Origin of the sequence: Natrinema halophilum, assembly GCF_013402815.2 — an archaeon.
Taxonomy (GTDB): Archaea; Halobacteriota; Halobacteria; order Halobacteriales; family Natrialbaceae; genus Natrinema; species Natrinema halophilum.
This window is the reverse complement of record NZ_CP058601.1, coordinates 1,256,595-1,370,529: the sequence shown is the minus strand read 5'-3', so window position 1 is coordinate 1,370,529 and position 113,935 is coordinate 1,256,595. Positions and strand designations below refer to the sequence as shown.

Genomic DNA, 113,935 nt, shown 5'->3' with positions numbered 1-113,935 from the left:
ACGCCGGCGTTGTACAACCTGATGAGTCACGTCGATTTCAACCTCGGCGTCTGGTATCCCGACGGCGGTATCGGCACGGTCATCGACTCCATCGCGGAACTGGGCGGAGAACTGGGCGTCGAATACGACACTGGTCGCCCGGCGACGAAAATCAAGGGTCACGCGGGCGGATTCAAGGTCGAAACGCAGACGGGGGACCTCTATCCGGATCTGGTCGTGAGCAACGCCGATTACGCACACACCGAACAGGAACTGCTGTCGCCCGAACGGCGCGGCTACGATGCCGACTATTGGGAGTCGCGTACGTACGCGCCGTCCGCGTTCTTGCTCTACCTCGGCGTCGAAGGCGACGTCGACGAACTGGCTCATCATACGCTCGTCCTTCCGACAGAGTGGGACCAGCACTTCGACCGGATCTTCGAGGATCCGCGGTGGCCCGACGACCCCGCTTACTACATCTGTGTCCCCTCTGAAACCGACGATACCGTCGCGCCCGAGGGCCACAGCGCCCTCTTCATCCTCGTGCCTATCGCTCCCGACCTCGAGGACACGCCCGAAATACGCGACCGATACCGCGACCTGATCCTCGCCGACGTCGCTGCACACACTGAAACCGATCTCCGCGGCCGGATCGTCTTCGAGGAGCGTTTTTGTATCGAGGATTTCGCGAACCGATACAATAGCTACGACGGGACAGCACTGGGACTTGCACACACCCTCCGGCAAACATCGCTCTTTCGGCCACCGCACCGCTCGAAAGAAGTCGACGGCCTCTATTTCGTGGGCGGGGATACCACACCCGGAATCGGCATGCCCATGTGTCTCATCAGCGGCAAGCTAACGGCCGAGGCAGTGCTCGAAGACCACGGATGACCAACCGAAACGAGACGACCGACCGAAACGAAATCGCCACGCCTTCGAGGAGATATCGATGACGGAACGACGGAGTTCGACTACCGCGAGTGAATCCCCGTTCGGTGAGCAACTATCGTACCTGTTGGAACTGTCGCGGCCGCGGTTCTGGTTGTACCTGGCCGGCCCCGTCCTCGTCGGTGTCGTATACGCCGCCGATTCGGTCGGCGAACTGGTCACTCCGTTGACGGTCGTGCTGTTCGGTTACTTCCTCGTACCGGCGAACGTCTTCCTCTACGGGATCAACGACTTCTACGACCGCGAGATCGACGCGGCGAATCCAAAGAAAGAGGAGCGCGAAGCGCGCTATCGAGGACAGCGGTTCGTTCCCGCCGCAGTCGGACTCTGCGGGGCTCTTCCGATACTATTCGCACCGGTGCTGTCAACCCGGGCATTGCCCTGGCTCGTTGCGTTCCTGGTTCTCGGGGCGGCATACAGCGCCCCTCCAGTCAGGTTCAAAACGACGCCCCTGCTGGATTCTGTCTCCAACGGCCTCTATATTACTCCGGGGGCCATCGCCTACGTAGCGGTCTCCGGTGTCCAACCACCGGCCCTCGCTATCGCTGGCGGGTGGCTGTGGGCCATGGGGATGCACACGTTCTCAGCGATCCCGGACATCGAACCCGATCGGAAGACGGGTATTCGGACGACCGCGACGGTTCTTGGCGAGCGGCGGACCTATGCCTACTGCGGAGCGTGTTGGCTCGCCAGTGCGGCCGCCTTCGGCGCGCTCGACGTTCGACTCGGGGCGCTCATGCTCGGCTATCCGGCACTGATCGCGGCAATCGCCACCGCAAGCGTCTCCGTCGACCGCGCCTACTGGTGGTTCCCGGCGATCAACACCGTCCTTGGTTCGCTTCTGACGATTGGGGGACTCTGGAGGCTCCTGTATGGATAACGGCGAGCGGAACGGATCGTCGACGTCGAGCTCGAACCCGAAACCGGGCGCAAATCCAGACCCGAAGGCGAACGTCGGTTCGAATCCGAAGACGACCGACCCAACCATTCGATCGCACGCCCCTTCCAGCGACGCCGAGGAGACGACTCGAGATGTGTTTCAGCACCGTCTCGAGGAACTCGTCTGCGAGAACCGGTTTACGATCGCGGTGGTCTTTCCGGTTGTCGGCGCAGTGTCGCTGCTGGCCAGTGCCGAGGGACTGCTTCCCCCGTCGCTTTCGTACAACCCGCTGTTGCTCCTGTTCGGCACCCTGGTAATGCGCTCCCCCCTGGTCGTCGCGCTCTTGCCACAGGTTGACAGGCGAGCGATCGTCCCCCTTTCCGTCCTGACGGGATACACCTACGCGATCGAATTGATCGGCGTTAGAACGAACTGGCCATACGGGGCGTTCGAATACGGCGTCCGTCTGGGGCCGATGCTCGGCGACGAGGTGCCGCTTGCCCTTCCGCTGTTTTTCGTGCCGCTGGTAGTAAACGCCTACCTGCTTTCGCTTCTCGTACTCGGCAATCGCGCTGATCGCCACCTCCCGCGGCTTCTCGGAGCTATTACGGCTGTCCTCGCGATCGATCTAGTCCTCGATCCGGGAGCCGTCGCGATCGGATTCTGGACGTACACGCCGCCGGGAGGGTACTACGGCGTTCCCGTCTCGAACTACTGGGGGTGGCTCCTCTCGAGCGTCGTCGCCGTCGTCCTCGTCGATATCGCGTTCGATCGTGGAGCACTGCTCGATCGCGTGCAATCCTGTGAGTATGCACTGGATGACCTGGTGAGTTTCGTCCTGCTCTGGGGGACGATCAACGTCGTTTACGGGAACTGGTTGGCCGCCGGCGTCGCCGGTCTATTCTGTCTCGGACTCGGACAGACAGATCGGTACGATATCGAGATGATCACGACAGCATTTTCGACAGGTCGATCTCAGGGGTGATACGGGCTGCGTTCCGAGGGGTCGATGGTGGCACGGGCTGCGTGCCCGAGGGATCGATTTCGACAACGATTTGCGCCCGTCGCTCGTTTCGATGTCGAACCGGAGGACTATGCCGGCAGTCCGATTTTGGTTCTGTGAACGGTACCCATTTGTATGGCGATTAAAGAACCGGTCGAGTGCCCGGTCTGTCGGGAGGTACCCACTGGCGACCGACAACTCGAGGACCATCTGCTCGCCAAACACTCCAAACGAAAGCTGGCAAAGTTCATCGTCGCCGAAACGACCGCGGTCACCAGCGACTACGTTTCGGAGTGACACCAGACTCCGTACTCGAGTGCCCGATCGAAACCAGTTGACCGATACACAGCCAGTTGACCGATACACAGCCAGTTGACCGATACACAGCCAGTTGACCGATACACAGCCAGTTGACCGATACACAGCCAGTTGACCGATACACAGCCAGTTGACCGATACACAGCCAGTTGACCGATACACAGTCAATTGGCTGATACGCGGTTCGAACCGGCCACCCCCGTCAGATTGGACGAACGGACTCGAGAGTGCGCTCCCGAGCAGTGGCTACAGGATTGTGGCGGCAATCGTCACGGCGAGACGTACCGAGATTGATCGTCGCCGCTCTGGCCGGTCGGCATTTTCCGTCGGTAGCGCGGTCGCGGAGGTCGCTTTTCCGAACGGGCTGTCGATTCGTCTGCCGAGGCTACGGACGGAGCGGCCCCTCTCACAGGAGTTGATCGTCCCAGTTCGCTACCGGGTCGGAATGCTGTCTCCGTGTTCGGGACTGCGACGCTCGGGTTCGGCCGCCGGAACCGCTGATACCCGCTGGAACACGGCTTCGGGATCACTGTTCCAATGCCAGTGCCAGCGCGTCTTCGCGAGACACCACAGCTTTCTGGTCGTCGACAACGACGGCTCGGTTGAAAGCACGTCGTAATCTTGCGACCGGATCACGTTGTGGTGTTCCGCGTAGAGAACCGCCGCCAGCAATACCGGGAGTTGACAATCCGTGGGGAGATATCGAATCCCGGCCACGCCTTCGCGATAAAGGTCTTCCGTCCGCTGGAGTTCGCTGGCCATCGCCGATGCGAACGAATCGGAGAACTCGAGTCGCTCGATCTGTGCGGGATCGACCCCGTGTTCCCGTAGCGTCTCCTGTGGGACGTAGATCCGATCGCGCTCGAGAATATCTTCGCGAACGTCGCGCAGGAAATTCGTCATCTGGAACGCCTCACCGAGTTTGACGGCGTGGGGGAGTGCGGTTTCTTCGTCTGCGGGATTCATGATCGCCGTCATCATCACGCCGACTGATGCTGCCGACCCCCGCATGTACGACTCGAGATCTGCGTACGTCTCGTATCGGCTCGTCTCGATATCGGTCGCCATCGCGTCGATGAAGGTGTCGATCTCCTCGTCGGTGATGCCGTACCGCTCCCGAAGTTCCTGGAACGCCTCGAGAACCGGGTCATCTGGGGGTCTTTCGCCGAGGGCCTGGGCTCGAAGGTTCTCGAGTTGGGTCCGCTGGGTTTCCGAGCCGACGCCGTCTGCGTCGTCGACGACCTCGTCGGCGATCCGGAAGAATGCATAGAGGACGTGTGTGGCGTGTCGCACTCGTTCGGGGAGAAACCGCGTTGCGAGATAGAACGTCTTCCCGGTCCGCTTCTGTATCGCCTTGCCTGCGTTGATGTGTTCCTGTTGCATCCTCTGTTCCTGTGACATCCGCTGCCTCGTTGACTCTGCCCGACGGCTATCGGATGGAGATGCTACGACAGATGCATATAAAGTATCACTCCCTCACTATGTATACCGTCTCCAGCGCTGACTATTTTCACGACGATCGCTGTCGCTGTTCTGGACCGTTTCAGCATAGTTCAAGGTGGAGTCTCCGACCTACTCACTCGCTTCACTCGTTCCTTGAGGTCGGAGAGGAAATCGACGAAGGACGACGCAACCGCACGATAGCAGCCACTCGACTCCCGTATGTATAACTACCGTAGAGTCGTGATCTGAAACATGGAGGTGCGTCGAACCGCACCGGTTAAACTTACCGTTCCCGATGGGCGTCGCGACGACCTCCACGAATCCGCCCAGCAGTTCCTCCACTGTACGAACCGTGCCGCCGAGTTCTGTTGGGACGACAACTCCTACACGAACTGCATTACGGCGAACTCGACCGCGCGAGACGCACTCTACACGGAACTGCGAGAGGAAACCGTCCTCACCGCCAACCTCGTCCAAGAGGCCATTCGACGCGCTGTTCAAGCGACGAAAGGATGCGTCGAACGGTGGAAGCAGGGCAAGCGGGTGAGTCAACGGGAGTTCACGTCATGGAGCATGGTCTACGACAAGCGGAGCGCAACCTTCCACCGCGACCGTGTGTCGCTCTCGACCGTCACGGACGAGTCAACAGTGACTTCGAACTCCCGGTGGATAGTCCGACGCCCTACGAACAGTATGTCCTTTCTGAGGAGTACGAGTTCCGGGCGAGTACGCTCCAGTACGACGCAGTGGACGACGAGTTCTACTTCCACATCACAACCCGAAAGCACGACAGCGATTCCGATGAGGAATCCGAGGTTTCGGAAGATGCCGAGCACCAAACAGTCCTCGGTATCGACCTCGGCGTCAACAGCCTCGCAGTAGCTTCGACCGGTACGTTCTGGCAGGGCGACGAGTACGATCATTGGTGCCGCGAGTTCGAGAAGCGACGGGGAGAGATGCACCAGCGCGGGACGCAAGCCGCGCACAACGCGCTCCTTCGGCTCGGTAAGCGCGAAGAAGCATGGCGCAAACAGTATATCCACACTATCGCTACTGAGATCGTCACGGAAGCCGTTGAACACGGTTGTGACGTAATCGTGTTTGAAGAGTTGACGGACATTCGAGACGAAATTCCGAACGCGAAGTGGCACCATATCTGGGCGTTCCGTCGCCTGCTCGAATACGTCGAATACAAGGCTCCGGAACGCGGCACCGCGGTCAAACTGGTTGTGCCGAATCACACGTCTCAACGGTGTTCTCGAACAGATTGTGGGTTCACGCACTCACGCAACCGTGACGGCGAACAGTTCTGCTGCCAAAAATGCGGCTACGAAGTTAACGCGGACTACAATGCAGCGAAAAACATCGGGCTACGAGACGCTCGAAAACGGCAACACGGACTCCGTTCCTCGCCCACGTCGGGGAGCGGAGACGCACCAGTAGACGTGCGAGTGAATGGTGGGACGTTGAACGGCGAGAGTTACCAGCGTATCGCTGGGGACTGATTGTCAGGAGTCCACATCAAAGCCCCACCCTCAACGAGCGAGCCTCGTATGCGGTGAGCGAAGTAGGGTGGGGTAGTTTACTCGAATAGTTCGTCGAGCAGTTTTCGCTGAGCGGTTCGTAAGTGCTGATGGAACGTCGACCGGGTGATGTCCATCGATGCGGCTACTTCCTCACCCGTAACGTCGCGAGGCCATTCGAAGTAGTTGGCGTAGTAGGCCGTTCGGAGCGCCGTGAGCTGACGGTCAGTCAGGGACGACTCGAGTCGCGTGGTCATACCTCGAGGCGTCTGTGCCGGTTCCTCTCGTTCGTGGTAGCTCACCAGTTCCACACGATCGTAGCGCTGGTCCAATAGGTCGTAAACCGAACGCGCAGATCGTCCGTCCGGCAGTTCGATAGCGAGATCGGCGATTCCGTCGGAAACCGTACACTCTCGGATTATCCCGCCGTGTTCACTCAGGGTAGTGATCAGTCCGTCGGGATCGGAAACCTCGAGAACAGTGCTGTCTTCGGTATCAGAGAGGACCGCTATTTCGCGGTCGTGTTCGATCGCGTCCGTCTCGTCGTCCGTGAGTTCGCGATCGACGATAAGAAAGACGAGCGGGGAACCGTCGCGGGCGTGCGTTTGCCCGCGGTAGTCGATCGCAGCGTTGAATTCGTTCGACAGGTTCGTGACGAACAGTGACGGATCCTCGATGGTTACCTCTACTGCAACGATGGTCTCGGACGTGAGCATCCGTCTGGTTTCGAGTGCGTTCATCGCGGTCGCGACCGTCCCGGAAAGCGACTCGAGGACGAGCAGTTCTCGCTCGTCGAACACGTCGGGTTCGCCGGCAAACACGACGAGAACGCCGTAGGTGACGTCGCCGTACGTTAGGGGCAGTGCAGCGACCGATTGGAACTGCTCTCCGGCTCCCGTTGGCCACAATCGACCGGCGCCGTCGAACGATGCAACGTTCTGAATTATCTGCGTTCCGCCCTCAGAAAGCGCTCTAACGGCGGGGTGTGTGTCGTCTGCGTCGAGGACGATCTCGTCGTCTTCGAGGGGAACGTTCTCATTACTGGCCCACTCGCGAGGCGATAGCCGTCGATTCGTAACGTCAACGCGCCCGATCCAGGCGAGTACGTAGGGGTCCGTCTCGACGAGCCGACGACAGACGTCACGCTCGATCTCCGCTCTCGTCCCCGCACTGACAGCAGCGTCGGTGACGTTCCGGACGAGGCCGTCGACGCGTTCCAGGACGTGTTCGAGCGCGCGACGCTCGTCGCGCAACTCGCGAGCGTTTTCCGCGGCTGCGATTTCCGCCAGTTTTCGTTCGGTGATCTCGAGGTGAACGAGCGATGCCAGCCGTTCGTCGCCGCGGTGAAATCGATTGACGCGCATCAGGAACCACCGCTTTTCGTCGGGCGAGTGACACGGATACTCCATCGAAAACGCCTTCCGTTCGCCTGCGAGAACGGCTTCGATACCTGTCAGGGCCTCTCGGGCGTATTCATCGTCACCGGTCGCGGTCGTCGCGAGGTAGTCGACGCCGACGTGGTCGTCGGACTGCTCGCCGGGTCCGAACTCGCGCCATGACCGATTCGTCAGCAGAATTTCGCCGTCGTCGTCGATGATTGCCACGGTGATTGGAAGCGTCTCGAGAGCCGATGTGGCGAGGTCGTGGCGAGACTCCATCGTGTTGGCGGTTTGCATTTCAGCCCCATAATGGACTCGACTATCCCGAGGCGACGGGCGGTACACGCGGCTCTGGTCGGCTGGTCGAGTTCGGTCTCGACCCGGAAGGGTCGACACGTGTCGATATTGCAGATCTCGGGCGCGAGGGTCGATGGTTCGCGTAGCGAATCCCGCTACTCGATTGCTCTCTGGTCGACCGCGTCGAACATGACAGAAACAGCGTCATTCATGGGGAGAAATTTAAGTGAATGGGGTATCGACCGGGTGCTATGAATCGCCTCGTACTTCTCGTCGCAGTGGGGCTTTGTCTGGCAGCACTCGTCGGTGTCGGAGCCGCCCAGTCGAACGAGGAGAAAACGGTTACGGTCCACGTTGTCGACGACGTCGGAAACGACGTCGGTGGCGCGTCGGTCACTGCCTCGTGGGAGGGTGGGGAACGTACCGGTCAGACGGCTTCGAACGGTCAGACGCTCATCGACGTTCCGACAGACGCGAGCGTTTCGATCGCCGTCGACCACGACGATTACGTCCAGAATAATCCCGTCCAGATCGGGACGGTAACCGATCACACGACCGAAACGGTCACGGTTTGTCCGCCGACGGATGGAGAAATCGCGGTCACGGAAAACGGTAACCCGATCGAGACCGCGACGGTTACGCTCACCAAACGCGGGGACGACCGCGCTGCGGCAGAAGGAACAACCGACGCCAACGGCATCTTCGCGACTACCGACCTCGAGACGGGCGACTACGACGTTACCGTTCGAAAGCCCGGGTACTACGAGGAAACGACCACGGTCGATCTCAACGCCGTTAACGGAACGACAGTCGAAGTTGAATCGGGGATGGCGGAGGTTACGTTTACGGTCTCCGATGGCCATCTCGAGCAGCCACTCGAGGTCGACGTCACCGTTTTGAACGACGGCGAGCGTGACTCGACCGTCTCGACGAACGAGAACGGCCAGCGCAGCATCGACCTGGCCGTCAATACGGAATATACCGTTCGTATCGACGGCGAAGGCTACGGCGAACATGAACGAAAACTGACGGTCGGCGAAACCGACACGAATCGCAGATACCAGATAGAGCGATCCCCATCGCTGACCCTCGAGGCCGCGAACGAACGCATCATTCTCGGCGAAACCGTTGGCGTCACCGTCACCGACGAATACGGCGAACCCGTCGACGAGGTCGCCGTTCGTATCGGCGGTTCGAAAGTCGCCACGACCGACGCAGACGGTTCGGCGACGGTTCCGATCGAGACGGCGGGTTCGCTCGAGGTTACGGCCGCTATCGACGGAACGGTTTCGAACGCGGTTGTCGTGGAAGGTATAGATCCAAACGCGGACGAGGATGAGGACGAGGACGACGATACTGCAAGAGAGAACACCGACAACAGTTCCGAAACGCTGACCTCCGATGACAGCGTCCCCGGATTCGGCGCGCCGGCTGCGCTCGTCATAGTTGCATTACTCGTTGGTAAACTCGCTTTCCATCAGCGATAGGCTTTGAAGCCCGAGAACTCCATCATAACATATTAAAATTTACATTTTCAGTAACCCTTTTATAGCCATTCGTGGACGGCTTCCACGGAGATCAGACGTGCTGGGATGGAACTCCCGTTCGACGACGATCACAGTGCCGGATAGGCGGAATATCGTTTCCATATTCTGCCCCGGGACAGGCACATGAAGATGGTGGCTTCGCTGACGAGGAGATCTCCGTTCGAGATCCACGCGAACGGACGGTGCGTCCCGACGACTGCTCGCCTCGCGGATCGCACCGGACGAACGCGTTGTCCACGCTCACCCCTGTCATACGCGGTTGAGTACGGCCGATCGCACTCGGCGATCGGCTGCACGATCCGTCGGAAACGGTGACACTCAGCGTGCGCTGTACAAATGACTATGTGAGTCGATGGCATAACGACGGGTATGGCAAGTTCCCATTCCATGCACGAACACTCACGGTGTCGAAATTGTGGGTTCGAAGCACCCGGCGGGGACGACGAATGGCGACGGATTACAGTACCGAAACTGGGCCGGATGACTCAATGTCCGTCGTGTGAAAGCACGGACGTAATTACGAGCCGATAACTACCGAATCGAAACGCACAGACACTCGAGTCTCCGGACGGATCGATCCTCCGCTGGAACCGATCCGACGACGGGGTGGCAGACAGATTCTTGGGGCTTACGCTCCAAGTAAGGACGATGAGCAACGAGGCTGATCGCGTTCCAACGAGTGACGACGAGTGGCACGAGGAATTAAGCGACGAGGAGTATCGGATTCTCCGCGAAGCCGGTACCGAACCGCCGTTTAGCGGCGAATTCGTCGAACACAAGGACGACGGAACGTACGTCTGTGCGGGCTGTGGGGCCGAACTGTTCGATTCCGAGACGAAGTTCGAATCCGGGTGCGGCTGGCCGAGTTTCTACGACGTCGATGATGACCGGGTTGAGACCCAACCCGACACCAGCCACGGTATGCGCCGCACCGAGGTCCTGTGTGCGAACTGTGGCGGCCACCTCGGCCACGTCTTCGATGACGGCCCCGATCCGACGGGCAAGCGATACTGCATCAACTCCGTCGCCCTCGGGTTCGACGACGAATAGTCGACGTCGGCGATCCTGATCCGGAACCCGACGACGAACCGTCGGCGGGACACCACCAGCATTGGACCGGCACGTACACGGAGTGAGGTATCCATCACCATTCGAGGGACGACACGGATCGAACTAGCACGTGCAGGCCATGGACTTTTCGAGATACTCATCCGACCACAAGCCATGTCCATCGATCGACCGACAGCCGACGAACTACGCCAGGGAATCACCGTCGAGATCGTTCAGGGCGATCAGGACGTCGAGTCGGAAGAGGCAGAGCCCATCATCGGTGAGGTCGCGACGATCTACGGCGACGAACCGGAAGGAGCACAGGTCGAACTGAAAAGCGGCGTCGTCGGACACGTCCAGTCAGTCGTTTCCGACCGATAACGTCTGATCAGGTCTGTTCGAATTTTCAAATTATATCCAGAATCAATTCGAAACGGGTCTGTCGGAAGGGGTTTTGTCTGATATTCGAGTGATAATCGCGCATATTCCGATACATTCATAGTAACTGTCGTGAAATGGTCGGATATGGCACCCGAAGCGAAGTCGGCAGGACGACCGCTGGAGGCGTCGAGCGACGTGGTGGCCGCGATCGACGAGATCGACGGACGGTCACACCTCGTGATCGCCGATATCGCTCGCGACGACGCCTGGATCGCGATGTCGACGCCAGGAACTGTGGCGCTGAACGAATACCGCTGATCCACACCGGGTGACCGCGTATCGAGCGACGATACTCCACCGATCGCACTCTATCCGGTGATGCCGTCTCGAAGTGCCCCCTCGATCCTCTCCGCTCGAGTCGGTTCGTTCACGTCGATTCGATCGAGCCGTCGGGATCGACCGATCCGTCCCGCTTCCAGACGGATACCGGACAGGGGAGTTGGCGGACGCTCGACGGCGAATAGATTCTGGTCGGGGAACGGAACGATGCTTTCTATCGGGAGCGGATCGTAGGGGGGACGAATGCCATTCGAACGGACGTTCGACGACGCTCGGCTCCTCGTCGTAGAACCACACGAGAAGAGGTCTGAGAGGGTCTCGAGTGCACTCGAGGACGACGCGCTCGACGTGATCGCGGTCGCGACTGCTGACGCGGCGCTCGAGACCCTCGGATCCCACTCCGTCGACTGTCTGCTGACCGCACAGTCGTTCCCGGATGAAGAGATGACTGGCCTCGATCTGCTCGAGGCGGTCCACGGGATCGATCCCGACCTTCCGGTCGTCCTCGCGCCGGCCGATGGCGACGAATCGCTGGCCAGTGAATCGATCGCCGCAGGCGTCTCCGCGTACGTCCCCCGTGACGGCACCGCCAGCGAATCGGTCGAGGACTGTCGAAGGGCAATCGAACGGGCGCTGTCGACGGGCCGAGCGCGACGGGACCGACGAGCCCGCGCTCGACAGTTCGATGCCGTCTTCGAGGATCCGGAAACGCATTCGTGGATCCTCGACCCGGATGGAACCGTTCGGCGGGCGAACGAGCCTGCACTCGCAGCGATCGACGCGACCGCGAACGACGTTCGAGGGCGTCCCTTTCGAGACCTTCCCTTGTGGCAGCGTACCGTCGACGGCCCCGACGGGATAGCGGAGACGATCGAACAGGCGACGACCGGCGATGTCGCCCACCGGGAACTGACGCAGGTTCGCGTCGACGGTAGTGACGGGACCGACGCGACCGATTCGAGCTGGAGCGAGACCGAGCGATCGGACGCGGTTCGCACGCTCGAACTGACGGTCCGCTCAGTTCGAGACGGGACCGGAACTGTTGAATCGCTCCTGGCGCAGGCGACCGACGTCACCGAGCGCGTTCGCCTCGAGCGAGACCTCCGGGAATCGGAGGAACTCCATCGGGTGACGCTCAACAACATGACGGACACCGTCCTCATCACCGACGATGACGGCGAGTTCACCTACGTCTGTCCGAACGTCCACTTCATCTTCGGCTACTCGGACGACGAAATCCACGACATGGGGTCGATCGACGAATTGCTCGGGCCGGACCTGTTCGACCGAGCGGAGCTCGAGTCGGCTGGCGTGCTGACGAACATCGAGTGCAGCGCGACCGACAAGGCGGGCCGCGAACACACGCTGCTGGTCAACGCCCGCGAAGTCTCAATTCAGGGCGGGACGACTCTGTACAGCTGTCGCGACATCACGAAGCGAAAACGCCGCGAGGAGGCGTTGACAGCGCTCCACCGAACCGCACGCGAACTTCTGTACGCAGAGACCGGTCGTGAAATTGCGGACGTCGTCGTCGAGGATGCGACGGACGTGCTGAATCTGACAGCCAGCGCCGCTTACCTCTTCAATACGGATGAAAACGTGTTGCAACCGGTCGCATCGTCGCCGGGAATGGAGCAGTTACATGGGCCCGTCCGCGACCATCGGGCGACAGACGACAGCATTCCAGGTCGCGTCTTCGTCGACGGCCAGAGTCGGTTCTTTTCGGACGTCCACGATTCACCGTCGCTTTCGAATCCCGGGTCCGACTTGCGCAGTGCGGCGTACGTCCCGCTCGGTGACCACGGCGTTTTCGTCGCGGGATCGTCGGAGTCGGACGCGTTCGACGAGGTTTCGCGTGAACTGACCGATCTACTGGCCGCGACCGCGGAAGCGGCTCTCGATCGGGTCGAACGGGAGCAAACGCTTCGCGAACGGGACCGCGAACTCGAGCGGCGGAACCGTCAGCTCACCCGCCTCAACGGGGTCAACGAGATAATCAGGGAGCTCGATCAGGCGCTGGTCAGGGCGGAGACCCGCGACGAGATCGAACGGGCCGTTTGCGATCGGCTGACCACCGCTGACCGGTTTTCATTCGCCTGGATCGGTACCGTTGACGCAAGCGGCGATGGCGATCGCCTCGTTTCGCGCACGTACGGCGGAGCCAGCGAGGGCCGGGAGTACCTCGATAGCGTGTCGCTCTCGCTCGCGGACGCGAGCGAACCCGCTGTCAGGACGGCGGTCGATCGCGAAGAAACCGTCGTGTCGAACGTCGCCGACGGACTGCGCGACGAACCGTGGCGGTCGTCGGCTCTCACCCGCGAGTACCAGTCCGTCGTGAGCGTCCCGCTGTCCTACGATGAGTTAACGTACGGCGTTCTGACGGTATACGCAGACCAGCCAGAGGCATTCGACGACATGATCCGGGCCGTGCTCGCGGAACTCGGCGAGACGATCGCCTCCGCGATCGCCGCGGTCGAGCGCAAACACGCGCTCCTGTCTGATGCGAGCACGCGACTCGAGTTCGAGGTGGCAGACGACGCGTTCGTCTTCACCCGACTTGCACGGCAGGCCGACTGTACTCTCTCGTTCACCGGCGGCATCCGCCAGCGCGCTGACGGTGCGTCGGTGATCGTCACGGTCGACGGAACGTCCCCCCACGCGGTCGTCGCCGCCGCTACGGAACTCGTCTCCGTCGAAGACGCGACCGTCATTAGCACCGACAGGCGCAGTGGCGACGATGGTGCCACGCGTGACGGTAACAGCGAGTCGGAAGGCGGTGTCGGGGGAGTGGTCGTCGTCCATCTCTCACGGCCCGTGTTCGCTCTGCAACTCGCCGACCACGGCGTAGTGGTCCATCGCGTCGAAGCGACACCCCTGAGCACGCGAGTGGTCGTCGACGTTCCCAGGTCTGTCGACGCGAGCGGGAGCGCCGACGTCGTCTCAAACGTGTTTTCGAGCGTCGAACTGCGATCGAAACAGACCGTCGAACGGACGTGGCCGCGGGACGTTCGCTCGGAACTGCGCGAACGCCTCACCGAGCGCCAACTCGAGGTCGTTCGCCTCGCGTACTACGGCGGTTACTTCGAATCGCCGCGAGAACAGTCCGGAGAGGATGTCGCCGAAACGCTCGATATTTCTCCGGCTGCATTCTACCGACACGTCAGGACAGTCCAGCGGAAACTCTTCGCGGTCGTCTTCGACGAGATCGGCCTTCCGGCAAATACGTCACACCGGGTTGAATAGTGAACCTCCTCTCCCGCTTGCCGCTAGCTATCTGACAAACACGTTCATCCTAATATCCCTATTATTCCTAGATGCGACGACCGTCGTGATGCAATTCCGATCGTCGCATCCAACATGAAAGATATCGAACTCGATCCTGAGACGGAATCGACCTACGAGTGCTTTAATTGCGGAACTGTCGTCCGCGCATCCGCGCCAAACGCGTGCCCTGACTGCGGCGCGGAGATGCGCAACCGTCACACGCCGATCGAGTGAGGATGCCGTCTCATCTGCGTTCTTCGTCCACCAGCGTCGAAGCGACTGCTGAATCGTCCGGCCTGGAAACCCCCCTCGAGACAGCACGCCGACGGCTCGACCGCGTTGCCACTCGACTCGAACTCGATTCCGCCGTCCTCGAGAGCCTGAAGCGTCATCGAGGAACTCGAGTCCGAGATGGTGACGGCCTGGACCGCGTTGAAAGACGAGGTCGAGCAGCGAGACGTCTCCTGGCGCGACGCCGCCTACGTGATCGCTCTCGAACGAATCGCCGAAGCACACGAGATGCCCGGCCTCTGGCCCTGAAAACGCGAGCGGACGTGTCTGGAGCGGCTGATCTCGATCACGCATCCGATCGTCCCGGCCGGTGCCGTCCCCGCTGGCGCCTTCGGGTGATTTGTCCCTCTTTTATCAGCGGTCAAGGCGAATACCCCGAGGCTTGACCTCGGGGATGAAGCCGACACGCAGGGATACAAACCATTAAGTGAACATATCGCTAATCAAGAGACAGCGTTGGATTACAGTCACCGCTACCACGCATACCCGACACAAGAGGTAGCGGAGCGACTGGAACACCATCTCGACGTTCATCGCCAACTCTACAACCACGTCCGCTGGGACTACGAAGACAGCCCAGAAGACGACAAACCGAGTGAGTACGACCAAAACAACAAACTCCCCGAATGGAAACAGCGGTGGTCGGTGTTCAGCGAACTGCACTCGAAGGCTGCACAAGCCACCGTCGCTCGCTTCCACCACAATCTCACCGTTCTGAGCGAACTCAAAGAGAAGGGATACAACGTTGGTCGTCTCAAGCGGCAAGCACCCAGCGAGTACCGGAGCGTGACGTACAACCAGTCTGGTTTCGACCTCGATGAAAAGAGGGGCCACGACAGGTTCGCTTACGTCCGCATCAGCAAGATTGGCTGGGTGAAAATCCGCTACCACCGCCCAATTCCAGACCACGCCACCATCAAAGAAGTCACGTTCAAGAATGAACGAACCGGCGAGTGGTTCGTCTCCTTCGGACTCGAAACCGCCGACGCCGATCTACCCGAAAAACCCGTCGTGGATTCGCTCGACACGAGCAACAGCGTTGGGATCGACCTCGGCATCCTCAACTACATCCACACATCGAATGGCAAGACCGTTGACTGGCTCAGTCTCGAAGACGAATACGACCGACTCCGGCGAGAACAACAGAAACTCTCACGGAAAGAGAAGGGGTCGAACAACTACGAGAAACAACGCAAGCAGGTTGCCAAGGTCAAGCGTCAAATCAAGCGGAAGGTGCTGGACTACCAGCACAAACTCACGACGTGGCTCGTCAAGGAGTACGATGCTGTGTTCGTGGAAGACCTGAACGTTCAGAGTATGCTCCAAGATGACGGGAACGCTCGGAACAAGCAGGATGCGGCGTGGCGACAGTTCATCACGCTCCTCGAATACAAGGGCGATATGCACGGCACGCACGTTGTGCAGGTTGAAGCACGAGGTACTACCAAGGAGTGTGCATCGTGCGGTGTAGAGACGGCAAAACCCATCTGGGTACGGGAACACTCCTGTCCAGCGTGTGGCTTTGAAACGGACAGGGACGCGAACGCGGCGATGAACGTCCTGCAACGCGGCTTTTCTGAGTTAGGGCTGGGATGGCCCGAATCAACGCCCGTGGAGACTGCGCTCCCTACGGACACCCATTCGGTGTCTGCAAAGCGCGTCGTAGAAACGGGAAACCTCGGGGCTTGACCCCGAGGCGATTCACGGCCCGCTGTCGAGGTACTGAACCGCCTCGTCGTCGGTGACTTGACCAAAGTTCCGGTAGTACTGCCCCACCGCGCGGAAGTCTGCAGGCGTTTCGACGGCGATCACCTCGTCTGCCTCCCGTTCGAGGTCGTCGACGGACCGGGGGGAGCCGACGGGAACGGCCAGCGTGACTCGCTCCGCTCCAGTGTCTTGCACTTGCCGAAGACAGGCCGTCGCGGTCGCGCCCGTAGCCACTCCGTCGTCGACGACGACGACTCGCTTTCCCTGCAGATCCGGCAATCCCTCCGTTTCTCGGTAGCGGTCGGCTTTCTGGCGTGCGTTTTCGGCTTCCTCGGCGCGAACGTCTTCGAGGTAATCCTCGGAGATGCGCATTCGATCGATCATGTCGTCGTTGTACCAGACGCTGCCGTCGCTCGCAACCGCGCCAATCGCGAGTTCCGGGTTCTGTGGCGCGCCCATCTTGCGCGCGACGACGACGTCGAGCGCCGCCCCGAGCGCGTCCGCAACCGGCCGGGCGACCGGCAGCGCGCCGCGCGGAATGCCGAGGACGACGTCCGCATCGAGGCCGCGGCGCTCGAGTTCCGCTGCGAGTCGTTCGCCGGCGTCGGTTCTGTCGTCGAACATGGTTCGAAGTGTGACTACGATGGCAGCGTACTATGCATTTGCGTCGCACACGCCAAGCCGACTCCCGGTTGCCGGATCGAATTAGTCCGTTCGATCAGCCGCGACCGTCGAACCGGGATACGCCTGCCGAACGGCTACCTTCGCCCGCTTGAGAGGAGAACTATGGGGCGACTCCAACGAACGCTCTCGAACGTCGGTGAGGAGTCGGGACGCGACAACGGTTGCATCGGCATCGTCGGTGGAAGCGTCGAGCATCCGAACCAGCCCGCGATCGTCGGACGAGCGGCGCTTCGTACCGGCTCCGACCACGTGCGTGCGCTGGTTCCAGAACCGACGTACGAAATTGTCGCGGGTCACTCACCGAATCTGCTCGTGGATCGATATGAAGGGAAACGGTTCGACGACGTGGCGGTCGAACGAAGTATCGAGGTGAGCGAGTGGGCCGACGCGTTCGTAATCGGCCCCGGACTCGTCGACGCCGATCCCGCAGCGGTGTGCGACACGGTCGATAGCCTCGACATCCCCGTCGTCGTCGATGCACTGGCTATCGAACCCGCACTCGAGTCCGATCTCTCGAACGCGATTTTGACGCCGAGCGGCTCCGAGGACGATCCTATCTACGAGGCCTACGGCTCGCTCGAGGACTTTTCGGCGGAGACGGGCGCAGTCGTTGCGCGGACCGGTACCGTCGACGAGATCGTCACCGGCGACGACCTGATCCGGAACGAAACTGGCACCTCAGCTATGACCGTCGCCGGAACCGGGGATACGATGGCCGGAATCGTCACGTCGCTACTCGGTCAGGGGATGGACCGTCGCGAGGCAGCCGAACTCGGTGCGTGGATACTCGGCAAAGCCGGCGAACTCGCGACTGCCGAGTACGGACCGGGCATCGTCGCCACGGACGTCATCGAACGGATTCCGAGTACGATCCAGTGACAGCGTCGAATCAACTTCATCGTCACGTTCGGATGTAATCGAACTCGTCGTCTCGCTCAGATGAAATCGAACTGGCGTTCCGTCGGATTTGATTCGAACGGTACCTTCCCCCCGAATAGCTACCGATCGAGTGAGCGACCGTTCTCGAGCGAGGGTGTCACGGAACGATCGTCACGATATGATTTCAGCAGAGGTCTGGAGGAGCAATCGCTAAGTCGGCCCGCGTACCGAGCACGGATTTTTCCGACGGTCACTCACCCAGTATTCGTTTCACCTCCAACCAACTCTTTCAGGATTCGAAGTTCTTCTTCTTCGGATATCTGATCGGAGTCCATACAAGCGTGAACAACCTTGTGAACGAGATCCGGATCATCGAAGGCGGTACGCGGCCGAGACCGTTCTTTCAGGTTTCGTTCTATGCTCTGGATACGCTGATCGAGTTCATCGATTTCGTCGGTGAGATCCAAACTTGCCTTTTCACTTGACATCTTCGTCCCCTTTGATGGTTCTTTGTCCTCAAATACTCGCTCAACGAACTCCTGACGTGTGTCCCACTCAAATGCGTCAATATTATTCACACGATGACATATTGTTGCGCTGCTCACGTCGAAGTTCTCTGCGAGTTCCTTTTGCGTTGCTTCGGGATTCTTGTAAATAGCGCGAAGCGTTTCGTGTTGCTTTTCAGTTATCTTCTCGAGGTCAATTTCATTTTCTAGGTGCGATTCCCCCTCCGGAACTGACGAATTAGTTTCTATCACTTCGTTCATTGTGTGGGAATTTGCCCCCTCTTCCACTTCCGTTGGAGAATCAGCTACTGGATCGCCGTACTCCTCGAGGACTTGTTCTACCATATCTACCGATACGCCGTTTACCAACCCTGCCAGCTCTTCGATAGACGCGTCAGGCTCGTCTTCTGCGATATCGAGGATCTTTTTGTGAACGATCGCCCGTGGAAACCTCGATGATCGATTCTCTCCCTCGGCTTGCGATGGCTGTGGTGACTCGCTCATATCGCTCCTTGCCTGCCAGTTAATGGCATTCATGTGAACCCGAGACAGAGCACACTATTATAGGTGATTATCACACAATTGTCCGATTTCGGTTAATATATCTGGTAGTAAATAGGATTATTATAGTCTAGTTTGATTCATACATACTACTATGTTTACTTATCTCTCAGTACTGAGCGGCCGGTTTCCCCCGTACCCACCGCTCGTCGAATAGCCGATGAGGCGATGCGAGCTGGTCTATGACGCCCTCCGTCCCCGCTATCGGTCGGCTTGTTCGTGAACAACTGCCACAGTCATCGGTGCGCGACGAACGACCTGTTCGGATACGCTCCCGAGCAGAACTCGGTCGACCCCCGTCCGACCGTGACTTCCGATAACGATCTGGTCGAACCCGTTTTCGACGGCGTAATCAACGATCTCTCGAGCAGGCTTCCCCGTTTCGACGACCGTCTCGAGTTCCCGGTCGCTCTCCGCGGCCGTCTGTTCGGCCGATTCCAGGAGTTCCCTGGCGGATTCCTGTGCGTTCTCGTACCCCGGCAACTCCGTCTCCGAATCGGTGAACGACGTCCAGTACCCCTCCGGAAGCCGAACGACGTGCAGCGCCGTGATCGACGATTCCGGAAACTCCTCGAGCGCGTATGCGAGCGCGGCCGACGCCTGCGGAGACCCGTCAACGGCAACGACAGTTTTCCTTACCATGTCGTACGCTACCACACCGGGGCTCTTAACGAATATACCGCGACGCCTCCGAATTATCGGGATCGAATCACGACAGAGAGATGACAGCCCGATTCGAAGTCACTCGGACCGCCGTCGGAGTCGACCGCGGACGATCGGCGTCGCTGGAAACAGGCCGATCTCGAGGCGTTCGATCTCGAGAGCGTCGAACGCGTCGTGGCCGACGAACCGTTCGATCGTCTCGCGGTTCAACTGGCAGCCGGCGGCCGCACGCTCCCAGAGCGGGTTGAGACGGTCCTGAGCCCGCGCGCGCCACCCGTCGTTTCGGACGTGCTCGAGGAATCGTAGTTCGCCGCCCGGACGAAGGACGCGGGCGACTTCGTCCATGGCCGCGTCCGGGTCGGCGATCGTACAGAACACCAGCCCCGAGATGACGACGTCGAAGCTGTCGTCCCCGTAGGGGATCGATTCGCCCCGCCCGTCGCGGATCTCGACCTCGAGACCTGATCGGTTCGCGTTTCGAACGGCACGGCGTCGCATGTGCGGATCCGGTTCGATCGCGTGGTACTCGAGGTCGTCGTCCGCGGCGTCGGCCACGTAGGGAAACATCGCGCCGTTTCCCGCGCCCAGATCGAGGACGCGCCCCGAGAGGTCGGCCGCGAGATACTCGCGGTGGGGACCGAACAGAAAGCGATCAGGCATCCGGTCGTACAGCGCGGCGAACACGGGGTGTTCGGGTGTGGTGGCACACACAGCGCATCCTGCATCGTGATCTGCCATTGTACTACTTGCTTTCACTGACGGTTGCCGGGCTGATACTCGTTTTCCCGGCCGACTCGATATTTCGGTTCGTTGATCACGCGACGAACACCGGGTACCGAACACCCACCAAACGTGGTTTTATGGCCGAACGACCCGGTGTCTCCAGTATGACCGACGATCGACTTCGCATGACCCCCGGGCCGACAGAGGTTCCGGCCACCGTCCGCGAGCGGATGGCCGAGCGGACGCCGAATCCCGACGTCGAGGCCGAATTCTTCGAATTCTACCGCGATCTGACTGGAAAACTCGAGACGGTCTACGGGGACGACGTCGTTATCCTCGGGGGCGAGGGCATCCTCGGCCTCGAGGCCGCTATCGCATCGCTGGTCGAGTCGGGTGACCGGGTGCTCTGTATTTCGAACGGTCTCTACGGCGAGGGGTTCGCCGATTTCGTCGAGATGTCCGGCGGCGAGGCGGACGTCTGCGACGCGCCGTGGCGCGAGCCGTTCGATCTCGATGCGATCGAGTCTCGACTCGAAGACGGTGCGTTCGACGTGGCGACGATGGTCCACTGCGAAACCCCGACCGGCGTACTGAACCACCTCGAGCCGGTCCTCGAGCTATGTGCCGACCACGAGGTCATCACCGTCGTGGACGCGGTCTCCTCGCTCGGGGGAACGGCCGTTCCCACCGACCGAATAGACGTTTGCCTCGGGGCCTCCCAGAAGTGCTTCAGCGCGCCGCCGGGACTGACCGTCTGCTCGGTCAGCGACCGCGCCTGGGCGAAAATCGAGTCCTTCGACACGAAGAGTCTGTACACCGATCTCGAGCCGTGGCGCGACGCTGCCACCGAGGAGTGGTTTCCGTACACCCACCTGTCGTCGAACCTCTACGGACTCGATACGGCGATCGACCTCATCCTCGAAGAGGGCCTCGACAGCGTCTTCGAGCGCCACGAGACGGCCGCGATCCGGTGTCGCGAGCGGGCCGACGACCTCGGGCTGTCGTTGTACCCCGACGCCGCACAGCCGTCACCGACCGTAACCGCACTCGAGGTTCCCGGCCGGGCGGAGGCGATCCAGCGGCGGCTGGCGGACGACCACGACATCGTCCTCGCGACCGGACTCGGCGACCTCGCCGAAGACGTTCTCCGGGTCGGTCACATGGGCCACAACGCGCGTCTCGACCGCGTCGAGCGGACGATGGACGCGCTCGGGGCGGTTCTCGGGCAACTCGACCGGTGAAACCGTCGCTTTCGGAAGTCACCACCCGGAACAGCGGTCTCCCCTTGGACGACGACGATCTATATCGACGTGAAAGTTGCCCGGACCGCAGAACCCACTGACCAAGACAGTGAATGTCAGTCGATGAGCCGACTCCCGTGAAAACGCCGGACTACCAACTCGACACCCAGAGTGACAACGATAGTCTGCTACAAGCGCCATCCTTGCAGCCCGATGGGTGTCCAACGAACCCATCGTCTGCCAAAGACTGTGTGGATCTGGATGGCATTTCTCCCCCTCGAAGCCGACCTCCTGACGAACGCGACACAACGTATCACTGCCAAGTCACTCGAAGCCGACCTCCTGACGAACGCGACACAACGTATCACTGCCAAGTCACTCGAAGCCGACCTCCTGACGAACACGACACAACGTATCACTGCCAAGTCACTCGAAGCGACCCTCGAGGCGGTCCACTGCTCAACGCCCGGTATCGCGATGGTCGCCGTTTCTGCTTTCGGCACGGATTATAAAATATTATTATTGTTCCACAACGAAAGTGGTACATACAACACTATAATAAAAAATTATTAAGTTTCTTCCCTCCCCTTGATGTGTGTGGGACCTCATGACACAGGTAATCTGGATCATCGCGGCGGTGCTCGTGACGTTTACGGCTGGATACGTGGGGTACTCGAGGTACCTGACTCGATTCGTCGAACTCGACGAGGAGGCTGAAACGCCCGCACACAAATACGAGGACGGCCAGGAGTACGTCCCGTCGAAAAAACCGGTCCTATTAGGCCACCACTACTCGAGTATCGCGGGTGGGGCGCCAATCGTGGGGCCGATCACGGCGGGTGCTATCTGGGGATGGGTGCCAGCGCTACTGTGGATCGCTATCGGAAATCCGTTGATGGGCGCCGTTCACGATTTCGTCTCGCTGTCGGGTAGTCTCCGCCACGAGGGGAAGTCGATCGGCTACATGATCGGCGAGTACGTGGGCGAGAGCGGGAAAAACATGCTGCTGTGGTTTGCGTTCCTGACGATCGTACTGGTCGTTGCGGTGTTCGCACTGGTTGTCGGGATCGTTTTCAACGCGTATCCGCAGGTCGTCACGGCGTCGTTCGTATACATCCTCCTCGCGCTGGTGTTCGGTGTGTATTTATACCAGTTCAACGGCCCGTTCGTTCCCGGAACGATTCTTTTCGTCGCGGGCGTGTTCGCCGCCGTCTGGGTCGGGCTCCAGTACCCGCTGGCGCTGTTCGCCGGCGACTACCCGGCCGGGACTATCGTGTTGCTCGGCGGTGACGGGAGTTGGGTGCCGGGTGCGGGTTCACTCGGCGGAAACACCGCAGGATGGATTCCGCTCGTCATGGTCTACGCCGCGGTCGCGAGCGCATTGCCGGTGTGGGTGTTGCTCCAGCCGCGAGATTACCTCTCGTCGTTCCTGCTGTACACTGGCGTCGGCGGAGCGATCGTGGCGATCGTCGTCGGAACGTTCCTCGGAACGTCGTCCGAACCGCTCGTCATCGACAGCTCCATCGGCGCGTTCGAAGGGTTCTGGGGCGTCGATGCGGCCGGCTACGCGCCGCTGTTTCCGTTACTTTTCATCACGATCGCCTGCGGGACGATCAGCGGATTCCACTCACTGGTATCTTCGGGCACGACGGCCAAACAACTCGACAACGAGACCGACGCCCGCCTGATCGGCTACGGCGGCATGCTTGGCGAGGGGCTGCTCGCAGCCGTCGCTCTTTCCACGCTCGCGGTCTGGGGCTTTGCTGACCCGGCCGGTGGGATCGGTGCCGCGCTGCCGAACTTCGCATCCGGCGGCGGGCTGATCTTCACGAGTCTGGGCGTCCCCCAGACGGTCGGTGCCGTGTTCATGGCCCTAGTCCTGTGTAGTTTCCTGCTTACGTCGACCGACACGGCCGTCCGTCTCGGTCGCTACATGATGGAAGAGATCATCGGAACGCCAGCGGGGCGGACCGATACCGGGCTGAACGCGAATCCACGCTCGTTCGCACGCGGCCGCTACACGAATCCGATCGTCCAGGTCATCCCTGCGTATCTGCTCGTCGTCTCCGGACAATGGGTCGTTCTCTGGCAGTTGTTCGGCGGTGCCAACCAGCTACTTGCGGCGCTCGCGTTGCTGACCGCGACCGTCTGGCTCGCCAACTGGGACGACAACAAACAGCTCGTCTCGACCGGCGTTCCGATGGCGATCATGGTCACGATCACCGTCCTCGGACTGTTGATCCTCGTCTTCTACGAAAACCTCTACCTGAACCTGCTTCAGGGCGGGGCGGAATCCCTCGAGGGGATGCTTTCAGCGGGCGTGCAAATGGTTCTCGGCCTGGTGCTCATCACCCTCGCGCTTGCGCTCGTCAGGCTCGGCTACAGGAACATCAGTCACGTCCGTCGCGAACCCGGTACGGCAGCGGCCGAGCCGGGCGACGACTGACGGATTCGATTGCGGTCGACTCCGTATCGTCGGGTTCGTGCGTCGCACCATTTTCGTCGCGTCCGTACGTCACACACGTTTCGTCGCGTCCTGTGTCTCCCCACAGTTACCCCCAGAATCGTCTCGCAAACCGCGAGAGAACCCCCTCTGCGGGCGTACTGACGTCGTCCCATAGCGTGAAAGCTTCCGCCGCGTCTGCGGCCTCGCTGGCGACGAGGTCGTCGGCATCTGGAGCCACCACCACCAGATTGATCTCGTAGTGACCGTGATAGCCGAACTTCAGCAGCGTTCGATCGCGGAACACGGAGACGTGATCGCGGACGGCAGCCGACAGTTCGTCCGCGATAAGGACGAAGGTGAAATCGGTCCCGAAGTGTTCCTCGTCGGGGACGACGCGCTCGTCTGCGAGATCGTGACCGAGGTCGACGAGGCGCTCGAGTTCCGCTACCGTCGGCCGAGCGTCCCGACGGGCGAAGAGATACTCCGCGGCCTCGTGATCGGCGTACGAAAGCGCCGGATGGAAGAATTGCTTCTGACTGCGAACGCGCATCTCCCCGTAGAGATCCCATCGCTCGCCGCCCACGCTGTGATCCTTCTCGAGGTCGTAGTTGTACATCAATCGGTCGGAGACCCGGTCGAGGTAGTCGTCGTCCCAATCAGGGACCGCCTCGCGGATCTCCGCCGGTAGTTCCTCCGGCGTCGCTCGCTCGCTCATCGTTCGCGGACGGGGCCAGCCGAAACCTGGCTCCGACCCGCCGTCGGTTCGGATTCGATCGGATCCGTGACCTGTACACCCATACCACAGATTGCCGTCGGAAGCGCAAGTAATCGTCGGTGGACCGGTTTGAATACCGCTTTCGCGTTCGTCGCCGATACCGATTCGACCGGTGGATTTTAGCTGACGGAGACGGACTAGTGTCCAAGTGGTTCGCATGGGTGGCAAGGAAACCGAAGCGTGCGGCCGGTGTTCGATGTCGGCGGTCGTCGACGTCGCGTCGTCCGGCGAGGGCGGTGACGATGCCGACGGTGGCGACGAGCAAGGGGGCCGAGACCCGTTCGGCGAGGCTGCCATCGAAGTCGACGACGAGACCCTCCGACGCGTTTCGCCGGCGGCGTGGGCCGGTCGTGTGACCGACCGAGTCGACGATATCGGCCGCCGGCTGATTTACGGCCGGTAGTCGGGCGAGCGCTCCGCTACAGATTCGTCACGAGATACGTCATCGCAAACAGTAGTATTGCGGCCGTGGCGACGTTGACGATCCCGAATTCGACGACGTCCAGAAACGACAGCCCCCAGACGATCGTCCACGCGAACAGCGTCGACAAGACGGCGTTCATCGCGAGCAAAACGCGCGGATCGCCCTTCGAGGTCGAAACGCCGGCCTCGAATCCTTCCCGGTCCGAATCCTCATCGCTCATAGTGGGTGGCCTTTGTACCGTCACTTAACTGTTCGGCGTCTCCACGCTCCCAGTGGGGCGAATTCGGTTGTCGGCTACCGATGCTCGGCATACTTCTTTGCCTCTCGAGGGAGTACGATTCGTATGCCCCTCCGAAATCGCCACGGCTCGACCATCGATCCGGTCCCGTTCGTCGTGGTCGTCGGGCTCTCGTTCATGATCCTGCTGTCGTTCGGTCCGCTGTACGGGCAGGCACTCGGCCTCTCACTCGAGTCAGCGATCGCCATTTCCGCGGCTCTTTTCGCCTTCGTCGCCGTCGCTGCGTTCTATCGACAGGTATGGACGTTCCATCCGGAGACGATCGGTATCGTCCCGGCCGCGGTGCGCGCCGAACGGCTATTTCACCTCATACCGCTCCTTGCCGCGCTCATCGTCGCCCTCGCGATCCCGTTAGTTATCGGCTAGTCGGAACCTGCCCGGGAAACCGGATTCGAATGCACCGTGGGCCTACGTCAGTGTTATTCGTTCCCACACACTTATTCGCGTTCTCGGCGAACGATCGACCATGGGATTAATCGACTCGATGAAAGCGGCACTCGCCTCGCCGGCGCCGACGGAGCGCCCCGACGACGGCTCGCAGGGCGCGTTCTGGTGTGACGATTGCGAAGTCAGGATCAGGGACGTCGATCTCGAGGGAAACCCGGTCTGTCCGGAGTGCGGAACGGAGATGCGGTTCGAGCGCGCCACGGGCCGTCACTGCGCGTGCTGACTCAGGGTTCGCGCACGACGACTTCCACACCCTTTTCGTCGGGGAAACGCCCCTCGAGATCGACGTCATCGCTCCACTCGTGGTCGTTGACGAGCGCGTCCTCGAGGCCTGCTCGAAGCGCCGATTCGTCGTAGTCCGTACCGATGAAGACGAGTTCCGTCTGTCGGTCCCCGTGTTCGTCGTGCCACTCGAGGTTCGGCCGGTTCGACCGATACATGTCGCGCTCGACCGGGGGGAGGCTCGCGATCCAGGGACCTCGTGCGGTGGCTCTGACCGATGGCCCGGCTTGAGCGATCGACACTCGCATCTCGTTGTCGGCGATCCAGGCGGTCCCCTTCGCGCGGACGACTGACGGCGGGAGCCCCTCGAGGAACGCGGCGAACCGTCCGGGATGGAACGGCTGCCGGCTCCGGTAGACGAACGACGAGACCCCGTAGACCTCGTCTGGATGGTGGTGGCCGCCGTGATCGTCGCGTTCCTCACCTATCGCGCCGTCGCCGTGTCCGTGATCGCCGGCAGCGGCGGCGAGCGCCCGTTTCCAGCCCGGCAGGTCGTTCACCCGCTTCGGATCGAACAGCCCCGCGCCGAGCAGCCGGTCAGGATCGACAGCCGAGAATTCGGTGGGTATCGTCTCGGCGTCCGGCTGGAGCGCACCGACGAGTTCCGCAGCCGCCGCGAGTTCGGACTCGGTGCACAGGTCGGCCTTGTTGAGAAGCACGACGTTCGACACCTCGACCTGTTCGACGAGGAGATCCGAAAGCGGACGGTCGTCCTCGCTGCCCAGGCGTCGCGGCGTTTCTTCGCCGCCGAAGGACTCGAGGAAAGCCGGCGTATCGACGACGGTGACGAGCGTATCGACGGTGTACCGTGCGGCGACCCGGGATTCGGTCGTGAACAGCCGCGCGACGGGAGCCGGTTCCGAGATTCCGGAGGATTCGACGACGAGGTGATCGAACGACCGATCGCGGGCCAGCCTGACGACGGCGGTCTCGAGGTCGTCCTGCAGTTCACAGCAGATGCAGCCGTTCGAGAGCTCCGCGACGCCGCCCTCGAGTTCGAGTTCCGAACCCTCGGCGACGAGTTCGGCGTCGACGTTGACTTCGCCCACGTCGTTGACGAGGGTTGCAAGCGTTCGGTCGCCAGCAGTCGCCAGCAGATGATTGAGCAGCGTCGTCTTTCCCGCTCCCAGACTCCCCGAAAGGATCGAAACTGGGGTTTTCTGGTTCGGTTCCATTGCCGTATCGGACCAGAGGAGTCCCAGCGCTATGAATCCGTCCACGAGGGTTTTCACCGTTCAGACCGGATAGAGAAACATGGAACTGGCAGACCGGATCGAACGGTTTCGCAAGACGATCGAGGAGTGGTTGCGAGGCCTCTATCACGGAATGATATCGCATCCGGCCTACGAAAAGATCGAGAAGGAAGCGGAAGACGCCGAGGACGCGTTCATGTTGGCGTGTTTCCCGGACGCGTTCGGCATTCCCTCGCCGGTCTCGTACTACACATCGGAACTGTTGCCGTACATAGAAGACGAGTTCGAATCGTGGGAACGACGGTTGTGGGATCGCGATTCGTACATCGAACGCAAGGGACAGCAGTACCACTTCTGATGGAACCGTTCGTCTTCTTCGGTGGCAAGGGAGGTGTCGGGAAGACGACCGTCTCCTGTGCGTACGCGCAGCGCTGTGCGCGCGATGGACACCGAACCCTGGTGGTCTCGACCGACCCAGCCCACTCGGTCACCGACGTATTCGACCAGCCGTTCGACGACTCCCCGCAACCGGTCGCAGGTATCGAGGGCCTCGATGCGGTGCAGATCGACCCCGAAGACGAGGTAACGCGACATCTGGACGAGATTCGGCAAAACCTCTCGGAACAGGTGTCGGCGGCGATGGTCAACGAAATCAACCGCCAACTGGAGATGGCACACGGAACTCCCGGTGCCTACGAATCGGCGCTGTTCGACCGGTTCGTCGACGTGATGCGCAACGCCGAACCGTACGAGCGCGTCGTTTTTGACACGTCACCCACGGGCGGGACGCTCCGACTCCTCGGGCTGCCGGAACTGCTCGAGGGGTGGATCGACCGGCTGATGCACAAGCGTCGGACGAGTATCGATCTTTTCGAAAAGGCCGCCGTGGGCACCAACGAACCGCGGCGCGTGATGCACGGCGACCCCGTTCTCGAACGACTCCAGCAGCGCAAGGAGTTTTTCGAGTTCGCCGGGTCGGCGCTCGACGACGATGCCGCCTTTTTCCTCGTGCTCAATCCGGACGAGCTGTCGCTGAACGAGACCGAACGTGCAATCGACGACCTCACAGAAAAGGGCCTCGACGTCCGCGGACTCGTCGCGAACAAACTCACGCCGTCGCCCGATGACAACGAAAACGGCCGCGGCGCGCGGTACCTCCGCCAGCGCGTCGAGACGGAACGAGAACGCCTCGAGACGATTCGAACCGATTTCGAGCCGCCGCTGGTAGCCGAAATCGGCTGGCGAAGTTCGGAAATCAAAGGCGACCTGCTCGACGACGTGGCCGACGAACTCGACATCGAAACGGCCGTCGAACCGCCGACTCACGTCTAGGCCCATCGTGGTCACCCGGTCCGATAGCGATCCCTCGAGGATCGTGAGAATCGGTTTCGGGACTGGCTGCGTGCTCCGGGACTCGATCGAATCCGGTCGTGGGTCCCGCACCTGACCAGCCCACGCAGGCCTCGAGCGTAACCGGTCGAAGCACGTTTATTCATGCTAAGTACACTCATATCACACTGCCGGTAGACAGAAACCCGTTTAGTCACTCCTCGACCAGAACGGGTAATGAGTACGAGTTACCGGATCGGACTGGTCGGCAAACCGTCCGTCGGCAAGTCCTCTTTCTTCAACGCTGCGACGATGAACGACGTTCCCGAGGGAGCCTATCCGTTCACGACTATCGATCCCAGCGTTGGCGAGGCGTACGTCCGCGTCGATTGCGCGGCACCGGAGTTCGATGAAGCCTGCACCCCTAACGTGGGCTACTGCGACCACGGAACCAGGTTCGTTCCGACGAAACTCGTCGACGTAGCCGGGCTGATCCCGGGAGCGCATGAGGGAAACGGGCTGGGTAATCAATTTCTCTCCGATCTCAACGAAACGGACGTACTCGTCCACGTCGTCGACTTCTCCGGGATGACCGACGCCGAAGGCGAACCGACCGAGGACCACGATCCTCGAGAAGACATCGCCTTTCTCGAGGCGGAACTCGACCAGTGGTACCTGGGGATCTTACAGAAGGGGATCGAGCGTTACGAGTCGGGGTACACGACCGAAGACGACGCCATCGAGGAAGAACTCGCCGAGCAGATGAGCGCGTTCAAGACGAGCGAGGACGAAATCAAACGTCTGATTCGGCGCGTCGATATCGGTTTCGACCCCGACGAGTGGGACGCGGATGCCGAACTCGAGTTGGCCCGCGAAATCCGCAAAGAGACCAAGCCGATGGTCATCGCGGCGAACAAGATGGACACACCCGAAGCCCAGGAGAACTACGAGGAGATCACGAACGATTCCGACTATGACCACCTGACGATCGTCCCCTGTAGCGCTCACGCCGAGAAGGCGCTGAAGTCGGCCGACAAGGCGGGTGTCGTCGACTACCGACCGGGAGACGCAGACTTCGAAATTACCGGCGACATCTCGAGCGAACAGGAAGCGGGACTCGAACAGATCCGTGACTTCCTCGCTGACTACGGCGCGACGGGCGTTCAGGCGGCTCTCGAGGCGGCGCTGTTCGACGTCCTCGGCGTGACGCCGGTGTTTCCCGGCGGCGCGAACGGGCTTGGGAACGAACGCGGCGAGGTACTTCCGGATTGTTACTTGATCTCGCCCAACTCGACCGCGGAAGACTTCGCGTACAGTCTTCACTCCGACATCGGGGACGGCTTCCTGCACGCTATCGACTGCCGGACGAATCGACAACTGGGCAAAGGGTACGAGGTCCAATCGCGGGACGTGATCGAAGTCGTGACGACGAACTGATTGCCGTCCACCCGTCGGCACCCGATCACCGCGACAGCGTCGGTGAGGCGACAACTTCTCATCGCAGGCCCGCTTTGTGCCGATAATGAGTCTGGGGCAACCCTCCAAGTACCGACCGACGAAACCCGAAGTTGCGGTGTTCGTCTCCGGCGTTACCAGCATGGGATTGGAGATTCTCGCAGGTCGGATCATCGCGCCTCAGTTCGGAAGCAGCATTTACACCTGGGGGAGCATCATCACCGTCTTTCTCGCTGCGTTGAGTCTGGGTTACTGGCAGGGCGGCAGACAGGCGGAAACGGCCTCGAACCGTCGGATGACCTGGATCCTGCTGGGAACGGCGGCGTACGTCGGCATCGTCGTCTACGGGAGCGATCAACTACTGCTCTCAGCATCAATGATGCCGCTGCCGACCCGGTACGCCTCGCTGCCGGCGGTCCTCATCCTCTTCGGACCGCCGACCTATCTGCTCGGCTTTATCAGCCCCTACTCGGCCGAACTCTCGCAGAAAACCGGTATCGGCGAAGCCTCGGGCCACGTGTACGCGCTGGGCACCATCGGCAGTATCGTCGGCGCGGGCGTGACGACGTACCTCCTCATCCCCACGCTCGGCATCGACATGATCGGTCTCCTGTTCGGTCTCGTTCTCGTCGCTACCGCGTTCGCGCTCACGCTCCCCACGCTGTCACCGCGTCCGGCGGTGGCGAGCGTCGTCATCGCCCTCTTGCTCGTCGTCGCGGCCGGCGTCGGCCCTGTGACGTTCGACCATCGTGGAGACGTCGTCTACCAGACGCAGACAGCCTACCAGGAACTCGAGGTGATCGACAACGGCGACGTTCGGACGCTGTACCTAGACGGCGCACGTCACAGCGCGATGGACCTCGATGATCCCGACCGGCACGTCTTCGAGTATACGCGATACTTCCACATTCCGATGCTGATGGTCGACGATCCCGAGGAGGTCGAGAACGTGCTGTTCATCGGCGGGGGCGGCTACACGGGGCCGAAGGATTTCGAACGGAAGTACAACGCCTCCGTCGACGTCGTCGAACTCGATCCCGCGGTGACCCGGGCCGCAAAGGAGTACTTCCGGCTCGAAGAGAGCAAAAACCTGACCACGCAGACTGAAGACGGACGGGTGTTTCTCCAAAATACGGACGAGAAATACGACCTGATCGTCCTCGACGCATATCAGAAGGATCAGGTGCCGATCCACTTGACCCAGCTCGGGTTCATGGAGCTGGCCGAGAATCACCTGACTCAAGACGGTGTCTTCCTCGCCAACGTCATCGCCGCCCCGAGCGGCACCGGCTCCGAATTCTACCGGGCGCAGTACAAGACTATCGACGAGGCGTTCGGGTCGACCTACAGTTTCCGAACGTCGAACTGGGATTCGGTCCAGAATATCGAGGTGGTCGCGACGAAAGACGAGACGAATTTCACCGAGGCCGAACTCGCGGAGCGAAACGAGCGCCGCGACCTCGGAATCGATCTGAACGACGAGGTCGATGCCTACATGGACGAGCCCGCGACCGATGACGTCCCGGTGTTGACGGAGGATCACGCGCCCGTCGACAGCCTTCAGGCGTCGACGGTCGGCCAGAAGTACGTCATCGAGCAGACCGAGGGCGAGCAGAAAGCAGAACCCGCGTCGTCGGTCGCGGCGAGCCCGTACCCGGCCACGCTTGCTCGCACCGCACCGACGTTCGAGATACCCGGCTCGCCGGGACTCAATTCGACCCTCCCGTAGACGCGATTGGCCCCCCGAGTGACGATCAGTCGGACAGTGCGTCAGATTCGAGCGGCGTGGCTGTTCGCCAGTAGTGATCTAGAGAGTCCTCCGCCCACGATCGGACGGCGTCGTCGTCGGTGTCGACTGATGCACGCAGGACGCCATCCTCGTCGCGCAGAAGCAGGAAGACGATTTCGTCGGCGATCATTACCGCGAGTGGAACGCCTTCCTCACGAACCCTGAATTCGGCCGTGTCGGCCTCGAGTAACGACTCGAGTCGGTTGTTGAGGTCGGGATCGTCCGAAAGTGCGTCGATCGCGCTGCGGCCGAAGACGCCGCGGAATCGCTGGTTTCCACCTGTCACCCGGTCTCGGACCACCGTCAGCGTCTGTTCGTTGAACGTATGGGAAAAGGCCCTGACTTCGTCGGCCTCACGAAGGAGGTCGAGCAACCGTCTCAGCGGTGCGTTCGGCCGCGTCGCAGTGGGAACGGTGATCGTCGCGTCCGCGAGCCGACGGAGGTCGACGTCCATCGCATGGGTTGGCAGATAGTCCACGATCTCTCGTAGTTTCCGTTCGGTCTCTATGATGTCCTGCAAGTCGATGAATCCCGACGCGACCAGTCGACCGGTTGCCGTTGCGATATACCCGTCGTCGTCACGTCTGATCCACGATCGATCCTGAAAGTCCCCGAGAATTCGACCCAGCGTCGCCTGTGAGGCACCGGTCTCGGCCGCTAATTCGTTGCGCGCGTATCGTCCCTCAGATAGCAATCCGAGCACTTCCACGCGATTCGACGAAAGCGCGAGGAACTCGATTTCCTCGAGCGCGGATTCCATACCCATCCTCGTTCCCGCAACAGGAAACCGCTTTCGCACTATGAAAACGTTTCACGCTGTGAGAAGCTGTCGAAGTACTGGCGTCCGTTCCCGGCCTGTCACTCATTTCTTGCTCTGAAATTTTTTCTGAATCAATCTATAAACCCTGCTCTCGTACGGTATACTACGATGATTTCCGCTTTCACCGCATCGGCCGTCACCGGGTCGACGCAGACGGTCTGTCCGGAGGTGAGGGAGTAACCGTGATCTCCCGACGCAGCCTCGCTTTCTTCGTCTTCTCGAGTCTGTTTTTCGGCGGCACATTCGTCGCAGCGAAGGCTGGCCTGGCGTACTTCCCGCCGTTGTTGTTCGTGGCCCTGCGATTCGACGTCGCTGCGGTCGTTATGCTGGCGTACGTCGGCTGGACTTCAACGCGTGCGGAACTGCTCCCGCGAACCTGCGGTGACGTCGTCGGCATTCTCGCAACCGGCGTGCTCGCGATCGGCCTGACGAACGCCCTCCTGTTCGTCGGCCAGCAGTACGTCACTAGCGCCGTCGCGTCGATCGTCTACAGTCTCAACCCGATCATGACGCCGGTATTCGCGGCGGCGCTCCTGTCGGACGAACGTCTCTCGCCGCGTGGAGCGGTCGGCATGACTCTGGGCCTGCTCGGGGTTGGTCTCGTCGTCAGTCCCGATCCGGCGAACCTGCTCGGCGGAGCCGTCGGCAAAGGAATCCTGTTCGTTGGCGCGGTCAGTGCTGCGCTTGGCAGCGTTCTCATCCGACGGGCCGAAAGCGATCTCTCGAGTACGGTTCGCGTCGCCTGGGGGCTGCCTTTCGCGGCCGCCCTCTCTCACCTTCTGGCACGGCTCGGCGGTGAGTCGCCGGCGGCGATCGAATGGACCCCGGAAGCGGTTCTGGCCCTGGGCTACGTGAGCATCTTTGCGGGGGTATTCGCCTACATCGCCTACTTCGGACTTATCGATACCGCGGGCGCGATCCGTGCGAACCTGATTTTCTACGTCGTCCCCGTCGTTTCGACGCTCGGCGGCTGGGCGCTGCTCGGTGAGACGATCGAGGCGCTGGCGATCGCGGGTTTTCTGCTGATCTTCGCCGGCTTCGTCGTCCTCGGTAGCAAGTCGATCGATATCGGCTCGTTCGTTGCACGAGTCCGCAGGCGGGCGCCCATAGTCGACGAGGACTCCCCGGTCAGAGACGAGCCGCGAGGCTACCGGTCGGACTGAACGTCACTCCGTAGGAGACCAGTATCGCCGTGGTCGACGCACTCGAAGATGATTAAAACAGTGAAAGCTCGCCCGTCACGCTGTCCACGCGGTCATCTGCGGCCGGACCGACGGCCAGCGCCGTGACTGTACCGGGCTCGAGTTGGGTGTGTCCGGCGTCACGGACGATGGCGTGGGGAATTCCACCGTGCTCGGCTATCTCGGCGAGTTCGTGGAGCTGGCGCTCGCTTTCGCCTTTCAGGACGACTTTCTTCTGTCCGTTTTGCTTCCACTGGGTTTGCAACTGGGAGTCGGACTTTTCGAAAGCCGACAGCGACGCGTGAGCGACCTGTGCGGCGAGCTTTCCACGTCCCATTCCGATGTCCGTGCGAGCGACGATGGCCTGTTTCATGGCCAAATCGAATACGTGGACACGTTTAGACGTACCTATCCCGGTGGCGACACCGCCAACCGGGTCGTTAGTCGGTACTCGGATGGTAGTGCGCGCAGGGTCCCGTCGTGACCGACGATCCGTCAGGGGTGAACGTACAGCGGATCGGCCCCAGTTCGGGACCGAGCGGTCGATTGCCAGCCGTGCCGTCACAGCGTTCGTTCGGGGACGCGTCTCCGCTGGTATCCGAACGCTTCGTCGCCGCTGAATAAACAAAACTCAGAGCTCGACCGCACCGATCCAACTGTCGGTACCGTGTGCTGGGCAGTACGATCGATGGTTCCGCTCGCAGCTGGGGTCCATGCACCATCCGCACGAACACCACCGCTGCAGGTCTCGATCGGGAATCGGGTGCCGACACAGCGTACATTTGACCCTCATATATCATGCTATGTTATACCACACCATAGCTGTTTGCGCCGGTTCCGAACACTGTTTCGGTACGCAGACAGGTGTTTCTCTAAAACAGTCACCCGGCCGAGCATTCTTTCAGACGCAAATGATCAACTGCATTCGGCGGTGACTTCGAAAACGGATATCACGTCGATGGAAGCCGAGTAGCCCCTCCGAACCGATCGGCTGGTCGGCGAGAGTTCCGTCTCCGTGCCATCGTCGGTGCCACGCACAGGCCGTTCGAGCGGAGATGAATCGACACCGGACGGACGAGTTCGAGAGAACCGTCAGAGAACGGGAAAGCGGACGGGAATCCGTCCGAGTGGCCTGAGCGAAACGGACGGCGTCTGCGACTGCGGCCTTCGTTGCGGAACAGTTCTTCGAAGACGTATACGAGGATAGCGAGCGGGTCCGAGATATACGGTGTGACGATCGAACACAGAATCGTCGGGGGCGTGTGTCCGGTTCAGTAGACGAATTCACCGTCGAAAAGGAGTTCCCGTTCCGTCCGTCTGGCCTCCGGGCCCTCCTGGACGAGGGTCGACTCAGTGACCGGTTCCGAAAACCGGTCAGGGGCCGGATCGACACGCTCTAGCATCGTCGAGAAAACCGATCCTCGACGTCCACCTGCTGCGACGATACCGCCGTATTTCCGCTCCTCGAAAGAGGTTTCGTCGGGGTCCGGAAATTCGTCTCGTATGATCTGTGCCGTCTCCCTGAGGTACCTCGCCGCTCGCCGCTGTGAGTAGAGGCTTTCTTCGTAGTACGTCTCAGCGTGTTCCTCGGTCAGATTTTCGGACGAATGTTCCGGCGACTCGTAGTGGATCGATTTCTGCGTCGTGTACCCGTTTGCAAACCGAATATTCACCGTGAAGCTATCGGGATAGCGGAGGATAAGCGGGGCAAACAGCATATCCGTAATGGTCGTCCGCTGTTGTATCCGCCATAACCCTTCGGAGTAGTACGTAGCGAGCGCTCCAGTTTGGTCGTTGCGCTCGCCGCGGTTGTACGCCATCGCGGCTTCCTTGAAGTCCTCACCCGATATATGTCGAAAGCGTCGCTCGACGCTCTCGACGAACTGATCGAACTCCGCTTCGTAAGCGTCTAGCAACGTGACGTCCGGATCGGCGAGCAAATCCGCCTTTCGTTCTCGAGCGTCCGCCATGGCCATCATCGCCTCGTGAAAGCCTCGTTCGGCCTCTTCGCCCAAAAGTGGTGTTCTAACTGCTCGTCGGTGCAGAACCTTCGAGTCCCCGTTGAATCGGTCCTGCTTCCCCTTCATTGGGCACCCGTTAGTGGTACTATCTGATAATCGATTAGGCCAAATAGTGTAAAATTGACATCTTTCGGCCGTAAGAGACGATTCGTCGAAGGGGCGCTCGTCTCGATTCGATCGGATACCGTCCGCTCGACCCCCGCTTCGGACGAGAAACGCGACCACAACCGCGACGGCAGTTCGAGACGCACGAGTCGGCCGTCGAGGCCGCCCCCTGGGTTTAAGTACGAGTCGGCGTAGCGGGGTGGCGAAAGCCGACGTCGGACCGAGGGCTTTAGGACCCCGTACTCGCTCCTACTCGATATGATCCTCTCGGATGCGGACATCCTCGAGCGCCTCGAGGCCGGCGACCTGGTCGTCGATCCGCTGGACGACCCGGAGCTACAGATACAGCCTGCGAGTATCGACCTCCGCCTGGGACGGGAGTTCCTCGAGTTTCAGCGGACGAACATCCCCTGTATTCACCCGAATTCCGAACAGGAAGTCGACGAGTACGTCACCGAAACGCTAGTCGAAAACGGCGACGACTTCATCCTTCATCCCGGCGATTTCGTACTCGGAACGACGTACGAACGCGTCGAGATTCCGGCAGACCTTATCGCCCACGTCGAAGGTCGGTCCTCGCTGGGACGCCTCGCTGTGGTCGTACACGCCACGGCGGGCCTGTGCGACCCCGGTTACCGAGGTCAGATCACGCTGGAGCTATCGAACCTCGGAACGGCACCGGTTGCGCTTACGCCCGGCATGCGGATTTCACAGCTCACGTTTACGGAACTCAAAACGGAGGCTGACCGGCCCTACGGGAGCGATCGGGGTTCGAAATACCAGGATCAGGACGGACCGCAAGCTTCGCGCATTCAGAGCGACGACGAGTTCGGCGGCGACCAACTCGAGCGCGAGGGATGAGCACGCCGGCAGTGGTTTCACCCTCGGGTCTCGCGTAGACGACTCTAGCCGCCTCGCTGGGTCACAGCGTCGGCGACTCGGTTCCGAATCGATCGGGACCGGCCGAACGCCCGCCGACCCAGTCACCCGTTGACGGTGCGGCGACCGCAACGTGACATCCATGTCTCGTGCCACCTACGAACTCCACGAGCGACTCGATCGGCTTTCTACCGCATCGGCGGATCGTGACGTCCTCGTCCACGACCGGCTACTGCAGGCACCATCGGCTTGTCTCGAGTTGCGGTACCCGACGGCATGTGTGCCACCTTTTCAGACGACGACGTCGACAAGCCCGTCGAGAACGAAGCCGGCGAGGAGGTCGGGGTCATCGCGGCGGTAGCGGAAGACGTCGCCCGCGTCAGACCCAATCCATCGGCCGTCGATTCGATCAAATCGTCGCTGGGCTGGGAGAAGGTCGCTGAACATCCCGTCACGCTCGATCGAGCGTCGGTTCGAGAGATCACCGCCGACGTCGTTCGGCTCGACGGAGAACTGCTGGTCAACGAGGAACCCGACGCCGGGTACGAGGCCGACCGCGACCCGGAAACGGACCGGGCCAGCCGAACGAGCGGAATCGACGAGACCGGAGTTTCCGATGCGATGGCGAGCGACGAACAGCGGGCTCCGGCCGACGACCTGGACGCCATCGAAGAGCGGGGCCGCGGTGTGGAAGTCGACCCGACCGAGTTGTCGGATCGAGATCCGGGGCTTTCCACCCGGTCCAACGAGGACGATCAGCGAACCGACGCCGCCGTCGAACCGGACGAAACCGCCAATCGAACCGACGCTGCCGTCGAACCGGACGAAACCGCCAATCGAACCGACGCTGCCGTCGAACCGGACGAAACCGCCAATCGAACCGACGCCGCCGTCGAACCGGACGAAACCGCCAATCGAACCGACGCCGCCGTCGAACCGAGTTCGATTCGCGAGTCAGAGGCGACCGATCGGGGGCCGACGACCGAAGACGGTGCTCGCGGCGTCGAGGGCAGCCCCGAAGAAAAGCGACTTACGGACGCCGAAACCGAGGACAACGCCGACGGCGACGGGTAATAGTGGGTTGCGTTCGCGATAGACCGCCGTGGGATCTTCTCGCCGTGGATCGACCACCGACTTTCGCCGTCTGTTTCCAGGCGGCACACTAAGGCGTACCTCGTGGTAGCACGAACACCGATGGCTCGAAGAGATGATCGGGGGAGTGCCGAAGGAATCGACGTCACCGGCCCGTCGGACGCGCAATCGATCGTGTTCGTCCACGGTGCGATACTCACGCGAAAGATGTGGTTACCCCAGCAGCGCGCGCTCGCGGATGATTTCCACACCGCCGCGCCGGATCTCCCCGGACACGGCGCGCGCGCCGACGAGCCGTTCCGAATGGAACCGGCGATCGACATCCTCGAGGACGTCTTCGAGTCGCAGACCGACGGAAACGCGGTTCTCGTCGGGCTCTCGCTGGGCGGTTTCGTCGCGACGGAGTACGCTTATCGACACCCTGACGCGGTCGACGCGCTGGTACTGTCGGGGAGTAGCGCGAACCCGGTCGGCAAACTCGAGATCGGGACGCGACTCGTGGGCGGGTTGGCGCGGCTGCTGACCCGGCCCGACACCGGGGCCCGCGGCGTCGAGGTGCTCGCCGGGCGTTGGGTCCGAAATCGGGAACTCTCGCCGGATATCGAGCGAGAAATTATCGAGGCTGGGTTTTATCCGAAACAGTTCGGCGAGGCCGGACGGGAGATCTCGGGAGCGGATTTCAGGGCGAAACTCTCGACGTATCCCGGCCCGACGCTCTTTATCAACGGCGAAACCGACAGGATCATGCGCCGCAGTGAGCAGGCTCACGCCGCTGCAGCACGGAACGGCCGCGTCGAGGTTCTCGCGGGCGCCGGCCATATCTGTAATCTCCACCGACCAGAGACGTACACGGACCGCGTTCGACGGTTCGTCCGTCGGACCGTCCGCCCCGGACGATGAGTCCGGGTAGTCGTCGGTCGCCGTCGGATGCCATCAGTCGCCACAGAATACCACTCGAGGGCGAACTGGTCTGCCCAGCGTGGGACCGCAAAACGCCCACGGAGAAGCGCACGAAACGAGTCAGGAGCGCCGATTGCCGATCAAATCGCGCAGGCGGCCGGGAACGTCGAGTAGCGAGATGCCGAACCCGAACAGGACCATCAGGACGTACAGTCCGAGCGTCGACGTCCAGACGACGAACATCGCGAGGATCGCCCAGGCGCCCTCGAGGAAGTAAAATGCGCCGATCGACATGGCGGTTCCGTACAGCAAAACCAGATACGGTCCCCAATCGCGCGCATGGCCCCGCCGAACGCGTTTTCGAACGTAGCGTTTGAGTTCGCTCTCGAGGGATTCCTTCCTGACCGTGCGCTCCTCGACGTCGGTCTCGAAGCCGTCGACGCGGTCACGCAACCGTTCTATCTCTTCGCGCAGCACTTCGGGATCGTCCGCCCGGTCGTGCGTCCGGGCGCTCGCACGACTCGTCGGTGCGCGGTCGCTTTCGCGGTCATCCGTGGCCCCCTCGTCGGCACCCGTGGCGTCGTCGGTCATCGCTTCTGTCGAAACCTGTCGTCGGCCGGGACTTTGTAGCTGCCGATCCACTTCACGATCGGCGATGACTGCATTGAGGACCGCTGCGAAGATGAGGATGATCGCGCCGACGTACAGCCAGATGAGGACGAGGAAGACTGCCCCGAGCGCACCGTAGAGCGTGTAGCCGGTGACTAGATCGGTATACACCGAAAACGTGTGACTGAGCACGAACCAGCCGACTGCGGCGACGACTGCACCTGGCATCGCTTCCCGGATTCCGACGTCCGCGTCGGGAAAGACCACGTACAGCGGCAGGAACGTCGCGATCAGACCGACAACGATGAACAACTGCCCGACGACTATCATCTCGAAGCCAGGCACGAATCGTAACAAAAATTCCAGGACGCCGACGAACGCGAGCCCGAACGAGATGACGATGGAGGCGACCGTCGCGTCCCAGATGCTATCGAGCAGCGACTTCGTCCCGGCGGTCCCGTAAACCTCGGAAAACGCCCGGTCGAGCCCCCGTAGAACGCGACTCGATCCCCACAACAGGCCGAGGATACCGACGACGGTCGCTCCTTGACGGCTGGTCTCGTCGAGGATCGTCTCGGCGAGCAGTTCCCGAGCCGTCGGCGTGAGAACGTCAGCAGCCGCTGCCGTGAGCCGCGCGGCGAGCGCCTCACCGCCGATCGACGCAGCGATACCCAGCGCCAGCAACATCAGTGGTACGAGGGATATAAATCCGTAGAAGGCGACGCCTGCTGCAAGTAACGTCAACTGCTCGTCCTTCGCGAGCCGGATGGCTCGTCCCGATAGCTCGAGTCCCCGACTATAATCTGTCACGCATTCGTCTTCGAGACGAACTGCAATATGTAATTGCATGGAACGGCACCGCAACGACCCGTTACAGTTGCTCGAGGCGAAAGCCCACGGCTTTAGCCGTCGGATGGACCGACACGCTGGGGTACATACCACCGTGCGGTGGCTTGTCGGGAGTTCCGTCCCGTGGAGGCGCCCACCGCGTGTGGGTGGGAAGACCCGTTTGACCGGGCTCTACCCGCTGGAAAGCGCGTCCGGGGCCGTAACCGGTCGGCGACCGTCGAACGCCCCATGCGAAAGCGTCAGTGGGGGCCGAGAATCGCGCAATCTTGAACTCTCCTTCGGGTAATCACACGGCTTCAGCCGTGGGAGGGGCCAAAACGGTACGCACGCATTCGGTTTCTCGAGAGCTGTGGCGGCGGTGTCCGGTTCGATCGTTGCACCCTCAGACGGCCGCGGAAACGCTCGTCGTTCGTCCGACTTCGGTGGTACTCATCCAGGCCGGAGCAGGCTCGAGCGTCGACTCCGTCCTCGGCACCGACCAGCGGCCGGGGTGTCTGTCCCTCGAGACAGAGGCCCCGTGGACCGAATCCGCGTCTCTTTATTTGTCACCGTTCGAACCAGACAACATGGCCCAACGACGATGTCCCGACTGCAGCGTCTCGATGGAATCAGTCTCCGTCCGCGACGGCGAAGGAATGAAACCGTCGATCGCGACCGGAAAACGCGAAGGGCTCCTGGGGAAGATCGGCCTCCGAAACACGACGAAATTACGGGGCGTTTGCTGTCCGGAGTGTGGGCTCGTCCGCCTGTACGCCGATATCGAGTAACGCGGTTAGTTCAGGTTTCCTTCGGTCGCCTCGCGGATCTCGCCGAGGTTCGCGTCCGTCTTGAACGTCGTTCCCCCGTAGTGCGCTCGCGAAGCCGAGTGGCCTGCTGTACGCAGGTCGGCCAGAAAGTCATCCATCGCGTTCGCAGGCAGCCCCCAGTTTCGGCAAAGTTTGTGCTGGTCGTAGTGGGTCGGCTCGTCGAGTTCCGATTCGAGCGTGTCACAGAGATTCCGGGCTTTTTCTGCAGTCCCGAACGCGTCGGGAATCGCCTCGCGGACGGCAGCGACGAACGTCGGGTCCTGTATCGGTCCGAGCCAGACCGGGCCGGCAGTGAGGAGTCGCGCGCCGCCACAGTGGGGACACGTTTCGAGCGGATCGGCGATCAGGCCTCGGTCGTTCTCCCGGTAGAGGCAGTCTTCACAGTGGTAGACGTGGCCTAATTCGTCGATCGCGGCGTCTGCTGCCGTGGCCTTGTGCTCGAGTTCGAGATACGTCCGGACGTAGTGACTGGTCGCGTGCGTGAGGATTGGTTCGACGCCGACGTCGAAACGGGCGGCGCTGCGTGCGAGCGCGGAGATGAGGACACGAACCCCCATCTCGGCGTGGTAATCCGTATTTCGAGGAACTGCAGAATACGAGCGAACGCCGCTGTTGAAGTGTGCACCGCATAGGGGTGCTGTGTCGGTCGCGGTCACGCAGACGAGGTCCCGACAGTTGGCGAATGCAGCGTCTGCGAACGGCATCGGCGTCCCATAGGGATCGAGGTCGATCACGTCGAACGTAGACTCGTGCATCAGGGCGTTTACGTTCCGATGTTCGAACGTCGCCTCGCAGCCGTTTCGTCTCACGTTCTCCCGCGCGAGTGAAATGGCCTCCTCGTCGATGTCACAGCAGGTGACCTCCCAGTCGTCGGCGGCGGCCCGGACGCCGCGGACGCCGCTTGCCGACATCGCATCGAGATACGATGTTGCACGCTCCTCGCGCCGTCGATACGCTCGCAGCGTCGCGATCGTCAGATCTCGGTTCAGTTCCTGTCGCGGATTGTAGAACACCGCTTCTTCGATCCCCTCCGTTTGTTCGCCGGGGACCTCGAGTTCGACCCCGCCCTCGGTGACGCGCATATCTGGTCTCGTCGGTACCGGGCGAAAAGCGATGTGGTCTCACGAAGGGAAACGGGTGTGACCCGTTTCCGCGGTCCCCAGTCATCGTCGCAACAGCCGACTGCCAGACGCAGTTGCTTCGAACCAGCGGAGTCTGTTCGTTCGAGGGGCACAGCCGCGTGAGACGTGACCGGAATCCAGGTTCCGATGGACAACCAAACCGATTTTACAGTTCGGTACACAGTTCCGGTCGTGTCGGAGGCCAACCCCGTCGAACGATGGCAAGCCGCCCTCGAGGAAGCTGGCGAGCTGACGCCAGCGATCGTTGATGACATATCGAAGATTCACGGCGACCGCGGGGTTCAGGCTATCGAGGCGGTGGCTGAAAATCGCGTCAAGGCCTATCGAGATTTCACGATCGTCGTCGGCTACGACGACGAATACATCGTTGAGGACGGCGGTTGTACCTGCAAAGACAGCGAATACAATCTCGATGCCGACGACCCGACCGATCGCTGCTGGCATTCGCTGGCTGTCGCCATCGCTCGCCGAATCGGACACGTCGACTATCACGATATGTGGTATTCAGACGTGCGCGAATTACTTTGACATCCACTCCGCCCGAAAGGGCGGGGCTTTCTCCTCGCACTTCCGGAAGGGGACCGGAATAAACGCTGTTTCGAAAGACCTGGAATAGGAACGGTTCCGGACGCCATCACGCGACGGTCGATCGTTTTCTTCGGGGGTAACACTCCCGAGATTGCTCCGGTGAGCCGGAATAGACCGTTCGGTCTCGTCGGACGGACGGTTTGTCCGTGGAGCCTATTGGCTACAAATAGATTTTAGCTGTCCTCGGTATCCCGGCACTCGTGTCGATCGAGAATCGGGACGCCTCGGCCTCCACCATAAGGACGGGTTCCGATTACTCCGCGAACGACGTCAGGTTGCTGTCAGGGTGTGATAACTCGAGCAGTGATCCGGATCTGGGTTACCTTCCGAAACATTCGGCTTTACTGAGAGAAACTGGCACGGAGTTCGGATTCGAAACCGCTTTTTTGAAGCAAACGAAGTTACGACAGGGATCGACTTCGAACCCATTTCGCAACTCGAAAATGACCGTCATCGGCTACTCTCGTGATATACTGTTGAAATTGCGGGTGAGAGGTCGAAATTTTGACAGGGAAACTATTGGCACCTATCCGAAATATACCTGACCTACTGATTAAAATTCCTAAATTGCAGTGCTACCTGAACACAGATCAATATAAACCCAAAATCTTAAAGTAGTGGGGTCGCCCCTCATGAGGTGTGACATTAGATAACTCCAGAATTCGACGGCGTAACGTGTTGCAGGGAGTCGGTGGGAGCGTCACGGCTCTTTCCCTGGCTGGCTGTCTTAACATAGGTGGAGGCGGTAGCAGCGATGGATCGATCGATTTCGCTTTTTCCGGTCCGATGAGCGGCCCGTCTGCATCCGTCGGCGAAGAAATGAAACGCGGCGCCGAGCTCGCGAAAGAAAAGATTAACAGCGACGGTGGAATCGACGGCCAGGACGTAAACCTTCACATCGCTGACACCGAGTCCGAGCCAGCGGCCGGTCGAAATGCGGTTAGTTCGCTGCTACAGACCGAAAGTATCGATGTCCTCACCGGCGGGTTCCATACGGACGTCTCCGTTGCCGTCATGGAGTTAGCCGCACAAGAGGAAGTCCCGCAGATGATTTCGAACTCGGTAGGTGGGACCATTAATACGCGGGTCAAGGAGAATAATTATAAGCATTCCTTTAAGATGGCTCCACCTCACGAGGCATATGGTGTTGGGTGGGCGGCCTGGCTGCAGTATCTTCAAGAAAATGAGGTCGGATACTTCCCGTTCGATTCCCCACAAATCGCGCTGGTCGGCGAGAACACCTCGTACGGCAATCCGATCGTAGACTCCGTGGAATCCAATCTTCAAGAGTCGGACGGAAACTGGGACGTACTATCGAAAGATTCCCACGAATACAACGAAACGGACTTCCAGTCCCTGCTTACACGAATCGAAAGCAACGACCCTGATATTATTTTGTGTGCCCAATCGAACCCGTCGGCCGCGGGCAACTTTATCTCCGACTTCGGTGACGTTGGATTCGAAGATACGCATCTCCTGATGACCTGGACGCCGTCGAACCCAACCACTCTCGAAACCGGTGGGTCGACTTCCAACGGCGTGCTCTGGCTTACGAATATCGGTGTCCTCCCATCACAGTCTGAAACGTTGCGGTCGGCCTGGAACGATGCGTACGACAGTTCGTTCCCCGGTACCAACGCATCCCTCGCGTACGATAATCTCCTGATCGTCGCGAAAGCGCTCAAAGAGATCGGTGGAGTCGAAGACCTCGACGTCAGCACCTGGGAAGAAACCGTCTTGAATCTCGAATACGAGGGGACCGCAGGGACGTTCCGATTCCAGGAAGAAAACCACCAGAGTGAATGGGGTCCTGATAGCGGCATTCCTCCTCTCGGAAACCAGGTCCGTGACATGTCCAATCACCTCGTATGGCCGGACGAGCATGCTGAAGCAGAGATCGACGAAGGACTATACTGAGCGGGTAGGGTAATTGCCGCCGGTTCACTCCCGGTTGGCTATCCCAGATAACACGTGAAACAATGACGACATCTCCGACATATCCAGATCTCGACGGAAGAATTGCATTTGTCACGGGAGCGAACGCCGGAATCGGCCGCACGGTTGCATCGACGCTCTCCGACAACGGGGTGACCGTAATTGGACTCGACATCACTGACGAATCGACCGACGACGACCAGTTCGACGACCTCGTAACCGATGGCGAACTGGTAATCGGCGACGTGAGCGATCCGGAAGACGTAGCTGCTGCAATCGACACTGCGGAGTCGTATGGTCGCCCGTCGATCGTCGTCAACAACGCCGGCATCGCTGGTAACGGCCGAATCGACGAAATCGACGCCGATACGTGGCGCCGGTCGTTCGAGGTGCACGTCGAAGGAACCTACAACGTGTGTCGGTCGCTCCTTCCGTCTATGGCCGAAGCCAACGGTGGCAGTATCGTCAACGTCAGTTCGATTGCGGGCATACGTGGGTTCGGTTCGGCGGCAGACTACAGTGCGGCAAAAGGAGCGATAGCATCACTCACTCGAGAAATGGCCGTGGACTACTCTCCCGATAACGTCCAGATCAACGCTGTTGCTCCAGGGTTTATCAAAACCGAGATGAACGCAAGCGTCTGGCGTGACGACGAGGATACAGGCCGTTGGAACAACCACGATACGGCTACCACAAAAACCCTGATACCGCGTCTAGGTGAACCCGAAGACGTGGCTCGGCTAATCGTATTCCTCGCCAGCGATGCGAGTTCGTTTATAACAGGGCAGGTAATTTCGGTAGATGGCGGTTGGTCGTCGTGGTAACAGACAATCAAGGAGAAACCAATGAACATTGATATCGGCCTCTTTACGGGTCAAGTTCCCCCGGAGTCGGATACATCCCCAACCGAACGATACCAGGCGATGGTAGAGTTGGGCGAAGTAGCAGACCAGGCAGGGTTCGAGAAAGCCTGGGTGAGCGAACATCACTTCCTGGACGATAGTTATATCCCTGCAGTACAATCGTTCGCGTCGGCCCTCGGTGCGCGGACGTCGTCGATGACGATCGGAACCGGTATTGCACTTGCACCGTTCTACGATCCGATTCGACTCGCCGAGAGCAGTGCAGTAATCGATCGACTCACCGCGGGACGGTACGAACTCGGCCTGGCGATCGGTTGGACCGACGAAGAATTCGAAGCGTTCGATATAGACAAACGAAAGCGCGTTGCTCATACCAAAGACAGAATCGAAATCGCTCGAAAGGCGTGGAATCAGGACACGTTCTCGCACGACGGGCGGTTATACGACTACAGCGACGTCAGCGTGTATCCAAAACCCGATTCACGGATTCCAATCTGGATCGGAGGCACTGTCGATGCAGCGGTAAAACGTGCAGCGACGATGGCCGACGGATACTTCGCGACTCCGACGCCGCTCGACGAACTCGAGCGTCGCCAGGAATTGCTCGCAGAGACCGAGACTGATCCGACCGAGTTAGCCGAGTGGAGATATACGTTCGTCGCGGAAGACGAAGATCCGTGGGACGACGTAAAACAGAACATCTGGTACATCAAGCGCCAGTATATCGAATGGGCGACCGGTGAACCCCAACCGTACGAACTTCCCGAAGAACAGGAAGACGACCTGCGAGACGAATGTCTCGTCGGTTCCGTCTCCGAGGTCACGGACCGACTACACCGACGCCGGGACCGACTCGGCGAAGACTATCGATTCGTGGCACGGATGACGCTACCTGGTCTTTCCGCAGCGAAGATCGAGAACGCAGTCGAATTGTTTGGCGACGAGATCATCCCCGAACTGAGATAGCGATGCCCTCTCTTGTCGGGAGTGCAAAGCCCGAAGAAGGGGTTCCCGACGGCTGACGACACTTTTTCACGATCCTTCGATTGGTGGCCGTACAAAACCGAATACAGTCAGTCAGCTTTCGAATCCAGCTCCTTCTTGAACGTATAACAGTAGCGGTCCATGTCGAGGCCGTCTTCGTAAAAGCGGTGAGCATTCTCGCGCCAGAGGCCCGACTCCAGCGTGATACTCTCACAATCGTTATCACGCGCCCAGTCCTCCAGAAACTCCATCAAGGTAGTGCCGTGACCTTCCGACCGCCGATCGGCTCGCGTCACGAGGTCGTATACGAACAAGTGGGTCCCGTTGTAGAAATTCGTTCGAATCGCTACCCCGGCTACTGCGAGGGCTTCCCCGTCTTCGAACAACCCAAACAGTCGATACCCTTCCTCGCGCATGTCGTCTAAATACGCGAGATATGTTTCTTCAGTCAAATGGTCACGAAGCTGGTTAATGAGAGGAAACACGTTGCGCCATTCGGGTTCCGTAGTCAGTTCTTCGATATCAATTGCATCCATAATATCTGCATTCATTTCCCTATAGGAAAAACTATTCGGATTCAATTCGAATTAGGTCGATAATGGTGCATTTTATCTCACTTCGTCTGAGTCACGATATGGGTTATTTTATTTCCGATTCCCAACTCGGTTCTGAACGAACCAGTATCATAGCAACAGGTTGCCTTCGGCGCTGTCGGTGATCGTTATCGACCCATCAGCAGCGTTGGATCTCCCCTCTGAAAAAATCGTTTCCCAACGACCGTCGGTTACTGGCAGTTATTCTAGTTCCCCGACGGTTCCACACCAGTTGACCATGGTAAGGGCATGAATTTGAGCTGTTTCGATCAAGGAGTCGATTTCGACGTACTCGTCGGCCCCGTGACCATTGCCGCCGTTTGGTCCGACGCTCGGGCAGGGGATATCGTAATAGCGATTGTAAAATCGCTCGTCGTTCCCACCTAACCCGCCGCGTCTCTGGATGTCGCCGCCAGTAACAGCCGTCGTGTTTTCACAGACTAACTCGTAGAAGTCGCTCCGGAAGTCGATTTCGTGTGGGTCCGTGCTCCACCCAAACCATTCGATCTCCGGTTGATTGTCGACGAGCCAGTCGTCTTCTCTCACCACTGAGTCGATCACTCCAGTGATTTCTTCCCGGACGTCGTTTCGATTCATTCCCGCACTCGGCGGCCACCCCATCCGGAACTCCATGATGGCTTTCCCTGGGACAGTGGACGTCCACGAACCAGGCACCTCGATATCGGTAATCGTCAGATTCGCACTACTCCCTTCTGCTTCGGCATACTGGTTGACCGCTGGCTGATAGTCTCCGATCCGTTCGTTGAGTTCGTCGTTGTAGTTCTCGAGTGCCTGGTGGATTTGAAACGCTTTATCGACTGCATCGACGCCGAGGAATTTGTAGGCGGCGTGGGCCGGTTTCCCCGGAACGGTCACGCGGAAGTACAAGACGCCGGCACTCGCGACCCCGACTTTCGGAACGCCGGACGGTTCGGGAATAATCGCTGCATCGGGCTGATACCCCCGCTCGAGGGCTGATAGAACTCCGCCAACTCCCCCCGCTTCCTCTTCGATCGTCGTTTGGAGGGTCAGATCGCCAGCCAATTCGATATCTAACTCGCGTAACGTTTCGTACGCATGGATGAACGCAGCAATTCCCCCCTTCATGTCCATGGTTCCGCGCCCGTACATGCGCCCGTCGTCTATGTCCGGATTCCACGGATCGTGTTCCCAGGCATCGATCGGATCGGGATTTACGACGTCGACGTGACCACTCATCGCGAGAGACGGACCATCTCCGTTACCGTCTATCGTAGTTGCCACGTTTTCTCGTCCCTCGTAGCCGTGCTCCTGATACGGCGTCGTTTCGAAGAAGCCCGGATGGTCTCGAAGGTCGTCAGCGTCGGGTTCCCAGACGTCGATAGACCCGCCGAACTCGCTCAACTTGTCCTTCAGTACCTCCTGTGCTGGTTGCTCTTCTCCTGGTAGCGACTGAGCTGAAATTAGTTCAGAGAGAAAGTCGAGCATTCGATCCTGGTTCTGTTCGATGTGGGTACAGATATCTTGTCGAGAGGTGGTACTCATACATCAGAACGTTATTGAGTCCCCACAAAATAGTTGTTTCGTGTTCAAATTTGCCGGCGATAAAGATACCTGGCATTCGTTAGGATCGGACTCTAATCGAACTTAGTTCAATATTCCAGACGTTCCATCGATCCGGACGCGAGCGCCCCGCGTGGTGAAGTAAATCGGTTTCCACACCTGCTGTACTGGACCCAGCCTGCGAGAAATAGGAAATCGATCCTGGTTCCGCGCGAGTCAGTGACTGGTCAGCGCTCTCATCCCACACCAATGCCGGCTACTGGGTCAGTCCGTGCGATGGACGCCGTTCACATTGCTCCCTGGAAGGATCGCCGCGTCTCTCACACCCCTCATATAATACATCATCTGAAGTTCGATACTTTGTATGAACCTGATACAACTGAAAGGCGCGTCTTTGGAACAGATGACAACTAATAATATCGTGGCAACTCCACGGCGAGATATGCCAGATAGTTCCATGTGGCCAGCGGACTACCAATCGGCTGCCGTGTTTACGTTCGACCTCGACGCAGATGAGATCTGGAATCTCCGGATCGAAGGGGACGAGGAATGGGATAAACCCCCTGTGAAGACGCGCGGTAATTTTGGGCCAAACGTCGCGGTACCTCGAATAATCGAATTATTTGATAGGTACGATCTCAACTGTACGTTCTTTATCCCGGGTAAGGTCGCCGAAGACTGGCCGGAAACGGTCCAAAAGATCCACGATGCGGGCCACGAGATCGGCCTCCACGGATATCGCCACGTCAATCCTGCAAATTCGACTCGCGAAGAAGAAGAGGCGGACGTAAAGCGGTCACTCGACATCTTCGACGACCTCGTAGGGACGACACCGGTCGGTTACCGCAGTCCAGCGGCCGATCTCAGCAACAACACGCTCGAAATCCTCGCCGAGCAGGGAGTCCAATACGAATCGAGCTTTCTCGACAATGACGTTCCGTACTTTCACGATCTCGGCGACGACCGACTCCTCGAGATCCCATTCGAATGGTCGCTCGACGACTGGCCGTTCTTCGGATTCCACATGTATCCACAGTTGTCCTACCAAAGTGGTATCAGTTCGACGGGCCCCGTGTTCGATTCCTGGGAACGGGAATTCGATGCCCTTCACAAACGAGGTCGGTGTTTCATGTTAACGATGCATCCCCAGCTCATCGGCCGTGCTGGCCGAATGGATGCGCTCGAGGAACTGCTTCAGCGAGTGTTACAGACCGGTGATACCTGGGTGACGACGGGAGAAGACCTCGCAACGCACTGGTATGAACGTCACGGGTGAGACAGACGTTCGAATCGTCCACCGCTGAATGAAACGTTCCCAACCCGGAATAGAATACGCGCCAGGCGACTCGTATACTGGTTTCGGGATCGGAGTTGGTTTTACCGTCGAGAAGAACCAACCATCAGGATGGGTTCTCCCAGTGGCTAAGCGTACGGCCGATACGCGGTCACTTCGTGCAACGCCCAGCTCACGACCAGTGTAAAGCATTTTTATATTTTGGATTTCTACCCAATAAGGGTGTGGATTGTTGATAGACGATCAAAAATGTTAAGAGCAGTTGGGACAGGGTAGAGGATACGATGGTAAGTTTGGATTTAATATTACAGCAACTTGCAAACGGAATCCTATTTGGGGGTCAGATAGCATTGATTGCAGTCGGTTTGACGTTGATCTGGGGTGTAATGGACGTGTTGAACTTTGCTCACGGGTCGATGTTGATGATTGGGGGGTATATCGGTCTCTACACGATCCAAGCCACTGAGAGTCTCATTCTGGCAGCAATTTTGGCGACAGTTGGCGTTTTCGTTCTGGGAGTTATTACAGATCAAGTCCTCATTCAGCGACTGAAAGAACGCGAGGATGCAGAAATAACGCTCATCCTCGGCACGTTTGGCCTTGCAATAACCCTGGAACATGGTGTGAGTGTTCTTCTCGGGAGTTCACAGCTGGCCTTCCCATCCCTATTCGAAGGGGTCTGGGAAATCGGGTCGATTACGCTCGGAAAGACCCGTGTTTACCTGTTCGTAGTGGCTCTAATCACTATCCTGTTGTTGTTCACCCTCATTCGGTTCACGAAAATCGGATTCGCCATTCGAGCCGTATCTCAAGACGCGAACACGGCGAAACTGATGGGAGTCAATACGGATAGAATCTACTCGATTACCTTTGGATTGGGTGCCGCCCTGGCCGGTCTCTCCGGAATGCTCATTGCACCAGTCTATAACGTGTATCCGGCTGTCGGCTGGCAGCCATTCCTCCTCGCATTTATTGTCGTAATCATCGGTGGACTCGGAAGCGTTCGCGGGACGCTACTTGCCGCACTCGCGACCGGTGTCTTCCGAAGTTTGTCGCTTACGTGGTTCTCTAGCCAGGCGACGCTGATCTTTATGTTCGGTGCGATGATTTTCGTATTGATATTCTTACCAAATGGGTTCGCAGAGGTGATCGAATGATGACTCTTTCACACTCGATCAATTCGATCCGACAGAAAATCGTCGAGGATGCCAAGACACCAAAAGGATACGTCGCCCTCAGCGTATTAGCGATTGCCCTGCTCGCCCCGGCGATTTTCGGCGGATACCTGTTCGAAATCGTCCTCCAGATGGTCGTATTCGTTCTCGTAGTTGCAAGTTGGAATCTAATCGCCGGCTACTTCGGCGTCTTTAGCTTCGCTCACGCTGCATTATTCGGCGTCGGCGGCTATATAGCGGCCATCTTGGCAGGGACCTACGGTATTCATCCGGTCGCCACGATCGTTATCGGAGGCGGTGGCGCGGCCATCGCAAGTCTCATCATCGCACCGATGATACTGCGCCTCGGCGGCTCGTACGTGGCGATGGCCACGTTAGCGTACGCAGAAATCCTCTACCTGTTAGTGTACGTCCTCGACGACATAACCGGCGGTGCCATGGGGTACATCGAACACCCCGCACTCTTCGATGGGAACATGATCCCGCTCTATTATTTCGCTCTCGCCATCGTTTTGCTTAATCTGGCCGTTCTCTATGTGTTACTTCGGTCGCGGTTCGGATTGATCGGTCGGGCGATCAGAGAAGAGGAAGATGCAGCGAAGATGCTCGGAAACAACACAGATCGGTATAAAGTGTACGCGTTCGTTCTTAGTTCCGCGATGGCTGGGACGGCGGGAGGAATACACGCATTCAACATTCGGATTTTCTCGCCATCGATGATGGCGATAGAAATGATGATCGAGTTCATGGCGATGGCCGTCATCGGCGGTATCGGGACGAGCCTCGGTCCGGTCGTCGGTGTCATCGCAGTCCTCGGATTCTCCGAATTCTTCCGGTCCTTCGGTGAAATACGCCTGCTGCTTTGGGGGCTCCTGTTGATGTTTACTATCATGTTTTTCCCTGGCGGGCTCGCCGGGAGTTCTGTACAACAGGACCTTCTCCGTGATCAAGCCGGTAAGCTACGGTCCGCGTTCGGAAGCCAATCGGCTCAAGACGAACATTCCTCAAAAGAACAATGACTGTTCTAGAAACAACTGATTTAACGAAATCGTTCGGTGGATTGACCGCCGTCGATCACCTCGATTTGACGGTTGAAGAAAACGAAATAGTCGGATTGATCGGCCCCAACGGGAGTGGAAAGACTACCACGTTCAATCTCGTAACGGGGTTCTATTCGATTGACGGAGGGACCGTTCGGTTGACCGGCTCCGATATCACGTCCTTTGGCACTGCAAAGCGAGCATCTCACGGCATCGTTCGAACGTTCCAGAGACCAAAACCGTTCGGAACCATGACCGTGAGAGAAAATATGATGGTTGCAAATACTCCTGATCTCTCACGGGTCGAAAAGGAGTCACGTGCGGAACGGATTCTCGACGATATCGAACTCGATCACGAAGCTGACAGCCGCGGGAAAGATCTGAGTGGCGGGCAAAAGAAATTGCTCGAGATTGGTCGTGCACTGATGCTCGATCCCGAAATCATTTTGCTGGATGAGCCTGCTGCTGGTGTGAACCCGGCATTGATGGACGACATCATGGATTATATTCGCGACCTCCACGACGACGGTCATACGTTTTTGCTCATCGAACACGACATGTCGATCATAGCCGACCTCTGCGATCGCGTTGTCGTCATGCACAACGGGCAAAAAATCGCCGATGGGCCGTTCGAAGAGGTCCGTGATAACGAACAGGTGCGGAGCGCGTACTTAGGTGGACAATGATCGAACTCGAAGACGTCAACAGTGGCTACGACGAAAACCAGGTATTGAACGACCTCTCCCTCACGTTCGAGGACGGTCGAGTGAATTGTATAATCGGACCGAACGGCAGCGGAAAGTCGACGACGCTGAAAACGATCAACGGTCTGGTCTCGTGCTGGAGCGGAACGATCCGTCACAACGACACGGAAATTCAGGACTGCGACTCACAGGAAATCGTCAAGCGAGGGATTGTAACTGTGCCACAGGGAAGTAGCGTCTTTCCCGAGATGACCGTCAAAGAGAACCTCCGAATGGGGGCTTATTTGACGGATGACGACGACGTTCTCGACGAACGATACGAGTACGTTTTCGACACCTTTCCTCGGGTCGAGGAGCGACTCTCCCAGCAGGCTGGTTCTATGAGCGGCGGTGAACAGGCGATGGTAGCTATGGGCCGCGCTCTGATGGCTGACCCGGACTTTCTTCTCCTCGACGAGCCAAGCGCCGGTCTCGCGCCGAATTTGGTTACCGAAATATTCACTCATCTCGAACGTCTCAAAGAGGAAGGGATAGACATGGTGATTGTCGAACAAAACGTAAGAGAAGTTCTCAATATTGCAGAACACGTCTTCCTCCTCGAGCAGGGACAACTGGAGTTCAGCGGTCGTCCGAGCGAACTTGAAGACGAAGACGAACTGGTCGAGATGTATCTCGGCGAACGGACGTTATGAGACCGTCTACAGTAACGTGACGAGAACGATATCAATAAATCCACAGCAGTAATACATCATGTCAGTACTACGGAATGGCGTTGATTTCGAGGATACGCACGTCGTTGTAACGGGTGCAGCAGCGGGTATTGGGCGAAAAATAGCGATCGAATTCGGTGCTCTGAACGCGGCCGTATCGATAGTGGACCTATCGAAGAATCCACGGGACGAGGAATCAGCAACTCACGAACGGATAACGGAAGCGGGGGGCCAGGCCGAGTTTTTCCAGTGTGACCTCCGGGATGCCGGCGAGATCGAACGGACGATATCCAACATTCGGGACGAATCTGGCGAGATAGACGTTCTCGTAAACAACGCCGGCATCAATCGACTGGGCTCCATCGAAGAGATCTCCGTCGAAGACTGGGATGCGGTCCAGGCAGTCAACGCTCGAGGCGCAGTGCTTATGACCAAATTCAGTCTCGATAGCCTTCGCACAACAGGAGGATGTATCGTCAACGTCGCTAGTATTGCTGGTATGAAAGGGTCGGCAGAATACGCGACCTACGCACCCTCGAAAGCGACCGTCCTCAATCATACGAAACAGGTCGCAGTTGACTACGGTTCGGAAGGCATCCGCGCTAACGCGGTCGCACCGGGAATAATCGAAGCGGGGATGGGGAAGGACGAACTTTCGGATCCAGATAAAGCGGAAGTCAAGCGTCAGAAAACGATACTCGACCGGCTCGGAACCGAGGTGGACGTTGCGAATGCCGTTTTGTTCTTAGCGAGTGATGCTGCCGGATTCATCACTGGTGAAACGCTCGTCGTAGATGGCGGGTGGACGACGTAAACGCATTCGTGAACACGACGGCTGGTGAATTACAACAGCCCGTATGGGGACTCTCCTCTTCTGAAGGCTTCGGTCCACGTTGTAACGGTTGCTCGAGTGACACCGAAACCCCAACTGCAGTACAGTCGCATCCCCAGAAAGACCGTTGGAGTGTGACGTTCCGATATGGTCGGCCGGCCGTCGAAGCGACGTCCGCAGCCCGATCCCACCACTCGTCTACACACGGGAACAGGCCGCTGCCGGAAAGTGCGTCAATCGCGACGCGTCCGAGCACCACGAGGTCCGGGTTGCAGGTCTGATTCCGATCTTCGATCGTCTCACCGGTTGACCTCAATCAGTGTCCGACTGACTTCGACCAATATACATTTGTAGGTGCCCGCTATCAGTGGATGATATTCAGACTTCGTTCATGGACGAAAAAGACATTCAGATTTTGGCTACGATCGCTAGAGAGGGAACAGCCAGCCCGGATAAAATCGAAGAGGCGATTGGGATCCCGAAGTCGACGGTTCATTACCGGCTCAACCAGCTTCGGGAGTCGGGCGTCATCGAAAACGACCTCTACGACATCGACCTCGAGAAGGTCGGGCTCTCGATCACGCTCATCTCGGAAGTCTGGGCCGAGTTCGGGGAAGGGTACCACGATACCGTCGGTGAGAAACTCGCCGACGTCGAGGGCGTCAATCAGGTGTACTTCACGATGGGCGCCACAGACTTCGTCGTCATCGCGCACGTTGCCAACCGTGAGAGCGTCGAATCGCTCGTCGAGGACTACGAATCGATCGACGAGATCGAGCGGACCTCTTCGAAGTTCGTCATCACGACGGTCAAAGACGAACCGAATCCGCTCAACGACTTCGAGATCGAAACCCTCGTCGAAACGCTCACGGAGTAGTTTCGATCACGCTGGCTCCGATCCAACAAAGTCAGTACGCGTCTGGGAAACGTCGGTCGCGGGATCGATCGGAATCTTCCGTCCGCAGCGTTGGGGCCGGTCGACCCAGTTGGGTCGAACGTCACCGTCGAACGTGGCACGGCCCAAGTGATTCGTTTCGTGGGGTCCCGAACGTCCGGTTTCGTCTGATCGGGTGTGAGAACGAGAGCGCAGGACTCGAACGATCCGCGTTCCGCCCTTCTCGAATGGGTCCTGGTCGCCGTCGGGTCCGAACCGCGGCCGTCTCCCCTCGAGTAGACCCCTTCGTTTGCTTCCCCACCGGAGACAGCAACTCCGTCATCAGCCTTGAGTACTTGTCTCGGAGATCCGCTGGAAGTCGCTGCGATGGGCTTTCTCGCTCGCTTTGATCGCTTTCCAAACGAAGATCCGTCCGATTCGAATCTGGTGGTGACGATTCCGATCGACAGTAACTCTCCGCGTCATTTCTTCTGAATGCCGCGACGACCGGAGTGAGGAGTACGTTCGGAAGATGGGTGAGGAAGAGAGACGGTGAGGGAAATTTGAACCACGGCCGTTCCACGTCGCTTCACCCCTGGTTCGAACTGCCGACCATTTTGCGACCGTGGACTCGTCGCTACGCTTCTCGTTGTTGTGTCAGCAAAATTAGTGGGTTGGGGCAGATTTGAACTGCCGGCCTCCTCCATGTCAAGGAGGTGTCATAACCAGACTAGACCACCAACCCGTCCGTTCTTGCGGTGACACAGCCTGACATCCCGCGCCACGCTGTCTCCACTCACTGGTTGCCGGCCACTACAATTGAAGGTTTCGAATCGACCGCCGTACGCGAGTCGACCCCACGGGCCCGGTCGATACGCTTAAGTGGATGTACGAATTTGGACATTGTAAGACAACTACGTACATTGGTGACCACAATGAAGGAGTACGTCGAACGAGTTACGGACGGAACGGATCTCACGCAAGCGGACGCTCGAGCAGCTTCGACGGCCGTTTTCGAAGATGCAACCGAAGCACAGATCGGCGCACTGCTGACGGCGCTGCGCGCGAAAGGGGAGACGGAAGCCGAGATCGCCGGCTTCGCGGAGGGCATGCGGTCGGCAGCACGCACGATATCGCCCGATCGAGAACCGCTGGTCGATACGTGCGGAACCGGCGGTGACGATTACGATACGATCAACGTTTCGACGACGAGCGCGATCGTCGCAGCCGGTGCCGGTATCCCGATCGCCAAGCACGGGAACTATTCAGTCTCCTCCTCGTCGGGTAGTGCGGACGTACTCGAGGAGGTCGGCGTCAACGTCGAGGCCGAACCGCCGGCCGTCGAGGACGCCATCGAGGACGACGGCATCGGGTTCATGCTCGCACCGGTGTTCCACCCGGCGATGAAGGCCGTCATCGGTCCGCGAAAGGAACTCGGGATGCGAACCATCTTCAACGTGCTCGGACCGCTGACGAACCCGGCCGGTGCGGACGCACAGATCGTCGGCGTCTACGATCCTGATCTCGTCCCCGTGCTCGCGGATGCGCTGGCACGAATGGACGTCGACCGCGCGATGGTCGTCCACGGGGCCGGTACCGACGAGATCGCCGTCCACGGCGAAACGGTCGCCGCGGAAATCGACGGTTCCGCTGTCGAGGAGTATACGGTCGAACCGGCCGATATCGGCCTCGACGAGCACGATATCGACGCTATCTCCGGGGGTACTCCCGAGGAGAACGCGGCCGATATGCAGGGGATCGTCGCCGGCGATGTTACCGGTGCGAAACGGGACGTCATTCTCGCAAACGCCGGCGCGGCGATCTACGTCGCCGGTGAAGCAAACTCGCTCGAGGCGGGAGCCGAGGCGGCCCGCGAGGCCATCGACACCGGCGCGGCGTCACGGAAACTCGAGCAACTCTGTGACGCGACGCCGAAACCGGCCGGAACGGGACGATGACTCGCGTGAAGATCTGCGGGATGACGAGGGAAGCCGACCTCGAGGCGGCCGTCGACGCGGGCGTGGACGCAGTCGGTATTATCTGCGACGTCTCGGTCGACACGCCGCGAGAGGTATCGGTCGAACGGGCGAAGGCGCTCACGACGGCCGCGCCGCCGTTCGTGACGAGCGTACTCGTAACGATGCCGGACGGTCCGGGGGACGCGATCGAACTAGTCGAGGAAATCGAACCCGACGCGATCCAGATCCACGGTGGCATCCGACCCGGAGACCTCGCGTATCTCCGTGCAAAACTGGACGTCGACATCCTGCTCGCTGTCGACGCCGACGATGCGACGACAGCGACGACCTACGACGACCTCGTCGACGGCCTCATCGTCGACACTGTGAGCGAGGACGGGGGCGGTGGCACCGGCCGAACCCACGACTGGGATCGGACCCGGACGGCCGCTATGGATCTCGAGTCGCCGGTGATCCTCGCGGGGGGTCTCACCCCTGAAAACGTCGGTGACGCCGTTCGGACCGTCGGACCGTTCGCCGTCGACGTGGCGAGCGGCGTCGAAGAACGCGGCGGCATCAAAGACGCCACCGCGGTCCAATCGTTCGTCGACCGAGCCAAGAACGTCCGTCGAACGGCGGAGCCGTAACTAGCGATCACTATGTCCGAATCAACACCCGAATCAGCTACGTTCCAGCCGTCGGCGTTCGATATCGACCGGGAAACGTTCCGCGACCACGCGGGAACGAGCGCGGACCGGCGAGACCGCCCGGCCGTGGTCCGCACCGTCGCGACGCTCGAGGTCGATACGACGCCGCTTGCCGCGTACGCCGCGCTCACCGGGCGGACGGACGCGGGCGACGGCGAGCGATCCCCCTACGCCTTTCTACTCGAGAGCGCGGAGAAGACCGCTTCGAGCGATCCCGACGGAGCATTCCGGCCGAGTGCTGCGGACGCGGAGCGCCACGCGCGGTTCTCCTACGTGGGGTACGATCCCGAAGCCGTCGTGACGGTCGAGTCCGGCGAGGCGACGATCGAATCGCTCACCGACGACGTGCCGCTGGAAGCGATGGGCGCGGACCTCCCGTCCGCGGACGGATCTCCGCGAACGGACGCCGATGGCGACACCGTCGACGCGCTCCGGGCGGCGATGCCGAACGTGCGCCTCGAGAACGTTCCCGACCACGATCGCCAGCACCTCGAGGGCGGGCTGGTCGGCTTTCTGGCCTACGACGCCGTCTACGACCTGTGGCTCGAGGAGGTGGGACTGGAGCGCCCGAACTCGCGGTTCCCGGACGCCCAGTTCCTCCTGACGACCAAGACGCTGGCGTTCGACGAGCGCGACGGGACGGTCTCGCTTATCTTCACGCCGGTTCTCGAAGCAGACGACGATCCCGGCGAGGTGTACGACGCGCTCGGTGACGAAGCCGCCGCGGTCGCGGCGACCCTGCGCGATGCCGCGGAGCCGGAAACGGGCGGGTTCGTCCGGGAAGACGAAATCGCAGGCCCCAGTGACGAGTACGAGGAAAGCGTTCGGCGGGCGAAAGAGCACGTCCTCGACGGCGATATCTATCAGGGCGTTATCTCCCGTACTCGAGAGTTGTACGGTGAGGTCGATCCGCTCGGTTTCTACGAGGCGATGCGTGAGGTGAATCCGTCGCCGTACATGTATCTGCTCGATCACGACGATCTGACCGTCGTCGGGGCCAGTCCGGAGACGCTGATCTCGGTTCGGGGCCGAGACGTCATGTCGAATCCGATCGCCGGCACCTGCGACCGGGGTTCGAGTCCCGTCGAGGATCGCCGGCTCGCCGGCGAGATGCTAGCCGACGGAAAGGAACGCTCCGAACACACGATGTTAGTCGACCTCGCGCGCAACGACGTTCGACGGGTTTCGGAGCCGGGATCGGTCCGCGTCGACGAGTTCATGAACGTCCTGAAGTACAGCCACGTCCAGCACATCGAGTCGACCGTAACCGGGAAACTGGCTGAAGATGCAGACGCGTTCGATGCGACGCGGGCGGCGTTCCCCGCAGGGACCCTCTCGGGTGCACCGAAAATCCGAGCGATGGAGATCATCGACGACCTAGAGTCAAAACCACGTGGTCTCTACGGGGGCGGCGTCGGCTACTACTCCTGGACCGGCGACGCAGACGTCGCCATCGTCATACGGACCGCGACCGTTGAAGCGGGCGCGGTGCCACGAGACGCGGAAGAGCGAGCGTGCAGAGACGACTCGCGAGACGGGCGCAAACGCGATCGAATCACGGTTCAGGCCGGCGCGGGACTGGTCGCGGATAGCGACCCCGCGGCTGAATACCGGGAGACCGAAAAGAAGATGGACGGCGTCCTCACGGCGCTCGAGGCGATCGAACAGTCGGCCGCAGATTCGGAGACGGAATCGGACGACGCGTTCGAGCGGACGCCGGAGGTGAGTCGATGACGGAGTCGACTGCCCTCGAGGAGACCACCACCGACAGCGTCGACGACCGAGACGCGACCCCGCTTACCGTCCTGTTCGTCGACAACTACGATTCCTTTACGTACAACCTCGTCGAGTACGTCAGCCAACAGGATGGGACCGATACCGAGGTCCTGAAAAACACCGCTTCGCTCGCGGACGTCCGCGCCGTCGATCCAGACGCGATCATCGTCAGTCCCGGACCGGGCCATCCGAAGAACGACCGCGACGTCGGTATCTCGATGGACGTACTTCGCGAAGTGTCACCGGAGGTACCGACGCTCGGCGTCTGTCTCGGTCTCGAGGCCGCGGTCTTCGAGTACGGTGGTACCGTCGGCCGGGCACCGGAGCCGATCCACGGGAAAGCCTCTGCTGTCGACCACGACGGCGAGGGCGTCTTCGAGGGCCTCGATCAGAGGTTCCAGGCCGGTCGGTATCACTCGCTCATCGCGACCGAGGTTCCGGACTGCTTCGTGGTGACAGCGACCGCAAAACACGGAAACGACACGCTCGTTATGGGCGTCCGTCACCGCGACTATCCGCTCGAGTGCGTTCAATTCCACCCGGAAAGCGTTCTCACGGCGACCGGACACGACGTAATCGAAAATTTCCTCGAATCGGTTTGAGGGCTGGACCGCGACGTGTCGAAGGCTGTTCGAGGACCGAACGGACAGTAGTTCGACGTTCTAGAAGAACGGAAGAAACGACAGATCAGTGAATCCGGCAGCATAGAGCCCTGCAAGGACGACAGCGGCGACGATGCCGATACGGACTGCGAGCTTGATTGCGATCTTGATTGCGACGACGGCGACGGCGAAAGCGGCGAGCGCAGCGAGCACCAGCAGGAGCGGTGGGGCCGATGTCAGTGCATCGATCATACGCAAATACCCGTACTGCAAGAACGTAATCTTTCCGGGAATCGTGACTGACACTGCGCGACGAGTGACACGAACCGGCAATCGTTCAGTCGAGCGAACGTATTCCCGAAAGTGAAAGCTGCGTGCCGGCGACAGGACTCTGTCGGTTACAGTCACTTTCAGTACGGTCTGTAAATCGTTAAGGTAGTCGACGCTCTATGTTTCGGTGACGCCACAGGCGGCCGTTTCGGCGGCCCTGAAAACACAGAGACGATAGGTCATAGAACCATCTCAGCAAGCTTATTTGTATTACTACAAGCAACGTAGGAGAACAACACCACGTTTTATGATGGATGCATGAATACCGAACCTTCGTCACGAATGATTAGAGAACGGATCCGGACATACACCAGAATCGATGGGTTACGGCGGGTTATCGGCGAGGTGACTCGCGCATGAGCGATGCCGAACTCTCCGCGGAAGATCTTACGCTTCCTATCAAGCGCACCGAAGGAGAAACGCTCGAGGAACGATTGACCGACAATGCCTACCAAAATATTCTCCCGGCACGATATCTTCGGAAAAACGCCGATGGCGATCTCATAGAGCAACAGGAGGACCTCTTCGACCGCGTCGGCAAGAACATCGCCCTCGCCGAAGCGGTGTACGAAGCCGAAAAACTCGATCTCGAGATCTCTGTCAGGCCCGATCAGCTAAAACCCGATCACCCTCGTCGGGACGAACTCGCTGCGGAGGTCTTCGGTGAGGGAACGACCATCGAGGACAGCGAGGGGGCAGAGTCACCTCTGGCAGACGGCGACGCCGTCAACGACGTGGAAACGACGCTGACCGAACGGAACGTCAACAAGTTCTCCTACGAAACGATCGTTCCCGAACTCCCCGACGACGTACGAGAACACGTCGAAGACGTCGCCGAGACGTTCACCGAAGGCATGGAATCACTCTCGTTCATGCCCAATTCGCCGACCCTGATGAACGCTGGCAACGAACTCCAGCAGCTTTCGGCCTGTTTCGTCATGTCCCCGGACGACGACCTCTCGGACATCCACGAAACTGCGAAAAAGGCCGCAGAGGTCTTCCAGTCCGGCGGCGGCGTCGGATACGGCTTCTGGCAACTACGACCGTACGGTGACGCGGTCGGCTCCACAGGCGGCATCGCATCGGGACCGATCACCTTCATGCGGACCTACGACCAGCTCTGTGAAACCATCGCGCAGGGCGGGACCCGCCGCGGTGCCCAGATGGGCATCATGCGCATCTCCCACCCCGACGTCATCGAATTCATCCACGCCAAGAACAAGGACGTCTCGCTGGCCCACTGTCTCCGTCTCAACGACCCCGACGACTACACTTATACCTCCTTTAGCGAAGCGCTCGACGAAGCCCGCGAGCTGATCGACGAGGACGGTCGCGTGCCAAAGCACCTGCGAAACGCCGTCGAAGGCCACCTTTCGAATTTCAACATCTCGGTCGGCGTTACCGACGGCTTCATGGAAGCCGTCCAGAACGGCGAGGACTACACGTTCACCAACCCCCGAACGGAAGAGCCCCACATTGCCACCGAGGAAACCAAGGAGATGTACAGCCGCTACGACCTCGGCGAGCACGTCGAGGTCGGCGAACCCCTCTCGATCCCCGCGGAACTCGTCTGGGAGCGCATCGTCGACGGTGCCCACGAGAACGGCGAACCCGGCGTGATCTACCTCGAGCGAGTGAACAAGGAACACTCGTTCGACGTCGAGGAGCAAGACGACCACCGTATTCTGGCGACTAACCCCTGCGGCGAACAACCGCTCGAGGAGTACGAAGCCTGTAACCTCGGCCACATCAACCTCTCGACACTGGCGGACCTCGATGCGCCCGATTGGCGCGTCTGGGCCGATGAACACGGGGACGAGTACGACTCCCGGGAAGCGGCCGTCGAGGCCTTCCTCGAGGAGGCGATCGACTTCGAAGAGTTCGACGAGCGCATCGAGTACGGCACGCGATTCCTCGAGAACGTCGTCACCATGTCGGACTTCCCCGTCCCGGAGATCGAGGAAAAGGTCCGGGACATGCGCAAGATTGGCCTCGGCATCATGGGGCTGGCCCAGCTGTACGTTCAACTCGGCATCAAGTACGGCAGCGACGAAGGAAACGAAGTCGCCCGCCAGCTGCTGACCCACATCAACCACGGTGCAAAGGCCACGAGCCACGAACTCGCCACGGAGCGCGGCTCGTTCAACGACTGGGACGACTCGAAGTATGCGTCCCCGACAGAGTACCGCGAGTGGTTCGAGAAACAGACCGGCGAGGACGCCGACGACTGGGAAGGCGGCTTCCCGATTCGCAACCACAACGTCACGACCATCGCACCCACCGGTACGACCTCCATGGTCGGCAACACGACCGGCGGCTGTGAGCCCATCTACAACGTCGCCTACTACAAGAACGTCACCGACGACGTGCAGGGCGACGAGATGCTAGTCGAGTTCGACGACTACTTCCTGCGCACCCTCGAGGCGAACGACATCGACGTCGACGCCGTCAAAGAGGAGGCCCAGGAGCAGATGGCGACGAACCAGTTCGACGGTGTCGAAGGCCTCTCGACCGTACCGAACGCGATCGGCGAACTGTTCGTCATCACCAGCGACCTCACCGCGAAACAGCACGCCGCGGTGCAGTGTGCCTGCCAGAACGGCGTCGACTCGGCCATTTCGAAGACCGTCAACGCGCCGAACGACTCCACGCTCGAGGATGCCAAGGAAGTCTTCGAATGGGTTTACGAGCAGGGCGGGAAGGGCGTCACCTACTACCGCGACGGCACCCGCTCGAAGCAGGTGCTGACGACGCGTGCGGACAACGCCGACTTCGCCGACGAGACCGAGGCCGCCCAGGCGCTGGTCGAGCAGATCGACGATATCTTCGGCGGACTCGAGCGATTCCTCGAGAGCGAGTCCGTCCGGGACGTCCTCGAGGAGGACGTCGGATCACTGCTCGGCGACGCCGAACCCGCTCAGGTCGACTTTACAGAGAAGCGCGAGCGGCCCGACGCCCTCCAGGGCGTCAGCCAGCGCATCGACACCGGCTACGGGAAGATCTACGTGACGATCAACGAAGATCCAGAAACCGGCCAGCCGTTCGAACTGTTCGCGAACATCGGCCACTCCGGTGGCTTCACGAACTCCTTTACCGAGGCGCTCGCGAAGGTCATCTCGACCTCGCTTCGCTCCGGCGTCGACCCCGAGGAGATCGTCGACGAACTCTGTGGCACGCGGAGTCCAAAGGTCGCCTGGGACAAGGGCGAACAGATTCAGTCCATTCCCGACGCGATTGGGACTGCGATGCGTCGGTACCTCGAGAACGAAATCGACAAGCCGTACCCGAAACAACAGACACTCGAGGAATCCGCCGACGCTGACATCGCCGAGTACGAGGGCCACGAGACCGACGGCGGTGCCGCGGCCGTAGAAGACGGCACGTCTGCAGATGCTACCGACGACACGACGCAGGATCTCATCGACGCCGGCGAGTCACCGGAATGCCCCGACTGTGGCTCGATGTCGCTTTACTTCTCCGAAGGGTGCAAGACCTGCGAATCCTGCGGTTGGAGCGAGTGCTAAGCGCTGACTGATCCCGTCTTCGTCGCGTTTTCTCGTCTCGATTCCGCTCCGCAGAACCGGTGGAAACCCCACACTTAGCATACGTCGGAAAGAACGATTTCGTATGACTGCCGACGACGCGGACGGCTCCGGTGGTAGTACGGATGTGGACGGCTCCGGTGGTAGTGCGGATGTGGACGGTTCGAGTGACCGATCGGTCGGCGGCCCACGCTGTCCCCACTGCGAGGCGCCGATGTTCAAACGTCACTGCAAGTACGTCTGTCCGCAACACGGAGTCATCATCGATTGCAGCGATCCATTCCGCTGAGATCGCTGTTTTCCCGGGATGGAGGACCATTCGGCGTTCGACTCGAGCAGTGAGTCGGCCGGAACCCCTACATAACGGGGGTCTGTGGTCTCGAATAAGATCTCTATGTCTGCGCAACCGACGATCCTCGTCGTCGATGATGAACGGCAACTTGCTGATCTCTATGCGATGTGGGTCGGCGAAGATTACGAGGTAGTGACCGCCTACGACGGCCACACCGCGCTCGAGGAAGTCAGCGATTCGATCGATGTGGTCCTGCTCGACAGGCACATGCCCGACATCACCGGAGATCGGGTTCTCGAGGAGATTCGCGCGGCGGGATACGACTGCTGGGTGATCATGGTGACTGCGGTCGACCCGGGGCTGGACATCGTCGAACTGGATATCGACGATTACGTGACGAAACCCGTGACGCAAGCGCAGTTGACCCGAATCATCGAAAATCTTCGGGTTCAATCGCGCTACGGCGACGACGGCCGTCGGGAACTCGAGTCGATCTCGAACAAGATGGAGACTCTCGAAGACGAACATTCCGTCGACGAACTGACGGATACCGAAGCCTACCAGCAACTCGAATCGGATCTAAAGGAGTTGAGCGATTCGCTGGTTCAAGACCTCGACGATGAAGAATTGCCGAGTCAGTGACTCGGCTCGTCCGTTTTCTCGGTTCGCTCTGTTTGCGTGGGCTGTCTCGTTCGCCTCGTTTGTTCCGTTATCCCTGTTTGCTTCGTTCGGTTCGTTCGCCGACGGTTCTGTGTCCGAATCGCTCGGTACAGGGGGCCGGCGAGCAGGAGTCCGGCGGCGACGGCACAGACGACCGAGAGCGCGAGGCCGAGTTCACCCAGTCCGCTCGAGGTAATCGTCGCGGCCGATGCGCCGACGACGACTGCCGCGGTCGTCCACGGTAATTCGCCGATAGCCGTCCCGATCAGCAGGTGACGGGGTTCGACGTCGCTCACCGCTGCGGCACACGTCGCGACGTCCGACGGGATCGGTGCCAAACGGGAGGCGGTGACTCCGCGAAGCGGTCCCGTCGCGTCGTAATAGCGCGATACGGTATCACCGGTCCGTTCGAAGAGCCCGCCGTCGTTCGTTCCATCGTCCACTGCGAGCCAGCGGACGGCGAAAAAGACCGGTAGAACGGTCGTGACGACGCCGGCGAGTGCAACCGGGAGACCGACGGCGACGCCGAAGCCGTAACCGACGACGACGGCAAGCGGCGTCGTCGGCCAGGCCAACAGCGGTCGCACGAGATAGAGACCCGTGACGACGAGCCCAAACGTAAACGGATCTGCTGCCATCGAATCGACCATGTCGAGCATCGTCGACGGCGAGACGAAGAGACCCGCAGCCACTATCCCCATGACCGCGATCGCGCCTGCGAGCGCGCGCATTCGCCCTGGAGATATCGGCATCAGATGGGAATTTCGCTCGAACGTTGAAACCTTTGTGTCTCTGCCGGTTTGGGATATCGAGTGTTGGCACAACCGGAGTAGACGTCAATCGGACGAAAACGTCGTGAGTAGACTGTCCGGTGTATCATGATACCCAGTCCGTCTGCGATCCGACCGCAGTCACCGACCCAAAGGAAAGGGCTTTTATAATCACGCTGGATACGGTTGAGTGCAGACAGAGACCGCGAGCGTGGGTAGCCAAGCCAGGCCAACGGCGCAGCGTTGAGGGCGCTGTCCCGTAGGGGTCCGCCGGTTCAAATCCGGTCCCACGCATCGCACAGGTGGACGATCTCCACCATACCCGATGCAGGTGATTTCCCTTCGCGGACATCACCCACGCATAATTCTTTCCGACGATACGATTGACGAGCGACTGCTTCGCGGAGTGCGTTGCTGTCCCGTCGAGGTCCGCCGATGAGCGATTCCCACCGCCAATCGCGAATGCCGTCGTGGAGCGACGCGGAGCGACGGAAGTAATTAAACTTATAGATAATAGTTGGAATTAGCAGTCAGGTTGGATAACCAGGCGGCTGCTGAGTGAACGTTCGCTCGGCTGTTTCGGCCTTAGCCGTCGTCATTCACCGGCCTTGAGTCCGAACGGCTCTTTCACGTCGACGCTCGAGCGACATGAGAAACTGCGGTTCGCCAGGGGCGACCTTTGTATCGGGTACCGCATAGGCTGGCGTTTCATTACGATTCGTCGGCGGCGAACAACTGTCGAGACCTGCCATCCGGCATCGCGAATATGATGGCCGTTGAACGTCATTGCACACCTCGCTCTCGAATTCGCGGCCAGCGAGCGTTCGCTGGCCGCGTAGCCCAAGCGGTGAGGTTGAGACACTCGAAGCCAGCCTCCGTGATAACGCGACCATTGCCGACGTGATCATCACCGCGGCGCACATAATCGAGGGCTGCGAGAATACGACTGAGGACCTGCTTGGGAAAGCAGCCTCTCACCCGAGGTTCGATAGCGATCACCCGAATAGCAGACGTATTGAATCAGTCCTCGGGGCTGAATACGATCCGCTCGATAGCGCTGATCGAGATTAGACGCCGATCGACGATCTCGACGACGAACGGATCGAGTGTCTCGAGACCGACGACGGCCCCCGATTCACCGGCGGCGGGTTCGAGTCGTTGATCTACCCGGCCGGCAACGGGATGTTCCAGACGACACTCGCGTTTTGAAAGCGGATACTCGAGACCCGTAAACCGGCGTATCCGACGCCGACCACTGCAAGATCGATCTGTGAGACGGGATCGATGGAGCAGACGATCCCGCCTATCGCGACCCGTTGCGTCGACTTGAGGATAGCTGGTAGCCATTTCGTCGGCGCTTCGTATGCAGTACTACGAAGAGTTCGACCAGTTGTTTGATGAGACACTAGTTTTTGGATACCGCCGGAATTCAACGCGAGATGACGGTGATGGACCCCTTTCTCGCGTCGGTACTGGTGTCTCCGACTGGTCAGTCCCAGGCATTTGAAAAGAGTCTGAGGTAGTTCGGGGATACGTTAAACGGGGTCGATAGAGGGTGGCTGTAACGTTCCGGACCAGAGATTCGATCCTTGATCGATCCGACGATGAACCCGTATTTAAACGTTCTCAGACGTTTGCTCAAACAACAAATCATCGAGCATCGTATTGAGATACACGCTAAATTGGAATATAGCACGCGTATGTCAGATAATATTCAGACGTATTCTTCAGAAGATGCCGTAAACACGTACGAAGAATTAGCCGAGGACGGACTTTTCGCAGACGAACGTACCGTTATTGACGAATACTTCCAGCAAGATGGGCATCTCCTCGACATTGGTTGTGGTGCCGGTCGGACGACACACGAACTGGTAGAAATGGGTTACACTGTCACCGGGATAGACGTTAGCAAACCGATGATCGATCGAGCCCGAGCGCATCTTAGGGATGTTCCGTTAGCACTCGGTGACGCAGCGACTCTCCCCTTTGCCGACAGCTCGTTTGATTATGTGTTGTTTTCGTTCAATGGAATCGATTATTTACAGCCTGAAGAGCAACGATTGAGGGCGTTAGCAGAAATTCGGCGTGTGCTTCGACCAGGCGGCCGAGTAGCGTTCAATTCCCACAACTCGTGGTATTTCAACTTCTTTGCCCTCGAACCGTTCAATAGAGCGAGTTGGCAAGAAATGAAGCAGTGGTGGCAGCGTGCCATCCAAGACGGGACCGTTGGGTCACGCTACAAGCGAGAAAAACGAAAATATGGGGATACCGATACGTATTTTATCGATCCACTGTCCCAAAAGCGGCAACTTCGAGACGCAGGGTTCGAATTCCTCGATATGATCGGCAACGAAAATGGACCTGATTACGTCAGTCCATGGCCGTATCATGTCTATTTTGACCGTTTTCCTTACTACGTAGCGGAAGTAAGCCCTCGGAATGATATCGAGTGTAGCTAGTTGTAGACGAATACAGTGACACGCGTTCTCGCCATCCGCCCCATCACTTCAATTTTCTGAGTTCGCAAAAGATACTATGATTTTATGTTCTATCTTCTATTCTGTAACTGAATATGGGAGGAACCACTCGTTTCGGGACAGTTTTCGATTTATTGGGGGACAACTATACGAGAGAGATACTCAGAGTCACGAGTACCGAACCGAAAGGTGTAAAGGAAATGAGTCGAGAACTCGACGTCGCACGTTCTACGATTTATCGGCGAGTAAATCGTCTTGTCGATCTGGGTTTCCTTCACGAACAAACGAAGACGTCCTTGGATGGTCACCATTATACTGTCTATGAGGCAGCTATCGAACGTCTGACCATCGAAATAGAGAACGGTGAACTGGGATGTCAGTTGCATCCCTCCGATGATGCCGCCAGTCGCTTTACGAAACTCATGGAGGGAATGAGCGACATATGAGTTTACACGGCGGCCTCGTGATCGCGAAAATACTGACAATGGGAATCGGTCTGATGATTTCTCTAAAGGGGTTCCAGGCGTACCAGCGGTTCGGGAGCGAACCGATGCTCTTTGTCGCCATCGGCTTTGCATTCATAAGCGTTGGGGCCGTAGCTGAGGGTATTCTCTACGGTGAATTCGGCCTCTCGATTTCTTTCGCGGCAACGCTTCAGACAGCGAGCGTTGCCATCGGGTTGTTGTTCGTCTTGTATCCTCTCTATGGACGAGTCGGATCTGGCGGTAATCTGGAATCTGACGAAATGGGTTCCGATCTGTCTGATTTGGAATGAGCCATAGGAATATCATGTAGTCGATTGCAATTCCAAATATGACGGTTTCTCGGTCGGTAACCAAATATTATCTTTTCAAGGCCACGGAAGCGGTTGAATTCTATCGGCCTGTGATGTACCTCTACTTTCTCTCACAGGGTCTCTCGTTTACACAGATCGTCGTCATAGAGGCACTCTATAACGTGACGACAGTTCTTGGAGAGATACCAACGGGGTACGTTGGAGATCGAATAGGGCGCCGGAATAGCCTCCTCGTTGGGACTGCTCTTATTACGACGACGTTAGTCGGAATCGCTTTTGCGAGTTCGTTTGTCGCATTCGCCGTTCTGTTCATCTGCTGGTCGTTTGGCTACAACTTCCGCTCAGGGACAGAGGATGCTTGGGTATACGAAACACTCACAGATGTTTCTGCAAGCGGTGAGTTTTCTCACGTGCGCGGACGCGGTGAGTCGATTGCATTGACAGTTGGTGTCGGCGCGTCACTCGTCGGCGGGTACCTCGGCGGACTCGATTTCACATATCCGTTTCTTGTGGCCGCGTTTTTCACTGGAATCGGACTTCTCGTGATTGTTACGCTGGACGAGCCCACGACGTACGAGGAGAGCGGTTCAAGTGAGATGGGTCTCCGAGAGGCGCGCGACGTTGTTACGCAGACAATCGGTCAGCGTCGCCTTCGGTCGTTCATCGTATACTACTTCGTGCTATTTTCAGCAGTCACCTATCTCGTGTTCATCTTTTTACAACCGGTATTCGAGTCCGTGCTGACTGATCTGAATATGAATTTAACGGTGGCTCTCCCTCGCCTCGATCGAAGCGACCCGTACACAATCATCATCTCAACGGAGGACGTCGAGACGCTTTTGGGGATTTACTATGCGGCGATCAATCTCGCCTCTGCGGCGATCAGTTACCGGATCAGTCTCGTTCGAGACAGAATTGGACTCCGTCGGTGGTTCGTTGGCGTGCCACTGGTCGTTGGCGGGCTATTGATGGCGATGGCGTTTGTACCGCCAATAGCGATCGTTGCATTATTCGTCGGGTGGACTTCCGTCGAACCGACGCGAGTACTCGCTGGACAATACATTAACGACCGCATTGAGACACTGGGTCGCGCGACCGTATTGAGCGCCATGGCGATGGTCAGTGCGCTCACTGTAATTCCGTTCCAACTCGGGAGTGGTATGATTTCGGATGCTGTGTCACCATTGATTGCGCTATCAGTCGCTGGTGGTGTACTGGTCGTTGGTTCACTCATACTACTGCTCTGGGAATCACCGATTGAACGAGCCCCGACCAATCGGAATGCAGGAAAGTAGAACTCACGGGCATCATCTAGTTAGCGCGGTTTGAGAAGCGAGCAGGTCGTAGAGCTAGTTTGGCCATGCAGCTCGCAGACCTGCTCAGCGAGTGCGATGCGGCGGAATTTGATGAATCTTGAGAGCGTGAGCGGACGGCGACACCCGTCAGGGTATTCGCCGTCCGCCTCCACGCGACCGGCTGTTCGCTTCGAGAGACACGAGCGATTCTCCGCTTGATCGGCGTCGAACGGTCTCATCAAGCAACCTGGCACTGGGTACATCGGCTAGCTGACAGCATGTCAGACCCGCCGCCGTCCACGAGAGTTGCACTCTCGTGTGGCCCATCAGAACGCGAAGCGTTCTGAGGACGGCTTCGCTGTCGCAGGTCGCCATTAATGAGACCGCTGTCAAGATCAACGGCAACTGATCTTGGGTGTACGCTGCAATAGACGTAGAGTCACGGTTGATTCTTGATGTCGCAGTCTTCGGACGACGGGGAACCGATCCAGCCGCTGCGTTCCTGCATGAATTGACCGAGAAACACGATCGTGGGCAGTCGGGCGAGTGTCAGAGAATGGCTTGAATAGTTTGTACACTATTATAACACATAACGACCGCACCAATCACTCAACGGACAAACGCCAGCGGAGGTGCTAAACTAGGCAGTGCCCGCCGAATCAAAGGGTCTGGCAAGGTCTACAATGAAGACGGCTACAAGTGTCGAAGAGGAATACGGTACCTCACACGCACCTAAAGGCCGGAAAACTCGCAATGATCGAGGCGCATATCGACCAATTCCAGCCACACATGAAAAATAGCGGTAACGGCAAGAAGAACGGGGAGAGCCAGGGAACGGTAAGTGAGTACCGCCCCGTGAAAACCGAGATCCCGTCAGTGTTCGCTGCGAATCCGGAACTGGATTTCATATATTTGTCCGGATTGCCGGACGTAGTAGGTGCGTTCGAACTTGGGACCGTTTGGAGTGATCTTCGAGGCGTCACACTCACAAAACGGCTCTAGTCCCGTGTCCCATTTCTCACGAGTGACGGTCAGAGAGGCGCCATTTTCGTTTTCTGGCCGACTCGCCTCGTCGATAACGTTCGCTACGGGGGACGATATGGGCGACACCTGCATCACAGATTCAATATCCGTGAGTGTCCATTCGTCGGCTCTGATTCGATAGTCCGTCTCAGCCGTAGTGGACAGTTTTCGACAGCCCCAAACAGGAACGCCAGCGGAGAGAGAGCCTGTCGTCGATACATTTTCTTATCATTTGCTATTTAGAGACAAACATTTTTTTGGCGTATTTGTGTGTGGCTGTCCCTGGTCAGTAGTTATCCTGTATTCGTTTTGCTGAGGATGATAGTTGGCGGTGGCCACAGCTCTCGATGGGTCTCGAGCTTCAACTCCACAGGGGTTCGTCTGTCACCCCCGCAAACCGAGTTGAGACGACCCGCGGCGCCCGCTTGTTCACCGAATCCGGGAGACTGCATCCTGACACGGACACGGAGAGCAATCACTTTCCCGCTGCGCTCGAACGGACACACATGGAATACGTCCCTCGAGAGCGCGTGCGCCTTCTCACCGGCGTGTTGAGCGTGGTGTCGCTGGCGGTGGTTTTCGCAGCCGCGGGTGGTCGAATCCCGCCCTCGAGTGTGCCCGTGGCTCCGGAGTGGGTCCTCGAGACGATTCCGCTCGTCAACGCCTTGCTTAGCGGTGCCGCAATCGGGTCGATCATGGTGGGCTGGCGGGCGATCCGACGCGGCGACGTCGACCGCCACAGGGTAGCGATGCTCACCTCGTTCGGCCTGTTCGTGGGCTTTCTCACGCTCTACCTCTACCGGCTCACCGCGACCGGCGGTCCCCAGCCGTTTCCCGGCCCCGATATGGTCTACCAGTTCGTCTACATTCCGCTATTGGCGGTGCACATCCTCCTCGCGATCATTTGCATCCCGCTGCTGTACTACGTGCTCCTGCTGGCGTTTTCTCGCTCGATCGCCGACCTTCGTCGAACGGCTCACGCTCGAGTCGGCCGAATCGCGGCGACGCTGTGGCTCATCTCGTTTTCACTCGGGATCGTCGTATTCGCCCTGTTGCATGTCGTTTATTAACGTCGAAATACGTGCCCGTACGCGCCTCGAAAACAGTCAATCGAGAATGTCACCGATACGGCGAGGTTCGCCCTGCAGGTTCGGCTGTTCAGCGACGATCTTCAGCACTTCGTGATCAGTCACGTCGTAGTAGGACTTCTGGGTGGCCTCCTCGATGAGTGCCTGCTCGAGGCGGAACTCGGTGCCTTCGTAGACGACGTCGACGCCGTCGTCGTCGAACGCAAGCGTGGTCATGATCGCACGTACACAGCGGACGTGTAAAAGGAGGGTGTCTTTCGTCGAGGCCGAGGTCCCCTCGGCCGGCGACGGAGGCGGACGTGCGTCAGACGAACGACTGACAACGCGCGGGGTTTATTAGGCGGTGCTCCCTTTTGATGCGAGTGTGGCGATCAGCAGGGACCCGCTCGACAAACTCGTCGTCCCCGACGGAACTGAAGCCCAGGAACGTGACCTCGTGACCGACGGTGACGTCCTCGTGGGTGGTCGCTCGACCGTGGAATTCGGCGTGCGCGGCCGGAACGTCTTAGCCGGCGAAGCAGCCGAATTCGGCGGCGCTATCGAGGCTGACGGCGATTGCAGACTCGACATGTGGTGTGACGTCACCGACAACGTGCTGGTCGGTCAGGATGCATACATCGGCGAGCGCGTCCACATCGGCGGCGAGCTCAAAGTCGCTGGTGACCTCGATATCGGCGACGACGTCGAGATCGAAAACGGGTTCGAAGCCAACGGCTGGATCGTCATCCGGAATCCGATGCCGACTATCGTTTTCCTGTTCGTTTACCTCAAACACCTCCTCCTGATCGGTGAGGAAGACGCCGCCCAGCAACTCATCTCCAAACTCGTCGACGAGGACGACGACGAACCCGATACAGAACCGCTCATCATCCCTCGCAACGCAACCGTCGGCGACGACGCCTGGCGCGTCTCGACGCCCGCGACGATCGGGTCCGATTGTCGTCTCCACGGTAACGTTCGCGCCGAGACGATAGACGTCGGACCCGACTGCAATATTTTCGGCAGTCTTCGCGCTCGAGATGACGTCACCGTTGGCGACGGGAGCCGCATTCACGGCGATCTGACGACTCGAGACGGTGACGTCACTATCGAACGCGATGCTCGTATTCTGGGTGACGTCTCCTGTGAGAACCTCGAGCTCGGTCCCGACGCCGAGATCGACGGTACGATCCGAGCCGACGGCGAAATCACGATGGGAACGACCGACCGGGACGTCGAATAGCGGACGTTCCGGGTCGCCCTCGCCGTCGACGGGCACGAGAGCGTCGCGTATTCGTCGACATCCCGAGCCGACGGCGAGTGGCGCCCGCTCGAGCAGGCGTGTGGACTCGGGTTCTGAGACGACCTCACATCGTCTCGGATAAACGATCACGATCCGCGTATGACGACGGTCGTGACTGACGTGATAAAACACCGCACATACAGGGCACAAGCGCGAAGCACCGGACAGTGGTGGTTATGGTTCGAGCGCGTACGCCGTTCGCATCGACGCGAAGTTCCGGGCGGTTCGCGGGTAGCGATCACTGCATCCCCCGCTTCTGACGGCGATTCTAACCCGTATTCTTAATAGTGATAATTACGTTAGAGAAACACAGCCATGTTAAATGTAACCTCGGTTCTTCGACGGAGAGATTCATGCGATCAATCGTTCTAACGAAAGGCGTCCCCGACTTTTCGGAGGGGGCCGTCTCGTTCGACGAGGACGGACACTTAGAACGGGGGAAAACGCCGACAGTCATGAACCCGAACGACGCGTTCGCGCTGGAGGCCGCGCTGCAGACGAAAATCCGCCACGGCGGCCACGTCAGCGGGATGAGTATGGGTCCACCGGGGTACGCGGACGTCTTGGAAGGTGCGATGAAGTCAGTTTATGCCGACGATAGCTACCTGCTCTCGGACAGAGAACTGGCCGCCTCGGACACGTGGGCGACGGCGATCACACTCAGCGCCGGCCTCGAGAAGTATCAGGAGGAAGTGGCCGACGTCGACATCGTGTTCGCTGGGTTCAAAACGGCTGACGGAGAAACTGGCCAGACCGGCCCGCAGACCTGCTGGGCGATGGATTGGCCGATAGTCACTCACGTCATCGCGCTCGAGATCGATCCCGACGAGCGGATGCTGCGCGCGAAACGCCTCGTGGAGGGAGACGTCGACGAAATCGAGACGGTCGAAGCTTCCTTGCCTTGCTTCGTCGTCACCGATCCCGAGTTCGAGCCGACGTATCGGAAGGCCTCACACCGGCTGACACACAAGCGGCTCAGGGCCGAAACGGAAGAGCGAGCCGAAGAACACGACGAGCACCTGACGACGTGGGACCACGTCGACTTGAACCTCGATCCGGATTATATTGGGCTCGACGGCTCGCCCACGATCGTCTCGTCGGTCGATCCGATTCCCAAAGCCCCGTCCGAACGAGAAGCGACGATGATCGATCCCGACGACGGGATGGGAGAAGTACTCGAGGAGATGCAACCCTATGCTGTGGAGGTGAGTGATTGAAATGACGACAGTAGATCCCGACGACCACACCGTTGACGAACTGACCGAAGAACTCGAAACGATCGACGACGCGAACGAACTGCAGGCGATTCTCGAGGCCGAACGGTCCGGTCAGGATCGGACGACCGCCCTGGAGGCTGTTCGAACCCGACTCGAGGAGATCGGTGCCGACCTCGAAGGGGTCGAGGACGGAACGGAAACGGAAGGCGAGTACGAGGAGACGGCCGAAGACGTCGGTGACGAAGCAGGGGAGGAGGAGATCGACGAACCAGAGACGGACGCCGACGACGGGGGCGCCGACGAGGAAGCCGAACCGGACGAAGACGACGGCCTCTCCCACCCGACCCGCGACAAGAGACACGTCCGAGCGCTCGCTGACGGCGACTACGCGGACATGTGGGTCTTCTGCGAGACCCAGAACGGCGAGTTGCTCGAGGTGTCACGGGAGATGCTCGGGAAAGCTCGCGAGTTGATGGACGAGTTCGAAGCGGACTACGGGGACGAAGAAGACGTCGTCGCATTCCTGATGGGCGACGACTGCGAGGAGCTGGCGGAGGAGTGTATCGCCTACGGAGCGGACATCGCAGTGTACCACGACGACGACAGATTGGAACGGTTCCTGCACAAACCGTATACTGAAATCGCGTCGCATATGGCCCGCGGTGAGGGAACAATCGAGAGCACTGACTGGCGCGACTACGATAAGCCCCGTTACGTCCTGTTTCCAGCGACGAACAACGGGCGGGATCTCTCAGCGAAGGTTCAGGCAGAACTCGACTCTGGACTGGCCTCGGACTGTTCCGACCTCTTTATCGAAGAAAACGAGGTCTCGAACCCGGTCAAGACCGGCGAACCGGGCGTGAAAAAGACGTTCGAGAAGGTCCTGCACATGAAGCGTCCCGATTTTTCCGGGTTCGAATATTCGACGATCCTCTGTCTCGACAACCCCGGACGGGAGTTCCACCCGCAAGGCTGTTCGGTCATTCCGGGCAGCTTCGAGCCGATGGAGCCCGACCACGGCCGTGAGGGACTGGTTGTGGAACACGATATGGATCTCGAAGACGACTGGTTCCGCGTCGAAATAACCGAATACGATCAACTCGAGGCCGGCATCGACCTCACCGACCACGACGTGATCATCTGTCTCGGCCGCGGGATCGCTGACGACCCTACTCGCGGGATGGAACTGGGCCTCGATCTCGTCGATGCCTTCGAGGACGCCGAACTCGGCATCACACGTGGGATCGTCACCTCCTCCTACCAGTTCGAGGGCCACGTCGAGCAGTATTCGAAAGAAGAGCGTCAGATCGGCGAGACCGGCCAGGTCGTGGCGCCCGATCTATACATTGCGGCGGGCGTCTCCGGCGCGGTTCAACACAAGGTCGGAATGGACGAGTCGGACACCATCGTCGCAATCAACACAGACACCGACGCCCGTATCCGGGACTTCAGCGACTACTTCATCGAAGGCGACCTCTTCGAGGTGTTGCCTCGGCTCACCGAAGCCATCGAATCGGGCGGGATGACGATCGAGCCCGAGGCCGTCGCTGACGGGGGTGACGAGTGATGGCGGCCGAAACCGACGACTACGAACACTACGAGGCGGTCGTCGTGGGCTGTGGACCCGGCGGGGCCGCGGCGGCGGCGCGGCTGGCAGACCACGGCGTCGAAACGCTCGTCCTCGAGCGGGGTACCGAAGCGGGTTCGAAGAACGTCTCCGGCGGGCTGATATACGCCGAGGACTCCGCTCCCTACACGATCGACGACCTCTTCGAGGGCTTTCGGGATGAGGCCGCGGAACGGCCGGTCACGGATTACCACATCCACAACGTGGCCGGTAATTCGGTGAAGACCTACGATCTCGTCGATCTCCACGAACACGATACCGACTGGTGCGACGCCGTTCTCCGCCGCGAAATGGACTCCTGGCTCGAGCGACGCGTCCACGAAAAGACCAGCGAGACTGGCGGCGGCGTACTGACGAACGTTCGGGTGAACGGTCTCCTCAGGGAAAACGGCGAGATCGTCGGGGTCACCTGTGACGAACTCGATCCGATCAAAGCGGATCTGATCGTCGGTGCTGACGGCGTCAATTCGGAACTTGCCCGCGATGCCGGCCTGATGGACTGGGAGGAACCCGACGAGTGGTTCCAGGGCGTCAAGGCGGTCGTGGACATGGATCCCGACGTCATCAATGACCGGTTCGACATCGATTCCGACGAAGGAGCTGCACACCTGTTCTCGGGTGACCTCTTCGAGGACGTCCGCGGCGGTGGCTTCCTCTACACGAACGAGGACTCACTGTCGATCGGAACCGTGTTCCACCTCGATAGCCTCGTTGAGCAGGAAGCCAACCCCCACGAACTACTCGACGCCTTGTTGACCCACCCCTTGCTCGCGGGCTGGTTCAAAAACGAGTACCACGAGCGCGAGTACGCAGCGAAGCTCGTTCCCGACTCGAAGAAGGTCGCCCACCGCGAGCCACATCGAGACCGACTCGTTCTCGTCGGTGACGCCGCCGGTCAGATGCAAGCGCAGGGTCCGATCATCAAGGGGATGAACCACGCCGTCACCGCTGGCGCGCTTGCGGCCGACGCATTCGCTGTCACCCGTGGAAGTGCCGATCCTGGAGCCGCCGGCCAGCGATACACGCAGATGCTCGAGGACTCGGGGACGATGGACAAGCTTCGGCCCCGGCGCTACGATCTGAGCCGGACCGTCGGCGAAAACGATACCGTAACCGCGGCCGTCGAACGGGTACTCGACTCGCCGATCGGCTCGGTCGCGGTCGGCAATCCGATCGCGAATCGACTGCTAAAGCGTGCGTATAACTCGCCGTTCCTGGTGTCGATGTTGCCCGACACAAAGACTGGCTACGTCTCTCTTCCGACGCTGATCGCAGAGGAACACGGCAGAACGATCCAATGGGACAACGAGATCGAACCGCCGTCCCTCGAGCAACGCATCGGCGACCTGACCTACGACACCGACGTGGGCAATCCACACATCGAGCTCAGAGACGATTCTTACGGGGCGAGCGGCGCGGCTGTCGCTGCCTGTCCGGTTAGCGCGGAGGACTTCGGCGGCGGCTGTTACCGCTCGGAGACGGTCAAGACCAACGGCTCTGAGGAAACGCTAGTCAGCCTCGACACCCAGCCGTGCGTCGAATGTGGCACGTGCGCCATCGTGGCAGACACCGAGTGGGAACACCCCCGCGGCGGCAAGGGCATCGAGTACCGCGAGGGATAACGTGAGCCGCTACGGTCCCCGAATCGCCGCGCTCTCCCGCCGAGCCGAACGAGAACGAGCGGCGCTCGACAGCGCCGACGATTCAGCCGAAGGGACGACATTCTGTACCGATCCCGATCTCGATCACGATCCCGATCCTGACGACGCCGACGAGTACCTGCGTGACGGCGCAGGACAGGCAATCTGGCTCTACATCGAGGCTCGAACCGGCGGTCGATTGGTTCCGTTCAGCGAACCCGAACTCGATGCGCTAGAGGACGCGATGAACCGCTGGTTCGAGTGTTATGCACACTGTCACGGCGTCGAACTCGAGGCGGACTTCACGGTCCGAGAAGCGGCGGAGGTGTTACTCGAGACGAGAAACATCGTCGATACGACGCAACTACTGACTCGCATCCCCGAACGCGAGTCCGGGTCGCGACCGTTGCAATAAGCAGCCCGATTATGGCGGAGTTTTGACAGTTAGGCTGTGGCGCAGAGCCGAGACGCTGGATAACGGAGAATCGGTGTTCTAACTGCTACAAATCCGCCCGTATTTGATTCCCACGCAGCTGACGGGTATTCGTCTATTCCCGGTGAGCACAAAGTCATCGTGATGGCACGAGACGAGAAGCTATCCCGACGGCGGATGCTCAAACTGACAGGTGTCGCGACTTCGACTGCGTTCGTCGCCGGTTGCGGTGGTGGCGGCGGCGGCAACGGTGGCGGCGGCAACGGTGGCGGTAACGGCGGTGGTGGCGGTGGCGGCGTCGAAATCGACCCCGGAACGCAAATCGACTTCAGTGGTCAGACCAGCTACTGGGAAGGTCTCGCACCGTCCTCGATCGAAGGGGAACAGAACCCGACGCTCGTCTTACAGGAAGGGGAAGACTATACCATCGGTTGGTCGGAAGGCGACGGCTCCGCCCACAACATGCAAATCCGTGACTCGAACGATGAAGTCATCGACGAACTCACGACGGGCCAGGCGTCCGCTGACCCGGGTGACGGACAGTTCTTCGATTTCACAGCCAGCAGCGATATGGCCGTTTACCGCTGTCAACCGCACCCGCAGATGGAAGGCGAGATACAAATGGGCGGCGGTGGTGGTGGCGGTGGCAATGAAACCGGCGGCAACGAGACCGGTAATGAAACCGGCGGCAACGAGACCGGCAACGAAACCGGCGGTAACGAGACAGGTGGGAACGAGACAGGTGGGAACGAGACCGGCGGAAACACGACCGAATAGCGTCGACGGCAGACGATCGATCGCGTCTCGGCTGGACAGTAGGTTAGTAAATAAGTTCGTCGTCGTTTTCGACCATATACAGCGTCCGCGCGGCGATGTTGACGGTGTGATCGCCGACTCTCTCGAGGTCGCGGATCGTCAACAGAAGCCGTGAGACGTCCTGGAGCAACAGTTCCACCTCGTCGGGCGTTTCGAGTTCGCGCTCGATGAGGTCCCGGACGACGATCTCGCTGGCACGTTCGGCGAACGCATCGAGATCGTCGTCGCGGTTCGCGAGCTTTCGACATTGTTCGGTGTCCTCCTCGTCGTACGCGACCATCGCGTCCTCTAACATATCGAGCGTAAGGTCGCCCATTTCCTGGACGTCGACGTCCGGGAACAGGTCCTGTTCGGCCTCGATCGTGTACTCGCCGAGATTAGTCGCGAGATCCGCGATTCGCTCGAGGTCGGTGATGATTTTGAACGAGGCGGCGATGAACCGCAGGTCGCTCGCGACCGGTTGCTGAAGCGCGAGTAGGTCGATACAGTCCTGCTCCAAGTCGAGGTACATCCGGTTAATTTCGCCGTCGCCCTCGATCACTTCGTGGGCGAGTTCTACGTCTTTTTGCTCCAGGGCGTCCAGCCCCATGCGAAGTCGTTCCATAACGACTTCGCTCATGTAGAGAACGTTCTCACGAAGCTCCGTGAGTTTCTCCTGATACGATTTTCTGGCCATGGTTCACGCACCTTTGCGGGCGAAGATATAGCTTGTGTTCACCGCAGTACTGAGGGTATGTCACACGACCGACGGGCCATCTGCTCATCGGTTTTTCGTCGTCGATCGAGACGGTCTAGCGGACGTCGGCTGCGAATCGATCGTTCGTCAGCGGACCGACGTCGACCATCGGAATCGCCGGCTCTCGAGGGCGGGGAAGGTGCGGGGAGAAAGCCACGCACGGTATGGCGATGCGGGCGTCACGGTGAAAGCAACACCTTCGTGACTCCCTCTTCGCGCTTGTCGAAGCGTTCGTACATCTCGGGAGCATCCTCGAGCGAGACGCGGTGGGAGATCGGAAAGCTCGGTTCTGCACGCCCGGAGACGATCATATCCCGTAGCCGGCGGTTGTACCGTTTTACTGGGCACTGACCGGTGCCGAACGACAATCCCTTCTCGAACGCTCGGCCGAGTTCGACGTTCAAAACGCCTTGCTCGTCGACGTGGTCGGGTTCGTTCGGATCTTGCGAGGTGTAGAGACCGACGATGCCGATCTTTCCGCCGGCCATCACCGCCTCTATCAGGTGGTTGATCACGTACGAGGGGTCCTCTCGTTTGGGGTCATAGGGGTGGTCGCCTTCCCGATCACCCGCGATCGCCTGGTAGCCGACCGCGTCGACTCCCTTGTCGACTGGACCACCGTGGGCGTCCGTCATCCCCTCGACCGGATAGGCCGCCTCGAAGTTGATCGGCGTCGCGTCGCAGTGTTCTTTGGCAAGGTCGAGACGACTCTCGACGCGGTCGACGACGTATATCTCCGAAGCACCCTTGCGCTTCGCGCTAGAGGCGGCCATCAGACCGACGGGACCGGCGCCGAAGACGACGATCGACTCGCCGGGTTGGAGGTCGGCCAGTTCGGTGCCGTGCCAGCCCGTCGGAAAAACGTCCGCCAGCAGAATGAAGTCCTCCTCGTGTTCGTCGCCCTCGGGCAGTTTGAGCGCATTGAAGTCAGCGTACGGCACTCGGACTTTCTCGGCCTGTCCGCCCTGGTACGGCCCCATCTGTCCGTACCCGTAGGCGCCGCCCGGCGGGTCCGCGACGTTCAGACAGTACCCGTAGTGGCCCTCTTCGCAGTTCTTGCAGAATCCGCAGGCGACGTTGAAGGGAAGGACGACTCGATCGCCGGGCTCGAGCGATTCGACGCCGTCGCCGACCTGCTCGATCGTTCCCATTATTTCGTGGCCGAATACCATCCCCTCGTCGGCACCCGCCCGCCCTTCGTACATGCGCAGGTCCGAGCCGCAGATCGCGGTCGTGGTTATCTCGAGGATCGCTTCGTTGGGACTCTGCAGGTCCGGCTCGTCGATTTTCTCTATCGAAACGTCGTGTTCGTCGTGGTAGACGACTCCTTTGATGGACATGGTTCGATGCTCGACCGTCGGGACGTGATCTCCGTCAGTAACGGTATCACGCGCAGTCGCAATGGAGACCGACTCCGTCACTCGCGGGTCGTGTCGTGCGCTCATCGACGGCCGTTACTGGAGCCACTCGAGTACCGGTTCCGGCGGATTCGACGGAATCTGCGCCCTGAATTCGTATTTTGCGACGAGCATGCCGCTGAGAAGGACGGTAACTGCGAAGGTTGACGTCAGCAAGTTCATGAGCATCCAGTCGTAGGACACCCCGTACAGCGCCGCATCGAACGGGGCGAGCAGCCGGACACCGCCGGTCATGAAATCGAGGACGATATGCGAGCCGAATCCGATGGCTGCGGCCCGCCAGGGTCCGAACGCGGAGAGAAGACCGACGATAACGATCCCGCCCACCAGCGAGTGCGTCAATCCTCGATGAACCCACAGGGCGCCTTCTACATAGCCGAGATCGATCAGCGGGTGAAAGACGATGACGTCGATGTCGGGAACGGCGGCGGCGAGCGCGGTGACGAAGTACGGTTCGGGTCGTCGAGATCGAAAGGTGATCATGACCAGTGCCAGACTAAGCAAGATGTGGACACCGTCGGCTACCATGTGTCGTACTAACACGCGATGTCGTCAGATAAACCGCATGGACAGTATCCGTCACTAAACGGCTTTGCAGACAGTAACGTACGGTTACAGTGGTTTTCAGATCTGATTCGCTGCGGCACGTAGAAACGACAGTGACGACGAAAACGAGGCGTCGGTGTCGGCGAAAACGAGGCGTCGGTGTCGGCGAAAACGAGCCCCGAAACGGGTCGTCTTTCGATTATCCGAACTTGCCGGTGATGTAGTCCTCGACGCGATCGTGTTCGGGGTTCTCGAAGATCTTGCTGGTGTCGTCGAACTCGACGAGTTCCCCGCCGGTGAGAAACACCGCCGTCTTGTCGGAGATCCGAGCCGCCTGCTGCATGTTGTGCGTGACGATGACGACGGTGTACTCTTCGGCGAGGTCTTCGATGAGGTCCTCGATTTTCGAGGTTGCCACGGGGTCGAGCGCCGACGCCGGTTCGTCCATCAGGATCACGTCCGGATCGGGCGCGATCGCCCGCGCGATACACAGCCGCTGTTGCTGGCCGCCCGAAAGGTCGAGCCCGCTCGAGTCGAGTTGATCCTCAACCTCCTCGAGCAAGGCCGCTCGCTCGAGCGCAGTGTGGACTTTTTCGTCGACGTTGTCGTCCTTGTCCTGGACTTTGAGTCCGTAGGCGACGTTGTCGCGGATCGATTTCGGGAACGGGTTCGGTGACTGAAAGACCATCCCGATCTTCCGACGGAGGGCAACGGGATCGACGTCGTCGTCGTAGACGTTCTTGCCATCGAACAGCAGTTCGCCGTCGACGCGGGCTGTGTCTACGAGGTCGTTCATTCGGTTGATACACCGGAGGAACGTCGATTTCCCACAGCCTGACGGTCCGATGACTGCCGTGACCTGTTTCTCGGGAACTTCGATGTCGACGCTGTCGAGGGCCCGGTCGTCCCCGTAGTAGACGCTTAGGTCACGCGCCTCGAGCAGCGTTCGATCCGTTATTGTTCGCGCGCCGGCGTCGGTACTGTCAGTGAGGGTGTCTGTGCCCGGCGTCGGGGCAGATTGGTCGTCGGTCGGTTCCGTTTCCGAGGAAGTCATCTGATTGTTACTCATTGTCAGGTGCGCTGTTGATATCGGTTCCGGATGATGATCGCGATCGAGTTGATCGTCAGGAGGACGACGAGCAGCGTGACGACGCCAGCGGCGACGACGCCGTACTGGAACTCCGTCTGTGGGTACGATGCCCAGTTGTAGATCTGCAAGGGCATGGCGCTGACCTTGCTGAGGAGGCTATTAGGGATCCCGAAGACGGTCGTGGGTGCGGCGATCATGATCAGCGGCGCCGTCTCGCCGATCGCACGACCGAGCGCGAGGATCGTTCCGGTCATAATACCGGGCATCGCCCGCGGCAGAACCACGTTCCGTATCGTCTGCCATTTCGTCGCGCCCATTCCGTAGGACGCCTGTCGCTGGGAGTCGGGTACCGCTCGGATCGCCTCCTGAGCCGAGATGATTACGATCGGCAGGATGAGCAGGGCGATCGTAAACGCCGCCGCCAGCACCGACCCGTAGCCGATGTTCAGCAGGCCGACGAATAACCCCAGACCCAGTAGCCCGTAGACGACTGATGGAACCCCCGCGAGGTTCGCGATGTTGAGCTGGATGAACCTCGTGAGGTACCCGTCGTTGGCGTATTCTTCGAGGTACACTGCGGCTCCGACGCCGACCGGGAACGTAATCAACGCGATCAGGAGCATGATCGCGATGGAGCCGACGAGAGCGGGCAGGAACCCGGCCTCGTTCGGATTCGGATGCGGCGGATTCGTGAGGAATCCCCAGTCGAGCCAGCCGACGGCGTCGATGGCCACGTTCAGAAGCAACGCCGCGAGCGAGACGATGCCGATGAGCGTTGCCGCTAACGCGAGCAGTCGAAATGCGACATCTTTCGACCGGCTGATCTGGCCGAATCCGGAGGCGGCCGAATCGTCGGAGGTATCGGCCGCCATCAGCGATACACCTCCCGATACCGCGAGGCGATCAATTCGCTGACGAGATTCATGGCAAAGGTGATGACGAACAGCGTCAGCCCGACCGCAAAGAGGCTCTTGTACGCAGCGCCCTGGCCGACGATATCCCCCGTACCGATCTGGACCATCGCCGAGGTCATCGGCTGGATCGAGTTCAGGAACATCCCCGCCGGATCGGTCAGGTCGACCATTCGCGGGGTCTGTCCGGCGGCGATCGCCACGATCATCGTCTCGCCGATCGCTCGCGAGAGCGCGAGGATGAACGACGAGAAGATTCCCGACAGCGCTGCCGGCACCACGACCGATGTGGAGACGGTGAACTTCGTCGCACCGAGGCCGTAACTGGCCTGGCGCAGCGAGTCAGGCACCGCGCTCATCGCGTCCTCGCTGATCGAGGAGACCATCGGGATGATCATGATTCCGACCATGATCGACGCCGATAATGCGTTGAACGTCGATAGGGGAAGGAACGTATCCAGCACCGGTGTGACGTACACGAGCGCGAAGTAGCCGTAGACGACCGTCGGGACGCCGGCAAGCACCTCGAGCGCGGGCTTGAGATAGGCACGACGGCGCTCGGAGGCGTACTCGCTGAGGTAAATCGCGGTCAGGAGGCCGATCGGAAGCGCCACCATCGCCGAACCGATCGTAATAATCAACGTGCCGGATATCAGCGGCAGGACGCCGAACGAGACGGGCTCGTTCGTCGGGCTCCACTGTGTGCCCGTGAGGAACTCTACGGGCGAAACGATCCTGAAGAAATCGACCGCGTCGACGAGGAGCGTCAGAAGAATCGCGACCGTCGTGAGGATAGACAGCAATGCACAGATCATGAAGAGGTAGCGAAACGCCGTCCCACGGGCTGTGCGGATCCCGTCGTGTGAGAAGTCGGGCGCGCTCATCCGGTCACCTCCTCGATCTTCGCATCGAGCTTCTCGAGGTTTTCGTCGCGCTGTTCCTCGGTGATCGGCACGTACCCGACGTCGGAGACCAGATCCGTTGCGGCTCGTTTCATGTAGAATCGAACGAAATCCCTGACGGCGGGTTTCGCGAGCGACTCCTTCGCGACGTAGATGAACAGCGGGCGCGAGAGTGGTTTGTACTCGCCCGATTTTGCCGTCTCGATCGACGGCTCGACGCAGCCGTTTCCGTTGTCGATCGAGACTGCCTTGATCGTGTCCGGGTTCTCGCTGTAGTACGCGAAGCCGAAGTACCCCATCGCGGCTTCGTCCCCGCGAACCCCCTGGACGATCGTGCGATCGCGCTCCGTCGCGTAGTAGTCGTTTCGGTGGTTCAACTCCTCGCCGAGGATGGCCTCGTTGAAGTAGTCGAACGTTCCCGAGGTCGTTGCGGCACCGTACAGTTCGAACTCCTGGTCGGGCCACTCCTCGTTGAGATCGCTCCAGCGGTCCACACCGTCAGCGCTCCAGATCTGCTGCAACTGTTCGACGGTGAGACAGTTGACCCAGTCCGCGTCCGGATTAACCACGACCGTCAGTGCGTCCGTCGCGACCTGCAGTTCGATCGGCGTAATATCGTTGTCTCCACACTGTTCGACTTCGGCGTCGGCGATCGACCGACTCGCGTTGTTGATATCGGTCCGACCCGCACAAAAGAAGTTCCCGAATCCACCGCCCGTCCCGGTCTTACTGAGCGAGAGGTTGACGGTTGGATTTTCTTCGGAGAATGCGGAGGCGACCGCCTCGGTCACGGGAAACACTGTACTGCTCCCCGCGATGTTTACCTGTTTTCCCTCTGCGGCGAAGACGCCGGTACAGCCGGCGAGCCCCCCGGAGAGGCCAACGCTCGCCGCGGCGAGGAACTCCCGCCGACCCAGGCCGGTCGGCAGGGACGCCGTGGTATCTCTCGACATCACCTGATCGAAGCCACAGAGTAGGTAAGTACACTACTATGATCACTATATAGCGATATGTATCTTCGAACGGAGCGAGAATCGCTGCAGTGAGAAGCCCCGAATGCGCGTCAAACGGATACGTATGCCAATAGTTGACTTTCAACACTCTCAGAAGCGAGCCGCCCGATTTCAATGCCTCCGGTATACCGGGTATCGAGTTCTGTATATATAGACTTGCTCGGTCCCAAAAGGACCATCAACCGTGCGTTTCAGTGTTGGTCAACTAACACCGTCTGCCAGGAGGGGTCGCCGCTCGTCGCGGTGAGGGCGGAATGGCGTTCACTTCACATCGCGACGCCCGATAGATTATAGATCGAAGAAAACGGATCGTAAACGATTCTGTGCTCCGATGTCCTCGAGTGCGGCCCTTCATCGCTTGCTTCCCCTGCTCGAGCAGGCGGGGTGATCATCTCGACGGTGCAGTCCGTAGTCGAGGTCTCGAGAACCAATACGAGTGCTGAGCCGACTTCTCGCTGCAGCGTTCCCTCGGACGAAGATTCAAAGAGCGGTCGAACCATCGGGTACGTTCCCATCTCGGTCACCTGGGAGGGTCAGCTCGGCTCAGCATCGTCAGCTGTGGCTTTGATAGTAGGTCCTTGGCGTGATTCGCGTTCTTTGCGTAGGAATCGTAACGGAAGTACTCCATCTCTTCTGATAGTCCTCGGTCCTCGGACGATGGTGGCGTCCCTGTAGCGACGTACGCTGCGGTGGTCGGTGTCGCCGACGTTGGTCGCGGTGCAGTCGGTGTGCATTACGTGTCGGTCGGGAAAGAACACGCAGGGGAATGGTTCGGAGACCGGTTAGCGATCGATGGAGGCACGATCGGACACACAGTTCTCTATCCCGAAGAGAACGGCCGCTGGTCCGACGAACCGATTGCTATCCTCGGTGCCGAACAACGTGATCACCCGCGTATACGGTCAGAAAAGCAGCTCGTCGCTGGTCTCGAGGGCGTACAGCGTCCGGGCCGCGACGTTCACGGCGTGGTCACCGACGCGTTCGATATCGCGAACGATTACCAGCGTCCGCGACACGTCGGCGAGGATATCGCGCATCGGCTGACTGGCGACAGACCCGGCCTCGACTGTCGAGGAAGCGACCGAATCGATGTTCTCGACGCGGAGATCGATGCAGATTCGGACGACGCGCTCGGCGACGCCCGCACAACGGGCATCGAGTTCGTCGTCACGATCGGCAACTGCGAAACAGGCCGACGGGTCTTCCGCGGCGAACGCTTCGATCGACCGCTCGAGCAACTCCAATGCGAGCGCCGAGATCCGCTCGAAATCGACGTCGGGTAGCGTCGACGACGCCGTCGCAGTCAATGCGTACTCCGCCACATTCGTCGCGAGGTCGCCGACGCGCTCGAGGTCGGTGACTATCTTGAACGCGGCGACGACGATTCGCAGATCGCCGGCGAGGGGTTGCTCGAGTGCCAGCAGATCGAGACACTCGTTTTCGATCTCGTGGGCGCGATGATTGACGGTTCGGTCTCCGGCGATAACCTCCCGCGCGAGCGACAGATCGCCGGTAAATAGCGCGGTCAACCCGTCGTCGAGTTGCTCGTAGACGAGATCACCCATCGCGACGACCGCTTCGCGAAGACGCTCGAGGCGCTCCCGGTACCTCTCGCGGGCCATTACCCGAATTTCCCGGTGACGTAGTCTTCGACCCGATCGCTCTCGGGATTCTCGAAGATCTTTTCGGTCTCGTCGTACTCGACGAGCTGGCCGCCGGTGAGGAACACGGCGGTCTGGTCGCTGATCCGCGCGGCCTGTTGCATGTTGTGGGTAACGACCACGACGGTGTACTCCTCGGCGAGTTGCTCGATGAGGTCCTCGATCTTGGCGGTCGCAACTGGGTCGAGCGCGCTCGCTGGTTCGTCCATCAGGATCACGTCGGGATCGACGGCGAGACAGCGCGCGATGCACAGGCGCTGTTGCTGACCGCCCGAGAGTCCGAGTGCGTTATCGTCGAGTCGGTCGGAGACCTCCTCCCACAGCGCCGCCTGCTCGAGCGAGCGCTCGACGATCTCCTGCTCGACCGTCCGGTCGTCGTTTCCGAGCAGGCGGCCCAACAGGCCGACGTTCACGTCGCCGTGTTTTCGCGGCCCGTAGGAGACGTTCTCTCGGATCGACTTCGGGAACGGGTTCGGGCTCTGGAAGACCATCCCGACCGTCTTCCGGAGCTTCACCAGATCGGTGTCGCCCTCGTAGATGTTTTCGTCGTCGATCTCGACGGCTCCCTCGACTCGGGCGCTGTCGATCCGGTCGTTCATCCGGTTGAGACACCGAAGGAACGTCGACTTTCCGCAGCCGCTCGGGCCGATCAGGGCCGTCACGCTCTGCTCGGGAATGTCCATCGAGATGCTGTCTATGGCGTGGTCGTCGCCGTAGTAGACGTCGAGGTTCTCGACCGAGATGGCGGCCTCGCCGTCGAACTCGTAGTCGGTCCACGAGTCGACGAGTCGCTCGTCGGTCTCGGCGTCGACCGTGAGGCTGTTTGATTTCTGTTCCCCGTTCTTCCGCGTTGCTGTCTGTTTGCTCATTGGCGTAGCTTCCTCCTGAAATAGATCCGCGAGGCGATGCCGACTGCGTAAAATCCAAGCACCACCAGTAGCAGTACGAGAGCGGTTCCCCATCCGAACGCCTCCTCCTGGCCGACGCCGGCGGTGATGACAGCGTACAGTTGGTACGGGAGTGCGCTCGAGGCCTGTAACAGGGCCTCGTTCTCGACGAACGGCGGCGTCGCGACGAATCGGAAAGTGCCGAGGATGTTCGGCGCGCGGGCGGGGAACGGTTGGCCACTCGTCACGAGCAGGATCGGCGCCGTCTCACCTGCGATCCGGCCCACGCCGAGGATCACGCCCGTCACGACGCCCGGCATCGCGGCCGGGAGTACGACGCTCCGGATCGTCTGCCACTGATTGACGCCGAGCGCGGCGCTGGCGTCGCGGTACTCGTCGGGGACGCTCTTGATCGACTCCCGACTTGTGATGACGACAAGAGGCAACAGCATGAAGCCCAGAACCATCATCCCTGCGAGCAGCGAGTTGCTGTTGCCGAACCGGGGCACGAGGAACGCGTAGCCGAACAGGCCGTAGACGATACTGGGCGTACTCCACAGCGCATTGGTTGCGGTTTCGATGACCGCGGTGAACCGGCCCTGCTCTGCGTACTCCGTGAGGAAGACGGCGGCACCGATCCCCATCGGAACCGCAAGTACCACTGCGCCGATCACGAGCCAGACCGTGCCGACGATGGCCGGAAAGATGCCGTTGTACTGCTGGCCGAGCATGACGCCCTTCGTGAGGAAGGGAACGGAGATGCTCAGCCCTGGACCGAACTGCGCGCCCTCGAGAAGCTTCGGCAGTCCCTTCCGGACGACGAAGAGGATCAGTAATAGGAGCACCGCGATCATGCCGAATGCGTTCAGGCCGATCAGCAGGTACGCGCCGTTCTGGCGGCCCTGACTGCCGAAGCCTTCGGCGACGATAGCGCCGCTCCAGGCGACGAGTAGGCTGAGCGCGATGGTCGCGAACGGGACGAAGATCGGAGCGTGGAACGTCGCCTCGAGCGACGGCGGGTTCCAGAACCAGCTCGCATCGACGAGACCGCCGACCAGCAGCGCGCCCCAAAGGATCGAGAGCAGGCCGACCGGAAGAGTCGTGCCGAGGTCTTCCGGGAGCACTGCGACGCCGAGCGTCGTGACGAGCGCGACGACCAGCCCCGCGAGGACGCTGCCCGTCGCGCCGATGCCGAACAGGATCGTCGACACGAGACCGCCGGTCGCGAAGCCGACGACGCCGAACGCGACGCCGGTGCCGAATCCGGTGTACCGGTCGGCGGTCGTCTCGAAGGTGTCGGCGTACGACGCGATTCCCGAGACGATCAGTCCGACGCCCGCCAGCAGGAACACGACGCCGAACAACGTGAACAGCGAAAAGCCCGCGACGGCGGTGTCGGGGCTCGTGCGACCGAACAGCGTCGTCCAGCCGAATAGGAACGTAACGATAGCGATCCCGACGATGCCGAGCGCAACGCGGTCGAACGTGTCGACTCCCGGTGTGGTCGTACGGGAGGCGGTCTCCCCGCTCATGATTCACCCTGTAGCTGGTGCTTCATACGTCGTTCAATATATTGTGAACAGATTGACAGCGCGGTGACGCTGACGAACAACACGACGCCGGCGGCGAACAGTGCGCTCATGTGCGTGCCGCTGGCGACCCCGTACTGGCTGGCGATCAGGCTGGTCAGCGTCTCGGTGTTGCCGAAGACGTCGTACAGCGGGTCGGGGAGCCGCTGGGCGTGGCCCAGGATGACGGTCGCGGCCATCGTCTCGCCGACGGCACGACCGACGCCGAGAAGCACTGCGGCGGAGACGCCCGAGAATGCAGCGGGGATCGTGATGCTCTTGGTGGTCTGCCAGTCGGTCGTTCCGAGCGCGAGTGACCCACTTTTCATCGACTCTGGCACGCTCGCGATGGCGTCCTCCGCGACCGAGACGACCGTCGGTAGCGACATCAGGCCGACGACCATGCCCACGATGACGAGGCTGCCGGACGTCGTCAGTTCCAGGTTCTCCATCATGTAGTCGTTCAAGATGGTGAAACCGATGAACCCGTAAACGATCGAGGGGATCCCGGCGAGCGTCTCGACGGCGGGCTTGACGACCTCGCGGACGGCGTCGGGTGCGATCTCGCTGATGAACAGCGCGCCTGCGACGCCGAGCGGGCCGGCGATCAGCATCGCAAGCACCGTCGTGACGAGCGTCCCCCACATCATCGGGACAAGCGAGTAGATCTCCTCGCCGCGCGTGCGCCACATCGGCTCGGAGGTGGCCGTGAACATCTCCGCACCCATGAAGCGGATCGCTGGCAGCGCCTCGACGATCAGGTAGATCGTGATCAGCGCGAGGATCGCTCCGGTACCGATCGTCGCGAGAAAACTCAGCGCTTTCGCCGTGGCCGCCTGGTACTCGTACAGTCCATACGCCACCGTGAACAGGAACCCCGCGAGGGGCAGCGCCGTAAATGGGGACCCGATCAAGAACATGACGGCCGACCCGAGTAGGCACACCGCTCCCACCGCTCCCAGGGGTACGACCGCGTCGTCGGCCGACTCGACCCCGATGCGGTCTTTCAGTTGTCGGTGTAGTTCTGATGTTGACATAAAATATCGGTGATTGCACTGAGCCGCGACTTAGTTCTCCTGTTCGGGCAGCTTCGAGCGCTGTTCGTCGCGCTCCTCGGGCGGGAGCATGAAGTAGTTGTTCGGCTTGACGAAGTGGAGTTGACCGAACTCGCTCAGCAGCATGTTGATGAAGGCTGCCTCCTTCTTGCTCGTCCCTTCGTAGGTGTAGCAGTGGAGCTCGCGAGAGAGCGGGTAGTCCTTCGAGCCGAGGTTCTCGCCGAGCGTGTAGGTCGTCCCGTCGAGTTCGAGCGAGATCGCGGGGACGCGGTCCATGTCGACGAACGCGAGCGCCATGTACGCGATGGCGTTGTCGGAGTCAGCGACCGTCGTCTGGACCTGCTGGTTCTGGCCCTTGCGGACGTCGACGCTCATCTCGGCCTCGGGGTCGCCGAGCATGTTGGCACGGAACGCCGTGTCCGTACCGGAGCCGACCGCGCGGCCGACCGCCTGAATCTCCCTGTCGGGGCCGGAGTACTGATCGATCTCGGACCAATTCGTGATCTCGCCGGTGTAGATCGCGCGGACCTGATCACCGGTCAGCTTCTCGACGCCGCTGTCCCAGATTTCCTTGCTCACGACGACGGGTTGGCCGTCGCGCGCGACGACGTGGTCAGTGTACTTGTCGAGCTCTTCCTGGCTAGCGTCGGGGAGCTCGTCGGCGACGCTCGAACTGGCGTCCCCAATGTCAACCTGTTCGTTGGCGACCTTCTCGATGCCGGTACCGGAGTGGCTGAGACCGACGTTGACCGAGAACGGGGGCGCGGCGCCGTCCTTGGGCTCGAAGCCGTAGAGGTCCGCCCAGTAATCGGCGAGGTTCTTGTCGTCGGGGTTGTCGATCTCGTCGTAGCCGGGCGCCGTGCCTTCGGAGTTGGAGCCCCAGTACTCGCCGTCGTCAGCGGGGTGGTTGGAGTTCCAGAAGGACGCCGCGTCGGACGTAATTGGATAGACGGTAGAGGAACCGTCTGCCGTTAGCGGTCCGGTACTGCTACTCCCGTCAGCGCTTCCGAGGCAGCCGGCTGCTGCGACAGCACCGACCGCACCGGTTCCGACGATGAACTTCCGTCGTGATACTGCGTCGCGTCCGAACTTGTTGTCTGCCATCACGAGATTGATTCGAGACGGTATAAAAAAGGCATGCTATGAGCCATATATATTGATCTGTTGGAACATATCTCTATATAGTACGGCTTCCTCGAATGGTATGAGCGATCGCGAACGTAGCCCCCGCTTAGATCACAGCAAAATCACATCTCGACGATCCGGGGGCCATCATTTCGAATCGGACACTGTTCTTCTCGGAAGCCAGGTCAGCGGTACCTTGTCAATCATCGATGGAGCGTACTCGATTGATGGGAAAAACATTCAGTGACCGGTCTCGCCAGCGGGCGGCCGGAGCTACTGACAACTCGAGGTCCCCACCACAACTGGTCGTGACGCCGATAAAACGACGCCAGTTTCGGCTACACGGCTAATCGTGAGGCCGGTATCGGCTTCGAAGTGGAGGGATAGGAAACCTTCGAATGCTATATATGATCCGTTTGCGTACCGTTTTCATCGGTAGTACTCGGTTATATCCGATCGATAACGAGAGGTAAATAGCCCCTATACAACCGATCGTACGGTTGGTCTGCTATATCTCTATAGATCCACGTAGATTTATATTCGTGCGGTTGAAACCACGCTCTATGGAGACGCGAAAGGTACAGGTGACCGGCGGGTCAACGTATACGGTTTCACTTCCGAAAACGTGGGCGACCGAAAACGACGTTAGCGCCGGAACGACCGTCGAATTCTATCCCGAAGACGACGCCCTCCTGCTAACGCCCCAGAGCGAGACGAATCGACAGGAAGGAACGCTCGACGTCTCGAACCTCAAGGGCGAACGGCTGACCCGTGCCGTGATGACGATGTATGTAAGCGGCTTCGACATCATCAGGCTCGAAGCGGGGCGGATTACGACGGACCAGCGACGGGCGATTCGCAGCGCGACCCAGGGACTGGTCGGCGTCGAGGTGCTCGAGGAGACCACCGACAGCGTGGTCATTCAGGACCTGCTCGACTCCTCGGAGCTGTCGATCGTCAACGCCGTCACGCGCATGCGGTTGATCTCGCAAGCGATGCTCGAGGACGCCGTTCGGTCGCTGATCGAGAACGACGACGATATCGCCCACGACGTCATCGAACGGGACGACGATGTCGACCGCCTCTGGCTGGTCGTCTCGCGAATTTTCCGCGCGACCCTCCGCTCCCCGCGTGCGGCCGAAGAACTCGGCGTTCCGCGCGAAGACTGCTTCGACTTCCACTCGAGCGCTCGCCAACTCGAGCGAGTCGCCGACCACGCGACGAAAATCAGCAACCTGGCGCTGAAACTCGACGAGACTCCCGAATCGGTCGCCGAGGCGCTCGAGGATCTTCAATCGGCTGCCGCTACCATTCTCGAGAAGTCGATGGATGCGCTGTTCGCCGACGATTCCGACGAGGCGAATCGGCTCGGTCACGACGCACGCGAAGCCATCCTCGATATCGACGAACACACTCGGCAGATCGACGACATGCTTCGGGACCTCGAACCGGTACAGGCCCAGTCGCTGGGCCTGATCGTCGACTCGCTATCCAGAAGCGCCGATTACGGCGGGAACATCGCCGAAACGGCGCTGCAGAAGGCGGCACCGCGTCCCTGACACCGGACCGTACTGCCGTCTGTGTAGTCCGTGCCACGTATCGCTCGATACCGACTCCGACGATCGGCGAACGACGATCCTCGAGGGATCTGCCACTCACCGGATCCGTGTACCGGAGGGGTTTTGTAGTGATAGCAGTGAGAGGGATGTAGACGGCACGGTTAGACAGTTACCTTTCAGCACACGTGGTTTCCACGTGTGTGTTCACCTGACTGACCTACCCCGTCTTTCCAACAACCGCGAGCGGTCGCTATTGCGGTCTGAAATGGACAAACCGACATTTGGTAGTGGCGTATACGCGCATGCCGAATCCGTCGGTTCACCCGCGAGAGAGACGCTGTATACCAGAATTGGGTTACTATCTATCTATCTATCTGTCTACTTGAAAGAGGAAACGGAACGACACAGAGCGTTCTGTTCAGGCTGGAAACACGGAGTCGCCACGCCTTCCCCAGCTGATTCGCTCGGTCACTTCGTTCCCTCACTCATTCCTCGCGCTGATTTGGGCCACGGTTCATCAGTGACTCACCGCGACACAGCGTGCGCCACCGCAGTATCGGTTTCGGGTGATCAGTTCGGAGTGAGCGGGAGTTTCCACCTGTCTGGCGACAGGTCTGTACGAGAACGGGTCGATCGGTCACTCGACGGTTCACTTTCACCGCCCTGCGGGAACGCTTTTTAAGCCCTAACTCGAAAGGCAAGTGATGGAACTCGACGATCATGCCGAGGATCTCGCCTCCGACCTCGGTGTCGACAAAGAGGAGGTCACATCCGACTTGCAGAACCTGGTGGAGTACAGCGTTCCGATCGACGAAGCAAAGCAGAGTCTCCGACGGAAGTACGGCGACGGTTCCAGTGGTGGCGGTGGCACAAAGCCGTCGGCGAAGGACATCGCCGAAATCACGCCCGAAGACGGAAGCGTCACCGTTTCCGGCGTCGTCCTGACGGCGGGCAAACGATCGATCCGCTATCAGGGGGAGGATCACGTCATCGTCGAAGGCCGGCTGGCCGACGAGACCGGCGCTATCGACTATACGGCGTGGGAGGATTTCGGCCTCTCTCCGGGCGACACGATCACTGCCGGAAACGCCGGCGTTCGCGAGTGGGACGGCGATCCCGAACTCAATCTCGGCGAGAGCACCTCGCTCTCGTTCGAGGAGGAGTCGCTCGAGGTGCACCACGATATTGGCGGCGACGCCCAGCTAGCCGCTCTGCGAACGGGCGACCGCGCAGTGACGATCGAGGTAGCCGTCCTCGAGTGCGAGCGCAAAACGATCGACGGCCGCGACGGCGAGACGGACATCCTGAGTGGCGTCTTCGGCGACGAGAGTGGGCGACTCCCGTTTACGAACTGGGAGCCCGCGCCGGAGATCGAGGACGGCGGCACGGTCCGGATCGAGAACGCCTACGTTCAGGAGTTCAGGGGCGTCCCCGAAGTCAACGTCTCCGAGTTCTCGACGGTCACCGGACTCGACCGAGCGATCGACGTCGGCAGCGATACATCGAGCATGGAGGTTGGCGAAGCGGTCCGGACGGGTGGCGTCTACGACGTCGAAGTAAGCGGCAACGTACTCGCCGTTCGGGAAGGGTCCGGTCTGATTCAGCGCTGTCCGGAGTGTTATCGCGTCATACAGAAAGGACAATGTCGGACCCACGGCGACGTCGACGGGATCGATGACATGCGCGTCAAAGCGATCCTCGACGATGGCACCGGCACCGTCACCGTCGTCCTCGACGACGAGTTAACCGAACGGGTCTACGGCGGCACCCTCGACGACGCGCTCGAACAGGCCCGAGAAGCCATGGATCAGGAGGTTGTCGCGGATACGATCCGCGACCGCATCGTCGGCCGCGAATACCGCGTACGCGGCCACCTCTCGGTCGACGAATACGGCGCAAACGTAGACGCCCAGACCTTCGAGGAAAGCGATGACGATCCCGCTTCTCGTGCGACGGCCGTCCTCGAGGAGGTGAACGGATGAGCGCAAACGAAAACGAAAACAGCGACGAGGAGATACCCGGACGAGAGATCGCCTACAGACTGTTCGCGACCGAATACGACGACGCGTCGCTATCGTACGCCGAAAGCGACGAAGAACGCGCTCCGAACTACGTGATCTCGCCGACCGGTGCGCGGCTCAATCGCGTCTTTGCCGTCGGCACGCTCACCGAAGTCACATCGGTCAACGACGAAATGGTCCGCGCTCGGCTCGTCGATCCGACTGGCGCCTTCGTCGTCTACGCCGGCCAATACCAGCCGGACGAACTGGCCTTCCTCGAGCAAGCCGAACCGCCCGCATTCGTCGCCGTCACGGGCAAAGCCAGAACATTCCAGCCCGAGGATTCGGATCGGGTCTACACGTCGATTCGGCCCGAGAGCATCGCCACAGTCGACGCCGACACCCGCGACCGCTGGGTCGTCAGCGCGGCCGAACAGACGCTCGAGCGCATCGGTACCTACGCGGCGGCCGCTCAATCGGATGCGAGCGGCGACGCCCTGACCGACGCTCTTCTCGAAGCCGGTGTGGAACCCGGTTTTGCGGCCGGGATTCCGCTCGCACAGGATCACTACGCCACGACGCCGTCGTACCTCGCAGCGTTACGCGCGTGTGCACTCGAGGCGTGCGAAGTCGTCGCCGGCCAGCGCGATCAGGTAAACGGATTCGACGTCTCACCCGGCGATACGAGTCCGGAACACGAAGCGACCGTCGCCTCGCTCACCGACCTCACCGACGTCGATCTCGCCGCACTCGAGGCGAGTGTCGACCCAGAATCGGGGGCAGCCGAGACGGAACCGGTTGCGGCTACGGCAAGCGGCGACACGCAAGCGGCTTCAGCGGAGGCACACTCCGGTTCCGCTGCCGGCACGGCTACAAGCAGCGAGTCCGGATCAACGACCGCCGATACCGACCCTGTGACCGACCCCACGAGTACCGAGCCCAGCACAGGGTCGGCCGAGGGAACCGCTGCGGAACCGACGGCCGATGTTGACGAGACGCCCCCCGCAGAGGGCTCCGACCCCGAGCCGGGGTCGCCGACGGCCGATGCGGACCCGGAGTCGACCGCTGCAGACCCGGAGTCAACCGATGCGGACCCGGAGTCGACCGCTGCGGACCCGGAGTCAACCGATGCGGACCCGGAGTCGACCGCTGCGGACCCGGAGTCGATCACTGCGGACTCGGTTTCGGCCGATGCGGACTCGGAAATTCCTGAACCCGAGGTCGGGTCCACGTCCGACGCGGACGACGAACAAATCGCTGTCGATGGCGCTGACGACGGCGACGAACTCGGCGACTTCGATGCCGGGGCCGCCGACGACGGAATGTACGAAATGGACGACGAGGAACGCGAACAACTCGAGGAAGAGTTCGGTGCCGAGTTCACGACAGGCAGCGAAGTCGACGATCCCGGTGCAGCCGACATCGACGCGTTCGACTCGGACGAACCGGTGAACGACGACCTCGATGCACCGTCGGACTCCGGACCCGTGAATGCAGAAGCCGACGAGCCGACCGGCCCAGACGAGTCGGAGCCGATCGAGGACGAAGCCGAGAAGCCCGGGTCTATCGAGGACGCTGATTCCGCGGCCGAAGCCGACCCAGCAGGCGATGTCGGGACTGAGACCGACGGCGATGTTGGGACTGAGACCGACGGCGATGTCGGGACTGAAACTGACGACGAACCGGGAGACGATGAACCGGCTGCCGTCGATCTGGAGAGCTACGTCGTCGAAACCATGGCGGAACTCGACGACGGAAGCGGCGCTGATCGAGGTGAGGTCATCGAAACCGTCGCCGCCGACACCGGAGCGTCCACCGACGAGGTCGAGGACGCGATCCAGGATGCACTGATGGGCGGACAGTGCTACGAACCCGACGACGAGACGCTGAAAGCGATCTAATTCCACGATGGAAGACGAGTCCCGTCGGTCGGATCGGTCGGGTCAGACGGCTTCACAGCCGCCGACGTCGACAGCGCCGCTCGTCGAACCCATTCCCGGAGAACCGGCTGCCCACGCAACGATCGGCTCCCATCGAGCCCTTCTCGTCGCCGATTACCACGCTGGTTACGAGGCAGGGTTACGCTACGAACGCGGTATCGACGTTCCGAGCCGCGCACCTGAGCGACGCGAGCGTCTCTGCTCCCTGCTCGAGCGCACACGACCCGATCGACTGGTCGTCCTCGGCGATCTCATGCATTCGATTGGGGACCCTGGCGGGGCCGAACGCGGCGAACTCGAGGTGCTGTTCGAGTCCACCCCCGACGACCTGTCGATCACTGTCGTCAAAGGTAACCACGACGGTCGCATCGAAACGTGGCTCACTGATATCGACGACATCGACGTCGTTCCCGGCGACGGTGTCGCGCTCGACGACATCGGTGTCTGTCACGGCCACACGTGGCCCTCGAGGGAGGTTCTCGAATGCGACGTCGTTTGTCTGGGCCACGAACACCCGTGTGTAAAACTTGAGGACGAAGTCGGTGGCAATCGCGTCGAGCGAGCCTGGCTCCGCGGCTGGTTCGATCCAGCCCCGTTTCGTGATCGCTCCGAGTACGAGGACGTATCGTGGCTCGAGCGAGCGAGCGAAACGCCGCCGCGGGTGGTCGTCGTTCCTGCGTTCAACGATCTCGTCGGCGGGACGTGGGTCAACGTGACGGGACAATCGTTTCTCTCGCCGTTTCTCCCCGCCGGGCTGTCGGAGGGGGACGCCTACCTGCTGGATGGGACGCGACTCGGACCGTACGATTCGGTGTGATGACATCGGTCGAAGACGCCGATTCGTCTCTCGGTGGCAATCGCAGTCATATACGGTCACTGACGATCGACTCGAGTTCGTCGTGGACTCCCGTAGCCGCTTCCAGTTCGATATGCGACGAAGATGCTGACACGACCGCAACGGGTGACGGAGGCGTTACACAGTTGCTCGAGTTCGAACCAGCGGGCAACGAGTGCCTTCAGGGCTGACGCATCGTTTTCTGCCGACTGCTCGGTGATGATACGGATGGTCGGTCGGCGAACCAGCTGAGGTCGTCCATTCGAACGGACAGGGACGAGGCGTGAGTCCCATTTCAACTGTCAGAATGCCCGTTTGTGCTATCGCCTCACCGTTTCCGACCGAATTTCGTCGCCCTCTCGCCACTGGTAGTAGCAGTATTCTGTCCCACCGATCTCGGTCACCGAGACGCTCGCTCGCTCGGGAACCTCATCCGGAAACTCGTCTGACTCAGCGTCCACCGGCGTCGATTCTGCTCCGTCTCGATCGGTATCTCGCCGCTCTTTCCAGGACCCGAGCGCGGTGAGATATCGCCCGGCCGCCCGAAGCGTCGCGGGATCTCGGTCTTCGAGTTCTCGAATTGCGTCGCGCTCTGGTCGCTCGAGTTCGACCGGCATGGTCGGTCGTTCGTCCGCGGACATGTTCGCCGTTTGGCTGACGAGCCGCCTAAATATCTCGTTTCGAACCGGTCGATCGGTACGGACTGTGACGTGCTGACGCGCCTCCGTTTAAGACCTAGTATTCAGTAATCCACACTCGACTGTAAATTTAACTGGGAGGGCAGCGTTCGTCATGATGACAATGTCCTCGCAGAAACGCCGTCTTGCAACGAACCTCGACCCGGTTCCCGACGACCTCGAGTCGGCGCGAGCGAAGCTTGTGTATATGTACCTCGATGCGGCTGACGGTGCAACGGTCGAAGAGCTGAGCGAGATAATGGCGATGAAGAAGCTCGACGTCCTCAGCGTCCTGAACTCGCTTTCTAGGTCGGGGTTCGTCGACCGGGCTGGACCCGAGTACGTCGTCACTGACTGATCGAGGAGCACCGCACCGAAACGAAGGGGAGGGGTGGCCGGTGGTGCTTTTGCATCGGTTCCTGGTAAATTCGCCCCCTCCGCTTGAGACGGTTCGAGGAAGTTCGCCCCCTCCGCCTGTGACGGTTCGAGGAAGTTCGCCCCCTCCGCCTGTGACGGTTCGAGGAAGTTCGCCCCCTCCGCCTGTGACGATTCGAGGAAGACAGCGGTCGAATCGGTCGTGGTGATCGATCCGTTCAGCTCGCCGAACAGACGTCCGTCACCGCTTTCCGCAAACGGATCGTACGCAACGACATGACTACGACAGAGAAACCGATCAGGCTCGAGACCGGAACAGACCTGGACGCCTTCGTCGAAACCCACGACGTGGCACTCGTGGAGTTCTACACCAGCGGGTGTGCGATGTGCCAGGCGATGGAACCTGTACTGGGAAACGTCGCCCGCGCGACGGACGTTACGATCGGCATGGTCAATCCTGGGGACGATATCGAACTCGTCGATAGATTCGACGTTCGGTCAGTGCCGACGCTGATTCTGTTCGAAAATGGGGCGGAGAGCGCACGATTGGCCGACGGATTTCAGGGCGGTGACGCCGTCACAGAATTCCTGGCAGAACACGTTCCCGACGCCATCGAGACGGCGTAACGATCTTTATCTACTGGGCCTTCTGGATCTGCTTGCTCACGCGTCTCCAGGTGTCACTCGTGATCGATTTCCGCTCTCCGGCGCTCACTGTCACGCAATCGCGCTCGGTTCTCGCTGTCACGCAACAGTGCTCGTTTCGGTCCCCCTTCGTTGTCGTCCGTCGCTCGAGTTCGTACGCTGCCGCCACCCGCTCGAGTCCATGAACGCTTATGGCTACCCACGCGCATTCCTTCGCTATGACTGCGGGCATGGGTGCCGAGCTACTGGCACTCCGTTGCGACGCTGTCGCCGATTTCGAGGCGACGGCGCTCCGCGACGTGCTCGAGTACTTCGACCCCGACCTCGTCTACGTCGCTCGCGACCGTTCCGACATCCGAGTTGTCAGTCGCATTCGCCGAGCATTCGACGGGCCGGTCGTCTTCGCGGGCGGCTCGGCCGACGTTCGTACCGAGACGGTGGCTGGCGTTTCGTTTGCGTTTTCGGGGACGGCATCGCTGCTCGAGGATCTGAATCGCATCGAGGCGGCTCCCGACGGCTCCGTCGATCCGTCGAACGCCGATTTCGTCGTCTGTGACGACCTCAGGCCGACGACCGACGCCGTGGCGCTTTCGGCGTCACTCGACGGTTGCGACGTCATCGCCCGCTACCAGTCTCGAGCGGACAGCCCGACGACGTTTCTCACCGGGGCGCTCGAAGCGAGTTACGATCACGTCTGGGCAGCGACCGTCGGTGGCGACCCGGTCCGGCTTCCAGTCCGAGGTGTGGCCCCCCTGCGGCGATCCGGTGGGCCCGAACTCGCCTGTCTTACCTGCGACCGTGAGGGTTCGGTGTCGGTATCGTCGGTTCCCGCCGACCGGTTCGGTCTGCAAGCGCTTTCTCGCGTCGGGCCGACGACGGCGGACCGACTCCGGACCAGCGGATACGACACGCGTACAGCCGTTGCCGAGGCGACCGAGGCGGAGCTTCGCTCGGTGGAGGGGATCGGCGCGTCCACGGCTCGAGACATCGCTCACAGCGCGCGCTCTCTCACGGAATCGCGGGTCATCCGTCCGACCGACGAGCCGATTCCGCCGGCATCCCAGGGAGCGACGCCGGTATTCGTCGACATCGAAACGGACGGGTTGCAGCCGACCGTACTCTGGTTGATCGGCGTCTACGATCCCGTGGACGACGCCTACGTCGACTTCGTGGACACCGAGCCGACTCGAGACGATCCGGGTGCAGCGACCCGCAAATTCGTCTCGTGGCTGGCCGCCGAGTACGAGAGCCCGTCGCTCGTCGCGTGGAACGGCCACGCGTTCGACTACCCGCACCTGGAGCGATTCATCTCACGTTACGCGCCCGAGTATCGCGAGTACTGGGCCGAGAACGTATCGACCTACGACCTCTACGACTGGGCCGTGAGACGGGATAACGCCGTTCTTCCGGGTCGAACGAATCGGCTCGAGGCCGTCGCCGACGCACTGGGACGCGATCGATCGGGGCCGGCCGCAGCTCTCGACGGGAAGTCGCTCGCCGAACGAATTCGCCGTCTGCTCGAGGAGACGGGCACACCGGCTACCGGACCTGATGACGACCGGGACGCGGCAGTACCGTCCATCGACTGGGACGCCGCGCGGACGTATTGCGAGGCGGACGTGCGCGAACTGGCTGCGGTTTACGACGCCATAGAGAACGCTCCCGTCGAGACGACCGGAAACGCTGGGGACCCAGGTCGGTCACCGAGCGACGGGACGACGCAAACGGGACTCGCAGACTTTTGACCATGCCTACAGACGACGACCGAACGGAGCCGGGAAGGGCGGAGGACAGCACAGCGGATTCGATCGACGGAGACGGTACCACCGAATCGGGCGGTCTCGCGCTAACCGGCGAGGAGCTTCGGAAGAGCTACCCTCGGAATCGCTATCACGGACAGATCCACGAGGAGTTTACGCTGCCGGCCGAGCCGCCCACCCACGTGCCGGCTCGAGAGGTGTTGCCGTCGAACCTCGCCGCGAAGCTTGGGATCGACCTCTGGAGCCATCAGGCGTCGGCGCTTTCGGCACTGGCCGACGGCGAGAACGTCTGCGTCGCCACCTCGACGTCCTCGGGGAAGACGTACGTCTACGGGTTACACATCGCACGGCGGTACCGCGAGAACCCTGACGTCCGAGCGCTACTGGTCTATCCGACGAAGGCGCTCAGCCGTGATCAGGAACGGGAACTCAACGATCTCTTCGATACGCTCGGACTGGACGTCACCGTCGGCGTTTACGACGGAGATACGAAACGCGAGGAGAAAGCCCGGATTCGCGAGGAGGCGAACGTCGTCATCACGAATTTCGCGGGATTGAACCACTATCTCGAGGGCCACCACCGCTGGGCGTCGTTTCACGCGAACTGTTCGCTGGTCGTGATCGACGAGGCCCACGCGTGGACGGGAATCAGCGGGATGCACGCCGCCTGGATTCTCCGGCGAGCGCGGCGAGTGATCGACTGGTACGGCGGCGACCCGCAGTACGTGTTGACGACCGCGACGATCGGAAACCCGTCCGAACACGCCCGCGCTCTGACCGGGGAACCGGCGACGGTGATCGAGGAGGACGGCTCACCCAGCGGTCGGCGAAGCCTCGTGTTCTGGGACCCACCGGCGGAGGATGACGGTGGTACCGGTGTCGCCGGAAACGGCGAGGACGGTGCTGCCACCGGGGGATGGTCCCCGAGCAAACGTCCCGCGACGGTCGAGGCCCCAGAAGTCTGGGCCCACTGCTGCTATCACGGCGTTCCCTCGCTGCTGTTCTGCGATTCCCGCAAACAGACGGAACTGGCAGTCGGACGCGCGCGAGAGTACCTCGAGAATCCGACCCTCCCATACGGGACTAGCGCCGACTTCGCTGCGTACAATGCGGGTCACGGCAAGAAATCCCGTCGCGGCACCGAGTCCCGGCTCAAGAGCGGTCAGCTCGACGGCGTCGCGACGACTAGCGCGCTCGAGGTTGGCATCGACGTCGGTGGGATCGACGGCACCGTCCTACTGGGGTATCCGGGTACCCGACAGTCGTTCTGGCAGCGGATCGGCCGCTCGGGTCGCGGCGAGCGCGAGACCCTCTCGGTGTTCGTCCCCGATCACGCGACGCTCGATCAGTACATCCTGCATCATCCGGAGTACCTCCTCGAGGAAGACCCCGAGAGCGCGGTCGTCGACCTCGCAAACAACCCGGTGTACTTACAACACCTGCGCTGTGCCGCCCAGGAATTGCCGCTGCGCCGCGACGATGCGTCCCTGTTCGGCGGTGTCGACCGACTCGAGCGAGCCGTCGAGTACGGTCGACGGACGGGCGATTTCGAGGGGGCGCTCGAGGGCGGGGTGACCTACGCACATCGCGACCGGCCGCAAGGGGATATCAGTCTCTATGCCTCGGGCGGTAACGCATTCGAGGTACGGCTCGCCGGCGAGGACACGTTCGATCACCAACCGATCGGGCGGGCACGCGCCTATCGAGACTACCACGAGGGGGCGACGGTCCTGTATCGCGGGGATCAGTACGAAGTCGTTGATCTCCGGGAAGATCGCCCCCAGCCCTACGTCGAACTCGAGTCGGTCGACGTCGATTACTACACGCAGTCACAGCATCGGACGACGATCTACGACACCGAGGTCCGCGAGTCACGCGAGGTCGGCCCGTTTCGGCTCAACTGGGGGTACGGGACCGTTACGGTCCACCACGACACGTTCATGAAACGGGAGATCGGTTCGGGCGACGTCCGAGCCGTCGGCCTCGAGACCGGCGTCCCGCCGCTCGAGATGCGGACCCAACTGTGCTGGGCCGAAGTGCCGGACGATGTCGAACGCGCGGTGACGGACGACCACAGCGACTACACCAACGACGACTGCGAGGACCTGCCACCGCGGCTTCACGGCTACCTCGGTGGGATTCACGCGATCGAACACGCGATGATCGCCGTCGCCCCCCTCGAGTTGACGGTAGACGAGTCCGATCTCGGTGGCCTCGCGACGAATCGGCTCCCCGACGCGTCGGATACGAGCGGCTGGTTCATCTACGACGGCGTCGAGGGCGGACTCGGGTTTTCACGCCGCATCTACGAGGAGTACGAGGCGGTCGCACGCCGCGCTCGTGATCTGATGTCCGATTGTCCCTGCGGGCGCGACGAAGGGTGTCCCGCCTGTCTCATGGACGCTCGCTGTGGTAACGACAATCGGCCGCTGTACGCGCCCGCGGCGAGCGACGTGATCGACGCGCTACTCGGCGATCGAGACCTCGAGCACCTTCTGACCCGTACGCACGAGTCCGCGGACGATCCGGACGAGCCGAGCGACGAGCGACGCCCGCCCGCATCGATCTCGTAACTACCCGTCTGGCTCCAATTCGCTCGGATCGAGATCGCCCGCGAGATACCGTTCGCCCAGGTCGCTCACCTCGTAGAAACCGGGCATGAGCTTCTCCAGGAGTCCGTACTTGGTCATCTCGCGGCACCGATAGGCGGCGTAATTAGCGGGGCAGATCCCCTCATCGTCTATCTGGTTCGGTTCGAAGATGTCTTCGTCCGACTCCAGCAACTCGAGGATCGGCCTGTCCGCGGGTTCCATCCACTCGGCGTCGGTGTCGGGTTGTGATTCGGCCTCCGGTTCGGCGTCGGTGTCGGGTTGTGATTCGGCCTCCGGTTCGGCGTCGGTGTCGGATTCTGCGTCAATTGTGGAGTCGTCCATGGGTGTACGCTTCGCTCCCCTCCACGGAGCCAGTGTCGGTACCGAATCGAGGGGATCGCGCCACATGACTGTGTTGATCGTCGCTCGAGCAGGGGGCAACTACGACTGCTCCGAGACGCCGTAATCGACGTGGACGTTCGGCGTCGTCGCCGGTTCCTGGCCCGTGATTCCGCGGTCGACGAAGGTAACGTCCGTCAAGTCGCCGGTAAAGCGAAACGACACCATTCCGGTCTCGATCGTCCCTTCGACCGTGGATCCAGAGAGGATCGTCACGTCCTCGTCCCGGTCGCCGTCGGTCAATTCTATCTCGCCGTCGACGGTGAGCTCGAAACTCGAGGGGCTCCCCTGACCGATGATCGTGAGGGTGTTCCAGCGGTCTCCGTCTCCGACGGTGGCATCCGAAACCTGTCTCGTCGCTGCGATCGTCGCCGACGTCGGCCCGTCGGTACCGTTCGGCGTTGTGCGTTGTCGATCCGGTTCGGTGGTGACTGATTCGATATCGGTATTCGCTGTTGTTTTCTCAGGTGCCATATGGTGGACACAGTCGCGTATGTCAGTATAAACCTTCTCACTGAACTAACGGTCGGAATTGGCGAAATATAACCACTCGTGTGAAAGATTGTGGGAATGTCGGCAGAAGGTAGAGGATTTCAATCCGACCGAGACAGATCCTCTGACAGGGCTGACCACGGAATCAGGTCAGCTGTACTCGGTCGGTTATGGACGATCGCGGCTGCGGTATCTCGCATCGAAGCGCCGATTCCACCGTATTCTGACGTGGGTCGGAAATCCTCAGGACGACGTTCGAACCGAAAGCAACGACGCGAACACTTTCTGCTGGCCTCGACGGAGGTGCTGGTGGAACGTTGCTGGCGCGATATCGAGCGACTCAGCTACCTCCTCGCCGGTGGCGTCGCGCGGCCACTCGAAGAAGCCGGCGTGAAAGGCTGCCTCGAGCGTCGCCTGCTGTCGGTCGGTGAGGTCTACCGACAGCACGTCCTGGATGCGTTCCGCGGTGGTATCGCGGCGCGTCATCTGGCGGTGCTTCAACAGTTCCGCTGTTGGATAGGCCGATTGGACGACGTCGATGACCCGTCGAACGTCTGCTCCTGGTGCCAGATAGATCGTCATCTGGTAATCGCCGTCCTCGATGACGACGTCTTCGATTGCACCGCCGAGTGTGGCGACCGTCGATAACACCGGCGGTTCAGAGAGGCGAAGTTCGAAACTCGTTCGCCCGCTTTCCGATCGGAACGTCACATCGGACCAGTGGGGAATGGCTTCGACGAGCGACTCGACCGTTCCGACTGCGTCCTCGGTTGTGCTTCCGTAGACGAGATACTCCTCGTCCTCGATCGGGATGGAGTGGTCGAGCGTGATCCTGCCTGCGGTTTCGAGGTCTACCCCCAGCGTGCCGGAGAGATCTCGAGCCCGAAACTCGAGTTCGATGACGTCGTCGCTCATCAACGCCCGCTTTCGCTCAGTGGCCGCGATGGCGTGGCCGACTACCTCTCCGAGTTGGCCCAGTACCGTCCGTTCCTTGTCTTCGAATGCGTTCGGCCGCTCGGCGTAGATGTTCAACACGCCGTACACGGTGTCCTCGTGGACGATCGGGATGGCTGCCGATGAGCGGAATCCGTACCCATCGGTATGGCTTTGCCAGGGATCGTGTCTCGAATCGTCCTCGATGTCCTGGGTCGTCTGCACTTCGCGCTCCGCGATAGCCCGACCCGTCGGCCCCATACTCCGCCTGTCGTCCGGATCGGCGGAGATCGTGATCCCTTCGAGGTAGCCGTCCACGCCCGCTTCGGTTCGCATGGTCACTGTCTGCGACGCGACGTCGATGTCGCCGATCCAAGAAAACAGGTAGGAATCCGTCTCGGCGAGATGGTCACAGACGACCTGCTCGATCTCCGATCGCGTGGATTGATTGATGACCGCCTCGGTAATCCGGTGGACGACGTCATTTAGGTTGTTGAGCGCGGCGAGTTGTTCGCGTTGGCGCTCGAGTTCTCGCTCGCTGTCGCGACGGTCGATAGCGGTTGCGAAGATGTTCGCGATCGACTGGACGAAGCTGACGTCGTGGTCGGAGAACGCCCGGTGGCCGACGTCGTGGACCTCGAGCACCCCCCAGGGATCGTTTCGCGTCCCGATGACGACGCTGATACCACTCGTGATGCCGTCGTCCGTCAACTCCTCGACGTTGTCGAAGCGCGACTCCGTGGCGAGGTCGTCCACCATGACGGGCTCCTCGTCGGTCAGCGTGTAGGCCGCCAGAGAGTCGTTCTCGGTTGCCGGGACAGTCGCTTCGCCGACGACGTCCGCTCCCCAACCGACCCCCTCGCGTAGCAGGAACGTCTCGTCGGTCTCGTCGAGATCTAACACCTTGCAGTAGTCGGTCTCGAGAGTTTCGACTACCAGATCGGTTCCGTCTGCTAATAACGAGTCCACGTTGCGGTTCGCAAGCGCCCGTTGGCCGAGCTCGGCGACTGCTTCCTGTTGCTCGATGCGCTTCGTGAGCCGCTCCTCTCGCTCGAGGTGCCCCGAGATGTCGCGAACCACGCCACAGCGACCGTTGGCATCGTCCATCGGGAGCGGGGCCAACCGGCTCTCGCAGGGGATGACGTCCCCGTCTTTCGTGTACAGGTCGAGTTCGACGGTCGCGACGCCTCGATCTCCGTCGGAGATATCCGCTGTCAGTGACTCGACCTGCTGCGTGATCTCGTCGTCGTGTACGGTCGTCGCGTGCGCACCGATGAGCTCCGCACGGTCGTAGCCCGTCATGTCACAGAAGCCCTGGTTGACCATGACGAACCGTGCGTCGTCGTCGACCGCGTAGATACCGTCGTCGATCGTCTCGACGATGCGCTCGTACTGCTCGAGTTCCCGCTCGCGCTCCTTGCGCTCCGTGATGTCGGTGAAATAGACGGAGAGTCCGCTCTCCGAGGGATACAGTCTGACGGCCTCCCAGATGCCGAGCGGCTCCGAACGGCGCTCGAAACTCACCGCGGACTGTGTGGCCATCGCCGTTTCGAACCGGTCTCGAATCGGGTCGTCGTCGGCGACGGAAAGCGCTTCCCAGACGTTCCGTCCCAGGAGTTCGGCTTCGGCGAAACCGAGGAGGTCTTCGGCACGGTCGTTGACGTACGTAAACCGCAGCCTCTCGTCGAGCGCGTAGAACGCATCGTCGACCCGGTCGAACACGGCTTCTAGCTCGCTGTCGAGATCGTCGCGCTGGCGCTCAAGGCGCCGTGACTGCTCTTCGAGTCGGGTGACGTCCGCCATCGTTACGACGATGCCGGTATCGTCGACGAGCGGCTCGGCATTCACCGAAAGCCACCGCGCCTGCTCGTCGGATTCGTCGATTCGGACGCGCTGGCCCGTCACGGGTTCGTTGGTCGCCAGCGCGCGAGCGGCGGGTCGCTTTGCGTACGGGATCACCGTGCCGTCTTCGTCGAGCACGGGCCGATCCCCCAGCGAGTATTCCGTCGTTTCTCCGTCGACACCGAGAAACTCCATGAATTTGCGGTTCATCCGCCGTGGGCTGCCGTCGGCATCGAAGATTCCGATTCCCGTCGAACTGGCCTCCATGACTCGCTCGAGAAGATCGTGTTCGCGTCGAATCCCCTGTTCGCGCTCGCGTCGGTCGGTCATGTCCCTGGTCACCTTCGCGTACCCCTCGAGATCGCCGTTCTCGTCGCGGATAGCGGTAATTGTGATGCTCGCCCAGAACCGTGAGCCGTCGGCCCCGACGCGCCATCCTTCGTCCTCGATCGATCCCCGCTCGGCGGCGGCTGCGAGGTTCCGTTCGGGGATGCCGGCCTCTCGGTCGGTCTCGGTGTAGAACATCGAGACGTGTTCGCCGAGCACGTCGTCAGTCTCGTAGCCTTTGATCCGCTCGGCCCCGGCATTCCAGCTGCGGACGTAGCCGTCGGCGTCGAGCATGAAGATCGCGTACTCCTCGATCGCGTCGATCAGCGATTCGAAGCGCACGTGGTCTTCCTGCCGAGCGCGTTCCGACCGCTTTTGCTCCGTGATATGTAGTAGAATTCGACATGACCGCCTGCGTACGCCCCTGACTCAATCGGCTTGCTCCGGTGGTCGAGCCAGCGCGCCTCGCGTTCCTCGGTCGCGGTCACGCGACACTCGAACTGTTCGGCGGATTCGTTCTTCTCGTAGGCCTCTCGGATAGTGTCCGCGAGTGTCGCTCCGTCCTCGACTACGTCGGTGATCCGTTCTTCGACGACCGTCAGCTTGTCTCGCCCGATGATGCGCTCTGACTCGAGTCCGAAGTATCGTTCGAACGTGTCATTGACCCACGCTACCTCGAAGTTCGCGTCGAGGACGACGACACCGACGTCGGCATCGCCGAGTACGTCGTCGATCATCGACTCGGCGACGGCCGGCCAGTCACCAGCGCTGTCCGACCAGTCGTTCCTCGACGAAGTCGGCCGCCACCACACGCGTGCGCTTGCCCCCACTTTCTTGGTTTCCAGTTCACCGTGGTCGACGAGTCGCTCGAGGCGTTCGTAGGTACTCCGGCGACCGAGGTCGAGTTGGGACGCTATCTCGTTTGTCGTCCGTGGGGCCCCGGATCCATCGAAGAGTGCGAGCGTTTCTCGGAGGCTCTCAGTCAAGGGGCTGGAAGTCATGACAGTATAAAGCGCATCGAAGCGTATCAAGCCTCCGCCGAAGGAGTGTCACCCGGAAATAGAAACCGGGTGGACGACGGTCGTCTCCCATACGTGTTCGTGAATAGAATGCGAAGCGGTCGACCGACCTCGCCGCGGACCGGACAATACCTAATTACCTCTAGTACACTCTTACCAATAACTGGGTCTTTGAACAGGATACGCCGGACGTTGACCGGTCGGAGTACATCTGTATGACTCAATCTGCACACGATCCCGCGCAGGAGCAGCCTCAACTCGACGACCGAACCGAAGGCGACCGCCACCGATTGCTGGCAGCAAAGCGACGGAGACTGACCCTCGACATTCTTGCGGGAATGACTGGTGCCGTCGAACTGGTGGAGTTGGCAGCAGGGATCGTCGCTCGGGAGGACGGCATCGACGGGGTCGACGACGAGACCGTCTCGGAGGTCACGATCGCGCTCCACCACGTTCATCTCCCCGTGATGGCCGAATTCGGCATCATCGACTACGATCCGATCGATCGGTGTATCAAATCGTGTCCCGCTCGTACTGATGCGCCAGGGGTGTAAGCGCTCCCGCCTTTCGTCGACCAACCGTATCCGATCACTCCCGTAGACGTCCGTCTGACGACCGTGTAAGGGCGATGAGCGGATGCTCGAGAAACACGAGTGCATCTCGACCGACAACAGTGTTCCAGCCGCCTCGCTTCCCGTCGGGGCGTCGATAGGTTTTCGTTCCGGCGGCTGGCGTCACCGCAGCGATCGATCTATCGCTATCCGTCGTCCTCGAGCAGGCCGAGGTCGCTGGCGGCGAGATCGGCGATGCGATCGGCAATGGCTGGGTCGACCTTCGCGACGTCGTCACCGTCGTGGAGTTGCGCGTTGTGTCGCTCGATGGCATCGGCAACGTCCGGCAGAGGGATGCGAGTCGTCGTCTCGCAGTCCTGACAGACGACCGGGACGCGCGGACCCCCTTCGTCAGATTCGCTTGTATTCGTCATTTATCGGCTGTCTCGTGGGAACGGTCAAAACCTAATTGATTCCGACGGCGGATTCCTTTCAGCTCGACGCTTCACATTTCGGTGACCCCGGTCTCCGCCTTCCATCACCGATGTACTCGTAGCCGTGGTGAATCACGATCGCCTAATCGTCCGTGTCTACCGCGATCCCGCCGGATTCACCCGGGTCGCGATCAGCCCCGGAGTGACTCAGGCGGTCTCTTCGATGTCGTTATCGATAGCGAGCGAGGACCGCTATCGACAGTGAGATCACGGCTGCGAGCGCCCCGAAACCGGGCATCGCGTCGCCACCGTCGCCACCGTCGCCACCGTCGGCTCCGGTTCCGGTTCCACCGGTCGTGTCACTGCTCCCATCTTTCGGTTCGGTCGAGTCGACTCCGCCCTTCTCGGACGTGTTCGAACTGCCGGATTCGATACGCTCGTCGGCCGGTGCGTCGAGTTGCAACACGACGACTGCCCCTCCGTGGGTGGAGTTTTGAGTGGTAGTCCAACCGCCGCCGGCTTGCTCGTAGGACTCGGCATCGGCGACCGGATCGAGGTCTGAATTCCACCCATCTCCGGCGGGCGTCTGCTGGATGTATCCGGCGACGTCGATCCGGTCTGCGTACTTGCCGTTGATTTCGGCTTTACCGTACTCGACGCTCGAACCGATGGGGTTTCCGTGCATCTCGATACAGTGAGAGTCCATGTATCCATCACCCTGTGCGATGTCGGGGCTCGTTCCGAATTCGTCGCCGTCAAGCGGGAACTCGTAATGATCGGTCATCGGGAACGTGACGGTCATCGGATCGGCATCGGGGTGCCACGTCGTTGCCCCGTCGGTCGGTATCGTCACGGACGTGTTCGGAACCGACGTCCCGACGACAGGGTTGCCGTTTTCGTTGACCAGCGTCACGCAAATCTTTCCGGAGCCATCTCCGAGGTAGGGGCTTCGGTATTCGTCACGCGGGTTTTCGTAGCTAATCCAGGATCCGTCGTCGGCTGCCGCTTCGAAGTACGGATCTCCCGGTTCCGGTGCAGGCTGACGGTATGCTTCCTCCGAAACACCGTTCTTCGCGTCCTTCGAATCCGGGTCCAGGACGGTTGCCGTCGCACCGACAGCACCCGATGCGACGAGTCCGCCGATCGCGACCAGGGCGAGGCTGAGCACGAGAAGCGTCCGCGAACGCCCCGGAACTCCGTTCATGAGTCGGCGTAAACGGGACATGACTTACGCTCCAAACTCGCTTCTGGCTGATGAGGGGTCGATCGAACTACCGTTCCGTCGTGACGACTGTCTTGATATAGTACGGGTCATCCAGTTGACGTACCGGATAACCCGTTCTATATATGAGCAGCGTACCCGCTGGTAGCGGATCTCTACGTTGAGTAGGCAGCGATTTTGCTGGCGAGTTTCTCCTGAAAGCACTGGAAAACGTCCCAGTCCGATGCCGCATCGATTCACCCACACGATCGACGACACGTTCGTTCGGGCCCGAGTGAACGCGTTGCTTGCTGCTTTTCGGCAACGATAACAGTCGATCACTACCCGTAAGACGGGATTTCTGACGGGTCACACACCTCGACGTGAGCGTTTCCGCCGTATTCTCGAGGACTGCTTCCATCGGGGGCGGACGGGATATCGTTCCATCACTATCGAGTTCGCCGACCGTCGCCGTACCGGGCTGTGTTCGCGGTCGTGATGTCGCTATCGAACTCGTCGCTCGGCCGGCAGAGTCGCCGCGAGGGTAGTGCGAGACGGTGGTCGATTTCGGGCAGCCAACCGGAAGCGACCCGGTCTGGCGGACGGGCAGCCCAGAGTAGTCATCGACTGACAGTGCACGCCCCGGTCACGAATTCGCAGCCAGCGAGGATTCGCTGGTCCAACATGCGAGCGGTACGAAAATCGTTTCAACGACTTCGACAGGAGGATGTCTCGTGGCGTGACCTCGAGACGCGTCACTTCTCGCTTTCGTTCTCACAGGAAGTAGACATCATCGAACCGTCCTCGATAGCGGAAAACTCCGTACTTCCGCACCGACAGCCGTCTCTGCGGCCGATCGGTCGAATCGTTTCGTTCGAAAACTCCAGTGCTGCATAGAGTGCGCCACAGTGCTCGCATGCGGCTATCGTACGCCGGTTCGCGTCTGCGTCGTCCATTCTCGTCGTGACAGGTTGGTAAGTATTCTATAAATACCCACTGTGAGGAGTTCGATAACAACCTCCTTGTTGTTACTTCAGTAACAACACGAACGAGTTCGAGTTCGAGGACACAACTTCGGTTCTGATAGAGTACTCGACCGACAGAAAGGACAGTGAAACTCCTCCCCATCGACCACGAGGTGCCAGTATCCCCGTATCACACAGAAAATGGTGGGTTCGACTGCAGGTTCACATTGTGACGCTCTGTGTGGCGGTAACCCCCACGCAAACCGCCTCCATCGGTACCGGTCGGTGCGGAAGGTAACCGGAAGCGCATCGCAGAGCGGAACACGCATCCGCCAGCCGATCGCTTTTCCGACGGATTCCAGTACCCTCCTGTATGAGCGATGATGGACGGAGTCACGACCGAGTACAAGACCGCGCCGAACAGCGGAAATCCGAGCGGGCAGAACACACCGAATCGATCTTCGAGGACGTCGAACGCCACCTCGGCGAGATGGAGTACCCGATCACCAGCGAGGAACTCGCCACGGAGTACGGCGACGAACCGATCGACATGCCTAACGAG

Annotated in this window: 109 protein-coding genes, 2 tRNA genes and 3 pseudogenes (2 of these 114 only partly in view); 72 read left to right on the top strand and 42 right to left on the bottom strand. The window is 60.3% G+C overall.

The genetic code is table 11. From position 1 onward, the window contains the following. The 4 genes from HYG82_RS27485 to HYG82_RS27470 form a co-directional block, all read left to right on the top strand. Positions 1-873: the 3' portion of a phytoene desaturase family protein gene (locus HYG82_RS27485; protein ID WP_179260281.1), read on the top strand. 609 nt of this gene lie to the left of the window's left edge; 873 of the gene's 1,482 nt are visible here — the last part of the coding sequence; the start codon falls outside the window, past its left edge; it ends in the stop codon at positions 871-873. A 58-nt stretch (positions 874-931) separates the two neighbouring features. Continuing rightward, a complete protein-coding gene (locus HYG82_RS27480) occupies positions 932-1,810 on the top strand; it encodes a prenyltransferase (RefSeq protein ID WP_179260280.1) in 879 nt (292 codons plus the stop codon). Next, the gene (gene cruF, locus HYG82_RS27475) at positions 1,803-2,795 is read left to right on the top strand and encodes a bisanhydrobacterioruberin hydratase (RefSeq protein WP_179260279.1); all 993 of its coding nucleotides are present in this window, start codon (positions 1,803-1,805) and stop codon (positions 2,793-2,795) included. The genes HYG82_RS27480 and cruF overlap by 8 nt, the downstream gene beginning before the upstream one ends. Positions 2,796-2,948: 153 nt before the next feature. Beyond that, positions 2,949-3,110, top strand: coding sequence for a hypothetical protein (locus tag HYG82_RS27470; RefSeq protein ID WP_179260278.1), 162 nt, complete (start codon positions 2,949-2,951; stop codon positions 3,108-3,110). A gap of 453 nt (positions 3,111-3,563) precedes the next feature. Here the strand turns inward: HYG82_RS27470 and HYG82_RS27465 are convergent, their stop codons facing one another. Further along, positions 3,564-4,514, bottom strand: a complete 951-nt coding sequence (locus HYG82_RS27465) for a phytoene/squalene synthase family protein (protein WP_179264399.1) — start codon at positions 4,512-4,514, stop codon at positions 3,564-3,566. Between the two features lie 312 nt (positions 4,515-4,826). Between HYG82_RS27465 and HYG82_RS27460 the strand changes: the two are divergent. Continuing rightward, positions 4,827-6,079: pseudogene (locus HYG82_RS27460) on the top strand (RNA-guided endonuclease InsQ/TnpB family protein). Positions 6,080-6,156: 77 nt separating this feature from the next. Here HYG82_RS27460 and HYG82_RS27455 read toward each other — a convergent pair. After that, entirely contained in the window at positions 6,157-7,755 is a 1,599-nt protein-coding gene (locus HYG82_RS27455) for a bacterio-opsin activator domain-containing protein (protein ID WP_179260277.1), read from the bottom strand. A gap of 269 nt (positions 7,756-8,024) precedes the next feature. Between HYG82_RS27455 and HYG82_RS27450 the strand changes: the two genes are divergently transcribed. The 8 genes and pseudogenes from HYG82_RS27450 (at position 8,025) to HYG82_RS27415 (ending at position 16,334) form a co-directional block, all read left to right on the top strand. Next, positions 8,025-9,260 (top strand): carboxypeptidase-like regulatory domain-containing protein, encoded by a 1,236-nt coding sequence (locus HYG82_RS27450; RefSeq protein ID WP_179260276.1) that lies wholly within the window; start codon positions 8,025-8,027, stop codon positions 9,258-9,260. A gap of 708 nt (positions 9,261-9,968) precedes the next feature. Next, complete coding sequence (gene msrB, locus HYG82_RS27445; protein WP_179260275.1) at positions 9,969-10,370, top strand: peptide-methionine (R)-S-oxide reductase MsrB; 402 nt, start codon at positions 9,969-9,971, stop codon at positions 10,368-10,370. A gap of 174 nt (positions 10,371-10,544) precedes the next feature. Continuing rightward, entirely contained in the window at positions 10,545-10,751 is a 207-nt protein-coding gene (locus HYG82_RS27440) for a DUF2196 domain-containing protein (protein ID WP_179260274.1), read from the top strand. 144 nt (positions 10,752-10,895) lie between these two features. Then, entirely contained in the window at positions 10,896-11,069 is a 174-nt protein-coding gene (locus tag HYG82_RS27435) for a DUF7556 family protein (protein WP_179260273.1), read from the top strand. A gap of 264 nt (positions 11,070-11,333) precedes the next feature. Beyond that, positions 11,334-14,333 carry a GAF domain-containing protein gene (locus HYG82_RS27430; protein ID WP_179260272.1) on the top strand — a complete coding sequence of 1,000 codons (3,000 nt, stop codon included), beginning with the start codon at positions 11,334-11,336 and terminating at the stop codon, positions 14,331-14,333. 114 nt (positions 14,334-14,447) lie between these two features. After that, positions 14,448-14,588 carry a rubrerythrin-like domain-containing protein gene (locus HYG82_RS27425; protein WP_179260271.1) on the top strand — a complete coding sequence of 47 codons (141 nt, stop codon included), beginning with the start codon at positions 14,448-14,450 and terminating at the stop codon, positions 14,586-14,588. Positions 14,589-14,741: 153 nt separating this feature from the next. Next, positions 14,742-14,894 (top strand): annotated as a pseudogene (locus tag HYG82_RS27420) (Glu/Leu/Phe/Val dehydrogenase); the annotation flags it as partial. Positions 14,895-15,101: 207 nt separating this feature from the next. Next, positions 15,102-16,334, top strand: coding sequence for an RNA-guided endonuclease InsQ/TnpB family protein (locus HYG82_RS27415; protein WP_179260270.1), 1,233 nt, complete (start codon positions 15,102-15,104; stop codon positions 16,332-16,334). A 12-nt stretch (positions 16,335-16,346) separates the two neighbouring features. Here the strand turns inward: HYG82_RS27415 and HYG82_RS27410 are convergent, their stop codons facing one another. Continuing rightward, on the bottom strand, positions 16,347-16,976 hold the full coding sequence (locus HYG82_RS27410) for a phosphoribosyltransferase (protein ID WP_179260269.1): 630 nt from the start codon (positions 16,974-16,976) through the stop codon (positions 16,347-16,349). A 162-nt stretch (positions 16,977-17,138) separates the two neighbouring features. On the opposite strand from HYG82_RS27410, the gene HYG82_RS27405 reads away from it, so the two are divergent. Beyond that, positions 17,139-17,915 (top strand): NAD(P)H-hydrate dehydratase, encoded by a 777-nt coding sequence (locus HYG82_RS27405; RefSeq protein WP_179260268.1) that lies wholly within the window; start codon positions 17,139-17,141, stop codon positions 17,913-17,915. Positions 17,916-18,169: 254 nt separating this feature from the next. Here HYG82_RS27405 and HYG82_RS27400 read toward each other — a convergent pair whose 3' ends face one another. From HYG82_RS27400 to HYG82_RS27390, 3 genes are all read right to left on the bottom strand, one after another. Further along, entirely contained in the window at positions 18,170-18,958 is a 789-nt protein-coding gene (locus HYG82_RS27400) for a MarR family transcriptional regulator (protein WP_179260267.1), read from the bottom strand. A 225-nt stretch (positions 18,959-19,183) separates the two neighbouring features. Next, a complete protein-coding gene (locus tag HYG82_RS27395; protein ID WP_179260266.1) occupies positions 19,184-19,624 on the bottom strand; it encodes a universal stress protein in 441 nt (146 codons plus the stop codon). A 99-nt stretch (positions 19,625-19,723) separates the two neighbouring features. Continuing rightward, positions 19,724-20,383, bottom strand: coding sequence for a class I SAM-dependent methyltransferase (locus tag HYG82_RS27390; protein WP_235217845.1), 660 nt, complete (start codon positions 20,381-20,383; stop codon positions 19,724-19,726). A gap of 149 nt (positions 20,384-20,532) precedes the next feature. Here HYG82_RS27390 and HYG82_RS27385 point away from each other — a divergent pair, with 149 nt between their 5' ends. The 3 genes from HYG82_RS27385 to HYG82_RS27375 all read left to right on the top strand — a co-directional run bounded on the left by HYG82_RS27385 (position 20,533) and on the right by HYG82_RS27375 (position 24,055). Beyond that, positions 20,533-21,609 carry a pyridoxal-phosphate-dependent aminotransferase family protein gene (locus HYG82_RS27385; RefSeq protein WP_179260265.1) on the top strand — a complete coding sequence of 359 codons (1,077 nt, stop codon included), beginning with the start codon at positions 20,533-20,535 and terminating at the stop codon, positions 21,607-21,609. Between the two features lie 261 nt (positions 21,610-21,870). Continuing rightward, positions 21,871-22,182: a hypothetical protein gene (locus HYG82_RS27380; protein WP_179260264.1), complete on the top strand. Its 312-nt coding sequence runs from the start codon at positions 21,871-21,873 to the stop codon at positions 22,180-22,182. 34 nt (positions 22,183-22,216) lie between these two features. Continuing rightward, the gene (locus tag HYG82_RS27375; RefSeq protein WP_179260263.1) at positions 22,217-24,055 is read left to right on the top strand and encodes a carbon starvation CstA family protein; all 1,839 of its coding nucleotides are present in this window, start codon (positions 22,217-22,219) and stop codon (positions 24,053-24,055) included. Between the two features lie 106 nt (positions 24,056-24,161). Here the strand turns inward: HYG82_RS27375 and HYG82_RS27370 are convergent, their stop codons facing one another. Further along, positions 24,162-24,770: a DUF8052 family protein gene (locus tag HYG82_RS27370; RefSeq protein WP_179260262.1), complete on the bottom strand. Its 609-nt coding sequence runs from the start codon at positions 24,768-24,770 to the stop codon at positions 24,162-24,164. A gap of 217 nt (positions 24,771-24,987) precedes the next feature. On the opposite strand from HYG82_RS27370, the gene HYG82_RS27365 reads away from it, so the two are divergent. Then, positions 24,988-25,233, top strand: coding sequence for a DUF8007 family protein (locus HYG82_RS27365; RefSeq protein WP_179260261.1), 246 nt, complete (start codon positions 24,988-24,990; stop codon positions 25,231-25,233). A 16-nt stretch (positions 25,234-25,249) separates the two neighbouring features. Here the strand turns inward: HYG82_RS27365 and HYG82_RS27360 are convergent, their stop codons facing one another. Further along, positions 25,250-25,474, bottom strand: coding sequence for a DUF8107 family protein (locus tag HYG82_RS27360; RefSeq protein WP_179260260.1), 225 nt, complete (start codon positions 25,472-25,474; stop codon positions 25,250-25,252). Positions 25,475-25,597: 123 nt separating this feature from the next. Between HYG82_RS27360 and HYG82_RS27355 the strand changes: the two genes are divergently transcribed. After that, complete coding sequence (locus tag HYG82_RS27355; RefSeq protein ID WP_179260259.1) at positions 25,598-25,918, top strand: hypothetical protein; 321 nt, start codon at positions 25,598-25,600, stop codon at positions 25,916-25,918. A gap of 100 nt (positions 25,919-26,018) precedes the next feature. Continuing rightward, positions 26,019-26,222 carry a hypothetical protein gene (locus tag HYG82_RS27350; RefSeq protein WP_179260258.1) on the top strand — a complete coding sequence of 68 codons (204 nt, stop codon included), beginning with the start codon at positions 26,019-26,021 and terminating at the stop codon, positions 26,220-26,222. A 1-nt stretch (position 26,223) separates the two neighbouring features. Here HYG82_RS27350 and HYG82_RS27345 read toward each other — a convergent pair whose 3' ends face one another. Further along, complete coding sequence (locus tag HYG82_RS27345; protein WP_179264395.1) at positions 26,224-27,456, bottom strand: CobW family GTP-binding protein; 1,233 nt, start codon at positions 27,454-27,456, stop codon at positions 26,224-26,226. Between the two features lie 79 nt (positions 27,457-27,535). Here HYG82_RS27345 and HYG82_RS27340 point away from each other — a divergent pair, with 79 nt between their 5' ends. The 4 genes from HYG82_RS27340 to HYG82_RS27325 all read left to right on the top strand — a co-directional run bounded on the left by HYG82_RS27340 (position 27,536) and on the right by HYG82_RS27325 (position 31,987). Further along, the gene (locus HYG82_RS27340; protein ID WP_179260257.1) at positions 27,536-27,832 is read left to right on the top strand and encodes a DUF7990 family protein; all 297 of its coding nucleotides are present in this window, start codon (positions 27,536-27,538) and stop codon (positions 27,830-27,832) included. Next, a complete protein-coding gene (locus HYG82_RS27335; protein WP_179260256.1) occupies positions 27,832-28,806 on the top strand; it encodes an ArsA family ATPase in 975 nt (324 codons plus the stop codon). The genes HYG82_RS27340 and HYG82_RS27335 overlap by 1 nt, the downstream gene beginning before the upstream one ends. A 234-nt stretch (positions 28,807-29,040) precedes the next feature. Then, positions 29,041-30,240, top strand: coding sequence for a redox-regulated ATPase YchF (locus HYG82_RS27330; RefSeq protein WP_179260255.1), 1,200 nt, complete (start codon positions 29,041-29,043; stop codon positions 30,238-30,240). Positions 30,241-30,325: 85 nt separating this feature from the next. Beyond that, positions 30,326-31,987 carry a spermidine synthase gene (locus HYG82_RS27325; RefSeq protein WP_179260254.1) on the top strand — a complete coding sequence of 554 codons (1,662 nt, stop codon included), beginning with the start codon at positions 30,326-30,328 and terminating at the stop codon, positions 31,985-31,987. A gap of 25 nt (positions 31,988-32,012) precedes the next feature. Here HYG82_RS27325 and HYG82_RS27320 read toward each other — a convergent pair whose 3' ends face one another. Continuing rightward, the gene (locus HYG82_RS27320; protein ID WP_179260253.1) at positions 32,013-32,807 is read right to left on the bottom strand and encodes a helix-turn-helix transcriptional regulator; all 795 of its coding nucleotides are present in this window, start codon (positions 32,805-32,807) and stop codon (positions 32,013-32,015) included. Positions 32,808-33,049: 242 nt separating this feature from the next. Between HYG82_RS27320 and HYG82_RS27315 the strand changes: the two genes are divergently transcribed. Then, positions 33,050-34,030, top strand: a complete 981-nt coding sequence (locus HYG82_RS27315) for a DMT family transporter (RefSeq protein ID WP_179260252.1) — start codon at positions 33,050-33,052, stop codon at positions 34,028-34,030. 52 nt (positions 34,031-34,082) lie between these two features. On the opposite strand, the gene pth2 is transcribed toward HYG82_RS27315, so the two are convergent. Beyond that, positions 34,083-34,421 carry a peptidyl-tRNA hydrolase Pth2 gene (gene pth2 / locus HYG82_RS27310; RefSeq protein WP_179260251.1) on the bottom strand — a complete coding sequence of 113 codons (339 nt, stop codon included), beginning with the start codon at positions 34,419-34,421 and terminating at the stop codon, positions 34,083-34,085. 898 nt (positions 34,422-35,319) lie between these two features. Further along, entirely contained in the window at positions 35,320-36,135 is an 816-nt protein-coding gene (locus HYG82_RS27305; protein ID WP_179260250.1) for a hypothetical protein, read from the bottom strand. Positions 36,136-36,432: 297 nt separating this feature from the next. Between HYG82_RS27305 and dcd the strand changes: the two genes are divergently transcribed. The 3 genes from dcd (at position 36,433) to HYG82_RS27290 (ending at position 39,045) form a co-directional block, all read left to right on the top strand. Beyond that, positions 36,433-37,035: a dCTP deaminase gene (gene dcd, locus HYG82_RS27300; RefSeq protein WP_179260249.1), complete on the top strand. Its 603-nt coding sequence runs from the start codon at positions 36,433-36,435 to the stop codon at positions 37,033-37,035. A gap of 294 nt (positions 37,036-37,329) precedes the next feature. Further along, complete coding sequence (locus HYG82_RS27295; RefSeq protein ID WP_235217844.1) at positions 37,330-38,127, top strand: hypothetical protein; 798 nt, start codon at positions 37,330-37,332, stop codon at positions 38,125-38,127. 120 nt (positions 38,128-38,247) lie between these two features. Next, positions 38,248-39,045, top strand: coding sequence for an alpha/beta fold hydrolase (locus HYG82_RS27290; RefSeq protein WP_179260248.1), 798 nt, complete (start codon positions 38,248-38,250; stop codon positions 39,043-39,045). 120 nt (positions 39,046-39,165) lie between these two features. On the opposite strand, the gene HYG82_RS27285 is transcribed toward HYG82_RS27290, so the two are convergent. Continuing rightward, a complete protein-coding gene (locus tag HYG82_RS27285) occupies positions 39,166-40,503 on the bottom strand; it encodes a YihY/virulence factor BrkB family protein (RefSeq protein WP_179260247.1) in 1,338 nt (445 codons plus the stop codon). Positions 40,504-41,069: 566 nt separating this feature from the next. On the opposite strand from HYG82_RS27285, the gene HYG82_RS44580 reads away from it, so the two are divergent. Further along, positions 41,070-41,270: a hypothetical protein gene (locus HYG82_RS44580; protein WP_179260246.1), complete on the top strand. Its 201-nt coding sequence runs from the start codon at positions 41,070-41,072 to the stop codon at positions 41,268-41,270. Positions 41,271-41,275: 5 nt separating this feature from the next. On the opposite strand, the gene HYG82_RS27275 is transcribed toward HYG82_RS44580, so the two are convergent. Beyond that, complete coding sequence (locus HYG82_RS27275) at positions 41,276-42,391, bottom strand: tRNA (guanine(26)-N(2))-dimethyltransferase (RefSeq protein WP_179260245.1); 1,116 nt, start codon at positions 42,389-42,391, stop codon at positions 41,276-41,278. 231 nt (positions 42,392-42,622) lie between these two features. Between HYG82_RS27275 and HYG82_RS27270 the strand changes: the two genes are divergently transcribed. The 4 genes from HYG82_RS27270 (at position 42,623) to HYG82_RS27255 (ending at position 46,803) form a co-directional block, all read left to right on the top strand. Continuing rightward, complete coding sequence (locus tag HYG82_RS27270; RefSeq protein ID WP_179260244.1) at positions 42,623-42,979, top strand: hypothetical protein; 357 nt, start codon at positions 42,623-42,625, stop codon at positions 42,977-42,979. Between the two features lie 699 nt (positions 42,980-43,678). After that, entirely contained in the window at positions 43,679-44,956 is a 1,278-nt protein-coding gene (locus HYG82_RS27265) for an ABC transporter substrate-binding protein (protein WP_235217842.1), read from the top strand. A 62-nt stretch (positions 44,957-45,018) separates the two neighbouring features. Continuing rightward, complete coding sequence (locus tag HYG82_RS27260; RefSeq protein ID WP_179260242.1) at positions 45,019-45,798, top strand: SDR family NAD(P)-dependent oxidoreductase; 780 nt, start codon at positions 45,019-45,021, stop codon at positions 45,796-45,798. A 21-nt stretch (positions 45,799-45,819) separates the two neighbouring features. Then, on the top strand, positions 45,820-46,803 hold the full coding sequence (locus HYG82_RS27255) for an LLM class flavin-dependent oxidoreductase (protein ID WP_179260241.1): 984 nt from the start codon (positions 45,820-45,822) through the stop codon (positions 46,801-46,803). 107 nt (positions 46,804-46,910) lie between these two features. Here HYG82_RS27255 and HYG82_RS27250 read toward each other — a convergent pair whose 3' ends face one another. Then, positions 46,911-47,357, bottom strand: coding sequence for a GNAT family N-acetyltransferase (locus HYG82_RS27250; RefSeq protein WP_179260240.1), 447 nt, complete (start codon positions 47,355-47,357; stop codon positions 46,911-46,913). Positions 47,358-47,615: 258 nt separating this feature from the next. Further along, positions 47,616-48,938 carry an ArgE/DapE family deacylase gene (locus HYG82_RS27245; RefSeq protein WP_179260239.1) on the bottom strand — a complete coding sequence of 441 codons (1,323 nt, stop codon included), beginning with the start codon at positions 48,936-48,938 and terminating at the stop codon, positions 47,616-47,618. Between the two features lie 460 nt (positions 48,939-49,398). Here HYG82_RS27245 and HYG82_RS27240 point away from each other — a divergent pair, with 460 nt between their 5' ends. The 7 genes from HYG82_RS27240 to HYG82_RS27210 all read left to right on the top strand — a co-directional run bounded on the left by HYG82_RS27240 (position 49,399) and on the right by HYG82_RS27210 (position 55,588). Beyond that, on the top strand, positions 49,399-50,232 hold the full coding sequence (locus tag HYG82_RS27240) for a polysaccharide deacetylase family protein (RefSeq protein ID WP_179260238.1): 834 nt from the start codon (positions 49,399-49,401) through the stop codon (positions 50,230-50,232). 302 nt (positions 50,233-50,534) lie between these two features. Next, on the top strand, positions 50,535-51,407 hold the full coding sequence (locus HYG82_RS27235) for a branched-chain amino acid ABC transporter permease (RefSeq protein WP_179260237.1): 873 nt from the start codon (positions 50,535-50,537) through the stop codon (positions 51,405-51,407). Beyond that, entirely contained in the window at positions 51,407-52,444 is a 1,038-nt protein-coding gene (locus tag HYG82_RS27230) for a branched-chain amino acid ABC transporter permease (protein ID WP_179260236.1), read from the top strand. Before HYG82_RS27235 ends, HYG82_RS27230 begins: the two co-directional genes overlap by 1 nt. Further along, on the top strand, positions 52,441-53,151 hold the full coding sequence (locus HYG82_RS27225; protein ID WP_179260235.1) for an ABC transporter ATP-binding protein: 711 nt from the start codon (positions 52,441-52,443) through the stop codon (positions 53,149-53,151). Before HYG82_RS27230 ends, HYG82_RS27225 begins: the two co-directional genes overlap by 4 nt. Beyond that, positions 53,148-53,861 (top strand): ABC transporter ATP-binding protein, encoded by a 714-nt coding sequence (locus HYG82_RS27220; protein ID WP_179260234.1) that lies wholly within the window; start codon positions 53,148-53,150, stop codon positions 53,859-53,861. Before HYG82_RS27225 ends, HYG82_RS27220 begins: the two co-directional genes overlap by 4 nt. 58 nt (positions 53,862-53,919) lie before the next feature. Continuing rightward, entirely contained in the window at positions 53,920-54,693 is a 774-nt protein-coding gene (locus HYG82_RS27215; protein ID WP_179260233.1) for an SDR family NAD(P)-dependent oxidoreductase, read from the top strand. A gap of 409 nt (positions 54,694-55,102) precedes the next feature. Then, entirely contained in the window at positions 55,103-55,588 is a 486-nt protein-coding gene (locus HYG82_RS27210) for an Lrp/AsnC family transcriptional regulator (protein ID WP_179260232.1), read from the top strand. A gap of 667 nt (positions 55,589-56,255) precedes the next feature. On the opposite strand, the gene HYG82_RS27205 is transcribed toward HYG82_RS27210, so the two are convergent. Then, positions 56,256-56,330: transfer RNA gene (locus tag HYG82_RS27205), tRNA-Val, on the bottom strand. A gap of 190 nt (positions 56,331-56,520) precedes the next feature. On the opposite strand from HYG82_RS27205, the gene trpD reads away from it, so the two are divergent. The 4 genes from trpD to trpG are packed head-to-tail and all read left to right on the top strand — an operon-like array spanning position 56,521 to position 60,628. Beyond that, positions 56,521-57,543 (top strand): anthranilate phosphoribosyltransferase, encoded by a 1,023-nt coding sequence (gene trpD / locus HYG82_RS27200; RefSeq protein ID WP_179260231.1) that lies wholly within the window; start codon positions 56,521-56,523, stop codon positions 57,541-57,543. Continuing rightward, the gene (locus HYG82_RS27195; protein ID WP_179260230.1) at positions 57,540-58,190 is read left to right on the top strand and encodes a phosphoribosylanthranilate isomerase; all 651 of its coding nucleotides are present in this window, start codon (positions 57,540-57,542) and stop codon (positions 58,188-58,190) included. Before trpD ends, HYG82_RS27195 begins: the two co-directional genes overlap by 4 nt. A 12-nt stretch (positions 58,191-58,202) precedes the next feature. Then, positions 58,203-59,984 carry an anthranilate synthase component I gene (gene trpE / locus HYG82_RS27190; RefSeq protein WP_179260229.1) on the top strand — a complete coding sequence of 594 codons (1,782 nt, stop codon included), beginning with the start codon at positions 58,203-58,205 and terminating at the stop codon, positions 59,982-59,984. After that, complete coding sequence (gene trpG / locus HYG82_RS27185) at positions 59,981-60,628, top strand: anthranilate synthase component II (protein ID WP_179260228.1); 648 nt, start codon at positions 59,981-59,983, stop codon at positions 60,626-60,628. Before trpE ends, trpG begins: the two co-directional genes overlap by 4 nt. Positions 60,629-60,688: 60 nt before the next feature. On the opposite strand, the gene HYG82_RS27180 is transcribed toward trpG, so the two are convergent. Then, positions 60,689-60,880, bottom strand: coding sequence for a DUF8029 family protein (locus HYG82_RS27180; RefSeq protein WP_179260227.1), 192 nt, complete (start codon positions 60,878-60,880; stop codon positions 60,689-60,691). A 434-nt stretch (positions 60,881-61,314) separates the two neighbouring features. Between HYG82_RS27180 and HYG82_RS27175 the strand changes: the two genes are divergently transcribed. From HYG82_RS27175 to HYG82_RS27165, 3 genes are all read left to right on the top strand, one after another. Next, positions 61,315-64,482, top strand: coding sequence for an adenosylcobalamin-dependent ribonucleoside-diphosphate reductase (locus HYG82_RS27175; protein ID WP_179260226.1), 3,168 nt, complete (start codon positions 61,315-61,317; stop codon positions 64,480-64,482). A gap of 103 nt (positions 64,483-64,585) precedes the next feature. Then, on the top strand, positions 64,586-64,789 hold the full coding sequence (locus HYG82_RS27170; protein ID WP_179260225.1) for an HVO_2523 family zinc finger protein: 204 nt from the start codon (positions 64,586-64,588) through the stop codon (positions 64,787-64,789). A gap of 105 nt (positions 64,790-64,894) precedes the next feature. Further along, positions 64,895-65,434, top strand: coding sequence for a response regulator (locus tag HYG82_RS27165; RefSeq protein WP_179260224.1), 540 nt, complete (start codon positions 64,895-64,897; stop codon positions 65,432-65,434). On the opposite strand, the gene HYG82_RS27160 is transcribed toward HYG82_RS27165, so the two are convergent. Continuing rightward, positions 65,428-66,204 carry a TVP38/TMEM64 family protein gene (locus HYG82_RS27160; RefSeq protein ID WP_179260223.1) on the bottom strand — a complete coding sequence of 259 codons (777 nt, stop codon included), beginning with the start codon at positions 66,202-66,204 and terminating at the stop codon, positions 65,428-65,430. The two genes, HYG82_RS27165 and HYG82_RS27160, sit on opposite strands and share 7 nt — an antisense overlap. A 227-nt stretch (positions 66,205-66,431) precedes the next feature. Between HYG82_RS27160 and HYG82_RS27155 the strand changes: the two genes are divergently transcribed. After that, a tRNA-Leu gene (locus tag HYG82_RS27155) sits at positions 66,432-66,516 on the top strand. 726 nt (positions 66,517-67,242) lie between these two features. On the opposite strand, the gene HYG82_RS27150 is transcribed toward HYG82_RS27155, so the two are convergent. Continuing rightward, complete coding sequence (locus HYG82_RS27150) at positions 67,243-67,569, bottom strand: hypothetical protein (protein WP_179260222.1); 327 nt, start codon at positions 67,567-67,569, stop codon at positions 67,243-67,245. Between the two features lie 242 nt (positions 67,570-67,811). On the opposite strand from HYG82_RS27150, the gene HYG82_RS27145 reads away from it, so the two are divergent. The 7 genes and pseudogenes from HYG82_RS27145 to HYG82_RS27120 all read left to right on the top strand — a co-directional run bounded on the left by HYG82_RS27145 (position 67,812) and on the right by HYG82_RS27120 (position 72,883). After that, on the top strand, positions 67,812-68,681 hold the full coding sequence (locus tag HYG82_RS27145; protein ID WP_179260221.1) for a class I SAM-dependent methyltransferase: 870 nt from the start codon (positions 67,812-67,814) through the stop codon (positions 68,679-68,681). A 113-nt stretch (positions 68,682-68,794) separates the two neighbouring features. Next, the gene (locus HYG82_RS44575) at positions 68,795-69,145 is read left to right on the top strand and encodes a helix-turn-helix domain-containing protein (protein WP_179260220.1); all 351 of its coding nucleotides are present in this window, start codon (positions 68,795-68,797) and stop codon (positions 69,143-69,145) included. Continuing rightward, positions 69,142-69,474, top strand: coding sequence for a DUF7521 family protein (locus HYG82_RS27140; RefSeq protein ID WP_179260219.1), 333 nt, complete (start codon positions 69,142-69,144; stop codon positions 69,472-69,474). Before HYG82_RS44575 ends, HYG82_RS27140 begins: the two co-directional genes overlap by 4 nt. A gap of 38 nt (positions 69,475-69,512) precedes the next feature. Continuing rightward, entirely contained in the window at positions 69,513-70,790 is a 1,278-nt protein-coding gene (locus HYG82_RS27135; RefSeq protein WP_179260218.1) for an MFS transporter, read from the top strand. Between the two features lie 65 nt (positions 70,791-70,855). Further along, positions 70,856-71,383: pseudogene (locus tag HYG82_RS27130) on the top strand (DDE-type integrase/transposase/recombinase). A 160-nt stretch (positions 71,384-71,543) separates the two neighbouring features. Further along, the gene (locus HYG82_RS27125) at positions 71,544-71,792 is read left to right on the top strand and encodes a hypothetical protein (RefSeq protein WP_179260217.1); all 249 of its coding nucleotides are present in this window, start codon (positions 71,544-71,546) and stop codon (positions 71,790-71,792) included. 527 nt (positions 71,793-72,319) lie between these two features. After that, positions 72,320-72,883 (top strand): DUF420 domain-containing protein, encoded by a 564-nt coding sequence (locus tag HYG82_RS27120; RefSeq protein WP_179264393.1) that lies wholly within the window; start codon positions 72,320-72,322, stop codon positions 72,881-72,883. Between the two features lie 36 nt (positions 72,884-72,919). Here HYG82_RS27120 and HYG82_RS27115 read toward each other — a convergent pair whose 3' ends face one another. Next, positions 72,920-73,117 carry a DUF5800 family protein gene (locus HYG82_RS27115; RefSeq protein WP_179260216.1) on the bottom strand — a complete coding sequence of 66 codons (198 nt, stop codon included), beginning with the start codon at positions 73,115-73,117 and terminating at the stop codon, positions 72,920-72,922. 148 nt (positions 73,118-73,265) lie between these two features. Between HYG82_RS27115 and HYG82_RS27110 the strand changes: the two genes are divergently transcribed. The 6 genes from HYG82_RS27110 (at position 73,266) to HYG82_RS27085 (ending at position 79,877) form a co-directional block, all read left to right on the top strand. Then, entirely contained in the window at positions 73,266-74,123 is an 858-nt protein-coding gene (locus HYG82_RS27110; RefSeq protein WP_179260215.1) for a polymer-forming cytoskeletal protein, read from the top strand. A gap of 413 nt (positions 74,124-74,536) precedes the next feature. Continuing rightward, positions 74,537-75,400, top strand: a complete 864-nt coding sequence (locus HYG82_RS27105) for an electron transfer flavoprotein subunit beta/FixA family protein (protein ID WP_179260214.1) — start codon at positions 74,537-74,539, stop codon at positions 75,398-75,400. 1 nt (position 75,401) lies between these two features. Next, positions 75,402-76,967: an electron transfer flavoprotein subunit alpha/FixB family protein gene (locus HYG82_RS27100; protein WP_179260213.1), complete on the top strand. Its 1,566-nt coding sequence runs from the start codon at positions 75,402-75,404 to the stop codon at positions 76,965-76,967. Beyond that, entirely contained in the window at positions 76,967-78,649 is a 1,683-nt protein-coding gene (locus HYG82_RS27095; protein ID WP_179260212.1) for an FAD-dependent monooxygenase, read from the top strand. The genes HYG82_RS27100 and HYG82_RS27095 overlap by 1 nt, the downstream gene beginning before the upstream one ends. Before the next feature lies 1 nt (position 78,650). Continuing rightward, positions 78,651-79,082 carry a DUF8055 family protein gene (locus tag HYG82_RS27090; protein ID WP_179260211.1) on the top strand — a complete coding sequence of 144 codons (432 nt, stop codon included), beginning with the start codon at positions 78,651-78,653 and terminating at the stop codon, positions 79,080-79,082. 195 nt (positions 79,083-79,277) lie between these two features. After that, complete coding sequence (locus tag HYG82_RS27085) at positions 79,278-79,877, top strand: cupredoxin domain-containing protein (RefSeq protein WP_179264391.1); 600 nt, start codon at positions 79,278-79,280, stop codon at positions 79,875-79,877. A gap of 43 nt (positions 79,878-79,920) precedes the next feature. Here the strand turns inward: HYG82_RS27085 and phoU (HYG82_RS27080) are convergent, their stop codons facing one another. The 12 genes from phoU (HYG82_RS27080) to HYG82_RS27025 all read right to left on the bottom strand — a co-directional run bounded on the left by phoU (HYG82_RS27080) (position 79,921) and on the right by HYG82_RS27025 (position 92,807). Continuing rightward, positions 79,921-80,592 carry a phosphate signaling complex protein PhoU gene (phoU, locus tag HYG82_RS27080; protein ID WP_179260210.1) on the bottom strand — a complete coding sequence of 224 codons (672 nt, stop codon included), beginning with the start codon at positions 80,590-80,592 and terminating at the stop codon, positions 79,921-79,923. A 239-nt stretch (positions 80,593-80,831) separates the two neighbouring features. Further along, entirely contained in the window at positions 80,832-81,992 is a 1,161-nt protein-coding gene (locus tag HYG82_RS27075) for a glutathione-independent formaldehyde dehydrogenase (RefSeq protein WP_179264389.1), read from the bottom strand. Positions 81,993-82,106: 114 nt separating this feature from the next. Further along, positions 82,107-82,598 carry a metal-dependent hydrolase gene (locus HYG82_RS27070; RefSeq protein WP_179260209.1) on the bottom strand — a complete coding sequence of 164 codons (492 nt, stop codon included), beginning with the start codon at positions 82,596-82,598 and terminating at the stop codon, positions 82,107-82,109. Positions 82,599-82,815: 217 nt separating this feature from the next. Continuing rightward, positions 82,816-83,685, bottom strand: a complete 870-nt coding sequence (pstB, locus tag HYG82_RS27065) for a phosphate ABC transporter ATP-binding protein PstB (RefSeq protein ID WP_179260208.1) — start codon at positions 83,683-83,685, stop codon at positions 82,816-82,818. Between the two features lie 2 nt (positions 83,686-83,687). Further along, a complete protein-coding gene (gene pstA, locus HYG82_RS27060) occupies positions 83,688-84,578 on the bottom strand; it encodes a phosphate ABC transporter permease PstA (RefSeq protein WP_179260207.1) in 891 nt (296 codons plus the stop codon). After that, complete coding sequence (gene pstC / locus HYG82_RS27055) at positions 84,578-85,501, bottom strand: phosphate ABC transporter permease subunit PstC (protein ID WP_179260206.1); 924 nt, start codon at positions 85,499-85,501, stop codon at positions 84,578-84,580. The genes pstA (HYG82_RS27060) and pstC (HYG82_RS27055) overlap by 1 nt, the downstream gene beginning before the upstream one ends. Next, entirely contained in the window at positions 85,498-86,472 is a 975-nt protein-coding gene (locus tag HYG82_RS27050) for a PstS family phosphate ABC transporter substrate-binding protein (protein WP_179260205.1), read from the bottom strand. The genes pstC (HYG82_RS27055) and HYG82_RS27050 overlap by 4 nt, the downstream gene beginning before the upstream one ends. 962 nt (positions 86,473-87,434) lie before the next feature. After that, complete coding sequence (phoU, locus tag HYG82_RS27045) at positions 87,435-88,154, bottom strand: phosphate signaling complex protein PhoU (protein ID WP_179260204.1); 720 nt, start codon at positions 88,152-88,154, stop codon at positions 87,435-87,437. After that, positions 88,154-89,062 carry a phosphate ABC transporter ATP-binding protein PstB gene (gene pstB / locus HYG82_RS27040; RefSeq protein ID WP_179260203.1) on the bottom strand — a complete coding sequence of 303 codons (909 nt, stop codon included), beginning with the start codon at positions 89,060-89,062 and terminating at the stop codon, positions 88,154-88,156. The genes phoU (HYG82_RS27045) and pstB (HYG82_RS27040) overlap by 1 nt, the downstream gene beginning before the upstream one ends. Continuing rightward, positions 89,059-90,612 carry a phosphate ABC transporter permease PstA gene (gene pstA, locus HYG82_RS27035; RefSeq protein ID WP_179260202.1) on the bottom strand — a complete coding sequence of 518 codons (1,554 nt, stop codon included), beginning with the start codon at positions 90,610-90,612 and terminating at the stop codon, positions 89,059-89,061. Before pstA (HYG82_RS27035) ends, pstB (HYG82_RS27040) begins: the two co-directional genes overlap by 4 nt. Next, complete coding sequence (pstC, locus tag HYG82_RS27030) at positions 90,609-91,685, bottom strand: phosphate ABC transporter permease subunit PstC (protein WP_179260201.1); 1,077 nt, start codon at positions 91,683-91,685, stop codon at positions 90,609-90,611. Before pstC (HYG82_RS27030) ends, pstA (HYG82_RS27035) begins: the two co-directional genes overlap by 4 nt. Before the next feature lie 30 nt (positions 91,686-91,715). Continuing rightward, a complete protein-coding gene (locus HYG82_RS27025) occupies positions 91,716-92,807 on the bottom strand; it encodes a PstS family phosphate ABC transporter substrate-binding protein (protein ID WP_179260200.1) in 1,092 nt (363 codons plus the stop codon). Between the two features lie 584 nt (positions 92,808-93,391). Here HYG82_RS27025 and HYG82_RS27020 point away from each other — a divergent pair. From HYG82_RS27020 to HYG82_RS27000, 5 genes are all read left to right on the top strand, one after another. Beyond that, positions 93,392-94,387 carry a phosphate signaling complex PhoU family protein gene (locus HYG82_RS27020; RefSeq protein ID WP_179260199.1) on the top strand — a complete coding sequence of 332 codons (996 nt, stop codon included), beginning with the start codon at positions 93,392-93,394 and terminating at the stop codon, positions 94,385-94,387. A gap of 704 nt (positions 94,388-95,091) precedes the next feature. After that, complete coding sequence (locus HYG82_RS27015; RefSeq protein ID WP_179260198.1) at positions 95,092-96,369, top strand: Single-stranded DNA binding protein; 1,278 nt, start codon at positions 95,092-95,094, stop codon at positions 96,367-96,369. After that, a complete protein-coding gene (locus HYG82_RS27010) occupies positions 96,366-98,288 on the top strand; it encodes a hypothetical protein (RefSeq protein WP_179260197.1) in 1,923 nt (640 codons plus the stop codon). Before HYG82_RS27015 ends, HYG82_RS27010 begins: the two co-directional genes overlap by 4 nt. A gap of 7 nt (positions 98,289-98,295) precedes the next feature. Beyond that, on the top strand, positions 98,296-99,144 hold the full coding sequence (locus tag HYG82_RS27005; RefSeq protein WP_179260196.1) for a metallophosphoesterase: 849 nt from the start codon (positions 98,296-98,298) through the stop codon (positions 99,142-99,144). Further along, entirely contained in the window at positions 99,144-99,353 is a 210-nt protein-coding gene (locus HYG82_RS27000) for a hypothetical protein (RefSeq protein ID WP_179260195.1), read from the top strand. The genes HYG82_RS27005 and HYG82_RS27000 overlap by 1 nt, the downstream gene beginning before the upstream one ends. A gap of 129 nt (positions 99,354-99,482) precedes the next feature. On the opposite strand, the gene HYG82_RS26995 is transcribed toward HYG82_RS27000, so the two are convergent. Then, entirely contained in the window at positions 99,483-99,803 is a 321-nt protein-coding gene (locus HYG82_RS26995; protein ID WP_179260194.1) for a hypothetical protein, read from the bottom strand. Positions 99,804-99,963: 160 nt separating this feature from the next. Here HYG82_RS26995 and HYG82_RS26990 point away from each other — a divergent pair, with 160 nt between their 5' ends. Both HYG82_RS26990 and HYG82_RS26985 read left to right on the top strand, forming a co-directional pair. Next, positions 99,964-100,197 carry a MarR family transcriptional regulator gene (locus tag HYG82_RS26990; RefSeq protein WP_179260193.1) on the top strand — a complete coding sequence of 78 codons (234 nt, stop codon included), beginning with the start codon at positions 99,964-99,966 and terminating at the stop codon, positions 100,195-100,197. Between the two features lie 293 nt (positions 100,198-100,490). Continuing rightward, positions 100,491-100,841, top strand: a complete 351-nt coding sequence (locus HYG82_RS26985) for a thioredoxin family protein (RefSeq protein ID WP_179260192.1) — start codon at positions 100,491-100,493, stop codon at positions 100,839-100,841. Positions 100,842-100,851: 10 nt separating this feature from the next. On the opposite strand, the gene HYG82_RS26980 is transcribed toward HYG82_RS26985, so the two are convergent. After that, complete coding sequence (locus HYG82_RS26980) at positions 100,852-101,091, bottom strand: hypothetical protein (RefSeq protein ID WP_179260191.1); 240 nt, start codon at positions 101,089-101,091, stop codon at positions 100,852-100,854. On the opposite strand from HYG82_RS26980, the gene HYG82_RS26975 reads away from it, so the two are divergent. After that, positions 101,078-102,604: a ribonuclease H-like domain-containing protein gene (locus tag HYG82_RS26975; protein ID WP_179260190.1), complete on the top strand. Its 1,527-nt coding sequence runs from the start codon at positions 101,078-101,080 to the stop codon at positions 102,602-102,604. The genes HYG82_RS26980 and HYG82_RS26975 overlap by 14 nt on opposite strands. 2 nt (positions 102,605-102,606) lie before the next feature. Then, positions 102,607-105,192: a DEAD/DEAH box helicase gene (locus tag HYG82_RS26970; protein WP_179260189.1), complete on the top strand. Its 2,586-nt coding sequence runs from the start codon at positions 102,607-102,609 to the stop codon at positions 105,190-105,192. Here HYG82_RS26970 and HYG82_RS26965 read toward each other — a convergent pair whose 3' ends face one another. From HYG82_RS26965 to HYG82_RS26950, 4 genes are all read right to left on the bottom strand, one after another. Further along, positions 105,193-105,552 (bottom strand): hypothetical protein, encoded by a 360-nt coding sequence (locus HYG82_RS26965; RefSeq protein ID WP_179260188.1) that lies wholly within the window; start codon positions 105,550-105,552, stop codon positions 105,193-105,195. Positions 105,553-105,651: 99 nt separating this feature from the next. Then, the gene (locus HYG82_RS26960) at positions 105,652-106,083 is read right to left on the bottom strand and encodes a hypothetical protein (protein ID WP_235217841.1); all 432 of its coding nucleotides are present in this window, start codon (positions 106,081-106,083) and stop codon (positions 105,652-105,654) included. Between the two features lie 261 nt (positions 106,084-106,344). Continuing rightward, positions 106,345-109,545 (bottom strand): PAS domain S-box protein, encoded by a 3,201-nt coding sequence (locus HYG82_RS26955; protein ID WP_179260187.1) that lies wholly within the window; start codon positions 109,543-109,545, stop codon positions 106,345-106,347. Continuing rightward, positions 109,527-110,204 (bottom strand): PAS domain-containing protein, encoded by a 678-nt coding sequence (locus HYG82_RS26950; protein WP_179260186.1) that lies wholly within the window; start codon positions 110,202-110,204, stop codon positions 109,527-109,529. Before HYG82_RS26950 ends, HYG82_RS26955 begins: the two co-directional genes overlap by 19 nt. A gap of 233 nt (positions 110,205-110,437) precedes the next feature. On the opposite strand from HYG82_RS26950, the gene HYG82_RS26945 reads away from it, so the two are divergent. Beyond that, positions 110,438-110,776, top strand: coding sequence for a DUF7344 domain-containing protein (locus tag HYG82_RS26945; RefSeq protein ID WP_179260185.1), 339 nt, complete (start codon positions 110,438-110,440; stop codon positions 110,774-110,776). A gap of 203 nt (positions 110,777-110,979) precedes the next feature. On the opposite strand, the gene HYG82_RS26940 is transcribed toward HYG82_RS26945, so the two are convergent. The 3 genes from HYG82_RS26940 to HYG82_RS26930 form a co-directional block, all read right to left on the bottom strand. After that, the gene (locus HYG82_RS26940; RefSeq protein WP_179260184.1) at positions 110,980-111,207 is read right to left on the bottom strand and encodes a DUF8149 family protein; all 228 of its coding nucleotides are present in this window, start codon (positions 111,205-111,207) and stop codon (positions 110,980-110,982) included. Between the two features lie 229 nt (positions 111,208-111,436). Next, complete coding sequence (locus HYG82_RS26935; RefSeq protein WP_235217840.1) at positions 111,437-112,432, bottom strand: PGF-CTERM sorting domain-containing protein; 996 nt, start codon at positions 112,430-112,432, stop codon at positions 111,437-111,439. Between the two features lie 731 nt (positions 112,433-113,163). After that, positions 113,164-113,364 carry a hypothetical protein gene (locus HYG82_RS26930; RefSeq protein WP_179260183.1) on the bottom strand — a complete coding sequence of 67 codons (201 nt, stop codon included), beginning with the start codon at positions 113,362-113,364 and terminating at the stop codon, positions 113,164-113,166. A gap of 382 nt (positions 113,365-113,746) precedes the next feature. Here HYG82_RS26930 and HYG82_RS26925 point away from each other — a divergent pair, with 382 nt between their 5' ends. Further along, on the top strand, positions 113,747-113,935 hold the beginning of the coding sequence (locus HYG82_RS26925; RefSeq protein ID WP_179260182.1) for a DUF5789 family protein. It continues 198 nt past the right edge of the window; only the first 189 of its 387 coding nucleotides appear in the window; it begins with the start codon at positions 113,747-113,749; the stop codon falls past the right edge of the window.

Bases quoted from the DNA above. Each gene is read 5' to 3' on its own strand.
- HYG82_RS27295 (WP_235217844.1), top strand. From the start codon at position 37,330: ATGTGTGCCACCTTTTCAGACGACGACGTCGACAAGCCCGTCGAGAAC.
- HYG82_RS27010 (WP_179260197.1), top strand. From the start codon at position 96,366: ATGAGCGCAAACGAAAACGAAAACAGCGACGAGGAGATACCCGGACGA.
- HYG82_RS27220 (WP_179260234.1), top strand. From the start codon at position 53,148: ATGATCGAACTCGAAGACGTCAACAGTGGCTACGACGAAAACCAGGTA.
- HYG82_RS26965 (WP_179260188.1), bottom strand. From the start codon at position 105,552: ATGGACGACTCCACAATTGACGCAGAATCCGACACCGACGCCGAACCG.
- HYG82_RS27335 (WP_179260256.1), top strand. From the start codon at position 27,832: ATGGAACCGTTCGTCTTCTTCGGTGGCAAGGGAGGTGTCGGGAAGACG.
- HYG82_RS26945 (WP_179260185.1), top strand. From the start codon at position 110,438: ATGACTCAATCTGCACACGATCCCGCGCAGGAGCAGCCTCAACTCGAC.
- HYG82_RS44580 (WP_179260246.1), top strand. From the start codon at position 41,070: ATGGCCCAACGACGATGTCCCGACTGCAGCGTCTCGATGGAATCAGTC.
- msrB (WP_179260275.1), top strand. From the start codon at position 9,969: ATGAGCAACGAGGCTGATCGCGTTCCAACGAGTGACGACGAGTGGCAC.
- phoU (WP_179260204.1), bottom strand. From the start codon at position 88,154: ATGGCCCGCGAGAGGTACCGGGAGCGCCTCGAGCGTCTTCGCGAAGCG.
- HYG82_RS27180 (WP_179260227.1), bottom strand. From the start codon at position 60,880: ATGATCGATGCACTGACATCGGCCCCACCGCTCCTGCTGGTGCTCGCT.
- dcd (WP_179260249.1), top strand. From the start codon at position 36,433: ATGATCCTCTCGGATGCGGACATCCTCGAGCGCCTCGAGGCCGGCGAC.
- HYG82_RS27455 (WP_179260277.1), bottom strand. From the start codon at position 7,755: ATGGAGTCTCGCCACGACCTCGCCACATCGGCTCTCGAGACGCTTCCA.
- HYG82_RS27175 (WP_179260226.1), top strand. From the start codon at position 61,315: ATGAGCGATGCCGAACTCTCCGCGGAAGATCTTACGCTTCCTATCAAG.
- HYG82_RS27375 (WP_179260263.1), top strand. From the start codon at position 22,217: ATGACACAGGTAATCTGGATCATCGCGGCGGTGCTCGTGACGTTTACG.
- HYG82_RS27480 (WP_179260280.1), top strand. From the start codon at position 932: ATGACGGAACGACGGAGTTCGACTACCGCGAGTGAATCCCCGTTCGGT.
- pstA (WP_179260207.1), bottom strand. From the start codon at position 84,578: ATGGCGGCCGATACCTCCGACGATTCGGCCGCCTCCGGATTCGGCCAG.
- HYG82_RS26990 (WP_179260193.1), top strand. From the start codon at position 99,964: ATGTCCTCGCAGAAACGCCGTCTTGCAACGAACCTCGACCCGGTTCCC.
- HYG82_RS27075 (WP_179264389.1), bottom strand. From the start codon at position 81,992: ATGTCCATCAAAGGAGTCGTCTACCACGACGAACACGACGTTTCGATA.
- HYG82_RS27195 (WP_179260230.1), top strand. From the start codon at position 57,540: ATGACTCGCGTGAAGATCTGCGGGATGACGAGGGAAGCCGACCTCGAG.
- HYG82_RS27430 (WP_179260272.1), top strand. From the start codon at position 11,334: ATGCCATTCGAACGGACGTTCGACGACGCTCGGCTCCTCGTCGTAGAA.
- HYG82_RS27470 (WP_179260278.1), top strand. From the start codon at position 2,949: ATGGCGATTAAAGAACCGGTCGAGTGCCCGGTCTGTCGGGAGGTACCC.
- HYG82_RS27425 (WP_179260271.1), top strand. From the start codon at position 14,448: ATGAAAGATATCGAACTCGATCCTGAGACGGAATCGACCTACGAGTGC.
- HYG82_RS26975 (WP_179260190.1), top strand. From the start codon at position 101,078: ATGACTGCGGGCATGGGTGCCGAGCTACTGGCACTCCGTTGCGACGCT.
- HYG82_RS26995 (WP_179260194.1), bottom strand. From the start codon at position 99,803: ATGTCCGCGGACGAACGACCGACCATGCCGGTCGAACTCGAGCGACCA.
- HYG82_RS27380 (WP_179260264.1), top strand. From the start codon at position 21,871: ATGGCATTTCTCCCCCTCGAAGCCGACCTCCTGACGAACGCGACACAA.
- HYG82_RS27385 (WP_179260265.1), top strand. From the start codon at position 20,533: ATGACCGACGATCGACTTCGCATGACCCCCGGGCCGACAGAGGTTCCG.
- HYG82_RS26985 (WP_179260192.1), top strand. From the start codon at position 100,491: ATGACTACGACAGAGAAACCGATCAGGCTCGAGACCGGAACAGACCTG.
- HYG82_RS27405 (WP_179260268.1), top strand. From the start codon at position 17,139: ATGGGGCGACTCCAACGAACGCTCTCGAACGTCGGTGAGGAGTCGGGA.
- HYG82_RS26980 (WP_179260191.1), bottom strand. From the start codon at position 101,091: ATGCCCGCAGTCATAGCGAAGGAATGCGCGTGGGTAGCCATAAGCGTT.
- pstC (WP_179260206.1), bottom strand. From the start codon at position 85,501: ATGAGCGCGCCCGACTTCTCACACGACGGGATCCGCACAGCCCGTGGG.
- HYG82_RS27165 (WP_179260224.1), top strand. From the start codon at position 64,895: ATGTCTGCGCAACCGACGATCCTCGTCGTCGATGATGAACGGCAACTT.
- HYG82_RS26935 (WP_235217840.1), bottom strand. From the start codon at position 112,432: ATGTCCCGTTTACGCCGACTCATGAACGGAGTTCCGGGGCGTTCGCGG.
- HYG82_RS27020 (WP_179260199.1), top strand. From the start codon at position 93,392: ATGGAGACGCGAAAGGTACAGGTGACCGGCGGGTCAACGTATACGGTT.
- HYG82_RS27345 (WP_179264395.1), bottom strand. From the start codon at position 27,456: ATGGAACCGAACCAGAAAACCCCAGTTTCGATCCTTTCGGGGAGTCTG.
- HYG82_RS27100 (WP_179260213.1), top strand. From the start codon at position 75,402: ATGACGACAGTAGATCCCGACGACCACACCGTTGACGAACTGACCGAA.
- HYG82_RS27350 (WP_179260258.1), top strand. From the start codon at position 26,019: ATGGGATTAATCGACTCGATGAAAGCGGCACTCGCCTCGCCGGCGCCG.
- HYG82_RS27465 (WP_179264399.1), bottom strand. From the start codon at position 4,514: ATGCAACAGGAACACATCAACGCAGGCAAGGCGATACAGAAGCGGACC.
- pstA (WP_179260202.1), bottom strand. From the start codon at position 90,612: ATGAGCGGGGAGACCGCCTCCCGTACGACCACACCGGGAGTCGACACG.
- pth2 (WP_179260251.1), bottom strand. From the start codon at position 34,421: ATGAAACAGGCCATCGTCGCTCGCACGGACATCGGAATGGGACGTGGA.
- trpE (WP_179260229.1), top strand. From the start codon at position 58,203: ATGTCCGAATCAACACCCGAATCAGCTACGTTCCAGCCGTCGGCGTTC.
- HYG82_RS26960 (WP_235217841.1), bottom strand. From the start codon at position 106,083: ATGGCACCTGAGAAAACAACAGCGAATACCGATATCGAATCAGTCACC.
- HYG82_RS27325 (WP_179260254.1), top strand. From the start codon at position 30,326: ATGAGTCTGGGGCAACCCTCCAAGTACCGACCGACGAAACCCGAAGTT.
- phoU (WP_179260210.1), bottom strand. From the start codon at position 80,592: ATGGCCAGAAAATCGTATCAGGAGAAACTCACGGAGCTTCGTGAGAAC.
- HYG82_RS27440 (WP_179260274.1), top strand. From the start codon at position 10,545: ATGTCCATCGATCGACCGACAGCCGACGAACTACGCCAGGGAATCACC.
- HYG82_RS27450 (WP_179260276.1), top strand. From the start codon at position 8,025: ATGAATCGCCTCGTACTTCTCGTCGCAGTGGGGCTTTGTCTGGCAGCA.
- HYG82_RS27150 (WP_179260222.1), bottom strand. From the start codon at position 67,569: ATGGCTACCAGCTATCCTCAAGTCGACGCAACGGGTCGCGATAGGCGG.
- HYG82_RS27095 (WP_179260212.1), top strand. From the start codon at position 76,967: ATGGCGGCCGAAACCGACGACTACGAACACTACGAGGCGGTCGTCGTG.
- trpD (WP_179260231.1), top strand. From the start codon at position 56,521: ATGAAGGAGTACGTCGAACGAGTTACGGACGGAACGGATCTCACGCAA.
- HYG82_RS27365 (WP_179260261.1), top strand. From the start codon at position 24,988: ATGGGTGGCAAGGAAACCGAAGCGTGCGGCCGGTGTTCGATGTCGGCG.
- HYG82_RS27285 (WP_179260247.1), bottom strand. From the start codon at position 40,503: ATGCAATTACATATTGCAGTTCGTCTCGAAGACGAATGCGTGACAGAT.
- HYG82_RS27255 (WP_179260241.1), top strand. From the start codon at position 45,820: ATGAACATTGATATCGGCCTCTTTACGGGTCAAGTTCCCCCGGAGTCG.
- pstB (WP_179260208.1), bottom strand. From the start codon at position 83,685: ATGAGTAACAATCAGATGACTTCCTCGGAAACGGAACCGACCGACGAC.
- pstC (WP_179260201.1), bottom strand. From the start codon at position 91,685: ATGTCAACATCAGAACTACACCGACAACTGAAAGACCGCATCGGGGTC.
- pstB (WP_179260203.1), bottom strand. From the start codon at position 89,062: ATGAGCAAACAGACAGCAACGCGGAAGAACGGGGAACAGAAATCAAAC.
- HYG82_RS27085 (WP_179264391.1), top strand. From the start codon at position 79,278: ATGCTCAAACTGACAGGTGTCGCGACTTCGACTGCGTTCGTCGCCGGT.
- HYG82_RS27260 (WP_179260242.1), top strand. From the start codon at position 45,019: ATGACGACATCTCCGACATATCCAGATCTCGACGGAAGAATTGCATTT.
- HYG82_RS27025 (WP_179260200.1), bottom strand. From the start codon at position 92,807: ATGGCAGACAACAAGTTCGGACGCGACGCAGTATCACGACGGAAGTTC.
- HYG82_RS27050 (WP_179260205.1), bottom strand. From the start codon at position 86,472: ATGTCGAGAGATACCACGGCGTCCCTGCCGACCGGCCTGGGTCGGCGG.
- HYG82_RS27245 (WP_179260239.1), bottom strand. From the start codon at position 48,938: ATGAGTACCACCTCTCGACAAGATATCTGTACCCACATCGAACAGAAC.
- cruF (WP_179260279.1), top strand. From the start codon at position 1,803: ATGGATAACGGCGAGCGGAACGGATCGTCGACGTCGAGCTCGAACCCG.
- HYG82_RS27370 (WP_179260262.1), bottom strand. From the start codon at position 24,770: ATGAGCGAGCGAGCGACGCCGGAGGAACTACCGGCGGAGATCCGCGAG.
- HYG82_RS44575 (WP_179260220.1), top strand. From the start codon at position 68,795: ATGGGAGGAACCACTCGTTTCGGGACAGTTTTCGATTTATTGGGGGAC.
- HYG82_RS27125 (WP_179260217.1), top strand. From the start codon at position 71,544: ATGATCGAGGCGCATATCGACCAATTCCAGCCACACATGAAAAATAGC.
- HYG82_RS27120 (WP_179264393.1), top strand. From the start codon at position 72,320: ATGGAATACGTCCCTCGAGAGCGCGTGCGCCTTCTCACCGGCGTGTTG.
- HYG82_RS26970 (WP_179260189.1), top strand. From the start codon at position 102,607: ATGCCTACAGACGACGACCGAACGGAGCCGGGAAGGGCGGAGGACAGC.
- HYG82_RS27360 (WP_179260260.1), bottom strand. From the start codon at position 25,474: ATGAGCGATGAGGATTCGGACCGGGAAGGATTCGAGGCCGGCGTTTCG.
- HYG82_RS27235 (WP_179260237.1), top strand. From the start codon at position 50,535: ATGGTAAGTTTGGATTTAATATTACAGCAACTTGCAAACGGAATCCTA.
- HYG82_RS27395 (WP_179260266.1), bottom strand. From the start codon at position 19,624: ATGGTAAGGAAAACTGTCGTTGCCGTTGACGGGTCTCCGCAGGCGTCG.
- HYG82_RS27400 (WP_179260267.1), bottom strand. From the start codon at position 18,958: ATGAATGCCATTAACTGGCAGGCAAGGAGCGATATGAGCGAGTCACCA.
- HYG82_RS27215 (WP_179260233.1), top strand. From the start codon at position 53,920: ATGTCAGTACTACGGAATGGCGTTGATTTCGAGGATACGCACGTCGTT.
- HYG82_RS27305 (WP_179260250.1), bottom strand. From the start codon at position 36,135: ATGAAGGGGAAGCAGGACCGATTCAACGGGGACTCGAAGGTTCTGCAC.
- HYG82_RS27330 (WP_179260255.1), top strand. From the start codon at position 29,041: ATGAGTACGAGTTACCGGATCGGACTGGTCGGCAAACCGTCCGTCGGC.
- HYG82_RS27225 (WP_179260235.1), top strand. From the start codon at position 52,441: ATGACTGTTCTAGAAACAACTGATTTAACGAAATCGTTCGGTGGATTG.
- HYG82_RS27210 (WP_179260232.1), top strand. From the start codon at position 55,103: ATGGACGAAAAAGACATTCAGATTTTGGCTACGATCGCTAGAGAGGGA.
- HYG82_RS27410 (WP_179260269.1), bottom strand. From the start codon at position 16,976: ATGTTCGACGACAGAACCGACGCCGGCGAACGACTCGCAGCGGAACTC.
- HYG82_RS27320 (WP_179260253.1), bottom strand. From the start codon at position 32,807: ATGGAATCCGCGCTCGAGGAAATCGAGTTCCTCGCGCTTTCGTCGAAT.
- HYG82_RS27290 (WP_179260248.1), top strand. From the start codon at position 38,248: ATGGCTCGAAGAGATGATCGGGGGAGTGCCGAAGGAATCGACGTCACC.
- HYG82_RS27000 (WP_179260195.1), top strand. From the start codon at position 99,144: ATGACATCGGTCGAAGACGCCGATTCGTCTCTCGGTGGCAATCGCAGT.
- HYG82_RS27230 (WP_179260236.1), top strand. From the start codon at position 51,407: ATGACTCTTTCACACTCGATCAATTCGATCCGACAGAAAATCGTCGAG.
- HYG82_RS27170 (WP_179260225.1), top strand. From the start codon at position 64,586: ATGACTGCCGACGACGCGGACGGCTCCGGTGGTAGTACGGATGTGGAC.
- HYG82_RS26950 (WP_179260186.1), bottom strand. From the start codon at position 110,204: ATGACTTCCAGCCCCTTGACTGAGAGCCTCCGAGAAACGCTCGCACTC.
- HYG82_RS27355 (WP_179260259.1), top strand. From the start codon at position 25,598: ATGCCCCTCCGAAATCGCCACGGCTCGACCATCGATCCGGTCCCGTTC.
- HYG82_RS27015 (WP_179260198.1), top strand. From the start codon at position 95,092: ATGGAACTCGACGATCATGCCGAGGATCTCGCCTCCGACCTCGGTGTC.
- HYG82_RS27135 (WP_179260218.1), top strand. From the start codon at position 69,513: ATGACGGTTTCTCGGTCGGTAACCAAATATTATCTTTTCAAGGCCACG.
- HYG82_RS27240 (WP_179260238.1), top strand. From the start codon at position 49,399: ATGCCAGATAGTTCCATGTGGCCAGCGGACTACCAATCGGCTGCCGTG.
- HYG82_RS26930 (WP_179260183.1), bottom strand. From the start codon at position 113,364: ATGGACGACGCAGACGCGAACCGGCGTACGATAGCCGCATGCGAGCAC.
- HYG82_RS27250 (WP_179260240.1), bottom strand. From the start codon at position 47,357: ATGGATGCAATTGATATCGAAGAACTGACTACGGAACCCGAATGGCGC.
- HYG82_RS27005 (WP_179260196.1), top strand. From the start codon at position 98,296: ATGGAAGACGAGTCCCGTCGGTCGGATCGGTCGGGTCAGACGGCTTCA.
- HYG82_RS27390 (WP_235217845.1), bottom strand. From the start codon at position 20,383: ATGGCAGATCACGATGCAGGATGCGCTGTGTGTGCCACCACACCCGAA.
- HYG82_RS27160 (WP_179260223.1), bottom strand. From the start codon at position 66,204: ATGCCGATATCTCCAGGGCGAATGCGCGCGCTCGCAGGCGCGATCGCG.
- HYG82_RS27435 (WP_179260273.1), top strand. From the start codon at position 10,896: ATGGCACCCGAAGCGAAGTCGGCAGGACGACCGCTGGAGGCGTCGAGC.
- HYG82_RS27115 (WP_179260216.1), bottom strand. From the start codon at position 73,117: ATGACCACGCTTGCGTTCGACGACGACGGCGTCGACGTCGTCTACGAA.
- HYG82_RS27070 (WP_179260209.1), bottom strand. From the start codon at position 82,598: ATGGTAGCCGACGGTGTCCACATCTTGCTTAGTCTGGCACTGGTCATG.
- HYG82_RS27340 (WP_179260257.1), top strand. From the start codon at position 27,536: ATGGAACTGGCAGACCGGATCGAACGGTTTCGCAAGACGATCGAGGAG.
- trpG (WP_179260228.1), top strand. From the start codon at position 59,981: ATGACGGAGTCGACTGCCCTCGAGGAGACCACCACCGACAGCGTCGAC.
- HYG82_RS27105 (WP_179260214.1), top strand. From the start codon at position 74,537: ATGCGATCAATCGTTCTAACGAAAGGCGTCCCCGACTTTTCGGAGGGG.
- HYG82_RS27275 (WP_179260245.1), bottom strand. From the start codon at position 42,391: ATGCGCGTCACCGAGGGCGGGGTCGAACTCGAGGTCCCCGGCGAACAA.
- HYG82_RS26940 (WP_179260184.1), bottom strand. From the start codon at position 111,207: ATGACGAATACAAGCGAATCTGACGAAGGGGGTCCGCGCGTCCCGGTC.
- HYG82_RS27140 (WP_179260219.1), top strand. From the start codon at position 69,142: ATGAGTTTACACGGCGGCCTCGTGATCGCGAAAATACTGACAATGGGA.